At 69.7% G+C, this 111142-nt stretch carries 110 protein-coding genes and 1 riboswitch (1 of these 111 cut by a window edge); of the genes, 65 read left to right on the top strand and 45 right to left on the bottom strand.

Translation table 11 applies throughout. From position 1 onward, the window contains the following. A protein-coding gene (locus ACFORO_RS32530; protein WP_377873449.1) for a valine--tRNA ligase crosses the window boundary here: on the top strand, positions 1–1859 show its 3' portion. 769 nt of this gene lie to the left of the window's left edge; the window shows 1859 of its 2628 coding nt (coding positions 770–2628); its start codon lies off the left edge, out of view; it ends in the stop codon at positions 1857–1859. 271 nt (positions 1860–2130) lie between these two features. On the opposite strand, the gene ACFORO_RS32525 is transcribed toward ACFORO_RS32530, so the two are convergent. Next, positions 2131–3003 carry an SGNH/GDSL hydrolase family protein gene (locus ACFORO_RS32525; protein ID WP_377873448.1) on the bottom strand — a complete coding sequence of 291 codons (873 nt, stop codon included), beginning with the start codon at positions 3001–3003 and terminating at the stop codon, positions 2131–2133. 94 nt (positions 3004–3097) lie between these two features. Further along, positions 3098–3730 (bottom strand): class I SAM-dependent methyltransferase, encoded by a 633-nt coding sequence (locus tag ACFORO_RS32520; protein WP_377873447.1) that lies wholly within the window; start codon positions 3728–3730, stop codon positions 3098–3100. A 169-nt stretch (positions 3731–3899) separates the two neighbouring features. On the opposite strand from ACFORO_RS32520, the gene folC reads away from it, so the two are divergent. From folC to ACFORO_RS32505, 3 genes are read left to right on the top strand one after another with little or no spacing between them, the layout of a single operon-like run. Continuing rightward, positions 3900–5579, top strand: a complete 1680-nt coding sequence (gene folC / locus ACFORO_RS32515) for a bifunctional tetrahydrofolate synthase/dihydrofolate synthase (protein ID WP_377873446.1) — start codon at positions 3900–3902, stop codon at positions 5577–5579. Further along, positions 5576–5977 carry a DUF4233 domain-containing protein gene (locus ACFORO_RS32510; protein ID WP_377873445.1) on the top strand — a complete coding sequence of 134 codons (402 nt, stop codon included), beginning with the start codon at positions 5576–5578 and terminating at the stop codon, positions 5975–5977. Before folC ends, ACFORO_RS32510 begins: the two co-directional genes overlap by 4 nt. Then, entirely contained in the window at positions 5974–6246 is a 273-nt protein-coding gene (locus ACFORO_RS32505; protein WP_377873444.1) for a hypothetical protein, read from the top strand. Before ACFORO_RS32510 ends, ACFORO_RS32505 begins: the two co-directional genes overlap by 4 nt. On the opposite strand, the gene ACFORO_RS32500 is transcribed toward ACFORO_RS32505, so the two are convergent. Then, positions 6230–6610, bottom strand: a complete 381-nt coding sequence (locus ACFORO_RS32500; protein ID WP_377873443.1) for a VOC family protein — start codon at positions 6608–6610, stop codon at positions 6230–6232. The two genes, ACFORO_RS32505 and ACFORO_RS32500, sit on opposite strands and share 17 nt — an antisense overlap. A gap of 53 nt (positions 6611–6663) precedes the next feature. Here ACFORO_RS32500 and ACFORO_RS32495 point away from each other — a divergent pair, with 53 nt between their 5' ends. The 3 genes from ACFORO_RS32495 (at position 6664) to ndk (ending at position 9279) form a co-directional block, all read left to right on the top strand. Next, complete coding sequence (locus ACFORO_RS32495) at positions 6664–7143, top strand: GNAT family N-acetyltransferase (RefSeq protein ID WP_377873442.1); 480 nt, start codon at positions 6664–6666, stop codon at positions 7141–7143. A 97-nt stretch (positions 7144–7240) separates the two neighbouring features. After that, positions 7241–8797 (top strand): alkaline phosphatase D family protein, encoded by a 1557-nt coding sequence (locus ACFORO_RS32490; RefSeq protein WP_377873441.1) that lies wholly within the window; start codon positions 7241–7243, stop codon positions 8795–8797. Between the two features lie 71 nt (positions 8798–8868). Next, on the top strand, positions 8869–9279 hold the full coding sequence (gene ndk / locus ACFORO_RS32485; protein WP_020660996.1) for a nucleoside-diphosphate kinase: 411 nt from the start codon (positions 8869–8871) through the stop codon (positions 9277–9279). Between the two features lie 63 nt (positions 9280–9342). On the opposite strand, the gene ACFORO_RS32480 is transcribed toward ndk, so the two are convergent. Further along, complete coding sequence (locus ACFORO_RS32480) at positions 9343–10116, bottom strand: SDR family NAD(P)-dependent oxidoreductase (protein WP_377873440.1); 774 nt, start codon at positions 10114–10116, stop codon at positions 9343–9345. Between the two features lie 86 nt (positions 10117–10202). Here ACFORO_RS32480 and ACFORO_RS32475 point away from each other — a divergent pair, with 86 nt between their 5' ends. From ACFORO_RS32475 to ACFORO_RS32465, 3 genes are all read left to right on the top strand, one after another. Then, complete coding sequence (locus ACFORO_RS32475) at positions 10203–11036, top strand: helix-turn-helix transcriptional regulator (RefSeq protein ID WP_377873439.1); 834 nt, start codon at positions 10203–10205, stop codon at positions 11034–11036. A gap of 9 nt (positions 11037–11045) precedes the next feature. After that, positions 11046–11771, top strand: a complete 726-nt coding sequence (locus ACFORO_RS32470) for a maleylpyruvate isomerase family mycothiol-dependent enzyme (RefSeq protein WP_377873438.1) — start codon at positions 11046–11048, stop codon at positions 11769–11771. 124 nt (positions 11772–11895) lie between these two features. Continuing rightward, the gene (locus ACFORO_RS32465) at positions 11896–15231 is read left to right on the top strand and encodes a phosphodiester glycosidase family protein (RefSeq protein WP_377896696.1); all 3336 of its coding nucleotides are present in this window, start codon (positions 11896–11898) and stop codon (positions 15229–15231) included. A 44-nt stretch (positions 15232–15275) separates the two neighbouring features. Here the strand turns inward: ACFORO_RS32465 and ACFORO_RS32460 are convergent, their stop codons facing one another. Continuing rightward, complete coding sequence (locus ACFORO_RS32460; protein WP_377873436.1) at positions 15276–15623, bottom strand: hypothetical protein; 348 nt, start codon at positions 15621–15623, stop codon at positions 15276–15278. Positions 15624–15681: 58 nt separating this feature from the next. Between ACFORO_RS32460 and ACFORO_RS32455 the strand changes: the two genes are divergently transcribed. The 4 genes from ACFORO_RS32455 to ACFORO_RS32440 are packed head-to-tail and all read left to right on the top strand — an operon-like array spanning position 15682 to position 18783. Continuing rightward, positions 15682–16152: a MarR family winged helix-turn-helix transcriptional regulator gene (locus ACFORO_RS32455; RefSeq protein ID WP_377873435.1), complete on the top strand. Its 471-nt coding sequence runs from the start codon at positions 15682–15684 to the stop codon at positions 16150–16152. 47 nt (positions 16153–16199) lie between these two features. Further along, positions 16200–17141, top strand: coding sequence for an ABC transporter ATP-binding protein (locus ACFORO_RS32450; RefSeq protein WP_377873434.1), 942 nt, complete (start codon positions 16200–16202; stop codon positions 17139–17141). Then, on the top strand, positions 17141–17944 hold the full coding sequence (locus ACFORO_RS32445) for an ABC transporter permease (protein WP_377873433.1): 804 nt from the start codon (positions 17141–17143) through the stop codon (positions 17942–17944). Before ACFORO_RS32450 ends, ACFORO_RS32445 begins: the two co-directional genes overlap by 1 nt. After that, on the top strand, positions 17944–18783 hold the full coding sequence (locus ACFORO_RS32440; protein WP_354736758.1) for an ABC transporter permease: 840 nt from the start codon (positions 17944–17946) through the stop codon (positions 18781–18783). The genes ACFORO_RS32445 and ACFORO_RS32440 overlap by 1 nt, the downstream gene beginning before the upstream one ends. A 10-nt stretch (positions 18784–18793) precedes the next feature. Here ACFORO_RS32440 and ACFORO_RS32435 read toward each other — a convergent pair whose 3' ends face one another. Then, on the bottom strand, positions 18794–20224 hold the full coding sequence (locus ACFORO_RS32435) for a S8 family peptidase (RefSeq protein ID WP_377873432.1): 1431 nt from the start codon (positions 20222–20224) through the stop codon (positions 18794–18796). 510 nt (positions 20225–20734) lie between these two features. Between ACFORO_RS32435 and ACFORO_RS32430 the strand changes: the two genes are divergently transcribed. From ACFORO_RS32430 to proB, 5 genes are all read left to right on the top strand, one after another. Continuing rightward, positions 20735–23968, top strand: coding sequence for a translation initiation factor IF-2 N-terminal domain-containing protein (locus ACFORO_RS32430; RefSeq protein WP_377873431.1), 3234 nt, complete (start codon positions 20735–20737; stop codon positions 23966–23968). 161 nt (positions 23969–24129) lie between these two features. Beyond that, the gene (gene rplU / locus ACFORO_RS32425; RefSeq protein ID WP_009081084.1) at positions 24130–24444 is read left to right on the top strand and encodes a 50S ribosomal protein L21; all 315 of its coding nucleotides are present in this window, start codon (positions 24130–24132) and stop codon (positions 24442–24444) included. 47 nt (positions 24445–24491) lie between these two features. Next, the gene (rpmA, locus tag ACFORO_RS32420; RefSeq protein WP_116200471.1) at positions 24492–24749 is read left to right on the top strand and encodes a 50S ribosomal protein L27; all 258 of its coding nucleotides are present in this window, start codon (positions 24492–24494) and stop codon (positions 24747–24749) included. A gap of 175 nt (positions 24750–24924) precedes the next feature. Next, positions 24925–26448 (top strand): GTPase ObgE, encoded by a 1524-nt coding sequence (gene obgE / locus ACFORO_RS32415; protein ID WP_377873430.1) that lies wholly within the window; start codon positions 24925–24927, stop codon positions 26446–26448. Beyond that, on the top strand, positions 26445–27551 hold the full coding sequence (gene proB / locus ACFORO_RS32410; RefSeq protein WP_354736765.1) for a glutamate 5-kinase: 1107 nt from the start codon (positions 26445–26447) through the stop codon (positions 27549–27551). The genes obgE and proB overlap by 4 nt, the downstream gene beginning before the upstream one ends. A 197-nt stretch (positions 27552–27748) precedes the next feature. Here the strand turns inward: proB and ACFORO_RS32405 are convergent, their stop codons facing one another. Continuing rightward, complete coding sequence (locus ACFORO_RS32405) at positions 27749–28372, bottom strand: TetR/AcrR family transcriptional regulator (RefSeq protein ID WP_377873429.1); 624 nt, start codon at positions 28370–28372, stop codon at positions 27749–27751. Positions 28373–28463: 91 nt separating this feature from the next. On the opposite strand from ACFORO_RS32405, the gene ACFORO_RS32400 reads away from it, so the two are divergent. Next, positions 28464–29711, top strand: a complete 1248-nt coding sequence (locus ACFORO_RS32400; protein WP_377896694.1) for an FAD-dependent oxidoreductase — start codon at positions 28464–28466, stop codon at positions 29709–29711. 2 nt (positions 29712–29713) lie between these two features. Here ACFORO_RS32400 and ACFORO_RS32395 read toward each other — a convergent pair whose 3' ends face one another. From ACFORO_RS32395 to ACFORO_RS32375, 5 genes are read right to left on the bottom strand one after another with little or no spacing between them, the layout of a single operon-like run. After that, positions 29714–30190, bottom strand: a complete 477-nt coding sequence (locus tag ACFORO_RS32395; protein WP_377873427.1) for a hypothetical protein — start codon at positions 30188–30190, stop codon at positions 29714–29716. A 28-nt stretch (positions 30191–30218) separates the two neighbouring features. Beyond that, positions 30219–31844, bottom strand: a complete 1626-nt coding sequence (locus tag ACFORO_RS32390) for an AMP-binding protein (protein WP_377873426.1) — start codon at positions 31842–31844, stop codon at positions 30219–30221. Between the two features lie 13 nt (positions 31845–31857). Beyond that, positions 31858–32592: an SDR family NAD(P)-dependent oxidoreductase gene (locus ACFORO_RS32385; RefSeq protein WP_377873425.1), complete on the bottom strand. Its 735-nt coding sequence runs from the start codon at positions 32590–32592 to the stop codon at positions 31858–31860. Positions 32593–32601: 9 nt separating this feature from the next. Further along, entirely contained in the window at positions 32602–33747 is a 1146-nt protein-coding gene (locus ACFORO_RS32380; protein ID WP_377873424.1) for an acyl-CoA dehydrogenase family protein, read from the bottom strand. Positions 33748–33749: 2 nt separating this feature from the next. Further along, positions 33750–34544, bottom strand: coding sequence for an enoyl-CoA hydratase-related protein (locus ACFORO_RS32375; RefSeq protein WP_354736781.1), 795 nt, complete (start codon positions 34542–34544; stop codon positions 33750–33752). A gap of 115 nt (positions 34545–34659) precedes the next feature. Between ACFORO_RS32375 and ACFORO_RS32370 the strand changes: the two genes are divergently transcribed. Continuing rightward, complete coding sequence (locus ACFORO_RS32370; protein WP_377873423.1) at positions 34660–35286, top strand: TetR/AcrR family transcriptional regulator; 627 nt, start codon at positions 34660–34662, stop codon at positions 35284–35286. A 1-nt stretch (position 35287) separates the two neighbouring features. Here the strand turns inward: ACFORO_RS32370 and argS are convergent, their stop codons facing one another. The 3 genes from argS to ACFORO_RS32355 all read right to left on the bottom strand — a co-directional run bounded on the left by argS (position 35288) and on the right by ACFORO_RS32355 (position 41189). Then, entirely contained in the window at positions 35288–37006 is a 1719-nt protein-coding gene (gene argS, locus ACFORO_RS32365; protein ID WP_377873422.1) for an arginine--tRNA ligase, read from the bottom strand. Positions 37007–37063: 57 nt separating this feature from the next. Next, positions 37064–38353 (bottom strand): MFS transporter, encoded by a 1290-nt coding sequence (locus ACFORO_RS32360; RefSeq protein ID WP_344283792.1) that lies wholly within the window; start codon positions 38351–38353, stop codon positions 37064–37066. Positions 38354–39080: 727 nt separating this feature from the next. Then, a complete protein-coding gene (locus tag ACFORO_RS32355) occupies positions 39081–41189 on the bottom strand; it encodes a RecQ family ATP-dependent DNA helicase (protein WP_377873421.1) in 2109 nt (702 codons plus the stop codon). Between the two features lie 166 nt (positions 41190–41355). Between ACFORO_RS32355 and nadD the strand changes: the two genes are divergently transcribed. The 5 genes from nadD to ACFORO_RS32330 are packed head-to-tail and all read left to right on the top strand — an operon-like array spanning position 41356 to position 44601. Beyond that, positions 41356–41955, top strand: coding sequence for a nicotinate-nucleotide adenylyltransferase (nadD, locus tag ACFORO_RS32350; protein WP_344283797.1), 600 nt, complete (start codon positions 41356–41358; stop codon positions 41953–41955). A gap of 44 nt (positions 41956–41999) precedes the next feature. Continuing rightward, positions 42000–42407, top strand: coding sequence for a ribosome silencing factor (gene rsfS / locus ACFORO_RS32345; protein WP_377873420.1), 408 nt, complete (start codon positions 42000–42002; stop codon positions 42405–42407). Beyond that, the gene (locus tag ACFORO_RS32340) at positions 42404–43018 is read left to right on the top strand and encodes a histidine phosphatase family protein (RefSeq protein WP_377873419.1); all 615 of its coding nucleotides are present in this window, start codon (positions 42404–42406) and stop codon (positions 43016–43018) included. The genes rsfS and ACFORO_RS32340 overlap by 4 nt, the downstream gene beginning before the upstream one ends. 4 nt (positions 43019–43022) lie before the next feature. Next, positions 43023–43751 carry a diglucosylglycerate octanoyltransferase gene (gene octT, locus ACFORO_RS32335; RefSeq protein WP_116200457.1) on the top strand — a complete coding sequence of 243 codons (729 nt, stop codon included), beginning with the start codon at positions 43023–43025 and terminating at the stop codon, positions 43749–43751. Positions 43752–43755: 4 nt separating this feature from the next. Then, complete coding sequence (locus tag ACFORO_RS32330) at positions 43756–44601, top strand: DegV family protein (protein ID WP_354736790.1); 846 nt, start codon at positions 43756–43758, stop codon at positions 44599–44601. Here ACFORO_RS32330 and ACFORO_RS32325 read toward each other — a convergent pair. Both ACFORO_RS32325 and ACFORO_RS32320 read right to left on the bottom strand, forming a co-directional pair. After that, the gene (locus tag ACFORO_RS32325) at positions 44598–45425 is read right to left on the bottom strand and encodes a DUF3626 domain-containing protein (protein WP_377873418.1); all 828 of its coding nucleotides are present in this window, start codon (positions 45423–45425) and stop codon (positions 44598–44600) included. The two genes, ACFORO_RS32330 and ACFORO_RS32325, sit on opposite strands and share 4 nt — an antisense overlap. Next, positions 45422–46345, bottom strand: coding sequence for a GNAT family N-acetyltransferase (locus tag ACFORO_RS32320; protein WP_377873417.1), 924 nt, complete (start codon positions 46343–46345; stop codon positions 45422–45424). Before ACFORO_RS32320 ends, ACFORO_RS32325 begins: the two co-directional genes overlap by 4 nt. Before the next feature lie 814 nt (positions 46346–47159). Between ACFORO_RS32320 and ACFORO_RS32315 the strand changes: the two genes are divergently transcribed. Together ACFORO_RS32315 and ACFORO_RS32310 are read left to right on the top strand one after the other, a co-directional pair. Next, positions 47160–47717 carry a helix-hairpin-helix domain-containing protein gene (locus tag ACFORO_RS32315; RefSeq protein ID WP_377873416.1) on the top strand — a complete coding sequence of 186 codons (558 nt, stop codon included), beginning with the start codon at positions 47160–47162 and terminating at the stop codon, positions 47715–47717. Continuing rightward, positions 47714–50092, top strand: coding sequence for a ComEC/Rec2 family competence protein (locus ACFORO_RS32310; RefSeq protein WP_377873415.1), 2379 nt, complete (start codon positions 47714–47716; stop codon positions 50090–50092). Before ACFORO_RS32315 ends, ACFORO_RS32310 begins: the two co-directional genes overlap by 4 nt. 24 nt (positions 50093–50116) lie before the next feature. Here ACFORO_RS32310 and thrC read toward each other — a convergent pair whose 3' ends face one another. Next, positions 50117–51382: a threonine synthase gene (gene thrC / locus ACFORO_RS32305; protein ID WP_377873414.1), complete on the bottom strand. Its 1266-nt coding sequence runs from the start codon at positions 51380–51382 to the stop codon at positions 50117–50119. 13 nt (positions 51383–51395) lie between these two features. Continuing rightward, positions 51396–51529, bottom strand: a riboswitch (SAM riboswitch). 131 nt (positions 51530–51660) lie between these two features. Between thrC and holA the strand changes: the two genes are divergently transcribed. Beyond that, a complete protein-coding gene (gene holA, locus ACFORO_RS32300) occupies positions 51661–52632 on the top strand; it encodes a DNA polymerase III subunit delta (RefSeq protein WP_354736798.1) in 972 nt (323 codons plus the stop codon). Positions 52633–52787: 155 nt separating this feature from the next. Here the strand turns inward: holA and rpsT are convergent, their stop codons facing one another. Next, positions 52788–53048, bottom strand: coding sequence for a 30S ribosomal protein S20 (gene rpsT / locus ACFORO_RS32295; RefSeq protein ID WP_116200451.1), 261 nt, complete (start codon positions 53046–53048; stop codon positions 52788–52790). A 394-nt stretch (positions 53049–53442) separates the two neighbouring features. Here rpsT and ACFORO_RS32290 point away from each other — a divergent pair, with 394 nt between their 5' ends. Then, complete coding sequence (locus ACFORO_RS32290) at positions 53443–54306, top strand: DMT family transporter (RefSeq protein WP_377873413.1); 864 nt, start codon at positions 53443–53445, stop codon at positions 54304–54306. Positions 54307–54328: 22 nt separating this feature from the next. Then, a complete protein-coding gene (locus ACFORO_RS32285) occupies positions 54329–54703 on the top strand; it encodes a VOC family protein (RefSeq protein WP_377873412.1) in 375 nt (124 codons plus the stop codon). Here the strand turns inward: ACFORO_RS32285 and ACFORO_RS32280 are convergent. After that, on the bottom strand, positions 54700–55311 hold the full coding sequence (locus ACFORO_RS32280; protein ID WP_377873411.1) for a class I SAM-dependent methyltransferase: 612 nt from the start codon (positions 55309–55311) through the stop codon (positions 54700–54702). The two genes, ACFORO_RS32285 and ACFORO_RS32280, sit on opposite strands and share 4 nt — an antisense overlap. A 116-nt stretch (positions 55312–55427) precedes the next feature. Here ACFORO_RS32280 and lepA point away from each other — a divergent pair, with 116 nt between their 5' ends. Further along, a complete protein-coding gene (lepA, locus tag ACFORO_RS32275; protein WP_354736806.1) occupies positions 55428–57293 on the top strand; it encodes a translation elongation factor 4 in 1866 nt (621 codons plus the stop codon). A gap of 136 nt (positions 57294–57429) precedes the next feature. Next, entirely contained in the window at positions 57430–57951 is a 522-nt protein-coding gene (locus tag ACFORO_RS32270; RefSeq protein WP_377873410.1) for a Uma2 family endonuclease, read from the top strand. A gap of 755 nt (positions 57952–58706) precedes the next feature. Here the strand turns inward: ACFORO_RS32270 and ACFORO_RS32265 are convergent. Beyond that, complete coding sequence (locus ACFORO_RS32265) at positions 58707–59153, bottom strand: pyridoxamine 5'-phosphate oxidase family protein (protein ID WP_377873530.1); 447 nt, start codon at positions 59151–59153, stop codon at positions 58707–58709. Positions 59154–59213: 60 nt separating this feature from the next. On the opposite strand from ACFORO_RS32265, the gene ACFORO_RS32260 reads away from it, so the two are divergent. After that, the gene (locus tag ACFORO_RS32260) at positions 59214–60263 is read left to right on the top strand and encodes an NAD(P)H-dependent flavin oxidoreductase (protein WP_377873409.1); all 1050 of its coding nucleotides are present in this window, start codon (positions 59214–59216) and stop codon (positions 60261–60263) included. Between the two features lie 890 nt (positions 60264–61153). On the opposite strand, the gene ACFORO_RS32255 is transcribed toward ACFORO_RS32260, so the two are convergent. The 3 genes from ACFORO_RS32255 to ACFORO_RS32245 form a co-directional block, all read right to left on the bottom strand. After that, positions 61154–62644: an amino acid permease gene (locus ACFORO_RS32255; protein ID WP_377873408.1), complete on the bottom strand. Its 1491-nt coding sequence runs from the start codon at positions 62642–62644 to the stop codon at positions 61154–61156. Positions 62645–62763: 119 nt separating this feature from the next. Continuing rightward, entirely contained in the window at positions 62764–63786 is a 1023-nt protein-coding gene (locus tag ACFORO_RS32250) for an alpha/beta fold hydrolase (RefSeq protein ID WP_377873407.1), read from the bottom strand. A gap of 161 nt (positions 63787–63947) precedes the next feature. After that, entirely contained in the window at positions 63948–64913 is a 966-nt protein-coding gene (locus ACFORO_RS32245) for a zinc-binding dehydrogenase (protein WP_354736816.1), read from the bottom strand. Positions 64914–64973: 60 nt separating this feature from the next. On the opposite strand from ACFORO_RS32245, the gene ACFORO_RS32240 reads away from it, so the two are divergent. The 3 genes from ACFORO_RS32240 to ACFORO_RS32230 are packed head-to-tail and all read left to right on the top strand — an operon-like array spanning position 64974 to position 65985. Beyond that, a complete protein-coding gene (locus ACFORO_RS32240; protein WP_037813693.1) occupies positions 64974–65174 on the top strand; it encodes a hypothetical protein in 201 nt (66 codons plus the stop codon). Between the two features lie 11 nt (positions 65175–65185). Then, on the top strand, positions 65186–65638 hold the full coding sequence (locus ACFORO_RS32235; protein WP_377873406.1) for a ribonuclease domain-containing protein: 453 nt from the start codon (positions 65186–65188) through the stop codon (positions 65636–65638). Further along, positions 65635–65985 (top strand): barstar family protein, encoded by a 351-nt coding sequence (locus tag ACFORO_RS32230; RefSeq protein WP_354736820.1) that lies wholly within the window; start codon positions 65635–65637, stop codon positions 65983–65985. The genes ACFORO_RS32235 and ACFORO_RS32230 overlap by 4 nt, the downstream gene beginning before the upstream one ends. Before the next feature lie 64 nt (positions 65986–66049). Here the strand turns inward: ACFORO_RS32230 and ACFORO_RS32225 are convergent, their stop codons facing one another. Continuing rightward, complete coding sequence (locus ACFORO_RS32225; RefSeq protein ID WP_377873405.1) at positions 66050–66823, bottom strand: enoyl-CoA hydratase-related protein; 774 nt, start codon at positions 66821–66823, stop codon at positions 66050–66052. A 96-nt stretch (positions 66824–66919) separates the two neighbouring features. Here ACFORO_RS32225 and ACFORO_RS32220 point away from each other — a divergent pair, with 96 nt between their 5' ends. Both ACFORO_RS32220 and ACFORO_RS32215 read left to right on the top strand, forming a co-directional pair. Then, the gene (locus tag ACFORO_RS32220; RefSeq protein WP_377873404.1) at positions 66920–67495 is read left to right on the top strand and encodes an ArsR/SmtB family transcription factor; all 576 of its coding nucleotides are present in this window, start codon (positions 66920–66922) and stop codon (positions 67493–67495) included. A gap of 91 nt (positions 67496–67586) precedes the next feature. Further along, positions 67587–68909 carry an alpha/beta hydrolase family protein gene (locus ACFORO_RS32215; protein WP_377873403.1) on the top strand — a complete coding sequence of 441 codons (1323 nt, stop codon included), beginning with the start codon at positions 67587–67589 and terminating at the stop codon, positions 68907–68909. Between the two features lie 44 nt (positions 68910–68953). Here ACFORO_RS32215 and ACFORO_RS32210 read toward each other — a convergent pair whose 3' ends face one another. From ACFORO_RS32210 to ACFORO_RS32180, 7 genes are all read right to left on the bottom strand, one after another. Next, a complete protein-coding gene (locus ACFORO_RS32210; RefSeq protein ID WP_377873402.1) occupies positions 68954–69583 on the bottom strand; it encodes a cyclase in 630 nt (209 codons plus the stop codon). 245 nt (positions 69584–69828) lie between these two features. Further along, positions 69829–70566: a sirohydrochlorin chelatase gene (locus ACFORO_RS32205; protein WP_377873401.1), complete on the bottom strand. Its 738-nt coding sequence runs from the start codon at positions 70564–70566 to the stop codon at positions 69829–69831. Beyond that, complete coding sequence (locus ACFORO_RS32200) at positions 70563–71825, bottom strand: sulfate adenylyltransferase subunit 1 (RefSeq protein ID WP_377873400.1); 1263 nt, start codon at positions 71823–71825, stop codon at positions 70563–70565. The genes ACFORO_RS32205 and ACFORO_RS32200 overlap by 4 nt, the downstream gene beginning before the upstream one ends. Then, positions 71825–72745 carry a sulfate adenylyltransferase subunit CysD gene (gene cysD / locus ACFORO_RS32195; RefSeq protein WP_354736832.1) on the bottom strand — a complete coding sequence of 307 codons (921 nt, stop codon included), beginning with the start codon at positions 72743–72745 and terminating at the stop codon, positions 71825–71827. The genes ACFORO_RS32200 and cysD overlap by 1 nt, the downstream gene beginning before the upstream one ends. A gap of 10 nt (positions 72746–72755) precedes the next feature. Beyond that, positions 72756–73451 carry a phosphoadenylyl-sulfate reductase gene (locus ACFORO_RS32190; protein WP_354736834.1) on the bottom strand — a complete coding sequence of 232 codons (696 nt, stop codon included), beginning with the start codon at positions 73449–73451 and terminating at the stop codon, positions 72756–72758. Beyond that, a complete protein-coding gene (locus ACFORO_RS32185; protein ID WP_377873399.1) occupies positions 73448–75148 on the bottom strand; it encodes a nitrite/sulfite reductase in 1701 nt (566 codons plus the stop codon). The genes ACFORO_RS32190 and ACFORO_RS32185 overlap by 4 nt, the downstream gene beginning before the upstream one ends. Before the next feature lie 116 nt (positions 75149–75264). Then, positions 75265–75351, bottom strand: a complete 87-nt coding sequence (locus tag ACFORO_RS32180; RefSeq protein WP_350540000.1) for a putative leader peptide — start codon at positions 75349–75351, stop codon at positions 75265–75267. 361 nt (positions 75352–75712) lie between these two features. On the opposite strand from ACFORO_RS32180, the gene hemW reads away from it, so the two are divergent. Further along, entirely contained in the window at positions 75713–76930 is a 1218-nt protein-coding gene (gene hemW, locus ACFORO_RS32175; protein WP_377873398.1) for a radical SAM family heme chaperone HemW, read from the top strand. A gap of 70 nt (positions 76931–77000) precedes the next feature. Continuing rightward, positions 77001–77921, top strand: coding sequence for an NADP-dependent oxidoreductase (locus ACFORO_RS32170; RefSeq protein ID WP_377873397.1), 921 nt, complete (start codon positions 77001–77003; stop codon positions 77919–77921). Here ACFORO_RS32170 and ACFORO_RS32165 read toward each other — a convergent pair. Beyond that, positions 77911–78618, bottom strand: a complete 708-nt coding sequence (locus tag ACFORO_RS32165; protein WP_377873396.1) for a TetR/AcrR family transcriptional regulator — start codon at positions 78616–78618, stop codon at positions 77911–77913. The genes ACFORO_RS32170 and ACFORO_RS32165 overlap by 11 nt on opposite strands. Positions 78619–78713: 95 nt before the next feature. Between ACFORO_RS32165 and ACFORO_RS32160 the strand changes: the two genes are divergently transcribed. The 4 genes from ACFORO_RS32160 to ACFORO_RS32145 are packed head-to-tail and all read left to right on the top strand — an operon-like array spanning position 78714 to position 81587. Then, positions 78714–79121, top strand: coding sequence for an SgcJ/EcaC family oxidoreductase (locus tag ACFORO_RS32160; protein WP_354736846.1), 408 nt, complete (start codon positions 78714–78716; stop codon positions 79119–79121). Then, the gene (locus ACFORO_RS32155) at positions 79118–79468 is read left to right on the top strand and encodes a hypothetical protein (RefSeq protein ID WP_377873395.1); all 351 of its coding nucleotides are present in this window, start codon (positions 79118–79120) and stop codon (positions 79466–79468) included. The genes ACFORO_RS32160 and ACFORO_RS32155 overlap by 4 nt, the downstream gene beginning before the upstream one ends. Positions 79469–79525: 57 nt before the next feature. Then, the gene (locus tag ACFORO_RS32150; protein WP_377873394.1) at positions 79526–80344 is read left to right on the top strand and encodes a siderophore-interacting protein; all 819 of its coding nucleotides are present in this window, start codon (positions 79526–79528) and stop codon (positions 80342–80344) included. Between the two features lie 10 nt (positions 80345–80354). Further along, the gene (locus ACFORO_RS32145; protein ID WP_377873393.1) at positions 80355–81587 is read left to right on the top strand and encodes a serine hydrolase domain-containing protein; all 1233 of its coding nucleotides are present in this window, start codon (positions 80355–80357) and stop codon (positions 81585–81587) included. Here the strand turns inward: ACFORO_RS32145 and ACFORO_RS32140 are convergent, their stop codons facing one another. The 4 genes from ACFORO_RS32140 to ACFORO_RS32125 are packed head-to-tail and all read right to left on the bottom strand — an operon-like array spanning position 81588 to position 86316. Then, positions 81588–82586, bottom strand: coding sequence for a TIGR03842 family LLM class F420-dependent oxidoreductase (locus ACFORO_RS32140; RefSeq protein WP_354736854.1), 999 nt, complete (start codon positions 82584–82586; stop codon positions 81588–81590). Between the two features lie 7 nt (positions 82587–82593). Next, positions 82594–83976: a dihydropyrimidinase gene (gene hydA, locus ACFORO_RS32135; RefSeq protein WP_377873392.1), complete on the bottom strand. Its 1383-nt coding sequence runs from the start codon at positions 83974–83976 to the stop codon at positions 82594–82596. Further along, a complete protein-coding gene (locus ACFORO_RS32130; RefSeq protein ID WP_377873391.1) occupies positions 83976–84818 on the bottom strand; it encodes a nitrilase-related carbon-nitrogen hydrolase in 843 nt (280 codons plus the stop codon). Before ACFORO_RS32130 ends, hydA begins: the two co-directional genes overlap by 1 nt. Next, a complete protein-coding gene (locus ACFORO_RS32125; protein WP_354736859.1) occupies positions 84811–86316 on the bottom strand; it encodes an NCS1 family nucleobase:cation symporter-1 in 1506 nt (501 codons plus the stop codon). The genes ACFORO_RS32130 and ACFORO_RS32125 overlap by 8 nt, the downstream gene beginning before the upstream one ends. A 241-nt stretch (positions 86317–86557) precedes the next feature. Between ACFORO_RS32125 and ACFORO_RS32120 the strand changes: the two genes are divergently transcribed. From ACFORO_RS32120 to ACFORO_RS32110, 3 genes are all read left to right on the top strand, one after another. Continuing rightward, entirely contained in the window at positions 86558–87229 is a 672-nt protein-coding gene (locus tag ACFORO_RS32120) for a response regulator (protein WP_377896699.1), read from the top strand. After that, complete coding sequence (locus ACFORO_RS32115) at positions 87226–88278, top strand: HAMP domain-containing sensor histidine kinase (RefSeq protein WP_377873390.1); 1053 nt, start codon at positions 87226–87228, stop codon at positions 88276–88278. Before ACFORO_RS32120 ends, ACFORO_RS32115 begins: the two co-directional genes overlap by 4 nt. A 319-nt stretch (positions 88279–88597) precedes the next feature. After that, positions 88598–90070 (top strand): DUF4153 domain-containing protein, encoded by a 1473-nt coding sequence (locus tag ACFORO_RS32110; protein ID WP_377873389.1) that lies wholly within the window; start codon positions 88598–88600, stop codon positions 90068–90070. Between the two features lie 10 nt (positions 90071–90080). Here the strand turns inward: ACFORO_RS32110 and ACFORO_RS32105 are convergent, their stop codons facing one another. The 3 genes from ACFORO_RS32105 to ACFORO_RS32095 all read right to left on the bottom strand — a co-directional run bounded on the left by ACFORO_RS32105 (position 90081) and on the right by ACFORO_RS32095 (position 93110). Beyond that, the gene (locus ACFORO_RS32105) at positions 90081–90935 is read right to left on the bottom strand and encodes a hypothetical protein (protein ID WP_377873388.1); all 855 of its coding nucleotides are present in this window, start codon (positions 90933–90935) and stop codon (positions 90081–90083) included. A gap of 128 nt (positions 90936–91063) precedes the next feature. Beyond that, positions 91064–91435 carry an SSI family serine proteinase inhibitor gene (locus tag ACFORO_RS32100; RefSeq protein WP_354736867.1) on the bottom strand — a complete coding sequence of 124 codons (372 nt, stop codon included), beginning with the start codon at positions 91433–91435 and terminating at the stop codon, positions 91064–91066. Between the two features lie 28 nt (positions 91436–91463). Then, positions 91464–93110, bottom strand: coding sequence for a PucR family transcriptional regulator (locus tag ACFORO_RS32095; protein WP_377873387.1), 1647 nt, complete (start codon positions 93108–93110; stop codon positions 91464–91466). Between the two features lie 130 nt (positions 93111–93240). Between ACFORO_RS32095 and ACFORO_RS32090 the strand changes: the two genes are divergently transcribed. Then, positions 93241–94734: a CoA-acylating methylmalonate-semialdehyde dehydrogenase gene (locus ACFORO_RS32090; protein ID WP_377873386.1), complete on the top strand. Its 1494-nt coding sequence runs from the start codon at positions 93241–93243 to the stop codon at positions 94732–94734. Between the two features lie 7 nt (positions 94735–94741). On the opposite strand, the gene ACFORO_RS32085 is transcribed toward ACFORO_RS32090, so the two are convergent. From ACFORO_RS32085 to ACFORO_RS32065, 5 genes are read right to left on the bottom strand one after another with little or no spacing between them, the layout of a single operon-like run. Next, positions 94742–95254, bottom strand: a complete 513-nt coding sequence (locus tag ACFORO_RS32085) for a hypothetical protein (RefSeq protein ID WP_377873385.1) — start codon at positions 95252–95254, stop codon at positions 94742–94744. Continuing rightward, positions 95251–95829 carry a hypothetical protein gene (locus ACFORO_RS32080; protein ID WP_377873384.1) on the bottom strand — a complete coding sequence of 193 codons (579 nt, stop codon included), beginning with the start codon at positions 95827–95829 and terminating at the stop codon, positions 95251–95253. Before ACFORO_RS32080 ends, ACFORO_RS32085 begins: the two co-directional genes overlap by 4 nt. Beyond that, on the bottom strand, positions 95826–97058 hold the full coding sequence (locus ACFORO_RS32075; protein WP_354736877.1) for a hypothetical protein: 1233 nt from the start codon (positions 97056–97058) through the stop codon (positions 95826–95828). The genes ACFORO_RS32080 and ACFORO_RS32075 overlap by 4 nt, the downstream gene beginning before the upstream one ends. Further along, entirely contained in the window at positions 97055–97375 is a 321-nt protein-coding gene (locus tag ACFORO_RS32070) for a type VII secretion target (RefSeq protein ID WP_344283942.1), read from the bottom strand. Before ACFORO_RS32070 ends, ACFORO_RS32075 begins: the two co-directional genes overlap by 4 nt. Next, positions 97375–97875 carry a YbaB/EbfC family nucleoid-associated protein gene (locus ACFORO_RS32065; RefSeq protein ID WP_377873383.1) on the bottom strand — a complete coding sequence of 167 codons (501 nt, stop codon included), beginning with the start codon at positions 97873–97875 and terminating at the stop codon, positions 97375–97377. The genes ACFORO_RS32070 and ACFORO_RS32065 overlap by 1 nt, the downstream gene beginning before the upstream one ends. A gap of 221 nt (positions 97876–98096) precedes the next feature. Here ACFORO_RS32065 and hrcA point away from each other — a divergent pair, with 221 nt between their 5' ends. The 16 genes from hrcA (at position 98097) to ACFORO_RS31985 (ending at position 110867) form a co-directional block, all read left to right on the top strand. Beyond that, entirely contained in the window at positions 98097–99122 is a 1026-nt protein-coding gene (hrcA, locus tag ACFORO_RS32060; protein WP_354736881.1) for a heat-inducible transcriptional repressor HrcA, read from the top strand. 41 nt (positions 99123–99163) lie between these two features. After that, a complete protein-coding gene (gene dnaJ, locus ACFORO_RS32055; protein ID WP_037813614.1) occupies positions 99164–100327 on the top strand; it encodes a molecular chaperone DnaJ in 1164 nt (387 codons plus the stop codon). Positions 100328–100329: 2 nt separating this feature from the next. Beyond that, positions 100330–101082: a 16S rRNA (uracil(1498)-N(3))-methyltransferase gene (locus tag ACFORO_RS32050; RefSeq protein WP_377873382.1), complete on the top strand. Its 753-nt coding sequence runs from the start codon at positions 100330–100332 to the stop codon at positions 101080–101082. A gap of 418 nt (positions 101083–101500) precedes the next feature. After that, entirely contained in the window at positions 101501–101878 is a 378-nt protein-coding gene (locus ACFORO_RS32045; RefSeq protein WP_377873381.1) for a histidine triad nucleotide-binding protein, read from the top strand. Positions 101879–101972: 94 nt separating this feature from the next. Beyond that, positions 101973–103019: a PhoH family protein gene (locus tag ACFORO_RS32040; protein WP_354736887.1), complete on the top strand. Its 1047-nt coding sequence runs from the start codon at positions 101973–101975 to the stop codon at positions 103017–103019. Beyond that, complete coding sequence (ybeY, locus tag ACFORO_RS32035; RefSeq protein WP_354736889.1) at positions 103016–103567, top strand: rRNA maturation RNase YbeY; 552 nt, start codon at positions 103016–103018, stop codon at positions 103565–103567. Before ACFORO_RS32040 ends, ybeY begins: the two co-directional genes overlap by 4 nt. 9 nt (positions 103568–103576) lie before the next feature. Beyond that, positions 103577–104902 (top strand): hemolysin family protein, encoded by a 1326-nt coding sequence (locus ACFORO_RS32030; RefSeq protein ID WP_354736891.1) that lies wholly within the window; start codon positions 103577–103579, stop codon positions 104900–104902. Beyond that, positions 104895–105233 carry a cytidine deaminase gene (locus tag ACFORO_RS32025; RefSeq protein ID WP_377873380.1) on the top strand — a complete coding sequence of 113 codons (339 nt, stop codon included), beginning with the start codon at positions 104895–104897 and terminating at the stop codon, positions 105231–105233. Before ACFORO_RS32030 ends, ACFORO_RS32025 begins: the two co-directional genes overlap by 8 nt. Beyond that, positions 105230–106129: a GTPase Era gene (gene era, locus ACFORO_RS32020; RefSeq protein ID WP_377873379.1), complete on the top strand. Its 900-nt coding sequence runs from the start codon at positions 105230–105232 to the stop codon at positions 106127–106129. The genes ACFORO_RS32025 and era overlap by 4 nt, the downstream gene beginning before the upstream one ends. 76 nt (positions 106130–106205) lie before the next feature. After that, entirely contained in the window at positions 106206–106499 is a 294-nt protein-coding gene (locus ACFORO_RS32015) for a CD225/dispanin family protein (RefSeq protein ID WP_377873378.1), read from the top strand. Continuing rightward, a complete protein-coding gene (locus ACFORO_RS32010; protein WP_377873377.1) occupies positions 106496–106945 on the top strand; it encodes a DUF2752 domain-containing protein in 450 nt (149 codons plus the stop codon). The genes ACFORO_RS32015 and ACFORO_RS32010 overlap by 4 nt, the downstream gene beginning before the upstream one ends. Positions 106946–107127: 182 nt before the next feature. Further along, on the top strand, positions 107128–108258 hold the full coding sequence (locus tag ACFORO_RS32005) for an RDD family protein (RefSeq protein ID WP_377873376.1): 1131 nt from the start codon (positions 107128–107130) through the stop codon (positions 108256–108258). A 54-nt stretch (positions 108259–108312) separates the two neighbouring features. Beyond that, entirely contained in the window at positions 108313–108780 is a 468-nt protein-coding gene (locus ACFORO_RS32000) for a CD225/dispanin family protein (RefSeq protein ID WP_344283977.1), read from the top strand. Between the two features lie 49 nt (positions 108781–108829). Then, entirely contained in the window at positions 108830–109606 is a 777-nt protein-coding gene (gene recO / locus ACFORO_RS31995) for a DNA repair protein RecO (RefSeq protein WP_377873375.1), read from the top strand. A gap of 26 nt (positions 109607–109632) precedes the next feature. Further along, entirely contained in the window at positions 109633–110451 is an 819-nt protein-coding gene (locus ACFORO_RS31990) for an isoprenyl transferase (protein ID WP_354736902.1), read from the top strand. Beyond that, entirely contained in the window at positions 110448–110867 is a 420-nt protein-coding gene (locus tag ACFORO_RS31985) for a hypothetical protein (protein WP_275294377.1), read from the top strand. The genes ACFORO_RS31990 and ACFORO_RS31985 overlap by 4 nt, the downstream gene beginning before the upstream one ends. The last annotated feature ends 275 nt before the right edge of the window (positions 110868–111142 follow it).

Here is a 111142-nt window from a genome sequence, read left to right as displayed (position 1 = left end):
CCGGCCGGAAGATCCCGGTGGTCGCGGACCGGCACGTCGACCCGGAGTTCGGCACCGGCGCGGTCAAGGTGACCCCGGCGCACGACCCGAACGACTTCGAGATCGGCCGCCGTCACGACCTGCCGATGCTGACGGTCATGAACGAGCGCGCCGCGATCACCGTGCCCGGTCCGTTCGAGGGCCTCGACCGGTTCGAGGCGCGTCCCGCGGTGGTCGCCGCGCTGCGCGAGCAGGGCCGGATCGTCGCGGAGAAGCGGCCGTACGTGCACGCGGTCGGGCACTGCTCCCGCTGCGACACGGTCGTGGAGCCGCGGCTGTCGCTGCAGTGGTGGGTCAAGGTCGCCGAGTTGGCGCAGGCCGCTGGCGACGCGGTCCGCGACGGGCGGACGAAGATCCACCCGGCGGAGCTGGAGAAGCGGTACTTCGACTGGGTCGACAACATGCACGACTGGACGATTTCCCGTCAGCTGTGGTGGGGGCACCGGATCCCGGTCTGGTACGGGCCGGACGGCGAGGTCGTGTGCGTGGGCCCGGACGAGCAGCCGCCGTCGGGTGACGGCTGGACGCAGGACCCGGACGTGCTCGACACGTGGTTCTCGTCGGGCCTGTGGCCGATGTCGACGCTGGGCTGGCCCGGCGAGACGGACGACCTGGCGAAGTTCTATCCGACCGGCGTGCTGTCCACCGGCTACGACATCCTGTTCTTCTGGGTCGTGCGGATGATGATGTTCGGCGTGCAGCAGATGGACGGCCGCCAGCCGTTCGACCATGTGTACCTGCACGGCCTGATTCGCGACGCGAACGGCAAGAAGATGTCGAAGTCGCGCGGCAACGTGATCGACCCGCTGGAGTGGATGGACGCCTACGGGGCCGACGCCACCCGGTTCACCCTGGCCCGCGGCGCGAACCCGGGCACGGACATGGCGCTGGCCGACGAATGGGCCGCGGGGTCGCGCAACTTCTGCACGAAGCTGTGGAATGCCAGCAAGTTCGCGATGATGAACGGGGCGACCGCGGCGGGTTCGCTGCCGTCCGCTGCCGAGTTGACCGAGCCTGATCGGTGGATTCTCGGGCGGCTCGCGACGCTGGTGTCCGAAGTGGACGGACTGTTCGAGGACTTCCAGTTCGCCAAGGTCGCCAACGCGTTGTACCAGTTCACCTGGAATGAGTTGTGTGACTGGTACTTGGAGCTGGCCAAGGTTCAGCTGTACCAAGGGGATTCCGCGCGGGTCGAGGCTACGCGGAAGGTGCTTGGGCAGGTGCTCGACACTGTGCTGCGGTTGCTGCACCCGTTCGTTCCGTTTGTGACCGAGAAGCTGTGGACTGCGTTGACCGGCGGCGAATCGCTGGTGATCGCCGAGTGGCCGGAGGCGGTCGAGGGCTACGCCGACCCGGTCGCCGACGCTCGGGTGGCCGACGTGCAGAAGCTGGTCACCGAGATCCGCCGGTTCCGCGCCGACCAGGGCTTGAAGCCGGGGCAGAAGGTCGCCGCGCGGCTGACCGGCGAGGCGTACCCGGAGGGGCACTCGGGCGCGATTCGGTCGTTGGTGCGGCTTACTGAGCCGGAGGACGGGTTCTCGGCCAGTGCTTCGTTGGAGGTCGCGCTGGCTGGCGGCTTGGTGACGGTGGAGTTGGATACTTCCGGGACCATTGATGTCGCTGCTGAGCGGAAGCGGCTGGAGAAGGATCTCGGGGCTGCGCGGAAGGAATTGGCGCAGACTGAGGGGAAGCTCGGGAACGAGGCGTTTATTGCCAAGGCGCCGGAGCAGGTGATCGAGAAGATCAAGGTGCGGCGGGAGACTGCTGTGGCTGATATCGGGCGGATTGAGGCTCGGTTGGCTGCGTTGCCTGCGTCCTAGGCGGCTCGTCGCCTGGCGGCGACATTGCGCTCTCCATGGGGGGCCACCACCCCGAAGTTTGATTGTGCTGACGGTTCGGGGGTGCTTGTCAAGGCGGGAAAGATGCCTTGACAAGCACCCCCGAACCGCAGAGAAGGCTTCGTATCGGGGTTGGGGGTGGGGTGGGTGGCTCCATCGGTGGGTGCGTCGGCGGCGGTTGGTGGGGTGGCCAAAGTCCGTGAGGGGAACCCTGAGGGACTCTGAGTCCCTCAGGGTTCCCCTCACGTCGTTTTTAGCGGAGTTTTTGGCGGATTACTTTTGCTTCGCCTTCCATTCCTGCGTACAGGGGGTGGTAGGGGGCTGCGGCTAGCAGGTTCAGGTCTTTGCCGTTGATCCACGCCACGCCTTGGGGTTGGCAGGCGTCGTGGCCGAAGGACGGGGTGTAGGTGTCCACATAGGACGATTGGCCGTCCGCCTCGACTGCGTTGCTTACTGCGCTGTTCAGGGCCTGTTCGACGCTGGAGAGCCAGGCGTAGTCGCCGTTCGCGAAGGGCAGGACGTCTGGGCAGTAGCCTTCCGCGGGGGCGATGCGCGGGTAGCCGATGGCCAGCACCTTCGCGTGGGGCGAGCGGGCGTGGATTCCGGCTAGGACCTGCTCGATGGCCGCTTGCGTCTTGGGGAGCAGGGCCTTGATCGTGTCTACGCCGTCAACGGTGAAGTGCTGTTGGCACGGATTTCCGGTCGGGTCCGAGTCGCGCAGGGTCGGGCAGGTGTCGACCAGTTTGCCGAACAGGCCCGAATCGTTGCCGCCGATGCCGACGGTCACCAGGTCGGTGTCTGGGCGCAGCGCGGAGAACTGCGGGGCGTTCTGGCCCAGCGGCACGCTTTGCGGGGCGGTCATGTGCGACGTGTCCGCGCCGCCGCAGCTGACGTCGGTGAAGCGGTCCACGTCCAGGGAATCGGCGACCATCGACGGGTAGTTGGACGTCGAGCGGAAGCAGCCGAACGGATCCAGCCGGGGCAGCGGGATGAGCGGCCCCGAGGTATACGAGTCGCCTAGGGCGACGTAGTGGCGGTAGTGCCGGGGCGCGGCGCTCGCGGCCGCCGTCGACAGAAGCAGTGCGGCCGCCGCGATTGCGGCCAGCACGATTCGGATGGTGCGCATGCGAACCCCGTCCTCCCGAGCGGTACGACCCGCTTTACCTTTCGGCAAGCGGGGCGTGTGCGCTCTCCGCCGATCGGGTGGTCGGGGCAGGTTTTCACCCGGCTGCGGGGTGATCTGTGGGTTTCCGCCAGGTCAGCAGGTACCGCCAGAACACCAGTTGGCGGACTGTGCTGCCGGGGAGCAGGCGGGCGGCGTCGCGGCGGACGTCGTTCAGCGGCGGGAATTTCATGTGCACGGGGGCCTTGGCGACTGGGTCTGGGCCGCCGTTGAGGCGGTCTCCGGCGAAGACGATCAGCCTGGCCAGGGCGTTCGCGGGCGCGGCGACGAACTCGCGGGCGAAATCGCTCGGGCGGCTGGGGCGGGCACAGCCGAGTACCGCGAGCACGCCGCCGGGGGCGAGGGCGTCGCGGAGTCTCGTGACGGTTTCGAACGGGACGTGGTGCAGGGACGCGAGGCAGGAGATGAAGGCGTAGGACTCGGGTTCCAGGGGTTCGGTGGTGACGTCTGCTCGGCGGTATTCCACGGTGCCTGGTCCTGGCGAACCGGCGGCGGTGGCGCGCGTGACCATTTCGGTTGAGGCGTCGATGCCTTCGACGGTCATTCCGGCGGCGGCCAGCTTGCGGGCGAACCGGCCGTCGCCGCAGCCGACGTCCAGGGCTCGGCCGGGGCCTGGCGGCAGGAGCCGGAGCAGCGCCGGGTGATAGTGGTGGTTGTGGTCGAAGGGCATGCGCCCGACCTTGCCACGGATCGCTGCGGGCGTGATCACGCCGAAGCCCCGGGGCCGCCGGGCGCGAGGCGGCCCCGGGTACGCTCGAGCCTGTGCCGGGCCGAACCTTTCGCCTGGTCTTCCCCGGTCGCGCGACCGCGCCGGGACAGCGACTTCAAGGAGTGCACGAGTGCCGCGCGGTGAGGAGCCCGAGGAGACCCGGCGGCCGGATCTCGCCGATCCGGACAGTTTCGCGGGGGTCGACGAACTGGGCGCGCTCGCGCACAGCGAAGACGAGTACGACGCCGGGAACGAGCTGGAGCCCGACCTCGACGCGCCCGACGCGGCCTACACCGTCGGCGGCGGGTCGCGCGGCGGGATTGGCGGCATCGGCCAGCTCGGCGACAACCTGGCGCTCGGCCCGGTCCCGGACCTGCACGCCGAAGAGGGCACTGAGCTGCACGAACTCGACGACGAGGGCGCGCCGGCCGAGTTCGGCGACGAGAACGGCCCGGAGGCCCGCCGCGACCTGATGGCCGCCGAGGCCGAGCTGAACCAGCGCTGGCCGGAGACGAAGCTCGAGCCGTCGCTCGCCCGCATCCAGGCGCTGATGACGCTGCTCGGCGAGCCCAACCAGGGCTACCCGGTGGTGCACGTCGCGGGCACGAACGGCAAGGGCTCGGTCGCCCGGATGGTCGATTCGCTGCTGACCCGCATGGGCCTCCGGTCGGGTTGCTACACGAGCCCGCACCTGCAGCTCGTCACCGAGCGGATCGCGCTCGACGGCCGTCCGATCTCCGCCGCCCGCTACGCCGGGCTGTACCAGGACATCGCGCCGTACGTGGCGATGGTGGACGGCGCGAGCGAGGACGGCGTGCCGATGAGCAAGTTCGAGGTGCTCACCGGGATGGCGTTCGCGGCGTTCTCCGACGCCCCGGTCGAGGCCGCGGTGATCGAGGCGGGCATGGGCGGCGCGTGGGACGCGACGAACGTCGCCGACGCGCAGGTCGCCGTCATCACGCCGATCGGGCTGGACCACACCGAATACCTCGGCCCGACACCTGCCGACGCGGCCGCGGAGAAGGCCGGGATCATCAAGCCGGGCTCGGTCGCGGTGATCGGCGAGCAGGACCCCGAGGTGCTGAACGTCCTGCTGAAGCGCACGGTCGAGGTCGACGCCGCGGTGGCGCGCGCGGGCAGCGAGTTCGGCGTGCTCGAACGCGAGGTCGCGGTCGGCGGGCAGATGCTGAAACTGCAGGGACTCGGCGGTGTGTACGACGAGATCTTCCTGCCGCTGCACGGCGCGCACCAGGCGGCGAACGCGGCGCTCGCGCTGGCCGCGGTCGAGGCGTTTTTCGGTGCGGGCAAAGACAAACAGCTCGTCGTCGAGGCGGTGCGCGAGGCGTTCGCCGAGGTCGAGAACCCCGGTCGGCTCGAACGCGTGCGGGCCGCCCCGGCGGTCATGGTCGACGCCGCGCACAACCCGATGGGCGCGCGGGCGCTCGCCACGACGATCACCGACGAGTTCAACTTCCGCCGGCTCGTCGCGGTCGTCGGCGTGCTGGCCGACAAGGACGCGCGCGGCATCCTGGACGCGCTGGAACCGGTGGTGTCCGACGTCGTGGTCACGCGCAGTTCGTCGCCGCGGTCGCTGCCGGTCGAGGACCTGGCGGAGATGGCCTCGTCGATCTTCGGCGAGGACCGCGTGCTCGCCGAACCGGATCTGGAGACCGCGATCGAGACCGCGATCGGTCTCGTGGAGCAGAACGACGACCCGGAGGAACCGCTCGCGGGCGGCGGCGTGCTGGTGACCGGATCCGTGGTCACCGCGGGCGACGCGCGCACGCTGTTCGGGAAGGAACCGGCATGAGCGAGACGACCCCGGCGAAGCCGCCCGCCAAGGACCCGATGAAGGGCTTCCGCGGTGTCATGGCGGGCACGCTGATCATGGAGGCGATCACCGTCGCGCTGGCGCTGCCGGTGGTCGCCAAGCTCGGCGGCGGCATCACCAGCTTCACCGGCTGGACGGTCATCGCGCTGGCGGTGGTGCTGATCGTGCTGTGCGGGATGCTGAAGCACGTCTGGGCGGTGCCGGTGATCCTGCTGCTGCAGCTGGCGATCATCGCGATCGGCATCACGCAACCGGCGATCGCGATCATCGGGATCATCTTCTTGGCCGCGTTCGTGTGGTTCCTGTGGCTGCGCCGCGACGTAGCGCGCCGGATGGCCGCAGGGACGCTGCCGAGCCAGCAGCAGCCACAGGCTTGAGCGCTCGCTCTTGGCAGCCGTACTGGTGGCGGCTGTCGTTCCGCGCGGACGGCGAACCGGGATGGACGCCGATGGGACCGGGTGAGTTCAGCCAGGTCCCGAACGCCGCGTTGAAAAGCGGATCGCTCGAAGCGTGGGCCGACGCTCTGCTCGAGGAAGCGTCTCACGAGCTCGACGACCTGCGCGGCGATCTCCTCCTGGAATGCTTTCCGGAACCCGGTGCCGCGCCGGTGTACTTCCGCGAGGTGCGGCTCAGCGGTAGACGCTGACCTCGATCAGATTCCGGTCCGGGTCCCGGAAATACACGCTCCGGATCGGCCCGGTCGCGCCGGTGCGGCCGACCGGGCCCTCCTCGATCGGCACCCCGTGCGCAGCGAGATCCTCGACGACCCGCTCCAGCGAATCGCTCGTGATCAGGCACAGATCCGCACTGCCCGGCGTCGGCCGTTCCGCCTTCGGCTCGAACTCGTGCCCGGCCTCGTGCAGGTTGATCTTGCTGGTGCCGAACGTCAGCGCCTTGCGACCGGCCCCGAACGTCACCTCGGTCATGCCGAGGACGCGCGTGTAGAAATCCACCGTCGCATCGAGGTCGGCGACGGTGAGCACGAGGTGGTCGAGCCGGTCGATGCGCATGGTTTCACCCTATTCCGATGTAACGGCCGGGCCGCCACGGCGACGGTGCAAGTGTGATCGTGGTGCGCGAGCTGAGCGTGGACAACTGGGCGGAGTGGCGCGACCTCCGGCTGGCGGCGCTGCGCGAGAACCCGGAGGCGTTCAGCTCGAAACTCGCGGACTGGCAAGGCGAAGGCGACGCCGAACCGCGCTGGCGGGCCCGGCTGCGCGACGTCTCGCTCAACGTCCTCGCCGACCTTGACGGCGTTCCGGCGGGAATGGTCAGCGGACACCTTTCCGAGCGCGGCGACACCGCCGAACTGATGTCGATGTGGGTCGCTCCCTCGGCGCGCGGCAGGGGAGTCGGGGACGCGCTCGTGCGCGCCGTCGTGCGCTGGAGCGAGGGGCGCGGGGCGGGCGAGCTGGCGTTGCGCGTCGCTGGCAGCAACGAGTACGCGCTGGCGCTGTACCAACGGCACGGGTTTGTGGAGCGTCCGCTGTCCGAACCGGGCGAGTGCGAGCACGAGCTGGTCCGGGAAGCGCACCGAGCGTGACGACCGGCTGTGAGCTTCCTCCTGACGAGTGAGCCGTTCACCCGTCGGTCAGCCCGAGTTGGCCGCTTGGCCGCGACCGCGGGATAGAACGACCGCCATGACCGAAACGACCCCATCGCGGCGCTCCGTGCTCAAAGCCGGAATCGCCGTGCCCGCGCTCGCCGCGGCAGGCGGGCTGCTGCTGCCCGGCTCCGCCTCGGCCGCCCCGCTCGTCCGCCGCGACCGTCCGGTGCTCGCCCACGGCGTCGCGTCCGGGGACGTGACGACCGGCTCCGGCATCGTGTGGTCGAAGGCCGACCGCCCGGCGCGGCTGATGGTCGAGGTCGCGCGCGACCCGTCGTTCCGGCACGCCCGCCGGGTGCCCGGCCCGTTCGTCACGCCCGCCACCGGCGGCACCGGCAAGGTGCGCGTCGCCGGACTGGCGCCGGGCACCGAATACCACTACCGCGTCACCGCCGTGGACCTCGACGGCCGCAGCGCGAGCGAGCCGGTCGCCGGCCGGTTCGCCACCGCGCCGATCGGCCGCGCGAACACGCGGATCCTGTGGAGCGGCGACGTCGTCGGCCAGAACTACGGCATCAACCCAGGCCTCGGCGGCATGACGATCTTCTCCGCGATGGCCGACCGCCGTCCGGACCTCTTCCTGCACAGCGGCGACACGGTGTACGCCGACGGCCCGCTCACCGAAACCGTCACGCTCCCCGGCGGCGGGACCTGGCACAACATCGTGACGCCGGAGAAGTCGAAGGTCGCCGAGACTCTCGACGAATACCGCGGACAGCACGCCTACAACCGGCTGGACGCCAACTTCCGCCGGTTCGCCGCGGAGGTGCCCGCCTGCGTCCAGTGGGATGATCATGAGGTAGTCAATAACTGGTACCCCGGCGAAATCCTCAACGACCGCCCCGAATACACCGAAAAGCGGGCCGACGTCCTCGCCCGGCGGGCGTTCCAGGCGTTCCACGAATGGCATCCGATCGACCGCCGCCAGGCCGTGGACGGCCGGGTGTACCGGAACTTCCGCTACGGCAGCCGGGTCGAGGTGTTCGTCCTCGACATGCGCACCTACCGCGACGCCAACACCTCCGACCAGACCAAGCCCGGCCACATCCTCGGCGACGCGCAGGCCCGCTGGCTGGCCGACGCGCTCCGGCGCAGCACCGCGACCTGGAAGATCGTCCAGGCGGACATGCCGATCGGCCTCGTCGTGCCGGACGGCAAGGACATCGAGGCGGTCGCCAACGGCCTGCCCGGCGCGCCCGGCGGCCGCGAGACCGAACTGGCCTGGGTGCTGAAGCAGATCTCGCGCAATCGCGTGCGCAATGTCGTCTGGCTGACCGCCGACGTCCACTACACCGCCGCGCACCACTATTCGCCCGAGCGCGCCGCGTTCCAGGACTTCGACCCGTTCTGGGAATTCGTGTCCGGCCCGCTCAACGCCGGCGCGTTCGGCCCGAACAAACTCGACCCGACGTTCGGTCCGGAAGCGGTGTTCGTGCACGCCCCGCAGACGCAGAATTCCTCGCCGGTGCAAGGATTCCAGCACTTCGGTGAGGTGAATGTGGACGGTGCCAGCGGTGCGCTGACGGTCGATCTTCGCGACGCGACCGGGGCCTCGCTGTGGTCGAAGACGCTGCAGCCGCAGCGTCGCTGACCGGCCCGGCCAGGGCGTCGGATAGGCTCGGCACTCGAATAACACGAATCCGTACAAGGAGAAATACCGTCGTGACTGAACGCACGCTGGTCCTCGTCAAGCCCGATGGCGTCGCGCGCGGCCTCGTCGGCGAGGTCGTTTCGCGCATCGAGCGCAAGGGCCTGAAGCTGGCCGCGCTGGAACTGCGCACCGTCGAGCGCTCCGTGGCCGAGGAGCACTACGCGGAGCACAAGGAGCGCCCGTTCTTCGGCGACCTGCTGGAGTTCATCACGTCCGGCCCGCTCGTCGCGCTGGCCGTCGAGGGCCCGCGCGCGATCGCCGCGTTCCGCCAGCTGGCCGGCGGCACCGACCCGGTCGAGAAGGCCACCCCGGGCACCCTGCGCGGCGACTTCGCGCTGGAGACCCAGTACAACCTGGTGCACGGCTCGGACTCGCCGGAATCGGCCGAGCGCGAGCTGAAGCTGTGGTTCCCGGACCTGTGATCCGGCGCTAGACCCCGCGAACGCCGGGCCGGGACTTCGGTTCCGGCCCGGCGTTCGTGCTTTCTAGACCCCGGTGCCGCCGTCGACGCGCAGGACGGCGCCGGTCACGTAGGAAGCCCGGTCGCTGAGCAACCACGCCGCGGCTTCGGCTATTTCGGCGGGATCAGCCGCGCGGCCAAGGGGATTGGCCGCGACGAGCCGGGCGACGACACCCGGCGAGTCCGCCTCCCACTGCCGGATCATCTCGGTCATCGTCGTGCCGGGCGCGATCGCGTTCACCCGGATCCGCTCCGGCCCGTACGCGACCGCCGCCGATTCGGTCAGGCTGTTCAGCGCGCGTTTCGCGGCACCGTAAACGGGGAGTGCCGGATTCGCGCCGAAGCTGCCGACGCTCGACGTGTTCACGATGGCCCCGCCGCCGCTGGCCCGCATCGCCTTCACCTCGGCGGCCATCGCCAGCCACGGTCCGCGCAGGTTCACCTGGCACAGCCGGTCGAAGTCAGCCAGCGGCACCTCGTCCAGCGGACCCGGCGGGGTGACGGCCGCGGCGTTGTTGAACGCGAGGTCCAACCGTCCGTGCAGCTCCAGCACCCGGTCGATCGCGGCCCGCACGCTTGCCGGGTCAGCGAGATCGCACCGCACGCAATCCGCGACGCCGCCGTCCGCGCGCACTTGTTCGGCGACCGCCTTCAACTGCGTTTCGGTCCGTGCGGCCAAGACGACCTTCGCGCCCTCCGCGGCGAACAACCGGGCCGCCGCCGCGCCGATCCCTCGCCCGGCACCGGTGATGAGAGCGATCTTGCCGCCGAGCAGGCCGTTCGTTCGTGTTTCGGTCATGGCTTCGAGGGTCTCCCCGGCAAACCCGGCCAGCCAGGCACCGGATGTACCTGGCTGAGCCCGCCCGGACTGCGCAGACTGGGCAGGTGGACCGAACGGAACTGGCGGGCTTCCTGCGAAGCAGGCGTGAACGCATCGCCCCGGCCGACGTGGGCCTTCCCGCGGGCAGGCGTCGCCGCACGCCAGGGCTGCGGCGCGAGGAAGTCGCGCGGCTGGCGTTCATCTCGGTCGAGTACTACACGCGGCTCGAACAGGCACGCGGTCCGAACCCGTCGAACGAGGTGCTGGCCGGGCTGACCCGCGCGCTGCGGCTCTCGGACGTCGAACGCGACCACCTCCATGAACTCGCGGGCGCGCGGCGACCCGCGCGCGGGCCGTCGCGGGAGGTCCGGCAAACCATCCTCGACCTGCTGGACCGGTTGCCGCGGACGGCCGGGGTCGTGTTCTCGGCGACCTACGAGGTGCTCGCCTGGAATCCGCTCGCCGCCGCGCTGATGGAGGACTTCTCCGCGCTGTCCCGGGAAGAACGCAGCTTGCCTCGCCGGGTCTTCCTCGAGCGTGGGCGATCGCGCCTGTACGGCTTGGTCGAAGCCGAGGCGTTCGCCCGCGCGATGGCCAACCGGCTGAGGGTGACCGCGGCGAAGTACCCGGACGACCCCGAGGTGCGCACCCTGGTCGCGGACTTGCTCGCGGGGAGCGAGCGGTTCGCCGCGCTGTGGGCGGCGCACGACGTCGTGGCGGAATCGACGTTCAGCAAGACGTTCGAGCATCCGGCCGTCGGGACTGTGACCGTGGACTGCGACGTGCTCGCCATTGCCGACCGGGACCAGGAGGTCGTGCTGTACACCGCCGCGCCGGGCTCGCCGGGGGAGGAGGCGCTGCGGTTATTGTCGGTGCTCGGAACCCAGCACATCGGTTAACCTCCACCCGTGACTGCCCTGCCGCTGCCGCCCCGCGATTACCTGCCCCACCTGCGCTCGCTCACCGAGGCTTTCGCCGCGGGAGCCGCGGGGGACCTCGACAATCCGGTCCCGTACTGCGCCGACTGGACCAACCGCGACCTCGTCACGCACCTCGGCAACGTGCACCGGTGGGCCGCCGGGATCGTCCGCACCGGCGAACTGAGCGATCAGGACTTCGACGTCGCGCCGAGCGGCGACCTCGCGCCCTGGTACGCCGAGAGCGCCGCCGAACTGCTCGACGCGCTCGAAGCGGCCGATCCCGCCGACCCGTGCTGGGTTTTCGGCGCGGCGGAGAAGGCGAAAGGGTTCTGGTTCCGCCGTCAGGTGCACGAAACTGCCGTGCATCTGGTCGATCTGTTCGGTGCACGCGGCCGGACGGCGCAGCTTGACCCGCTGATCGCCGCCGACGGCGTCTTCGAGGTTCTCGGCACGATGCTGCCGCGCGTCGCGCGCTGGAAGCACGAGGTTCCGCTGGCCGCGCCGATCACCTTGCGCACCACCGACACCGGACACGCGTGGACCGTCGTGCCCGGCGATCCGCCCGAGCTGGGCGAGGGCGAAGCGGTCGCCACCGTCGCGGCGCCCGCGCAGGATTTGCTGTTGCTGCTGTGGAATCGCACCGACTTCCAGCCGGGGATCGATGGCGACGAAGCCGTCGCGAAGGCGTTTCTCGCCGCGCGCATGACACCCTGAGCGGATAATCCTGCGCCATTCAGGTCCCGTTCACCGCAGGGACTTCCGGCGGTCGCGCCGATGGATTTGGCTGACCTGAGCCATTTTCGCGATCGTGGGGTACCTGGTGAAAAGATCAAGATCCGTGCTGCTCAGCGCCTTGCTGGTGCTGACGCTGGCCACTCCGGCGCATGCCGACCCGCTCTCCGCTCCGCTCGGCCCGCCGCCGGTCGAGGGCGCGCCCGCCTTCTCCTCGGCCCGGGAGGCGGCGGCCGTCGCCGCGGCGCCCGGCGCCGACGACGGCCTCGAGACCAGCAGCGCCACCAACGCGGTGGCACCTGGTCTGAACCTCACCCAATTCGACCGCTTCGACCCCAAGGGCTGGATCCGCGGCGACGCGCTGAGCGTCGACCTCACCAGCAAGGTCCTGAAGCCGACTTACCTCAGCCCGGGCACCGTTTCCGCGCGCACCCCGCTGTCCCAGCAGGTCGCTCGCGCCGGAGCGGTCGCGGGCGTCAACGGCGATTTCTTCGACATCAACGCCTCCGGCGCGCCGCTCGGTGTCGGCATCGACAAGGGCGAGCTGCACAACGCGCCCGCGTCCGGCCACAACACCACCGCCGCGATCACCGACCAGGGCCGCGCGAAGCTCGCCGACATCTTCCTCGAAGCGTCGGTCACGCTGCCGAACGGGCAAGCTGTCCCGGCCACGAACTTCAACAGCCCGGTGCTCACGAAGGACGCTCTCGGCGTCTACACGCCGCTCTGGGGTGCTTCGGCGCGCGCGACGTCGGTTGCCGGTGCACAGCGCGTCGCCGAGGTCGAGATCCGCGACGGTGTGGTGACGCAGGTGCGTCCGAAGCCCGCGGACGGCCCGATTCCGGCTGGCAGCACGCTGCTGCTCGGCCGTGAAGCTGGCGCGGATGCGTTGTCGGCGCTGAAGATCGGTGACCGAGTCGGCGTTTCGTACGCGCCGCGGACCGACGCGGGCAAGATCGCGGTCGCGGTCGGCGGGAACAAGACCCTGCTGAAGGACGGACAGCTCCAGCAACTCGACGACGTCACCCTTGCTCCGCGTACTGGTGTCGGTTTTTCCGCTGACGGCAAGCGGATGTGGCTCGTCACGGTCGACGGTCGTCAGGCCGACAGCCGCGGGATGACCGAGCTGGAAATGGCCCGGCAGCTGCAGCGGCTCGGAGCCAACGACGCGATCAACCTCGACGGCGGCGGCTCCTCGACGCTGCTCGCGCGCGGCGAGGGAGAGGCTGCGCCGTCGGTGCGCAACTCGCCTTCGGACGGCGGGGAACGCTTGGTGCCCAACGGCATCGGCGTCGCGACCGTCCCTGGTAGCGGACGGCTGACCGGCTTCGCACCCGCCCCCGCGCAGGAGGGCGACAACTCGACCCGCGTGCTGTCCGGCCTGAGCCGTGCGCTCGTGCCGAACGGACACGACGAGACCGGGGCCGCGGTAGCGTCGAGGCCGTTCTGGACCACGTCGAACCCGTTCCGCGGCACTGTCACGAAGAACGTCTTCACCGCGCAGCCCGACTTCCTGCACCCGGACGCGCGAGCCGATGTCGCTGTCACCGCGCACCAGAATTTCGTGAACGGCCGCACGAAGCTGACCGTGCTGGGCAAGCCGGTCCGGCTCGGTGCGAGCACGAAGCAGGTCGCGCTGTCCGGTGCTGACGCGCGCGGCGAGTTCCAGGTCTACGGCTACGACGCGGACGGTTACGGCACCTGGATCGAACCGTCGGACGTGAAGCTGGAATACGACCCCGCCGTGGTGAAGATCGAGCCGTCGGGCAAGGGGTTCGCGGTCACCGCGAAGACCGCGTCCGGAGCCACCGCGATCACCGTGCACGCAGGCGGGAAGACCATGCACCTGGCGGCTTCGGTGGGTACCGAAGCCAAGGTCGCGGCTCCGCTGGCCGGTCCGGAAGGCTGGTCCGCCACCGTGTACCCGGCGGTCGTCGGCGCTGCGCTGTCGTCGGCGGACGGACGCAACGGCGGCAAGGGCCTGGCGCTCGACTACCGGCTCACCGGCACCACCGCCACTCGCGCCGCGTATGTCAACGCCGCCAACCCGATCCCGGTTCCGACTGGTACGCAGAAGATCGGCATGTGGATCAACGGAGACGGCAAGGGCGCCTGGATCCGCGCGGAACTCCGTGACGGCGCCAACACCGCGTCCATTGTGGACTTGTCGCTGAGCGTCGCCTGGACCGGTTGGCGGTATGTGACCGCCGCGGTGCCCGCCGGACTGCCGGACGGACAGCGGTTCACCCGCTTCTACGCCGTGGAAACCGCGGCAGGCAAGCAATACGAGGGCAAACTGGTCTTCAACGACCTCACCTTCGAGGTCGCGCCGACCACGACCGTGCCGCACGATCCGGCGGTCCCGGACCCGGCGCTCGTCACGAACGGCACGCTCGGCAAGGGCGGCCTGAAGATCGCGGTGGTCAGCGACGCCCAGTTCACCTCCGACGCTCCGGACGGACCGCTCGTCGCCCAGGCGCGCCGGGCGCTGCGCGAGGCTGTCGCCGCGAAACCGGACCTCGTCCTGATCAACGGCGACTTCGTGGATCGCGGCACCGCGCCGGACTTCGTCCTGGCGCGCAAGATCATCACGGAAGAGCTGGACGGCCGCGTTCCCTGGTACTACGTCCCCGGCAACCACGAAGCCGAGGCCGGCGACGGCCTGAAGAACTTCCAGGCCGCGTTCGGGGAAACGCACCGCGTGGTCGACGTGCGCGGCGTACGGCTGATCCTGATGGACTCCTCGCGCGGCTCGCTGCGCGCCGGTGGGTTCGACCAGGTCCGCATGATGCGCGAGGCACTCGACAACGCAGCGCAGGATCGTTCGGTGCGCGGCGTGGTCGTCGCGATGCACCACCCGGTGAAGGACCCGAGCCCGACCGGCAATTCGCAGCTGGGCGACCGGAAGGAGGCCGCGTTGCTGCAGACGTGGCTGACCGGTTTCGAGGAGAAGTCCGGCAAACCGGCGGCTTCGCTGGCCTCGCACGCGGGCGTGTTCGGCCTGTCGCGCACGGACGGCGTGCCGTACCTGGTGAACGGCAACTCCGGCAAGACCCCCGCCGCGGCTCCCGGCGACGGCGGTTTCGTCGGCTGGACCCTGATGCAGGTCGACCCGTCGGACCGCGGCCAGCCGGTGCGCTTCGAGACGCGCCCGAACGTCGACGCGCTGACCGTGACCGGCCCGGGCACGCTGCCGTGGGGCGGCATCGGGAAGGTGACCGCCGCGGTCACGCAGGAAGGCCGGTCGATTCCGGTGGCGTACCCGGTGAGCGCCGTCTGGGGCGGTCGCGGGGTGCACATCGGCAGCTGGCCGCCCGCCCCGTGGGACGTGGTGTCGCTCGACCCGGCGACCGGGTCGGTGCGGGGATTGCGGCCGGGGACAGCGGAGATTTCGGTGACGGTGAACGGGGTGACCCGTTCGGTTCCGGTGACGGTGCGCTGAGCTGAGATGCCAAGGGCGGGGCGGTCTTCGGCCGCCCCGCTTCGCTATTCCCACGCGGTGCCGCGCCACAGGCTGACCGCGAGCGGGACGATCACGACGTCGAGGATCGGGTGGAACACGCTGAACGGGTTGGGATGGACGGCGACCAGCCGGTAGAGCCCGAGCAGCCCGCCGATCGCCGGGAAGATCGCGGCCGCGAGGAAGGCGGGCCGCGCTTGCCGGAACACCCCGGCCGCGATGGCCGCGTAAAGGACCCCGAAGGCCGCCGATCCGACCGTGTCCGAACCGGTTCCGTAGACGGCCAGCTGGCTGACATGGGTCACCGCCGACAAGGCGAGGATCGAGCCGAGCAGCCGGGAACGGGTCTGCGAAGCCGCGGGGGAGAGCAGCACGGCCGGGCCTCCAAACGGTCAGGTAGCCTGACCAAAAAAGTAAGGTAGCCTGACGGGTGTGTCAACCCCGCAGGAACCGCCCGCCCTCGTCGCGCTGACCGGCTCGTCGCGGCTCGGCGCGCTGGCCAGGCGGCTCGCCCAGGCGGTGACCGCCGGAGTGCTCGCCGAGGTGCAGCAGCGGGACGTCCGGATCCGCGCGGTCCATCTGCGGGTGTTCGCGTCGCTGGAGAACGGACCGGCGCGAGCGGTCGCCGTCGCGCGGCTTCTCGGGACGACCAAGCAGACGACCGGGCCGGTGATCGACGAACTCGTCGCGTGGGGCTATCTCGCCCGCCGTGACGATCCTGCCGACGCCCGCGCGAAACTCGTCGATTTCACCGGAGCGGGCCGGGAGCTGGCGGAAGCGGCGGCGGAAGCTGTTCGCGCACTGGAATCCCGGATGGCCGACGAGGTCGGGCGCGAGGAACTAGATCGCTGCCGGGAAACGTTGTGGCGGGCCATCGGGGCGCTCGAGCCGCCCGGCGGCTGAGGAAACGGGTCGAGAATTGTCGGTCCCTCCCTCTACTGTCGTTCCTCGTGGGAGAGTCGGCATCGGAACCAGCGCTCGTGCAAGCGAAGGCGCTGGTCAAACGGTTCGGGGAATTCGAGGCAGTCCGCGGCGTCGACGTCGAGGTGCGGCCGGGGGAGGCGTTCGGCTTCCTCGGGCCCAACGGCGCCGGGAAGTCGTCGACGATGCGGATGATCGCGTGCGTGTCCCCGCGCACCGACGGTGATCTGCGCGTCCTCGGCATGGACCCGGACGTCGACGGGCCGCGGATCCGCGCGCGCCTCGGCGTGGTGCCGCAGGAGGACAACCTCGACGTGGAGCTGACCGTCCGGCAGAACCTCCACGTCTACGGCCGCTATTTCGGCCTTTCCCGCGCGCACGTGCGGCGGAAAGCGGTCGAGCTCATGGAGTTCGCGCAGCTGTCCGATCGCGCCGAGAAACCGGTCGACTCCCTGTCCGGCGGCATGAAGCGGCGGCTCACCATCGCCCGGTCCCTGGTCAACGACCCGGAACTGCTGCTGCTCGACGAACCGACCACCGGCCTCGACCCGCAGGCGCGGCATCTGTTGTGGGACCGGCTTTTCCGCCTCAAAGCGCGCGGCACGACGCTGATCGTCACGACCCATTACATGGATGAAGCGGAACAATTATGCGACCGCTTGGTCGTCATGGACGGCGGCCGGATCGCCGCGGAAGGCTCGCCCGCCGATTTGATCGCCCGGCATTCCACCCGTGAAGTAGTCGAGTTGCGGTTCGCGCCGGGGGAGCAGCAGGACGCGGCCGACCGGCTCGAGGGGCTGGCCGAACGCGTCGAAGTCCTCCCGGACCGGGTGCTGCTCTACACGATGACCGGCGAATCCACCCTGGAGCGCGCCCACGAGCGCGGCCTGCGCCCGCTGTCGAGCCTGGTGCGGCGCAGCTCCCTCGAAGACGTGTTCCTCCGCCTCACCGGCCGGACGTTGGTGGACTGATGACCGCTCCCGCCACCGGCCGCGTCGTCGGCCGGTTCCACGGTGCCTGGCTGCGCGTCGAGGGCTACTGGACCTGGTACCGCAGACATTGGCTCAGCACGCTCTACTCCACCGGCCTGCAACCGGTGCTGTTCCTCGCCGCGATGGGGCTCGGCTTTGGCTCGCAGGTCAAAGCCGGCCCGGCGACCGGCGGCGTGTCGTACCTCGTGTACGTCGCCCCGGCGCTGCTCGTCGCCGGTGCGGCGCAGCAGGGCGTCAGCGAGTCGAGTTATCCGGTGCTCAGCGGATTCAAGTGGCAGAAGGACTATCTGGCGGTCACCGCGACCCCGGTGTCGCCAGGCCAGGTCCTCGGCGGGCACCAGATCTGGACCATTCTGCGGCTCGCCCTCTCCGGCGCGGTCTACGCGCTCGTCGCGTGGTTGTTCGGCGCCTGGGACAACGCGGGCGCGCTGCTGGTGATTCTCGTCGGCGTCCTCACCGGGCTCGCCTGCGGATCGCTGATCGCCGCGCTGGCGGCGTGGACCTTCGACGAGGGACAGCGGTTCGGGCTGATCTTCCGGTTCGTGGTCATCCCGATGACCCTGTTCTCCGGCACGTTCTTCCCGATCACCCAGCTGCCGCTGTACCTGCGCTGGCTCGCCTGGATTTCCCCGCTGTGGCACGGAACCGAGCTGTCCCGCGCCGTCACGCTCGGCGGGCGCGACCTGCTCCCGGTGCTGGGGCACCTCGCGTATCTGGCGGTGCTGGTCGCGATCGGCTGGGCGATCGCGCACCGCGGCTTCTACCGACGGCTGGTGGCGTGATGACGGACCTGCGAAACGCCCCGATTCTCCCGCAGCGGCGCGGAATTCTGCTCCGAGTCCTGCCCTCGGGCATGTACAGCGGCCGCGCGACCGCGCTGATCGAACGCGCGCTCACCGTCTACGGGCGGTCGTGGGGGATCCTCGTGTCCGGCGCGCTCGAGCCGTTGTTCTACCTGCTCGCGTTCCAGGTCGGCTTCGGCAAGCTGGTCACCACCGTGCCGGGGCCGGACGGGCAGCCGATGAGCTACGTCGCGTTCGTCGCGCCCGCGCTGCTGGCGTCGTCGGCGATGAACGGCGCGGTGTTCGAGTGCACGTACAACCTGTTCTTCAAACTGCGCTACGCCAAGACATATGACGCGATGCTGGCCACCCCGGTCGGCCCGCTCGACGTGGCGCTCGGCGAGATCGCCTGGGCGATGATGCGCGGCGGCCTCTATTCGGTCGCGTTCCTGGCGGTCACCGGCGTGATGGGGCTGCTCACGTCGTGGTGGGCGCTGCTGCTCCTGCCCGCCGCGCTGCTGGTGTCGTTCGCGTTCGCGGCCATCAGCATCACGCTGGTCAGCTTCCTGAAGTCGACGTCCCAGTTCGACTACATCCAGCTCGTCCTGATGCCGATGTTCCTGTTCTCCACCACGTTCTTCCCGATCACGGTCTACCCGGAGGCGCTGCAGTGGCTGGTCCGCTGCTTCCCGCTGTACCACGGGGTCGAGCTGATGCGCGGGCTCTCCACCGGCATCTTCTCCTGGAGCATGCTCGGCAACCTGGCGTACCTGCTGGTGCTCGCCGGGATCGGGATCTGGGGTGCGACAAGGAGGATCGCGAAACTGCTGCTGACCTAAATCGAGACGGTCAGCGGGCCGGGCTGGGTCCTCCGACCTGCGCGGGCGCCACGGCGGAACGGGCATCGACGAGACCGTGGCCGTAGAAGCCGTTGTATCCGTCGTAACCGGAGCAGTAGGCGTCCTGGACGCCGTCGCCGGTCAGGTCGTAATTGTCCGGGCACGGCATCGGCGTCGCGCGGGAGTCGAGCGCGCGGCGCAGCTCGGCGGCCGACCACGTGGGATGCACCGACTTGAGCAACGCCAGCACTCCGGCGACGTGCGGCGCGGCCATCGACGTCCCGCACATCGGCGCGTACCCGCCGGGGACAGTCGAAACCACGCACCGGTCGTCATCGCCGCCCGGGGCAGTGACATCAACCACACCAAGCCCGTACGAGCTGTAGCCCGACTTCACCCGGTCCTGGCTGATCGCCGAAGCCGTCACCACGTCCCGCAGCCCGGCCGGCAGCGCCTCGCACTTCCCGGCGGCCGACGGCGAACCCGAATGGGCCGACGGAGTGAGGCCGACCGCCTCGTTGGTCGCGGCGGCGACGTTCAACGTGCCCTGCGAGGTCGCGTATTCGACAGCTCTTGCCAGCACTTCGTGCACCACGCCGCGGTCGTTGCCGCGAACGCAGGACAGGGACCACGGGTTCACGAACCAGCTGCTGTTGGCGATCGGCAGGTGCCGCGCCGCCGACCACATGATTCCGCAGACCGCGGCCTCGGGATCGGCGTAGCCGCGGTCGTCGATGACCTTCACCGACGCGATCCGCACGCCTGGCGCGACGCCGGTGATGCCCTTGCCGTCGTCGGCCGCGGCGATGATGCCCGCGACGTGCGTGCCGTGCGCCGAGGTCGTCGGCTGCCACGCGGCCGGGCTCGGGTCCGGGACGCCGGTGAGGCAGCCCGCCGAATCGTCCGGGTCCATCGCGGCGGCGAGGTCGGGGTGCTTCGGGTCGACGCCGGAGTCCAGCACGCCGACGACCACCGAACGGCTGCCGCCGGTCACCAGGTGCGCGGCCGGAGCGCCGATCAAGTCCATGTCCCACTGCCGCAAGGACAGGTCCGCGGCAGGAATTCGCGCCGGGTCGCTGAGCGGGAGCGCGGCTCGCGCGGGCTGCGCGGCGGCGCCCGGCTGTTCGGCGGCCGTCCGGGTGGCTTGCGCGCTGAATGTCCGCTCCGGGCCGAAGCGGTCCGCGAACGCCCGATCGGATGACGTGACGACCGCCACGGAAATCTGCGGGTAGTAGCCGGTGACCTGCCCGCAGCCCGCGCTCGCCTGCTGGCGGGCGGAAGATTCCGGGGTTCCGCGGTCGAACGCGACGACGTAGCGCACCGCCCGCCCGCCGGAGGCGCATCCGGGACCCGCGACCGCCTGCGGAGAGACCGCGGCGCATCCGGCGAGGACCAGGAGGGAGCACACGGCCGCCCGCAGCGGCCGCGCCAGCACAGACACCGGACCTCCCACCGCGCGCGGGGCTATGCCGGGCGCCCGCGCGAGCGCCCGAGCCCGCACGCTAACCACCCCCGGCCCGGCGCGACAAGCGAAGCGCGGAAGTTCGCCCGAGTGCATGATCGCGGCACGCCCGGGCGCCTGCCGGGGGACACCGACTACACCGGGTGTCCCCCCGGGTGTGGGATACTCGCGTTGGCCGCTGCGCCGACGGGCATCCCGCCCGCGTCGTGAGCGGCCCGGAGGAGTGCCGGACCGGCACCACGCGCGTCGCCCCCGGGAGGCCGGGCCAAGGTCGATGTCGTGGCGGGTGGCCCGGGGGTCGCGAGCAGGCCGGCACCCCGCCGAGCAGACCAGGAACCGAGCGGCCGCCGACCCGGCGGACCGCACGGCTGCCAGCAGAATTCCCGCCGCTGGTCACCACCACGGCGGGCACGGAACAGAAAGGGCCCCTGCGCGGCCGCGTCACCACCGGTGCGAACCGGCTGACGCGCCCGGGGGCGGAGGAGACATATGTCGAACGCGGACACACCCGCCGATCAGACCGGCGGGAATACCGTCGCACCCACGACCAGCAGGCTGGGCGAGCTGCCGCCGCGCATCCGCGTGCACGCGCTGGCCAAGCTGCTCGGCCTGAGCAGCCGCGACCTGCTCGGCAAGCTCGCCGAGCTGGGGGAGAGCCCCCGCAGCGCCCAGTCGAGCGTGACCAAGGAGGTCGCGCACCGCGTGGCCGTGATCCTCGACGCGGAGACCGCCGCCGAGTCCGGCGACACCGCCCAGGCCACCGCTGCCAGCGTGGCTGAGCAGGGCGCGACCGCCGAGGCCGCGCAGGAAGCCACCGCCGCGGCCGTCGCCGGAAGCGACGCCGAGCAGGCTGCGAGCACCGAAACCGTCGAGCAGGCCAGCGGCCCGGCGACGGCTGGATCCCAGGACGGCGAGTCCGCCCCGGAAGCCGCCGCGCAGGACGTCGCCTCCGCCGGAACCGCCGCTCCGGCGCAGGGCGCTGCCCCGGAAGCCGCCCCGGCCAGCTGGACTGCCCGCCCGTTCTCCGCCGAGCCCGCCGCCGCGGAAACCGGCCAGGAAGCCGAGCAGGAGTCCGCTCAGGAGAGCGAGAAGCCCGCCCGCGGCCGCACCCGTCGCGCCCGCCGGGCCGTCGCGCCCGCGATCCCGGCCGACCAGCAGGAAACCGAGCAGGCCACTCCGGCCCGCGGCCCCGTGCACGTGCCGGTCTTCGCCGCGCCGTCGCCGGTCTTCCTGCCGCCCGAGCCCGCGCAGCAGACGCGCAGCAAGCCCGAGCCGGTGTTCGGCGTCGGCGAGGCTCCCGCACAGACCGAGCGTCCGGAGCGTCCCGGCCGGACCGAGCGCGCCGCCGACACCGCGGAGGAAGAAACCTCCGACGAGGCCCGCGACGAGCGTTCCGACGAGGACGGCGACGACGCGAACAGCCGTCGCCGGCGCCGTCGCGGCCGTCGTGGCCGCGGCCGGGGCAAGGGCGGCGACGAGGCCCAGTCCGAGAACGAGGACGAAACCTCCGAAGACCAGCCGGTCAAGGACGCGAAAGACGCCAAGGACAGCAAAGACTCGAAGGACAAGCCTGAGAAGGCGGACGAGGCGGGCGAAGCCGAAGCGGAGTCCGACGACGACGCCGAGTCCGACGGCGGCAGCAAGCGCCGTCGCCGTCGCCGCCGTCGCAAGGGCGGGGACGACGACGGGGCCGAGGCCACCGGCGGAGACGACCCGCCGAACACCGTCACGCACGTCCGCCAGGCGAAGGCCGCCGAGACCGAGCGTCCGGCGCGCGACGAGGTGCGCAGCGTCCGCGGTTCGACGCGGCTGGAGGCCAAGCGCCAGCGCCGCCGCGACGGCCGCGAGGCGGGCCGCCGCCGCGCCCCGATCCTGTCCGAGGCCGAGTTCCTGGCCCGCCGCGAATCGGTCGAGCGCACCATGGTCGTCGCCGAGAAGGGCGAGTCCACGCAGATCGGCGTGCTCGAGGACGGCGTGCTGGTCGAGCACTTCGTGACCTCGTCGGGCACCGGCTCGATCGTCGGCAACGTCTACCTCGGCCGCGTCCAGAACGTGCTGCCCAGCATGGAGGCCGCGTTCATCGACATCGGCCGCGGCCGCAACGCCGTGCTCTACGCGGGCGAGGTCGACTGGGACGCCGCCGGCCTGGAAGGCAAGGCGCGCAAGATCGAGCAGGCGCTGTCCACCGGCGACAGCGTGCTGGTGCAGGTCACCAAGGACCCGGTCGGGCACAAGGGCGCCCGGCTGACCACGCAGATCTCGCTGCCCGGCCGCTTCCTCGTCTACGTCCCCGCGGGCGGGGCCACCGGCATCTCCCGCAAGCTGCCGGAGAACGAGCGGCGCAGGCTCAAGGACATCCTCAAGCGGATCGTCCCGGAGGACGCGGGCGTCATCATCCGCACCGCCTCGGAGGGCATCAGCGAGGAGGAGCTCGACCGGGACGTCCAGCGGCTCAAGGCGCAGTGGGACGTCATCAAGGAGAAGGCCTCGGCCGGGTCCGCCAAGAAGGGCGGCGCCCCGACCATGCTGTACGAGGAGCCGGACCTGCTGGTGAAGGTCGTGCGCGACCTGTTCACCGAGGACTTCGCGAAGCTGGAGATCCAGGGCTCGACGGCGTGGGAGACCATCCACGGCTACGTCCAGCACGTCGCGCCCGACCTCGCCGACCGGCTCAAGCGCTACACCGGCACCGGCGACGCGTTCGCCGACCACCGGATCGACGAGCAGATCACGAAGGCGCTCGACCGCAAGGTCTGGCTGCCCTCGGGCGGCTACCTGGTCATCGACCGCACCGAGGCGATGACCGTCATCGACGTCAACACCGGCAAGTTCACCGGCTCGGGCGGCAACCTCGAGGAGACGGTGACCCGCAACAACCTGGAGTCGGCGGAGGAGATCGTCCGCCAGCTGCGGCTGCGGGACATCGGCGGCATCATCGTCATCGACTTCATCGACATGGTGCTCGAGTCCAACCGCGAGCTGGTGCTGCGCAGGCTCACCGAATGCCTCGGCCGCGACCGCACCCGCCACCAGGTGGCCGAGGTCACGTCGCTGGGCCTCGTGCAGATGACGCGCAAGAAGATCGGCACCGGGCTGCTCGAGGCGTTCTCCACGCCGTGCGAGCACTGCAAGGGCCGCGGCGTCGTCGTGTCCACCGAACCGCAGCGCACCGGCGGCGGAGGCAACGGCGGCAACGGGCACAACGGCAACAACGGCCACAGCCACGGCGGCGGCGACACCAAGAGCTCGCGGCGCTCCCGCGGCCGCGGGAAGGGCGAGGAGCAGCAGCAGCACCACGAGCCCAAGGCCGAGCCGGCCGCCCCGGCTCCGACCCCGGTGCAGCGCGAGTCCGTGGTGTCGGCGGTGCAGGCCATGGCCAACGCGTCCAAGGCGAAGCACGAGCACCACGGCCCGGAAGACTCGGCGGACACCGCCGAAGCGAAGGCGCAGGAATCGGTCAAGCCGTCCGAGCAGGACACTGTGACCGAGAAGGCCGAGACCCCGGCCGCCGTCCAGCAGCCGGAGCCGAAGCAGCCGGAGCCCGCGGTCGCCCAGGCCGCGCCGGAGGCGGAAACCAAGCAGCCCGAGGCCGCCGAGGCGGACGCGGGAGAAGAACCCGAGGTCGACGTCCCGGCCCCGGCCGTGCGGAGCACCCGGCGCCGTCCGCGCCGTGCCGCTTCGCGTCCGGCGGGGCCGCCGGTGAAGGCTTCGGACCAGAGTTGATCCATCACGGGTACCCCGGGTGCAGCAGCGCCCGGGGCCTCCCGTAACCTGTAGTACGGCTCATCGCAAGCATGAGTTGCTGCGCGAGCACCTGGACCGTCTTCGGGCGGGCCGGCCGCGCCAGCCCCCTAACCCATTGTCGAGTAATGCAGGAGACATCCGTGTCGGCGTACGCGATCGTCAAGACCGGCGGCAAGCAGTACAAGGTTGCCGTTGGCGACGTCGTCGAGGTCGAGAAGCTCGAGGGCGAGCCGGGCACCGAGCACACCTTCCCCGCCGTGCTGTTCGTGGACGGTGGCGAGGTCACCACGGACGCCGACGCGTTGGCGAAGGTCTCGGTCACCGGCAAGGTCGTCGAGCAGACCAAGGGTCCGAAGATCCGGATCCACAAGTTCAAGAACAAGACCGGCTACCACAAGCGCCAGGGTCACCGGCAGAAGCTGACCCGCGTCGAGGTCACCGGCATCTCCAAGTAGTTCTTCGAACTTTCGAGACTGAAACTTTCCAAGAAGGGGCTTGAGCGATGGCTCACAAGAAGGGTGCGTCCAGCTCCCGCAACGGTCGTGATTCGAACGCCCAGCGACTGGGCGTGAAGCGCTTCGGCGGCCAGGAGGTGAACGCGGGCGAGATCCTGATCCGCCAGCGGGGCACCAAGTTCCACCCCGGCGTGAACGTCGGCCGTGGCGGCGACGACACGCTGTTCGCGCTCGCCGCCGGTGCGGTCGAGTTCGGCTCGAAGCGCGGCCGCAAGACGGTCAACATCGTGCCGGCCGAAGCCTGACAATCGGCTTCAGCGCGAGCTTTTGGGCGACGTGTGTCCGCGGAATACGCGGACCACGTCGCTCGCTTATATAACCCGGGGGGCCGAGCCCCCCGGACCCCCACGGTGCGGCCGCTGGCAGACCCAGCGTGGTCCGCACCGTTTTGTCGTTTTGCGAGTGAAGTGAGGCAAGCCCATGGCGTCCCGGTTCGTGGACCGCGCGGTCATCCATCTGACCGCCGGGGACGGGGGAAACGGCTGTGCCTCGGTGCACCGCGAGAAGTTCAAGCCGCTCGGCGGCCCGGACGGCGGCAACGGCGGCAACGGCGGTGACGTCACGCTGATCGTCGACGCCAACGTCCACACCCTCCTCGACTTCCACTTCCGCCCGCACGCCCGCGCCGGCAACGGCAAGATGGGCATGGGCAGCAACCGCAACGGCGCCCAGGGCGAGGGACTGGAGATGAAGGTCCCGCCGGGCACCGTCGTGTTCACCGAGGACGGCGAACTCGTCGCCGACCTCACCAACCCCGGCACCCGGTTCATCGCCGCGCAGGGCGGCCGCGGCGGGCTCGGCAACGCCGCGCTGTCGTCGAAGGCCCGCAAGGCTCCCGGGTTCGCGCTGCTCGGCGAGCCGGGCGAGAGCCGCAACCTCGTGCTGGAGCTGCGTTCGGTCGCCGACGTCGGCCTGCTCGGCTTCCCGTCCGCGGGCAAGTCGTCGCTGATCTCCGTGCTGTCCGCGGCGAAGCCGAAGATCGCCGACTACCCGTTCACCACGCTCGTGCCGAACCTCGGCGTCATCACCGCCGGTTCGTCGGTGTTCACGATGGCCGACGTGCCGGGCCTGATCCCGGGCGCGTCCGAGGGCCGCGGCCTCGGCCTGGACTTCCTGCGCCACATCGAACGCTGTGCCGTGCTGGTGCACGTGGTCGACTGCGCGACGCTGGAGCCGGGCCGCGATCCGCTGTCCGATGTGGACGCTCTCGAGGAGGAACTGGCCCGCTACACGCCGGGGTTGGGCGGCAAGCTCGAGGAACGCCCGCGCGTGGTGGTGCTGAACAAGATCGACATCCCGGAAGCGGCCGAGCTGGCCGAGTTCGTGCGGCCCGAGCTGGAGGCTCGCGGGCTGCGCGTGTTCGAGGTGTCCACCGCGTCGCGCAAGGGCTTGAAGGAGCTGAGCTTCGCGCTGGCGGAGGTCGTCGAGGCCTACCGCGAGGCGCAGCCGGTGCTGGAGCCGGAGAAGATCGTGCTGCACCCGCTCGCGATCGACGACAGCGGATTCACCGTCGAACGCGATCCGGAGGAAGAGGGCGGGTTCATCGTCCGCGGTTCGCGCCCGGAACGCTGGATCCGGCAGACGAACTTCGCCAACGACGAGGCCGTCGGCTACCTCGCGGACCGGCTCAACCGGCTCGGCGTCGAGGAAGCCCTGGCGAAGAACGGCGCGCGGCTGGGCAGCCCGGTCACCATCGGCGACATCCAGTTCGAATGGCAGCCCTCCACGCCTGGCGTGGCGGTGCACCTGTCGGGCCGCGGCACGGACGTCCGGCTGGAGCGCACCGACCGCGTCGGCGCGTCCGAGCGCAAGGAAGCCCGCCGGATCCGCCGTGACGGCACCGGCGAGGAAGAAGAGCTGGTCGAAGAGGAAACCACCCCGTCCGTCGACTCCGAGCTGGACGACGTGTGGGACGACGAGGAGCAGGCGGAGCGCGACCGGTGAGCGGCACGCGCCACGAGATCGCGGAAGCCCGCCGGCTGGTCGTCAAGGTCGGTTCCTCGGCGCTGACCACCGCGGGCAGCGGCCTCGACGTCGCTCGCCTCGACGCTCTGGTCGACGCCATCGCGGACCGCGTCGCCCGCGACGCGCAGATCGTGCTGGTGTCCTCGGGTGCGATCGGCGCCGGGCTCGCGCCGTTGAAGCTGGGCAAGCGCCCGGGTGACCTGGCCACGCAGCAGGCCGCGGCGAGCGTCGGACAGCTCGCGCTGGCGCACGCGTACGCGGAATCGTTCGGCCGCTACTCGCTGACCGTCGGCCAGGTGCTGCTCACCTCGGACGACGTCGTCCGCCGCGCGCACTACCGCAACGCGCAACGCACGTTCTCCCGGCTGCTCGCACTCGGCGCGGTGCCGGTCGTGAACGAGAACGACACCGTTGCCACGCAAGAGATCCGCTTCGGCGACAACGACCGGCTCGCCGCTTTGGTGGCGCACCTCGTCGGCGCCGACGCACTGGTCCTGCTGTCCGATGTGGACGGTCTGTACGACGGCGACCCGCGCGACGGCGCGACGCGCAAGATCACCGAAGTGCGCGGCGAGTCCGATGTGGAGGGCATCGCGGTCGGCATGTCCTCCTCGGGCCTGGGCACCGGCGGCATGGTCTCGAAACTCGCCGCGGCTCGTACCGCGGCTGGAGCCGGAATCCCGGTGCTGCTGGCCGCTGCCGCCGACGCCGGGGACGCATTGCGCGCCGCGAACGTCGGCACCGCTTTCGCCCCCGCCGACACCCGTCTGTCCGCCCGCCGCTTCTGGCTCGGCTATGCCGCCGACACCTCCGGCCGCCTCCGCCTGGACGACGGCGCGGTGCGGGCGATCCTGCGCCGCCGTTCGCTGCTGGCGGCCGGAATCACTGGCCTGGACGGTGATTTCGAGGCCGGTGATGTGGTCGATCTGGTGGATTCCGCGGATGTCCCGGTGGCGCGTGGGGTGGTCGGGTTCGACGCGGGGGAGCTGCCCGCGTTGATCGGGCGGTCGAGTCATGAGGTTCCGGTGGAGTACCGCCGGGAGGTCGTCCACGCGGACGACCTCGTCCCGCTGCGCCGCTAAGAACCAATGCCCCGGACCCGGAAGCCGGGTTGTGGTACGTGAGGGGAACCCTGAGGGAATCAGATTCCCTCAGGGTTCCCCTCACGTACTTCAAGACCCGGCCACCTGGCGACAAATCGGGCATTCCGGTGCAATTGACGTCCTTTGTGGACGGTCAGCGGGCCGAGGCCACGCGGCTTAAATTCCTGGCATTGCCGCTAAGAACCCCCGAGATGCCGAGCCACGCGAGCCAGCTGCTCCGCGTAGTACTCCACAAAGGATTCTGACGCCGGGTCCTCCCCGGTCAGCGCTTCCACGACCCGGGGCAGCGACATCGGCGCGCTGGCCGCCGCCATCAGCATCAGCAGCAGCGTCTTCGGGTCCACATCGGCCGGGAAATCGCCCGCTTCCTGCCGTGCCCGCATGTACTTGAGCTGCCCCCGCAGGAACTCGCGCTGCGACTCCGCGCCCGCCTCGTTCGGCGTGCCCTCGGCCATGTTCTCCCGCAGGAACAGCCGGGCCTGGTCCTGGTCGGCGAGGCCGCCCTTGGCGAAGTCCTCGAGTACGTCCGCGAGCGGCCGGTCGGTCGTGGTCATCGCGGTGAACCCGGCGAACGGTTCGCTCGCGACCTCGGCGTACAGGCCTTCCTTGCCGCCGAAGTAGTACGAGATCAGCTGCTTGTTCACGCCCGCGCGCTGCGCGATGTCGCTGACCCGCGCGGCCGCATAGCCCTTGCTGCCGAATTCGACCTTCGCCGCTTCGAAAATGCGGGCCTTCGTGCGTTCGGGATCGCGCTGGCGCTCACCGGGGCGCGGCGCGCGGCGCGGGGTGGTCTCGGACACTTCGGCAGCCTAACCGACGCGTTAATCATCCTGAAAGTTGACACAATCATCCACTTGGATAATTATGGAGGCCGACCGAGAGGGGATGACCGTGAACAAGATCAAGGTGGCGGTAGTAGGCGGCGGCACTGGCGGGTTGTGCCTGGCGCACGGCCTGATGCGAGCCGGATTCCAGGTGTCGGTCTACGAGCGCAGCCGCACCCGGGCCGATCGGCTGCAGGGCTACCGGGTGCACATCGCGCCGATGGGCTCCGCGGCGCTGCACGAGTGCCTCCCGGCGGCGGCGTGGGAGCGGTTCCTGGCCACCACGGGGGTAAGCGAGGGGACCTTCGGGTTTGTCACCGAGAAGATGCGCGAGCTGGCGGTCTTCGACGCTCCGCCCAGCGGCGACCCGGCCGCCGCGCACCATTCGGTCAGCCGGATTTCGATGCACCAGGTGCTGTCGTCCGGGCTGGACGAAGTCCTCTGGTACGACAAGGAGTTCGTGCGGTACGAGACCGACGCCAAGGGGGTCGGCCTGCACTTCGCCGACGGCACCACCGCCGAAGCGGACCTGGTGGTCGGCGCGGACGGCGCGAACTCCCGGATCCGCGCGCAGCTGTTGCCGCACGCGAAGCGCGTGGACACCGGGATCCGCACCGTCATCGGGAAATTCCCGTTGACCGCCGAGTCCCGCGCGCTGATCCCGCGACGGCTGGCGACGGCCCCGACGTTCGTGCTGCCGCCTCCCGGCTGCGGGATGTTCACCGCGCCGCACGAGTTTTCGGCGGCTTCGGAGAACGACGAGACCGCGACCGTCGACCCGGTGCTGTTCGACAACACCAGCAGCTACGTGATGTGGTCCTATGGCGCGAAGGCGGCGCACTTCCCGGCGGACCTCGCCGAGCTGACCGTGCCGGAGCTGCGGTCGGTGGTGCTGGACCGGATCCGCGACTGGCACCCGTCGTTCAGCCGGGTGGTGCGGGACTCGCTGGACGCCACGGTGGCCATGCTGCCGATCCGCACGTCGGTGCCCGTCCGCGCGTGGGAGACCGGTCCGGTCACCTTGCTCGGCGACGCCGCGCACAGCATGACCCCGTTCCGCGGCATCGGCGCGAACGTCGCCCTCCGCGACGCACAAGTGTTGTGCCGCAACCTTTCCCAAGGCGGCGATGTGACAGCCGCGGTCGCCGACTACGAACGGCAGATGCGTAAGTACGCGTACCCGCAAGTGCGCGGTTCGCTCCGCAGCGCAGATCAGTTCGTGACTGACAGCCGGTTCAGCCGCGGTGCGATGCGCGCTTCGATGGCCGCCATGGGAGCGGGCCTCTCGTTGCGGCGGAAGCTGCGAGCCCGCTGAGGTCAGCCCGCGCCGTACCAGCGTCCGCCGGGCGGCATGGCGTACTCCGTGTACAGGAGCGCGGCCAGGGCATGCCAGCCGGTCTCGTCCGCGGTGAACGCCCGGCCGCCCGGCGCGATCAGCACCGCCTGGCCGCTCGCGTCGGCGACCAGCGAGATCGGCACGCGGTACTCGTCGTAGTCGTGCCGCACGAGCCAGCGCCACCCGATCGTGAACCGGCGGCGCGCGGTCACCGGATAGCGCACGTCGACGTCGGAGACCCCGGTGCCGACGGTCGTCCACAGTGGAGTGACGCGGAGTCCGGCCAGGTGCACGAGCTGCGGTTTCCTGCCGTCCGGTTCGAAGCGGTAGTAGGGACGCCGCCGCCACTGCTCCCAGCGCAGCCGCCGTCGTTCGCGGCGGATCGGGCGGCGGAGCCGGGTCAGCGCTTCGTCGACCAGCGCGAGGGCGCGGGCGAAGTCGGGATCGTTGCGGGACACGAGATTCTCCCCTCTCTCGCGCCCGAAGCTACTGAGGTGGCTCGGGACCGGTCCCGCTCTGCTTTTCCACCAGCGCGCGGAGCTGGAACTTCTGGATTTTGCCGCTGGCGGTCCGGGGGAGTGCCGGAAACAGCACCACGCGCTCCGGCCAGTACTGCTTGGCGACGCCCTTCTCCGCGAGAAAGCCGCGCAGCTTTTCCAGGTCCAGGTGTGCGCCAGAGTTGAGCACGAGACAGGCGCACGCACGTTCCTGCAGCCGTGGATCGGGCACCGCGACCACGGCGACCGCTTCGACGTCCGGGTGTTCGTAAAGGACGTTCTCCACGTACGCGACCGGGATGTTCTCTCCGCCGCGGATGATCACGTCCTTGGTCCGGCCCGCGATGCGGAGGTACCCGTCGGCGTCGATGGCCGCGAGATCACCCGTGTCGAACCAGTCGCCGGCGAAACTCTCGCGGGCCAGTTCGAGCCGTTCCGCGTAGCCGACGAACAGGAACGGCCCGGCGACCTGCAGACGGCCCTCGGTGCCCGGCGGCAATTCGGTCCCGTCCGCGTCGACGACCCGGATCCGCATCCCCGGCCAGGGATAGCCGTCGGTGTCGATCAGCTTGTCGTCCGGATCGCCCGGGAGGCCGAGCGTGACCAGCGCGTCCTCGCTCTGCCCCCAGCCGCCGAGCACGACGAGGCCGGGCAGCTTCTGCCGCGCTTGCCGTACGAGCGCTCGCGGGATCGGTGCGCCCATGCAGCAGAACCGTTGCAGGGACTGGAGATCGTGCTCGGCGAGGTTCGGTGCGGCCAGCAGGTCGTGCAGGAACGGCGTGGCGGCGGAGGTGTAGGTGATGCCGTGTTCGGCGACCAGTTCGACGAACCGCGCGGCATCCCACACTTCCTGCAGCACGCAGGTCGCGCCGTTCTGCACGCCGAGCCTTGCGCCGTAAAGGAAACCGGTGAGGTGCGCGAGCGTCGACGCCATGTGCAGGACGCTGTCGGAGGTGATGCCGAGCCGGTCAGGAAGCGGGTTGTTCGCGGCGATCGCGGTGTTGTGCGTGTGCATCACGCCTTTGGGCTCGCCGGTGGTGCCGGAGGTGAAGATCAGCAGCGTGACGTCGTTCGGGTCAGGCCGCCACGACGGCAGTTCCCGCCGCTCTTCCCAGGGCGTCGCGGCGAACTTGTCCCAGGACGATCCAACCACCAGCACGTGCTCCAGATCAGGCCACTGCGGACGGAGCCGCCGCGCCATCGCCGGATAGTCGAAACCACGGAATTCCTGCGGCACCACCAGGACTTTCGACTTCGCGAGCGCCACCATGAAGCCGACCTCGCGGTCCCGGTAGATCGGGATGAGCGGATTGCTGACCGCGCCGATCCGGCTCGCCGCGTAGTGCACGACGATCCACTCGATCCGGTTCGGCAGCTGGAACGACACGACGTCGCCAGACTGGACGCCCAGTTCCAGCAGCCCTCGTGCGCACCGATCGACCTCATGTTTGAGCTGGCCGAAGGTGATACTGCGCTGCGAATCGACAAATGCGGTCTTGTCCGGCGTGGCCGCCGCGGCGTCGTCGAGGTAGTCGGTGATGGTGCGGTTCACCCAGTACCCGGCTTGGGTGTGGGCCTCGATCGTCTCGTCGTTGAGGATCGTCGCGAACGGCATGGCGGGCTCCGGGTCAGCTCATGGTGAGGCCGCCGCTGACGCTGACGGTCTGGCCGGTGACATAGGCGGCTTCGTCGGAAGCCAGGAAGGCGACCACGTTCGCGATGTCGGACGGCTGCGCGAGCCGCCGGAACGGGATGGCTTTCGTCAGTGCTTCGCGCAGTTTCGGGTTGTCGCCGCCGAGCGAGGCGAACAGTTCGGTGTCGGCGGGACCGGGGCAGACGACGTTCGCGTTGACCTTGCTGCGCGCCAGTTCTCGCGCGATCGACTTCGTGAACGCGATGATGCCGCCCTTCGCCGCCGAGTACACCGCCTCGCCCGACGAACCGACGCGACCGGCATCGGACGCGATGTTGACCACGGAGCCGAAGCCCTGTTCGGCCATCACCGGCAAGACCTCGCGGCAGGTGTTGAGCACGCCGTAGAGATTGATCTGCACGACGCGGTCCCAATCGGCGCGATCGGACTCGACGAACGGTCCCGCCTTGTCCCAGCCGGCGTTGTTGACCAGCACGTCGATCCGGCCGAACTGCGCGCGGACCTGCTCGACCGCGGCGGCGACGGACTCGGGGGAGGTGACGTCGGTCTTCACCCCGACCCCGCCGATCGCGGACGCGGTTTCCTTCGCGGTGGTCTCGTTGATGTCGCTGACCACGACGGTCGCGCCCTCGGCGGCCAGCTTCTCGGCGATGCCGCGACCGATGCCCTGGCCCGCGCCGGTGACGATGACGATTTTGTCCTTGAGCATGATGTCTCCCTAGGGGGCGTAAGCGCGGCCGAGCAGGTTGCGTGCGATGACGAGCTTCGACACCTGCGCGGTTCCGTCGCCGATTTCGAGGCCGATCACGTCGCGAAGCCGCTGCCCGACCGGGCTTTCGCTGGAGTACCCGAGGTGCCCGAACGTGAGCAGGCACTGGTGGATGGTCTCGGCGGCGAGCTTCGGCGCCCAGAACTTCGCCATCGCGGCCTCGGTGCTGTGCTCGACGTCGTTGTCCTTGCGCCACAATGCTTCGTAACAGACATGCCGGGCACCGCGCAGGTACGTCGCCTGCTCAGCGAGCGGGAACGCGACGCCTTGGAAGGTGCCGATCGGACTGCCGAACGCCTCTCGGTCGCGGGACCACTGCACCGCTTCGTCGAGTGAAACCTGAGCCGCGCCAAGGCAACCGAGCCCGATGATGGCGCGTGAGTAGTCGAAACCCTGCATCACCGAGACAAAGCCCTGGCCCTCGCCGCCGACCAGCGCTTCTCGCGGCACGGGCAGCCCGTCGAAGTGCAAAGATGCCCGGCCGATCGCCCGGCTGCCGAGATCGTCGAACGCCGCCCGCGAGACATACGCGTCGTCCAGTTCGACCCAGAACGCGCTGACCCCACGGGCACCGGGGCCGCCGGTGCGGGCGAGCACGAGCGCGACGTCGGCGGACATCCCCAGCGTGATGGACGTTTTCTCGCCGGTGAGCCGCCATCCGTCGCCGTCCGGTTCGGCTTTCATCTCCAGCTTCGCCGCGTCGGTGCCGTGCCCGGGTTCGGTGATGCAGAACGCGGGCACGACCTCGCCGGACGCGATCGGCGGCAGCCACGCGGTCTGCTGCTCCTCAGTCGCGTTGCGGGTGAGGATGTCGCTGACCAGCGCGCTGACGATGATGAGATAGGCCGCGTTGAAGTCGCCGCGCGCGACCTCCTCGGCCGCCATCCCGGCGACGACCGCGCTGGCCTCCTGGCCGCCGTGGCGTTCCGGGATGCGCAGGCCGGTCAGGCCCATCGACGCCAGGTCCGCGACGAGCTGGGGCCGCAGCTTCGCCGCCTTGTCGTCGGATTGGTAATGCGGCGCAAGGACTTTCGCGGCGAACCGGCGCAGCTCGTGCCGGTAGGCGTCCTCGTCGTCGGTGAACGTGAAGTCCATGGTCAGTGCCAGTTCACGTGCGAGACGAAGTCCGGCTTGCGCTTCTCCGCAAACGCTTGCGCACCTTCCAAGCCCTCGGGCGAGGCGGTGAACAGGTCGAGTGCGGACATGGCCAAATTGGACAGTCCGGCCTGGTGATCGGTGTCCGCGTTGAAGGACTGCTTGAGGAAACGCAGTGCGGTCGGGCTTAGCGCGGCAGTGTCGTCGGCCCACGCCTTGGCGGTCTTGAGCAGCTCGCCCGGCGGGACGACGGCGTTGACCAGACCCATTCGCTCGGCCTCGGCCGCGTCGTACTGGCGGCAGAAGAACCAGATCTCGCGCGCCTTCTTCTCGCCGACGACCCGCGCGAGATACGCCGAACCGAACCCGGCGTCGAACGACCCGACCCGCGGACCGGCCTGGCCGAACCGCGCGGTCTCGCTGGCGATCGTGACGTCGCACAGGACGTGCAGCACGTGCCCGCCGCCGACCGCGACGCCGTTGACCGCGGCGATCACCGGTTTCGGGATGTCGCGGATGAGCTTGTGCAGGTTGCCGATCTCGAACATGCCGCTTTCGGTGGGGCCGTAATCGCCGGTCTCCGCGCGCTGTTTGACATCGCCGCCGGTGCAGAACGCCTTCTCGCCGGCGCCGGTGAGGATCACCGCCTGCACCTGCTTGTCCGCCCACGCCAAGCGGAACGCCTTGATCAGCTCGTCGACCGTCCGCCCGCGAAAGGCGTTGTAGCGCTCCGGCCGGTCGATCGTGACGACCGCGGCCGGGCCGTCGATCTCGTACCGGATGTCCTCGAACTCCATCGTCCGCTCCCGTCTGTCGTCTGACCACGGTGACAAAATTTGACTCTCAAGTCAAGAGTTGAACTTGCGGTCAACCGGTAGGCTTTCGGGGCAGCGAAGAACGTGGAGGAGCGAGATGGGCGCGGTGAACGGGGTGAAGCCGCCGTCCGAGCGCGTCCAGCGCAAACGGGGCAAGCGGATCCAGGAGATCCTGACGGCGGCGGCCGAGCTGTTCGGCGAACGCGGCTACGACGCGGTGAGCCTGGAGCACGTCGCCGAGCGCCTCGACGTCACGAAGGGCTCGCTGTACTACTACTTCTCCAGCAAAGACGAGCTAGGGACGGCGGCGATCGAGACGCTCGGCGACGAGTGGACGGCTCGGCTGGAGCAACTGCTCGAACGCATCGAAGGCACGCCGGAAGTCCGGCTGCGCGCGTTGATCCACGAGCACGTCACGATCGCGGTCAACGACTATCCGGCGGCGCTGCGGCTCTTCCTGATGCCGCGCGAATGGCCGAGCGCGCAACGCGAACGCATCAAGGAACTCCGCCTCCGCCACGACTCGCTCTTCCGCGCGCTGATCGAAGAAGGCTTGGCGAGCGAAGAGTTCACCGTCACCAGCGTCGACACCGTGCTGCAGTGCATGCATGCCGCGATGAGCCAGGCGCCGACGTGGTGCGGTGAACTGCCGTCCGCCGCGCGGGGGAAAGCGGTGGACGAGGTCGCCGATACGTTGATGGCGCTCGTCCACATCGGCCCCTGATTCAGAGGCGTCGCGGTGCTTCGATGCCGAGCAATGCCAATCCCTGCACGAGAGTGCGCGACGTGAGCGTGGCCAGCTGTACCCGCGAAGCGCGCAGCTCCGGCGTTTCCGCAGTCAGCACCGGGCACTGTTCGTAGAAGCGCGAGAACGTGACCGCGGTGTCGTACAGGTACGTACACAGCTTGTGCGGCGCGTACGCGGACGTCGCCGCGCTGATCGCTTCGCTGAACCGCAACAGCGTCAGAGCGAGCGCGCGTTCCGCCGGTTCTTTGAGCAGGACTGGCGCGTTCCCGGCGGGTTCTCCAGCTTTGGCGAGGATCGACTCGATCCGCGCGTGCGCGTACTGGAGGTAGACGGACGTGTTGCCGTCCTTGGCGAGCATACGGTCCCAGTCGAACACGTAGTCGCGTTCGCGGTCGCTGGAAAGATCGGCGTACTTCACCGCGCCGATCCCGACTGCGCGCGCGACCTCCTGCTGCTCTTCCTCGCTGAGTTCACTGCGCTCCGCAACGATTTCCGCGGCCTGCGCCACCGCTTCGTCGAGCAGACTGGCGAGCTTGATCGTCTCGCCCGCGCGAGTGCGCATCACCTTGCCGTCCGCGCCGAGAATCGAGCCGAACCCGATGTGCTCGGCGTGCACGCCGTCGAGCCAGCCCGCCGCACGCGCCACCGAGAAGATCATCGCGAAATGCTGCGCTTGCGGGGTGCCGACGACGTACAGCAGGTCGGTCGCGCCGCGTTCGGCGGTCCAATAGCGGATGGTGGCGAGGTCGGTGGCCGCGTAGCCGTAGCCGCCGTCGCGCTTGCGGACGATCAGCGGGAGCCGGTCGCCTTCGCGGTTGCTGAAGCCCTCCGGGAACACACAGACCGCGCCGTCGCTGATCTCGGTGAGCCCGTCGGCTTCGAGTTCGTCGACGACTTCGCCCAGATACGGGTTGTAGAAGCTTTCGCCGTAGATGTCGTCGTCGGTGAGCGTGATGCCGAGCTGGCGATAGGCCGCGTTGAAGTGCCTTGTCGACTCGTCGACGAGTTCCTGCCAGAAGGCGAGTGTGTCCGCGTCGCCGCCCTGGAGCTTCACGACGCGCTCGCGGGAGCGGGTCGCGAACGCCTCGTCGGCGTCGAACTTCCGGCGCGCGGCCTGGTAGAACGCGTTGAGGTCGCTGCGGTCCCCGGACGGTTCGTCCAGGTGATGCTCGATGAGCATGCCGAACGGCGTGCCCCAGTCGCCGAGGTGGTTGTGCGGCAGCACTTCGTGCCCGACGAAACGCATCAGCCTGCTGATCGCGTCGCCGATCACGGTGGAGCGCACGTGCCCGACGTGCATTTCCTTGGCGACGTTGGGACTGCTGTAATCGAGCGCGATCCGGCGCGGCTGCTCGGCTTCGGCGACCCCGAGCCGGTCGTCTTCCGCTTGCTCGGCGACGCGCTGTTCGAGCCATTCGCGGCGCAGCACGAAGTTCAGGAAGCCGGGCCCGGCGATCTCCGGCTGGTCGGCGATCCCGTCCAGCTCCAGGTTCTCGACGATCCCGGCCGCGACCTCGCGCGGCGGTTTGCCGAGCCGTTTGCCGAGGCTCATCGCCAGGTTGCACTGGTAGTCGACACCGTCGCGAGTGGACACCGCGATGAGCGCCTCGGACGGGTCGAGGTCGACGTCGAACGCGCGGCGGAGCGAGGCCACCACGCGTCGGGCGAGTTCCTCACTAACCTCGGGCTTGCGCACGGTGTCCCTCCTTCGCGTAGTCGATCGGTGAAGCCTACCGACCGCGCGCGAGCGGGTTTACCGCAGTTCGCTGCCCTTCGTTTCGGGCATCCGGAGGATCACGAAGAACGCGATCGCCGCCGCGACCGCGACGTACCAGAAGAAGGCAGTGGCAGCGCCCGCCGCGGAGAGCGCGCTGAGCACGAGCGGCGCGGTCCCGCCGAACACGGCGACAGTCAGGTTGTACCAAGCGCCGATGCCGAGCCCGCGCAGTTCGGTGGGGAAGAGTTCGCTCATGATCGCCGGGGCGAGCGAGGTCATCGCGGTGTAGAGCGCGAGGCCGACGCAGAACACGATGAGCAGATTCCCGAACCCGGGCCGCACGAGGTAGGAGAGCGGCACGATCACCAGTGCCGTAGCCCCGGACCAGACCAGCAGCTGAGGCCGCCGCCCGTGCCGGTCGGCGAGTGCGCCCATCGGGTACTGGAGGACGACGAAGAGCGCGGTCGCGATGGAAAGCGCGAGAAAGGTGTCGACGTCGTTCGCGCCGCGCCCCTTGACCGCGAAGGAGGTGAGGGCGCTGAAGAAGGTGTAGTAGCAAAGCGTCGAGAGCATCGAGAACCCGATGAGCTGCCCGACCGCCCGCGGATGCTGGGTGACCGTGGTGAGCAACGGCCGCTTCACTTGCCGCGCGCTCTCCTTTTTCTCGTGGTACAGCTCGGTTTCTTCAAGACTGCGCCGCAGCCACAGCCCGACCAGCCCGAGCACGCCGCCGAGCAGGAACGGAATCCGCCAGCCGAACGAGGTGAGGTGCGCCTTGTCCATCGTGCGGGCGAGGACGAACCCGAGCACCGTCGCGATGAGCACCGCCGACCCGGTCGAGATATAGAAGAAGGAGGAATATCGCCCGCGCCGCTCCTTGGGCGCGACCTCGCCGAGGTACGCGGAAGCGTTGGACACCTCCCCGCCGAGCGAAAGCCCCTGCGCGATCCGCGCGAGCAGCAGAAGAATCGGAGCCAGCCACCCGACCTGCGCGAACGTCGGAAGCACGCCGATCGCGACCGACCCGCCCGCCATCAGCGAAATGGTGAGCAACATGGCGGGCTTGCGCCCGTGCACGTCGGCGAAGCGCCCGAGCAGCACGCCGCCGAGGGGCCGGAAGAAGAACGCGAGCGCGTAGGTGGCGAAGGTGTTGATCAGCGCGAGCGTTTCGTTGCCAGGAGGGAAGAACGCGCCGGCGAAGTAGATGCTGAAGGTCGCGTAGATCGTCCAGTCGAACCACTCGAGCGCATTGCCCGCACTGGCAGCGAACAACTTCCGCACCGGCAACCGATGCCGGGCGACGCCTTCGGTCGTAGGACCGGCCATCGGGCAACCTCCACGTCCGCACGAGTGGAACGGGACTTTGCCAGAAATGCCCGGAGATCGGTAGATCTCGCCCCATGATGGCAGTTGGTGCTTGTCCCACTGCGGTCCGTGACGCGGGAATGCTTTGGCCGCACGGGGATCATGGAGGCTCGGGTGGCGATGGGGGCGCTCAGTCCGCGCTGGCTGAGCCGGGCCGCTAGACCAGGGCTTGTCCTCGCCCGCCCGCTTCGTTCGTGGGCATGGCATCCGGTGGCCACAAGAACGGCCGCGATCAGGTGGCACGGATCGGGCGCACCGCTGAGGCAGGCGTCGCCGCAGCATCACCGATGCAGCGCTCGCGCACCGGTCCGGATCAACCCGGCAGGACTAGCCGCGCCTCGGCTGGCTCCCGCCGCAAACACGGCCTCATTCCGCACCGGTCCGCCGTACGCTCAACCCCATCTCGCCCAGGCTCCAGCTCCGCTCAAACCGATCCCGCCCGGACACGCAGGCCGAAGCGCACTTCAAGCCCATCCCGGCCGCTCGCCGATGTCTCGGCGCATCTCAAGCCCATCCCGGCCAGTCACCCAGGTTTCAGCACTCCGAGCCCATCCCGCCCAGCCGCCCAGGGCATCTCAAGCCCATCCCGCCCAGCCGCCCAGGGCATCTCAAGCCCATCCCGGCCAGCCGCCCAGGGCATCTCAAGCCGATCCGGCCCAGCCCGCGCCGCACCACACCGCACCGCGCATCAAGCAGTGGTCGCCAACGCGAACGGCAACACCCCCTCCGCCCCGGCCTTGCGCAGCAGCCGGGACGCCAGCGTCATCGTCCAACCGGTGTCGATCAGATCGTCCACCAGCAGCACCGGGCCCTGCGCCTGCGCGACACTCGCCGCCACGTCCTCCGGCAGGCTCAGCCTCCGCCACAAATCAGCCAGCCGCTGCGCGCTGTTCGCCTGCCGGGGCGGCGGCCCGGCCGAGGCCAGCTCTCCCAGGTAGTCCAGCCGCCCGATCGCCGACAAGCGCAACGCGAGGCTGTCCACCAACTGCGGCCGCGTCGCCGACGGGATCGCCACCACCGCCACCGGACGTTGCGCCCACTGCCATCCCGCGAGCACCTTCACGCAGGCGTCGAAAACCGAGTCGGGGACCTCGGTGTCCGGCGCGCCCGGGCCGAGCAGTTCGCGCAGCCGGCCGCCCCAGCCGACGTCCGTGAGCCGGCCCAGCACCTGTCCCGGCTCGGCCTGCTCCTCCGTCTTGATCCGGCCCGACAGCGGCACGTCGAGCCCTTTCATTCCGCTCGGCCACTGTTTGCGCGGCGCCACCGCGACCCCGGGCCGGTCCAGCCGTGCCCGCGTCTCGCCCGCGACTTCCTCGGACACCGCCGCGTTCCAATGCTCCCCGGTGCAGTTGTCGCACCGGCCGCACGGCACTGCCTCCGGATCGTCGAGCTGCCGCCGCAGGTACTCCATCCGGCACCCGGCCGTGCGGATGTACCCGAGCATCGCCTCCTGTTCGGCCGCCCGCGCGACGCCGACGCGTTCGTACCGTTCCCGGTCGTACTCCCACGGCTGTCCGGTGCTTTCCCAGCCGCCGCGCACCCGGCGCACCGCACCGTCCACATCGAGCACCTTCAGCACCATCTCCAGCCGCGACCGGGAAAGCTCGACCGTCGGCTCCAGCGCGGCTGTCGAAAGTGGACGGTCGGAGTACGCGAGCGCGTTGAGCACCTGCGTGACGCGCAGCTCGTCCGGGAACGCCAGCGATCCGAAGTACGCCCAGATCGCCTTGTCCTCCCGCCCGGGCAGCAGCACCACCTCGGCCCGCTCGACGCCACGGCCGGCACGGCCGACCTGCTGGTAATAGGCGATCGGCGACGAAGGCGCGCCCAGGTGCACCACGAACCCGAGGTCCGGCTTGTCGAACCCCATCCCGAGCGCCGACGTCGCCACCAGCGCCTTGACCCGGTTCTCCAGCAGGTCGTCCTCCGCGGCCTGGCGGTCGGCCGGATCGGTCTTCCCGGTGTAGGCGGACACCGGATAGCCGCGATCGGACAGCAGCGCGGCGACGTCGTGCGCGGCGGCGACGGTGAGCGTGTAGATGATGCCCGACCCCGGCAGTTCCGCCAGGTGCTCGGCGAGCCAGGCCAGCCGCGCCTCGTCGCTCGGCAGTTCGGCCACCGCCAGCCGCAGGCTTTCCCGGTCGAGCGGACCGCGCAGGACGAGCGTGTCCGTCTCGCCGCCGATGCCGAGCTGTTCGGCGACGTCCGTGGCCACCCGGTCGTTCGCGGTCGCGGTGGTGGCCAGGACCGGCACGCCCTCGGGCAGGTCGCCCAGCAGCGTGCGCAGCCGCCGGTAGTCCGGGCGGAAGTCGTGGCCCCAGTCCGAAATGCAGTGCGCCTCGTCCACCACCAGCAGGCCGGCGCTGGCGGTGAGCTTCGGCAGCACGCTGTCGCGGAAGTCCGGGTTGTTGAGCCGCTCCGGACTGACCAGCAGCACGTCCACCTCGCCCGCGGCCACCGACGCCTGGACCTGGTCCCACTCCTGCGCGTTCGCCGAGTTGATGGTGGCGGCGTGGATCCCCGCCCGCGCGGCGGCGGAGATCTGGTTGCGCATGAGGGCGAGCAGCGGCGACACGATGACCGTCGGCCCCGCTCCCTGTTCCCGCAGCAGCGCGGTGGCCAGGAAGTACACAGCCGACTTTCCCCAGCCGGTGCGCTGCACGACGAGCGCGCGCCGATGGTGCGCGACCAGTGCCTCGATGGCGGTCCACTGGTCCTCTCGGAGGGCGGCGTTGTCCCCGGCGAGCGCGCGGAGCAGGGTCTCGGCGCGGGTCCGGAGAGCTTCGGTGGTGTCCACGCCCCCCGGTCTACCCCATGCCCCCGACAATCCCGGAGCCGACCGACCCGGAACGGACAGTTTCCGGTCGGAAACGGAGAGTTATGTGACTCATGTCACAACAGTAACCTAGGTCGCAGTCGCGACGGGAAGCCCTCGCGTGCCCGCGCGTATAGGCTCACCGGCTATGTCACCACGCCGGATCGGGGTCATGGGCGGCACCTTCGACCCCGTGCACCACGGCCACCTCGTCGCGGCCAGCGAGGTCCAGTCGCGGTTCGCGCTCGACGAGGTCATCTTCGTGCCGACCGGGCAGCCCTGGCAGAAGTCCGGCCGCCGCGTCACGCGCGCCGAGGACCGCTACCTGATGACGGTCATCGCCACCGCGTCCAACCCGGTCTTCTCGGTGAGCCGGGTCGACATCGACCGCGGCGGGCAGACCTACACCGTCGACACGCTGCGCGACCTGCACGAGGAGTACCCGGACGACGAGCTGTTCTTCATCACCGGGGCCGACGCCCTCGAGCAGATCCTCACCTGGCACAAGGCCGGCGAGCTGTTCGACTTCGCGCATTTCATCGGCGTCACGCGCCCGGGCTACCGGCTCAACTCGCACCATCTGCCGAGCGGCAAGGTGAGCCTCGTCGAGGTCACCGCCATGTCCATCTCGTCCACCGGATGCCGCGAACGCGTCGAGCGCGGCGAGCCGGTCTGGTACCTCGTGCCCGACGGCGTTGTGCGCTACATCGCGAAGAAGGACCTCTACCGCAAGGACGCCGAGGCCTGACCGGGTACCCTCGTCCGGGCATACCCCGAATCTGAAGGAGCACTGTGGCAGCGACGTCCGAGGCACGGGACCTGGCGGTGGCGGCCGCGCACGCGGCGGCCGACAAGCTGGCCAGCGACGTGGTCGTCCTGGACGTGTCCGAGCAGCTCGTGATCACCGACGCGTTCGTGATCGCGTCCGCGGCCAACGAGCGGCAGGTCGGCGCGATCGTCGACAACGTGGAGGAGAAGCTCCGCATCGAGGGGCACAAGCCGGTCCGGCGCGAAGGCGCCCGCGAGGGCCGCTGGGTGCTGCTCGACTACGTCGACGTCGTCGTGCACGTCCAGCACGCGGACGAGCGCTCGTTCTACGGCCTCGAGCGGCTGTGGAAGGACTGCCCGCGGATCGAGGTCGAAGGGCTCGCGACGGTCCCCGCCAACGACACCAACGACGCGGACGGTCCGGAGGCGTGAGCCCGCGGCGGCTGCTGCTCTGGCGGCACGGCGAGACGGACTACAACGCCGCCGGCCGCATGCAGGGACACCTCGATTCGGCGCTGACCCCGGTCGGCTGGAACCAGGCCCGCTTCGCCGTGCCCGCGCTCGCGCGGTTCGCTCCGGAGCTCGTCATCGCGTCCGATCTGCGCCGCGCCACCGACACGGCGACGGTGCTCACCGAGGCGATCGGCGTGCCGCTGCAGATCGACAAGCGGCTGCGCGAGACGCACCTCGGCGAGTGGCAGGGACTGACCGGAGCCCAGGTCGACGAGGGCTATCCCGGCGACCGCCAGCTGTGGCGCACCAACGCCGCGTGGGCCCCGCCCGGCGGCGAATCCCGGGTCGAGGTCGCCGAACGCGCCGCCGAGGTGGTCAACGACCTGATGCAGCCGAACTCCGACGCCGAGGAATCGGTCCTGCTCGCCTCGCACGGCGGCCTGATCCTGGCGCTCACCGCGAAGCTGCTCGGCCTTCCGGTCGAGGTGTGGCCGTCGCTCGGCGGGATCATGAACTGCCACTGGGTCGAACTCGGCCACCGCGAGGGGAAGTGGCGGTTGCACGCGTACAACGCGGGCATCACCGGCTGACCCGATGAGCCCGCAGCTGCTCGTCTTCGGCGATTCACTCTGTTTCCACGGCCCCGAGGGCCCTTGCGCGGCCGACGATCCGCGCCTGTGGCCCAACGTCGCGGCGAACGCGTTGTCCGGACAGGCCGATCTCGTCGCCGGCATCGGCTGGACCGCGCGCGACCTGTGGTGGTCGCTTACCGGCGACCCGCGCGTGTGGGCGGACCTGCGTCGCGTCGACGCTGTCGTGCTCGCCGTCGGTCACATGGACACACTGCCGTCGCCTCTGCCGACGTACTTGCGTCAGGGGCTTCGCTACCTTCGCCCCGACGGCGTGCGTCGCGTTGTACGCGGTGCCTATCTCGCTGCGCAGCCACGGCTGTCTGTCGTGATGCGCGGACGTCCTCGCGTGCTTCCTGCGCGGCTGAGCGTGAGCTACCTGGACCAGTCCGTCGAAGCGTTGCGCGCGCTACGCCCTGAGTTGCCTGTGTTCGGGATGCTGCCTTCGGTGCACCGCGCTGATGCGTACGGACGCGTGCACACGGGACGCGCCGAAGCAGCCGCTGCGCTCGCTTCGTGGGCCGCGCGACGCGAAGTGCCGTTGCTCGACACGCCCGGCGTGGTTGGCGAACATGTCTTGAGCGGCGCGGGAAATCCCGACGGCATGCACTGGGGATGGGCGGGGCACGAAGCCGTCGGCACTGCGATGGCGAAGCTCGTTGCCCCGCACCTCGGCTCTGGCAACGTAGGCTGACGGCGTGTCGGTCGCCGTGGTCACGGACTCCACCGCGCACCTGCCCGAAGGCTTCGCCGAGCGGCACTCGGTGCGGGTGGTGCCTCTGCACGTCTTGGTGGAAGGCGTGTGCTCGCTCGACGGCGTCGAAATGGGTCCCGCCGCGCTCGCGGAAGCGCTGGGGGAGCGCAAGATCGTCACGACTTCCCGGCCCACTCCGGCCGAGTTCGCCACCGAATTCCGGGCCGCGCTCGACGCTGGCGCGGACGCGGTCGTGTCGGTGCACCTGTCGAGAGAGCTGTCCGGCACCTGGGAAGCCGCCGTTCTGGCAGCGGAAGAAGTCGGCTCGGACCGGGTCCGCGTTGTCGATTCCCGCACCACAGCGATGGGTTTGGGCTTTGCCGCCCTGCACGCCGCGGATGCCGCCGCTTCCGGAGCCAGCCCCGCGGAAGTCGAAGCGGTCGCAACGGAAGCGGCCGACCGGTCGTCGACGTTGTTCGTGGTCGAGACATTGGAACACCTGCGCCGTGGCGGCCGGATCGGTTCGGCCGCGGCGTTGCTCGGCACCGCGCTGGCGGTGAAACCGGTGCTGCACATGTCCGACGGCCGGATCTTGCCGCTGGAGAAAGTGCGCACAATGAACCGCGCGATCGGGCGTTTGGTCGAGTTGTCCGTGCAGGCGGCGGGCACCGGGCCGGTCGAGCTGGCGGTGCATCATCTTGCTTCGCCGGAACGAGCTGTCGAACTGGCGAACCGGCTGGAGGAAGCGATTCCGGGCTGCGCCGGGGGATGCGTGGTGTCGGAGATCGGCGCGGTCATCGGCGCGCACACCGGTCCTGGCGTGCTCGGCGTGGTCGTGCAGCGCGCCTAGCCGAGTTCCTGGTTGCCGAATCGCGCGAGCAGGTGCCAGACGCGTTTGAGGGATTGTTCGTCTTGGCCGGTGGCTTTCCCGAGGACGCGCGGGTTGAGTTGCCCGTCCTCGGCGAGTTCGGCGCCCAGTGCGGTGAATTCCGGCCCGCGGTAATCGGAATGCCGGAGCAGTTCTCCGGTGTCGATCCGGAACCCGTCATGCCATTCGACGGTGCCCAGTTTTCGAGCCGCCGCCTCGATTTCGGTTCCTTGGTAGGACGGATCGAGAACCAGTGCCTCGACGTCCCGCGCCAGGTCCACCTCGCCATGCACCTGCGCCTCGATGTAGTCGTCCAGCAAATCTTGGTCGTCAGCCTCGGCAATCGCGACGAGCTCGGACAAGCGCGCCTCGACGCCGAATGAGGTCGGCTCGAAGACGCTGTCGGGATAAGCGAAAGTCGTCCGGGGCATTGTGTGCCGCGCGAGCCGCAGATACGCCGAGCCGAACCGCGGCGAGCCGCCTGTCTTCCGGCCGCGAAAATTCAGCGACCCGTATTTCGGCCGGTGCGCGGCCGCGACGTCGTCGTAAGCGCCAGCGAACAACCGGCTTTCCCAACGCCAGCGGTCTCCACCCGGATGCGCGGTCAGCCCGCCGTTGCTGACGCCGGTCTCGAACTGCGAGCGGTAGCGGCCGTCGCGCGCCAGGCTTTCCAGGATCGGCACCCCGTCGACCAGCCGGTCTGGGTGGAAATGCAGCGTGACCCGCCACGACGGATCCGCCGGGCCGCCAGTCGCCAACCCGGCCAAGTGGGCGACCGCGCGTTCCCAGGGTTCCGCGCGAATCATGGCCAAGCCATCGTGATCGTGCGCTCGAAGTTGACATACCCGGCGCGCCGGAACGCGTTCGCCATCGGGATGTTGCCGAGGTCCGTCGCCGCTCGGATGCGAGAAACGTCTTGGGCGGCAAGGATTCGAGTGCCCTCGGCGAGAATGTCGTCGATGTAGCCGTTGCCGCGATGTTCGGGCAGGACGGCGAGATACCCGATGACGGGGTTGTAGTTGTTGCGCGCGGGCGTGACGAACCCGACCGGCGTGCCGTCGGGCAGCGTGGCGACCCGCCACCAGTCCCGTGGGCTGCGGTAATGCGCCAGCTCGTCCTCGTAATGCCGGAGCGCCGCCTCCCGAGCGGACATCCGGGTCAGGTCGTCGCGGCTGTGGGCGTCGAGCGTCCCGTCCAGGACGCGGGTCATCAGTTCGAGGATTTCGTCCACGTCGCGGATCGGACGGAAGAGCAGCCGGTTCCGCGGCGGCGCGACCGCAGTCCCGGGTCGCCATTCGAAGCGCAGCCGCTCGGCGAGCAGCTGGGCACCGACCTGTTCGAGCGCGGTCATCCGGTCTTCGACCACGCTTCGGGCTGCGGCTTCGTCGCGCCACTCTGCGGGGATCATCCGGTTGTAGGTCGGCGGCCTGGTGCCCGGAGGCAGGATCTCCGCCATCGCGGTTCGCACCAGCCGCGCTCCGACGGCCGCGTCCTCAACATCGAAAACGTCCAGCAGAAACGGGACCGGCTCCTCGGCACGACCCCACCACGCGGCCCTGGCGACGAGTTCGCCACCGCGAAGCGCGACCCACATCCAGCCGGGCCTGCGGCGACCGGCGGCGAGGTCGTCGGCCAATTCGTGGTCAAGGGCGTAGGTGAGCTGGCAGAAAAGATCGAGTTCTTCCGGCCCGGTGATCGGGCGCAAGGTCAGGTCGGTGTGATTCACAGCTGCGGCATGCTCCCGTTCGACGGCTGACTGCCAGGTCTAGCGGATGACAGCGGCAGGTGCGAACGCTTTTCGACCCCCGGTGCTTTCGGCCAAACCCGCCAGTATGACCGCGTACTCCGACAAATTTCGGCGCGTCTCCGGCTGTGACAGCCGAGTTGTCCCCAAGGGGCGGGTTGTCCACAGATCGCGCGGAAGCCTCTCGCCGCCGAGCCGGCCGACGCCTAGCGTCGATCGTGTGTTCGAGCAGTCCGCCCGGGATCCGGGTACTCCCGTCAACGTCAGGCTCACCTGGCTCGCCGACCAGCTGGCCGTGGTCCCGCACACCGCCGGACCCGGCGACCGTCCGGCACGCCGCTGGCTGCCCCTCGGCCGTGCGGGCCGGTCAGCGCGCGGACGGTTGTCGGCAAGTGCAGACAGTCAGCTGTCCGTAAGTACGGAGCTGCCTGGCGTGCGCGGAGGATTGAAGCGCCCTGCCGACAGTCCCCTGCTGGCAGGTACGGACCACGCTGCACCTGACTCGATGCCGCACTCTCGAGCAAAGGGCCTGAAAGCCCGGCTGTCTGCAGTTGCTAACAGTTCACCGTTGCTGGACGGCCAGTCGGCGGCTGAGACGGGCTCCCAGCGTCTCTCACGGCCCACGGATCCCCGCGCCGGACTGTCTGCATTTGCCGACAACCCGTCGCCACCGGAAAGCTCGCTGCCCGGCGGCAAACTCGTCCGCAGCTGGCTGCCGGAACACACCGAACAGCGGTGGACCCGCCGCTGGCTCCCTGGCGCAACGGGCCTGCCGGGGCTCCTGGGCCGCCGAGGAATGATCTTCGCCCTGGCCTTGCTGGCGGCCACCGCCGTCATCGCCGGTGGCCTGGCGATTTTCGGCCGCTCGCCCGCAGCCGAAATCGCCCCGCAGCTCCCGACTGCCCGTGCGCAGGCACCGCATGCGTCGAAGACCAACGAGAACCTGGTGATCAGCGTCGTCGGCCAGGTGCGATCCCCAGGACTCGTCACGGTTCCATCGGGTTCCCGCGTCGCCGACGCCCTCCGCGCCGCCGGTGGTGCAAACCCGGGCGTCGACCTGACCGCGCTGAACCTCGCCCGCAAACTCACCGACGGCGAACAGGTGGCGGTAGGCGTCCCCGCCGCCCAGGCGGCACCAGCCGGTTCAGCCGCTGCAGCCAGCAAGATCGACCTGAACTCCGCGACCGCCGAACAACTCGACAGCCTCCCCGGCGTCGGCGAGGTCACCGCCCGGCGCATCACCGACTGGCGCACTCAGCACGGCGGTTTCTCGAGCGTCGAACAACTTCGCGACGTCGACGGCATCGGCGAAAGCAAATTCCAGAAGCTCCGCGAGCAGGTGACCGTGGGATGAAACTGGAAACCGAGGAAAAGCCGCGGCGTGACCACGATTTCCGCCTCGTTCCCGCTGCTGTCGCCGGATGGGCGGCCACCCTTGCCGGACTGCAACTCGGCTGGTGGGCCGCGACCGCAGTCGGAGCCGTAGCGGTCATCGGCGCGGTGGTGCTTCTAGCGCGAGGCCGTTCCCGATACGTAGGCGTCGGGGGAGCGTTGTTGCTAGTGGGGCTCATTGCCGCAGTGCCAACGGCCCTTCGCATTCACGACGCGGCATCCGACCCGCTGGGAGCCGCTGCTGCCCGTGGTGTCACTGCGACGCTGCGGGTCGAGATCAGCGAGCGCCCACGGCCGATCCACCAAGCTGGCTACGCCGATCAGCAGGCGGGCACCCGGTCAGTCGCGATCCCCGCCCGCGTCACCACGGCCACAGCGGACGGTCAGCCAGTCGAATCGACCGGCCGGGTTCTGTTGCTGGCACCGGTCGCGGGATGGAGCGGTCTGCTGCCAGGCCAGGAAGCGACGACGTCCGGTCGGCTCCTGCCCGCGCGCGGCGGCGAGCTGACCGCCGCAGTGCTCTCCGTCCGTGCCGCACCAGCCGACGTCGGGTCGGCCCCGTGGTGGCAGCGCGCCGCCGCGGCCCTGCGCAACAGCTTGCATTCGCTGTGCGCGGTCCTGCCGGAGGAACCAGCGGGGCTGCTGCCCGGACTGGTGCTCGGTGACACGAGCGCGCTGCCGCAGCGGGTCGAGAGTGAGTTCACTGCCTCGGGGCTCACCCATCTGATGGCGGTGAGCGGCGGAAATCTCGTCATCATCGGCGGAGCGGTCCTGCTCCTGTGCCGATTGGTTCGAGCGGGACCAAGGTTTTCCGCAGCAGCGGCGGGCACCTGTCTGGCAGGATTTCTCGTCCTCGTGGGTCCTGAACCAAGTGTGGTGCGGGCAGGCGTCATGGGCGGCATCGGGTTGCTCGCGCTGGCCCTCGGACGACGCGGTTCAGCGCTGCCCGCACTGGCCTTCGCGGTGTGCGTCCTGGTGGCGTGGGATCCGACGATGGCGGCGAATTTCGGCTTCGCGCTCTCAGTTCTCGCGACGGCAGGGCTGGTTCTGCTCGCGCCGCGCTGGGCGGATTCGTTGGTACGAAGGGGAGTTCCGCCCGGTTACGCCGAAGGCCTCGCTGTCCCGCTGGCCGCGTTCGTGGTCACCGCACCAGTCATCGCCGGGATGGCGGGCACGGTCAGCCTGGTCTCAGTCGTCACCAATGTCCTTGCGGCACCAGTGGTCGCGCCGGTCACCGTGCTGGGCGTGCTCGCGACAGTCGTCGGGCCGTGGTGGCCAGGTGCCGGGCAGGTGCTGGTCCACCTGGCGGACCCGGAGGCCCGGTGGCTGATCACCGTCGCTCGGCACGGCGCGAGGGCACCCGGTGCGGCGCTGTCCTGGCCTGGCGGCTGGTGGGGCGGATTGTGCGCGGCGGCCCTGCTGGTCGTAGTGGTGGTAGCGGCAAGATTTCGCCGGCTCCGGCTGCTGGTGGCGATCGGGCTGGTCGTCGTGCTGCTGACGGTCGTGCCAGCCAAAGTGCTGGCTCCCGGCTGGCCGCCGGACGGCTGGGCGATGGTGGAATGCGATGTCGGACAAGGAGATGCGGTAGTTCTGGCGATGGCCGAGCCGGGTCGTGCCGTGGTCGTCGACACCGGGCCGGAGCCGGGGCCGGTCGACGAATGCCTGCGGAGGCTGGGCGTCGAACGGGTGCCGCTGCTCGTGCTGAGCCACCTGCACGCGGACCACATCGGCGGTCTCGCCTCGGTATTCGACGGACGGGCAGTCGGCGCGATCGCGGTAGGGCCCGGACGTGCCCCTGCGTGGGCGTGGCAGTCGGTTTCCGGCGAAGCGCGGCGTCGTGGCGTGCCGCTAATGCAGTTGAGCGAGGGACAACGGCTGGAGTGGCCGGGATTGTCGCTGGACGTACTGGGTCCGCGCTACGCCACTACTCGGTCACCCGCGCTGCAGGACGGCACGATGATCAACAACAGTTCGGTGGTCCTGCGCGCGGACACCTCGGCTGGCCGGGTTTTGCTGACCGGAGACGTGGAGCTGGCCGCGCAAGCGGATCTGCTCGCCGAGGGCGTCGACCTGCGGGCCGACGTGTTGAAGGTGCCGCACCACGGCTCGAGGTATTCGCTGCCGCAGTTCCTCGCGGCGGTGCGGCCGCGCACGGCGCTGATCAGTGTCGGCGCGGGCAACGGGTACGGACATCCGAGCAAGTCCACAGTGGACGTTCTCGGGACGATGGGAGTACTAGTCACCCGGACCGATGTCGACGGCGACACCGCTGTTCTGCCCGCGGGGAGCGGACCGGCGGTCGCGCGCCGGGGTGAGCCCCGGGGTCCGCCGCGGTAGTGCGGCGGACCCCGGGCCGGTGCGTCAGTAGCCGAGCGCCTTGGCGACGGCCGCGGCGGACGGCGGCACGGTGGCCTTCGGGCCGATGTGGTTCTCGACCGCGTCGAGGGTCTTGAGGCCGTCGCCGGTGATGAGGAGGACGGTTTCGGCGTCCGGGTCGAGCTTGCCGGTTTCGACGAGCTTCTTCGCGGTCGCCACGGTGACGCCGCCCGCGGTCTCGGTGAAGATGCCTTCGGTGCGCGCGAGCAGCCGGATGCCTTCCACGACCTCTTCGTCGGTGACGTCCTCGATCGCGCCGCCGGTGCGGTTGACCACGTCGAGCACGTACGGGCCGTCGGCCGGGTTGCCGATCGCGAGCGAGCGGGCGATGGTGTCCGGCTTCACCGGCTGGACCACGTCGTGGCCGTTGCGGTACGCGGTGGAGACCGGCGAGCAGCCGGTGGCCTGTGCGCCGAACACCTTGTACGGGCTGGCGTCCACGAGACCGAGCTGGCCCAGCTCGCGGAAACCCTTGTCCACCTTGGTGAGCTGGGAACCGGAGGCGATCGGCACGACGATCTGCTCGGGGATCCGCCAGCCGAGCTGCTCGGCGATCTCGTAGGCGAGCGTCTTCGAGCCCTCGGAGTAGTACGGGCGGACGTTGACGTTCACGAACGCCCACTTCGGGTGCTCGCCGGCCAGTTCGGTGGCGAGCCGGTTGACGTCGTCGTAGTTGCCGTCGACGGCGATCAGGTCGCCGTCGTAGACCGCGGTGGTGAGGATCTTCGCGCGCTCGAGGTTCTTCGGGATCAGCACGACCGACCGCCAGCCGGCGCGGGCCGCCGCGGCGGCGGTCGCGTTGGCCAGGTTGCCGGTCGAGGGACACGCGAGGACCTCGAAGCCGAACTCGCGGGCCGCGGCCAGCGCGACGGCGACCACGCGGTCCTTGAACGAGTGCGTCGGGTTGCCGGTGTCGTCCTTGACCCACACGCTCTTGAGGCCGAGCTCCTTCGCGAGCCGGTCGGCGCGCACGAGCCGGGTACAGCCGGGTTCGGTGTTCGGAGTCTCCTCGACGGTCGAGGGGACGGGAAGGAGTTTCTTGTAACGCCAGATGTTGCGCGGGCCCGCTTCGATGTCCTCGCGGCGGACGCGGCCGAAGTCGTAGGCGACCTCGAGCGGCGAGAAGTCTTCGGCGGAGACGAATTCCGGAGCGAGCGGCTGCCGGTGCCCTTCTTCCTTCGACACCAGTTCGACGGCCGGACCGAGGTCGATCGTCTTGTTGGCGGAGGTGGCGCTGAGGGCTGCAGTCATCGCGAGGTTCCTTTCCTCATCTGCCCCGCCGAAGCGGGCCGGAATTGGCACCGTGGTCGTCAGCTATCCCGCGATCGCGGGATGACAGGCTGTACGCCGGTTGCCGGGGCTTCGTCGGGCCGTTCCCTCTGCCCCTCTGGATGAGCGGTATTCGATTGTCGGAGCGCCGGTGGGCGCGTCCTCGGCTACACCGTACGACATCCCGATCAGCTCGTGCCATGGAGGCGGCTCACATCACCGGGGCGGACGGTCCGGCAGCCGGGTGAGAAGATAGCGAGGTGACCACCGCACCCGCGCCGCTGCACCTCGTCACGGGCGAGGAAGAACTGCTCATCGAACGGGCTGTGCGAGCGTCCCTCGACGCGGCCAAGGCCGCGGACCCCACGGCGGATCTCACGCGGACGCGGGTGTCCGATCTCACACCGCCCGTGCTGGCTGAGCTGGTCAGCCCGTCCTTGTTCGCCGAGGGGCGCGTGATCGTGCTGGAGTCGGCGCAGGACATCTCGCAGGAGCTGTCCGACGCGGTCCTGGCCTACGTGAAGGCGCCGGCCGACGGCATCGTCCTCGTGGTCGTGCACAGCGGCGGCGGGCGGAGCAAGGCCGCGAAGGCGCTGCCTGGCGCGTTGAAAAAAGCGGGCGCGGAGATCACCGAATGCCCGAAGCTCACCAAGCCGGCCGAGCGCGAGGCGTTCGTCCGCAACGAGGTGCGCCGCGCGGGCGGCAAGATCGACGGCGCGGGCCTGATGGCACTGCTCGACTCGGTCGGCTCGGACCTGCGCGAACTGTCCTCGGCGGCGACGCAGCTGGTCGCCGACACCGGGGGAGTCATCGACGAGCAGGCGGTCCGCCGCTACCACACTGGACGCGCCGACGTGACTGGCTTCGCGGTCGCGGAGAAGGCCGTCGCGGGCGACCGGGCGGCCGCGATGGAGTCGCTGCAGTGGGCGATGCAGCTGGGCGTTCCGCACGTCCTGGTGGCGGACGCGCTGGCCGACGCGGTCCGCACGATCGCTCGCGTGTCCGCCGCCGGCCGCGGCAACCCGAACCAGATGGCGGGCGAACTGGGCATGCCGCCGTGGAAGATCCGCAAGGCCCAAGGCCAGTCCCGCGGCTGGGGCCAGGACGGCCTCGCGACCGCGATGCGCGTCGTGGCGCGGCTGAACGCCGAGGTCAAGGGCGCGGCGGCCGATGCGAACTACGCCCTGCAGCGCGCGGTCCTCGAGGTGGTCGCGGCCAAGGGAGATCGCTGACGCTCAGGGGACAGGCGGCCCTTATCGGCTGCCGCGCTCTCGCGATGGGGCACACCCCGCCGTCTGAGGGGGCGCGATCACCGGGCCCAGACCGACCTCAGGACACGGAAAAGGCCCGGCAGCCGAAGCCGCCGGGCCTTCCGGAAAGACTGCGCTCAGAGCTGGTTCGCGCGCTTCGCGAGAGCCGACTTCTTGTTCGCGGCCTGGTTGGCGTGGATGACGCCCTTGGTGACGGCCTTGTCGAGCTTGCGAGCGGCGTCGCGCTGCAGTTCGAGGGCCTTGTCCTTGTCACCGGCTTCGGCGGCCTCGCGGAACTTGCGGATCGCGGTCTTCACCGAGGACCGGATCGCCAGGTTGCGCTGCCGCGCCTTCTCGTTGGTGTCGATGCGCTTGACCTGCGACTTGATGTTGGCCATGGAGGCGTTCCTCTTTCACTCGGTGAAGGTCGCTGCCGCGTTCGTGTGGCTCCGGATCAGTCCCGAGGGACTGCCGGGCTTCCTCCCTGACGGAATGCCGCACGGCAACAGTCGAAAATCTTAACAGCCCTGCTCGCGGCCCTGGAGCAGGCCCCCGGAGCCGTTCGCTGTTCGGCATTCCGCCCTCGGCTCCGTTACGGTGGATTCCGGTAGTGCCTAGGGTTCCGTCGCCTGCCCGTGGTCCCGCAGAGCGGGTCGCGAAGACAACGAGGGCGGGCGGGCCTGGTCCGAGCGGCACCTTCGGCGGGACACCGAGCCCTGCCGTTCATCTGACGGGACAAAAGCCTGGAGGACCCGGTCTTCAGCGTGCGCTGAAAACCTGAAAGGGTCGCAGATGAACACCACTGCCCTCGCCATGGTCCTCGTCGCCGCGGTCGTGCACGCAGTGTGGAATCTCGCCGCCAAACGGGTTTCCGCCGGCGGTCCGCGATTCGTCTGGCTGTACTACACGGTTTCCGCGGTCGCGATGCTCCCGGTGATCGCGGTCGCGCTGGCCGTCGAACCGGAACGTCCACAATGGACTTGGCTGCTCGCTGCGCTGGTCACCGCGGTCCTGCACGTGGTGTACGGGATCGTGCTGCAGCGCGGCTACGAGGTCGGCGACCTGTCGGTCGTGTATCCGCTGGCCCGCGGCACCGGACCGCTGGTGTCGGTGCTCGTGGCCGTCACAGTCCTGGGCGAACGGCCCGGCGTGCTCGGGCTGATCGGTGCCTTCCTTGTCGTCGCGGGCGTTCTGGTGATCAGTCTCGGCGGCAGCACCGGCGACGCGAAAGCTCGTCGCGCTGGGGTGTTCTACGGCGTCGCCACCGGAACGGTCATCGCGGCTTACACGCTCTGGGACGCGCATTCGGTCACGTCGCTCGGCGTGCCTCCGCTCGTCTACTTCGGCGGCGGCGCGATCGGCCAGAGCATCCTGCTCGCGCCGGCCGCCGCTCGCGGCCGGTCCGAGATTAAGCGGCTGTGGCGGGACCACCGGCGCGAGGTGCTGATCGTCGGACTCGCCTCGCCGGCTGGCTATCTGCTGGTCCTGTATGCCCTGCGGATCGCGCCGGTCAGCCTCGTCGCTCCGGCGCGCGAACTGTCCATCGTGTTCGGCGGGGTCGCCGCCTGGCTCGTGCTCCGCGAGCGCAACGCTGCGCGGCGGCTCGCCGGATCGCTGGTGGTGCTGGCCGGGATCGCCGCGATTGCGGTTGCCTGAGCGGCTCAGGTAGGCAGGAGCCATGGACGTACTGAGCAGCCGGGTGCTGATCCACCCCCGCGACCACGAGGTGTCGACCGCGTTCTATCGCGACGTTCTCGGCCTCGCGATCGAGCGAGAGTTCCCTGGTGGCACGCGGTTTTTCGCCGGTGGCGGTTCGATCGAGGTGGTCGGCACCGGCGAAGAGGGACCCGGCCCGGACGTCAACCTGTTCCTGCAGGTCCGCGATCTCCCGGCGACTCTGTCCGAATTGGCCGGACGCGGGGTCGAACCGGTGCGCGAGGCCCGGCGCGAACCGTGGGGCACCGACGAGGCGTGGATCGCCGACCCGGACGGGTTGCGGATCGTCCTCGTCGAGGTCCCGGAGGACCACCCGTTGCGCCGCGACAAGCGCTAGCTCGGTTTCACTGCCCGGAGCTGGGCGGCGAGCGGGGCGAACCCGGGCGGGTCCCAGGTCCAGGTCTGCAGGTCGGCGAATCCCGCGGCGGCGGCCTCGTCGGCGAGTTCGTGTCGCGTCACCGGAAGCCATTTCTCGTGCGCCGAGAGCAGTAGCCGTCCGCCCGGCCGCAGCACCCGGAACAACTCGGCGAAGCTCGCCGCACGGTCGTCCCAGAGCTGGACGTTGTTCACGGTCAGCACGACGTCCGCGATCTCGTCCGCGCAGCCAGTCCGAGCCGCACTGCCCGCGCGCACCTCGGCGCGGTCGCCGCAGCGGTCCGTGCAGAGATCGCGCATCTCGGGGGAGGGTTCGACGCCGATCACCTCGTCGGCGAGTTTGCTCGCCGCGTCGAGGCCGATCCCCGGACCGGGGCCGATGACGAGGACGGTCTCGTCCGGTTCGAGGCGGGCGAGGTCGACGACGCGGTGCTCGGTCGTGGCGTTGCTGACCGCCATCAGCTTGCCGCCGAGCCTGCCCAGCAGGCCGCTGGGGTGGCCGAAAGCCCGGTCGAGCGCGGCGTCGAGGACGCCGGGGCCGGGCGGCGAGGGGGAGGGTGAAGTGGTCATGCTTCGAGGTCATCACGAGTCGCGCGGGGCCGCATCGGGGATGACCCCCACCCGCACCCGGAGGTCCATGGGACGATGGGGTACGGACATCCCCCACCATCCCGAGGACAGCCCGAGTGACAGCGCCCAAGACGTTCGCCGACACCACCTTCACGCCGCCGGAGTTGATCCGCAACTTCTGCATCATCGCCCACATCGACCACGGCAAGTCGACGCTGGCGGACCGGATGCTGCAGCTCACCGGCGTCGTCGAGGAGCGGGCCATGCGCGCGCAGTACCTCGACCGCATGGACATCGAGCGGGAACGCGGCATCACGATCAAGGCCCAGAACGTCCGGCTGCCCTGGAAGATCAAGGACGGCCAGGGCGGTGAGCAAGATTATGTCCTGCACATGATCGACACCCCCGGCCACGTCGACTTCACCTACGAGGTGTCCCGCGCGCTCGAAGCGTGCGAAGGAGCGATCCTGCTGGTGGACGCCGCGCAGGGGATCGAGGCGCAGACCCTGGCCAACCTGTACCTGGCGCTGGAGAACAACCTCCAGATCATCCCGGTGCTGAACAAGATCGACCTGCCCTCGGCCGACCCGGACAAGTACGCGGGCGAGATCGCGCACATCATCGGCTGCGAGCCCGACGACGTGCTGCGGGTCTCGGCGAAGACCGGCGTCGGCGTCGGCGCGCTGCTCGACGAGGTCGTGAAGCAGGTCCCGCCCCCGGTCGGCGATTCGGAAGCGCCCGCGCGGGCGATGATCTTCGACTCGGTCTACGACACCTACCGCGGCGTGGTGACCTACATCCGGGTGGTCGACGGCAAGATCACGCCGCGCGAGAAGATCAAGATGATGTCCACCGGCGCCACGCACGAACTGCTGGAGGTCGGCATCATCTCGCCGGAACCGAAGGCCAGCAAGGGCCTCGGCGTCGGCGAGGTCGGCTACCTGATCACCGGCGTGAAGGACGTGCGGCAGTCGAAGGTCGGCGACACCGTCACGGCCGAGCGGAACGGCGCCAAGGAGCCCCTGGCGGGCTACCGCGAGCCGAAGCCGATGGTCTACTCCGGGCTGTATCCGGTGGACGGCTCGGACTACCCGGAGCTGCGCGAGGCGCTGGAGAAGCTGCAGCTCAACGACGCCGCGCTGACCTATGAGCCGGAGACCTCGGTGGCGCTGGGCTTCGGCTTCCGCTGCGGGTTCCTCGGCCTGCTGCACCTGGAGATCACCCGGGACCGGCTTGAGCGCGAGTTCGGCCTGGACTTGATTTCCACCGCGCCGAACGTGGTGTACCGCGTGGTGCTGGAGGACCGCAGCGAGGTCATCGTCACGAACCCGTCGGACTGGCCGGGCGGGCTCAAGATCTCCGAGGTGCACGAGCCGGTGTCGAAGGTGAGCATCCTGGCGCCGTCGGAGTTCGTGGGCACGATCATGGAGCTGTGCCAGTCGAAGCGCGGCACCCTGCTGGGCATGGACTACCTGTCCGAGGACCGCGTCGAACTGCGCTACACGATCCCGCTCGCGGAGATCATCTTCGACTTCTTCGACACGCTGAAGTCGCGCACGCGCGGTTACGCGTCGCTCGACTACGAGGAGTCCGGCGAGCAGGTGGCCGACCTGGTGAAGGTCGACATCCTGCTGCAGGGCGAGACGGTGGACGCGTTCTCCGCGATCGTGCACAAGGACGCCGCCTACACGTACGGAAACCGCATGGCGACGCGCCTGCGCGAGCTGATTCCGCGACAGCAGTTCGAGGTGCCGATCCAGGCGGCGATCGGCTCGCGGATCATCGCGCGCGAAACGATCCGCGCCATCCGCAAGGACGTGCTGGCCAAATGCTACGGCGGTGACATCTCGCGGAAGCGGAAACTGCTGGAGAAGCAGAAGGAAGGCAAGAAGCGGATGAAAACCGTCGGCCGGGTGGAGGTGCCGCAGGAAGCGTTCGTCGCGGCACTGTCCACTGAGGACAACGGAAAGAACAAGAAGTAGGTCCCCCTTCGGGTGAACGGCGGCTCCGGGTTTCCGGGAGCCGCCGTTTTTGTCGGTGGGGGCTGGTGTCCTTGAGTGCGACGAAGAAAGGAACGCGCTCATGACACTCACTGGCTGGCCTTCAGGTTCACAACCGATGACGGTGCGGGATCTCGCCGCGATCCCCGAGGACGGACGACGGCACGAACTCGTCGACGGCGTGCTGTACGTCAGCCCTGCGCCGGGACTGCGGCACCAGCACGCGGTTTTTCGGCTCTACGGGTTGCTGGAGTCAGGGTGCCCGCCGGGGATGGATGTGGTCGGCGGGCCGTTCGCGGTGCGGTCCGGGGACCAGGTCGAACTGCGGCCGGATCTGGTGGTGGGCCGGGCCGAGGACTTCACTGACGCCGATTTGCCGATGCCGCCGCTGCTCGTGGTCGAAGTGGTGTCGCCGAGTTCTGGGATTCACGATCGCGTAACCAAGAAAGCGGTTTACGAGCGGTGGGGCGTGCCGGACTACTGGGTGATCGATCCGGTCGCGCTTTCGCTGACGGCATTCGAGATCAGTGCGGACGGTGGTTATCAGCAGAGTGCGGAAGTGGCTGGAGGTGAGGCGTTCGAGACGGAGCGGCCGTTTCCGGTGCGAGTGAGTCTGGCGGAGCTCATGAATGGACGGTGACTTGATTCGGGCTTGGCGGATGGGAAGGGATGTGACGGCTTGACCGGACAGGATTGGTGACGGGTTCGCGGGCCTGGTGATCGCGACGGACGTTGTTGTGCGGATGTGTGACGGTGTGACTGGCGTTGGCAGGTGGTGAGTCGGTCGTTTGGCGGTGCGGTCTGACGTTCACAAATGCTGCCGGTCCGGCGCGACTGGTGTTGGCAGAGGGCGGGTCGGCTGCTTTGGCGGTGCGGTCTGACGTTCACCAACGCTGCGGTCCGGCGTGACCGGCGTTGGGCCGGGGCAGGTCAGCGGTTCCGGACGGTCGTCACGACCTTCACGGATGTGGTGATGTGGTGTTCGCTGGTGCGGATTGAGGGGAGGGTTCGAGGTGTGCCGGTTTGCCACCTGGTCTTTGTGGTTGCTGCGACGCGATGGTTGATGGCGTGAGCGACGTGGCCTGCCGATGGGTCGGCAGTCGCTGGTGGCTCGATCGTGTCCGTGCATGCCGCCGCGCCGCGTTCGGCGGCGTGACTGGCGCGGGTTGGCGGCAGCCGGTTGCCTTCCCGTTCTCCGCGCACGCCGCGACTCGACATTCCGCGCCGTGATCAGCGTGCCTGGGGCGACTCAACGGGTGGCCGACCGCTGTCCATCTCCGCGAAGGCCCTCGGTGCCCGAGCGGGCAGGTTTACGGCCACGACGGCAACGCCATCGTCCAGGCGGCACTTCTCCGACTGGTGCTCGAAAGGGTGGTCGGCTCAGGCGGTGGCGGATCAGCCGTTCCCGATGATCTTGCCCACCTCCACGAACACCGCGGCCCGGCGTTCGGCGGCCATCACCCGGTCGTACTCCGCCCAGTCGTCGTGGGTTCCGGTGGCGGCGCGGAACACCTCGCGCAGCAGGGGCGCGAGGTCGTCGGCAGGGAAGGCCGGGTCGGGGTCGTCCGGGCCGATCAGGCGGACCGGGCCGGTTACCGAGAGCCAGCGCCAGCCGCGGCGGAACGTGACGGTCGCGTGGCCGTTGCGGCGTAGCAGCGCGAGCTTGTGCGCGCCGCCGACGGCGACGAAGCCGACGCTCGGCTTGCCTGTCACCGGGTCGTTCAGGATGCCCGCGTTCACCACGGACGCGTGCACGGTGCCGTCGGTGCGGGTCGTGGCCACAGTGGCGAGGCCGTTCTCCTGCACCGTCAGCGCGCGGAGCTGTTCCAGGGTTGCCGTCATGCTCTTGTGCAACGCGGCGGCGACCCGGCGCATTTCCGGTCCGGCACTAGGCTCGGGGACATGTTCGATGATCTCGAGTTCCCGGTGATCGTGGCGCCGATGGCGGGCGGGCCGACGACTCCGCGGCTGGTCGGCGCCGTCACGGACGCGGGCGGGTTCGGTTTCCTCGCCGCGGGCTACCTCAGCGCGGAGACGCTGGACGCCCGGATCGCGCACACCGCCGACCTCACCGGCGGCCGGTTCGGCGTCAACCTGTTCGTCCCCGGCGGCCGGTCGGTGGCCGACCTCGCCGCGCACCGTGAACGGTTGCTCGCCGAAGCCGTGCGCTACGGCGTCGAACTCGGCGAACCGGTCTGGGACGACGACGAGTACCCGGCGAAACTCGATCTCGTCGTGCGCCACCGGGTTCCGCTGGTGTCGTTCACGTTCGGCGCGCCGACGTCTGCCGAGGTGCAGCGGATCCACGAGGCTGGCGGCAAGGTCGCGGTCACCGTCACGAATCCGGAGGAAGCCGACCTCGCTGCCGCGCGCGGAGCCGACGCGCTCGTCGTGCAGGGCTTCGAGGCCGGCGGGCACCGTGGCCTGTTCACCGACGACCCGGACAATCCGGCTGGCGGCGAGGAGTACGGCCTGCTCGCGTTGCTGCGTTTGCTCGGCGCGCGCACGAGCCTGCCGTTGGTCGCGGCCGGAGGACTGGTCAACGGTGCCGACATCGCGGCGGTACTGGCTGCCGGTGCGTCGGCGGCGCAGCTGGGCACGGCCTTCCTGCTCGCGACGGAAGCTGGCACCGGCGACACCCAGCGGCGGGCACTCGCCGAGGCGGGCCGGGCGACGGCGTTCACGCGCGCGTTCAGCGGACGCCCGGCGCGGGGCATGGTGAACCGCGTCCTGAGCGACCTCTCCGCGGCCGCGCCCGCCGCGTATCCGCAGCTGCACCACCTGAGCAAACCGGTCCGCGCGGCGGCAGGCAAAGCTGGCGACCCGGAAGCGATGTCGCTGTGGGCTGGGCAGACGTATCCGCTCGCCAGTGACGGTTCCGCAGCCTCGATCATGGCCCGGCTGCGCACGGAGGCGAAGTCCGCGGCGGAACGACTCGACCGGTTGCGCTGAGACCTCCGGCGCGAGGGCCCCGACCGTGCAGGATTGGCCGCTTGCGGCGACCTGACCACAAGGTGGCAGGCGGGAAGGCTCTCGCCGAACCGGTGACAGCGCAATGGGCATGACGGCTGTGGTGCTCGCTGGTTGCTGGAGAGCCAGGCTCTGAGCTCAGGGTTGGGGAGCGAGGCGGCCGGGTGAATTGCGGTGATGTGACTGCTGGACTCGGCGAGGGCGAGCTGTGCGCGCTGAGCTCAGGGCTTGGTGGGTTGCGTGACGCGTCTGGTGGGGCGTTGAGGCCGGGGCTCCGCGTTGAGCGCTGGGCTTTGGGATGGGCTTGGTGGTTGCGGTGACGCGTCTGGTGGAGGCATTGAAACCGAGGCTCCGCGTTGAGCGCTGGGCTTTGGGATGGCTTGGCGATTGCGGCGACACGCCTGCTGGAGGCGTTGAGGGCCGAGGCTCCGCGCTGAGTTGACGGCGGCGGGATGGCTTGATGGCGGTGCTTGACCGCAGTCAGCGTTCGTGAGGGCGAGGGCTTCCCGCCGAAGCCCCGGCACCGGAACAGCTTGACTGGCCGTGCTGAGGGTTCCGGCAGGGCGAGATGTGCTCATGTGGTGGTGGCGCGGCTCGGACAGTCGCAGTGATTGGTTGCGCGCGGTATTGAAGAGCGCTGCCGCAGCGAGGTATTCGGCGAGTGCGATGTGCGCGAGCGGCCCGAGATGATGCCCGATTATCCAGGAAAGGAAGACCTCGGCGGAGTGCCGCGGCACTGCCTCGGCTGGTTCCAGCCAGGCGCAACGCCAGCGGATCAGCAACAGCGCAAAAGAAATGCGGGGGACACCACAAAGGCGTCCCCCGCGTCAAAGCCGCAGCAATCAAGGCCGCGGCAAACGAAAACCGCAGCGTCAGTCCGAAGTGGACTTCAGTTCGCCAGCGTCCCCGTCACCGGAACCAGCCGACTCGCCGCGTTCCATCGCCGAGTGCCGTTTGCTGTAGGAGAAGTAGATCACCATTCCGATCGCGAACCAGATCGCGAAGCGCAGCCACGTTTCCGGCTTCAGGAACGTGATCAGCCAGATCGAGAACACCACCCCGATGATCGGCACCACCGGCATGCCCGGCGTCTTGAACGTGCGCGGCAGTTCAGGACGCTTGTAGCGCAGCACGATCACCGCGATGCAGACGACCACGAAGGCCAGCAGGATGCCGATGTTCGTCAGTTCCGCGGCCTCGCCGATCGGCAGCACGCCCGCGATCAGCGCAGACGCGCCGCCCAGGATCCAGGTGATGCGCGAAGGGACCTTGCGCACGGGATGGGTCTTCGCGAACCACTTCGGCAGCAGGCCGTCGCGGCTCATCGAGTAGCCCACGCGCGTCGCGCCCATCAAGAAGGTGAACAGCACCGTCAGGATGCCGATGATCGCGCCGACCGCGATGATCGCGCCCAGCCAGCCGAGGCCGACCTTCGCGAACGCGCTGGAGAAGGCCGCTTCCGGGTTGATGTCGGTGTACTTCACCATGCCGGTCAGGACCAGGCAGGCCAGCACGTACAGCACCATCGAGATCGCCAGCGAGTAGATGATCGCCTTCGGCATGTGCTTCTGCGAGTCTTGCGACTCCTCGGCCGCGGTCGACATGGCGTCGTAGCCGAAGACCGCGAAGAAGACCGTTGCCGCGCCGGTGAAAGCGCCGCTGAGGCCGAACGGGAAGAAGTTGCTGTAGTTGCCGCTCTGGATGTGGAAGGCGCCGACCACGATCACCAGCAGCACCAGGCCGACCTTCAGGTACACCAGCAGCGTTTCGAAGCGCGCCGCGTTTTTCATGCCCTGGTTGAGAATAAAGGCGATCAGCAGGCAGAGCAGCACCGCGAACAGGTTGATCTTGTACGACCCCGGTTCGACGCCCGCCGGTTCCGTTCCTGGCGCGCCGGACATCCAGTGCGGCAGCGAGACGTGCAGGAAACCCAGCAAATCGTTGAAGTAACCGGAAATCCCGATCGCCACCACGGACACGATCGCGGTGTACTCCAGCAGCAGGTCCCAGCCGATGAACCAGCCGACGATCTCGCCGAGCACCGCGTACCCGTAGGTGTAGGCGGAGCCCGCGCGCGGGATGAGGCCGGCGAACTCGGCGTAGGAGAACGCGGCCGCGGCGCTCGCGATGCCCGCGATCAGGAACGAGATCAGCACGGCCGGGCCCGCGGTCTTGTTCGCGACCGCACCGGCGAGCGAGAAGATGCCGGCGCCGATGATGCCGCCGACGCCGATCGCGGTCAGCTGCCGCAAGCCGAGCGTGCGCTGCAGGCCGCTTTCCCCGGCCTGCTCGATGGTTTCGATCGGCTTCCGCCGGAAGATCCCGGACCCGGAGCCCAGGTTAGGGCCGCGCGGAGCTGACATCGATGTCTCCTCAGACTGGTGGTTCGCAGGCCCCGGGTTCCGGGCCCTGGCAGCGCACCGTACCTGGCGGCGCCCCGCCTGTCATCGACTCCATAGTGTGACGATCTTGCCAGCCTGAGTCACCCGGTCGCGGAGTCGTCCTCGACGTCGTTGACCGTGGGCGCCGGGCGCGCGGCCGAGCGGACCGCGCCGGCGGAGAAGAAGGTGAGCAGTTCCGCGACCTCGGCCGGGTCGTCCAGCTGCGGGCAGTGGCCCCAGTCCTCGCGGACGACGAGCCTGCTGTGCGGCACCAGCGTGTGCAGCTTCCGCCCGGACGCGGCCGTCACCAGCTTGTCCTTGCCGCACGCGACCGCGAGCAGCGGGATCGTGATCTGGTCGAGGCGGTAGGCGTCGGCCAGCTCCGCGACGAGCTGCCGGGCCTCTTCGAGCCGCGACGTGGTGGCCCGGTAGTCGGGAAAGAGCGTGGTGAACCGCCGGACCTGGCCCGCGTCGGCTTGGCGCGAGTCGGCGTAGAGGATCCGCGGCACGAGCTGTTCGGCGACCGCGCGGACCAGGAAACCCGGCACCGGCAACGGAAGCGAGGAGTACAGCCGCAGCGGCAGCGGGTTGCGCCCGACCGTGCGCACCAGCCACGAGTCGACGAAACCGGGCGCGGCGATCGACACCACGCCCGCGGTCGGCAGCCGGCGGTTCTGCGCCGCGCGAAGGCTCATCGTGCCGCCGAGCGAGTTGCCCGCGAGCACCACCGGGCCGAGCACGGCCTGCTCGCGCACCACCGCGGCGGTGAAGGCGTCGAGTTGCGGCAGCATCGGACCGGGGCGCAGCGGCTGCGCGTCGCCGAAGCCGGGAAGGTCGACAGCGATCGCGGCGATGCCCGCGGCGGCTAGTTCTCCGAGTACTGGACGCCACGTGTCGGCACTGTCGCAATACCCGTGGAGCAACACGAGCCGCGGCGCGCGGGGTTTCCCGTCGGACTTGCGGCGCGTGCGCTTCGGTGCGGGCGCCTCGGCGACGGGCGGCCCGACCTCCAGCACGCGCGTGCGCATGCCGGCGAACCGCCGGAAGGATTCCCGGATCGGCTCCGGTTCGCTGGGGTGCCGGCCGCCCCGGCCGGCCGGGACTGGCCGCTGCGTCGCGGTCATGTTCTCCAGGTTAACCGCCCAAGGTTGATTTCTGGTGGAATTTGGGGGGTCACCATCTGATTGCGAAGCAGGGGTGTTGACGATTCACGAGACAGCGGGTAAAAGCACTGGCCTGGACCTTTCCGGAACGGAAAAGCCCAGGTCAGCGCCGTACGTCAGGTTCAGTGCGTGAAGACGATCTTGCCCGCTGTCTCCCCGGCGGCCATCGCGGCGAATCCCGCGGGGGCCTCCGCGAGGGGGAGCTCGGCGCCGATCTGCGGCTTGATGCCCTTCAGATCGAGGTAGGCGAGCAGGTCGGCCAGCTCGTCGCGGGTGCCCATGGTCGAGCCGAGGACCCGCAGCTGCAGGAAGAACACCCGCTGCAGGTCGGCCGACGGGTCGGGGCCGCTGGTCGACCCGGACACCACGACCACGCCGCCCGGCTTCAGCGACTTGAGCGTGTGTCCCCAGGTGGCCTTGCCGACGGTCTCGAACACCGCGTCCACCCGCTCGGGCAGCCGCGCGCCGGACTCGAACGTCTGGTGCGCGCCGACGCTCTCGGCCAGCGCGCGCTTCTCCTCGCTGCGTCCGGTGACCCACACACGGAACCCGGCCGCGCGGCCGAGCGCGATGAGCGCGGTCGACACCCCGCCGGACGCGCCCTGCACCAGCATCGTCTGGCCGGGCCGCAGCTCCGACTTCACGAACAGCATCCGGTACGCGGTGAGCCACGCGGTGCCCATCGTCGCGCCCTCGGCGAAGCTCAGCCCGGCCGGCTTCGGCACCGCGTTGCGGGCCGGGACCACGACCTGGTCCGCGAACGTGCCCTGGTGCTTTTCGGTGAGCAGAGTGCGCTTCGGGTCGAGCGTGTCGTCGCCCTGCCAGCCCGGCGCGTTGATCACCGAATGCAGCACGACCTCGGTGCCGTCGTCGAGCGTGCCCGCTCCGTCGCAGCCGAGGATCATCGGGAACTGGTCGGGCTTGATGCCGACGCCGCGCAAGGTCCACAGGTCGTGCATGTTCAGGCTGGCGGCTTTGACGTGCACCCGGACCCAGCCCTCGGGCACCTCGGGTTCCGGCCGCTCGCCGACGACCAGCGAATCGAGCGGGGACTCGGCGTTGGGTTCCTGCGCGTATACGGCGAACATGGCAGCAACCTACCTCCCCCGCACGGCCCGGCGCAGGCGAGCGCGCGTAGGCTCACACTCGTGTTCGAAGGGCTGGCCAACTGGTGGGACGGGGTCGAGCTGTGGCTCGCCCAAGCCTGGTTCCCCGTGCAGTTCGTGCTGGTGATGGCGGTGCTCGTGCCGTTGTGCCTGCTCGCCGCGTGGGCCATCGACAAGCTGGTCGAGCGCTTCGGCCGCTGGTTCGGCACGGCCCGTGACGACGACGGTCCCGGCCGCTCCTAAGCTGGCACACCATGGTCAACCGTAGGCGGATCACCGCTGCGCTCGTCGGTCTCCTCGTGCTGGTGCTCGGCGGGTGGCTCGTCAAGGAAACCGCCGGCTCCTCGGATTCGCCGGCACCCTCGTCCTCGTCGGGTGCTCCCGCCGCCGCTTCCGGGAAAGTGCCGGGGGCCGATTCCCGGCTGCCGGTCAAGCCGTTGTCGTCGCTGCCTTCGCAGGCGAAGGACACGTGGGGCCTGATCCAGAAGGGCGGGCCCTACCCGTATCCGCGCAATGACGACGTCGTCTTCCAGAATCGGGAGAAAAAGCTTCCCGCGGAGAAGAACGGCTATTACCACGAATACACCGTGAAGACGCCGGGGAGCCCGGACCGAGGGGCTCGCCGGTTGATCGCAGGGGCGGGGAAAGAGTTGTATTACACCGGGGATCATTACGCGTCGTTCGTCGTTGTGGACTCCGCGCGGTGACCGGCGAGACGGCGCGGGCCGCGGCGGACGCGGCTTTCGCGCGCGGGGCTTACCCGCATCGGGTCGACGGGGCGCGGGCGCTGGACAAACTGTCGGCGCTGGACGCGATCGGCGAGGCACTGTCTTTTCCGTCTTATTTCGGGCGGAATCTGGACGCGCTTTACGACATGCTCACGGATTTGTCGTGGTTGCCGACCGGCGAGCACGTGCTGATCTGGGCCGGGTCGGACGGGCTGAAAGCCGCCGAGCCCAAGGCTTATCTGGCAGTGCGGAGCGTCTTGTCGGACGCGCAGCGGGCGATGGGCTCCGGTGACCGGCGGCTGACCTTGGTACTGGTGGACGCTTAACGGGCCGTGAGGGGAACCCTGAGGGAATCAGAGTCCCTCAGGGTTCCCCTCACGGACAACAACGTCAGTCCTGCGGGACCCAGTTCGGCTTGCGCTTCTGGGCGAAAGCCTGGATCCCTTCCTGCCCCTCTTCGCTGGCGAAGAATCCCGCCGAGAGGGCGTTCATGTCCGCGAAGCCTTCGGCCGGGGTGGCCGGGCGCGGGCGGGCCAGCAGTTCTTTGGTGGCGGCCAACGCTTTCGGACCGCCCAGGGTCAGCGACCTGAGGTAGCCCTCGACGGTCTTGTCCAGGTCCTCGGCGGGGACGCAGGCGTTCAGGAGGCCGATCTCCACCGCGCGCTTGGCGTCGAAGACGTCGCCGGTCAGGAACAGTTCGTGCGCGGCACGGGCGTTCAGCCGCGGGAGCACCGTCAGGCTGATGACCGCCGGGATGACGCCGATGCGGACTTCCGAGAAGGCGAAGGTCGCTTCCGGGACCGCGACCGCGATGTCGCACGCGGCGACCATGCCGATGCCGCCCGCGCGAGCCGGGCCGGCCAGCCGGGCGACGACGGGCTTCGGGCTCGTCCACAGCTGGTCCTGGATCTGCGGGAACTCGTTCACGCCCTGGTCGGACGAGCCGGCACCGCGAGCTTCCTTCAAGTCCATGCCCGCGCAGAAGACCGGGCCGGTGTGGGTCAGCTGCACCACGCGCACCGAGTCGTCCTCGCGGGCCTTGGTCAGCGACTCGCTCAGTTCCCGCCGCAACTGCGCCGACAGCGCGTTGCGGTTGTGCGGGGAGTCCAGGGTGATCGTGGCGATGCCGGCCGCCACCTCGTAGTGCACCAGTTCGTCAGCCATGCCTGACACTTTCGCACACCGCCTGCCCGGGAGCGGGTGTGAAGTTCATGCACGAAAACCCGTGCATGAAAACTCGTGCACCGCTACCGTGGGAGCATGGCAGAACCTCGCCCCGCCGATCTCAAGGCACTCAAGGCGCTCGCGAATCCGTTGCGGCAGCGGATTCTCGAGGCGCTCGCCGCGTCCGGACCGGCGACGTCGACGACGCTCGCCGAACGGCTGGGCGTGACCAGCGGCGGGACCAGTTACAACCTGCGGGTGCTGGCGGAGAACGGGTTCGTCGAGGAGCTTCCCGAACGCGCGCGCGGGCGCGAACGCTGGTGGCGGGTGGCGGATTACGACCTGCGGCTGCCGCCCGCGGACGAACGCGACGATCCGGCCAAGGCGGCGATCGGCGAGCTGCACCGGCTGTGGCTCGCGGGCGACACCGAGCTGTACGAACGGTTCGAGCGCGAACGGCCGCGGCTCGGGGAGTGGGCGGACGCGATTCCGTACTCGCGCGGCGCGATCACCGTGACGCTGGACGAGCTGGGGGACTTCTTCGAGGCGTATCTCGCCTTGCTGCGCCGGTATCAGCGGCCGGACGACGAGACGCCGGAGGGGGCGCGCCGGGTCGAGACGCGGATGATCGCGTTCCCGGCGCCGAGCGGAGAGGAGGCCGTCCAAGACTGACTTGGAGGAGGCCCTGGGTGCCGAGCGGCAACTCGGCACCCAGGAATAAGGGAAAACGTCGCACGATCTCCCGAAGCAAGGAGAACACTTCATGCTGCCCTGGGGCAAATCGCGGCTCGCCGCCGCGATCCTCGCGCTGGGCTCGGTCCTGCCGACCGCCCAGCAAGCGCAAGCACACCCGTCCGCCGACGTCAGCTTCACGGGCTCGGGCGGAATCACGTTGCACGGCACGGTATTCCGGCCGGAAGGGCCAGCGAAGTCCGCGATCGTCCTGCAAGGAGGGTCGGACTGGCGGACCCGGGACAATCTCCGGTTGCAGGCCGAGATGTTCACGCGGCTCGGCGTCACGACGCTCGTGTACGACCGGCGTACCAGCGGTTATTCCAAAACCCAGCGCGATTACGGCGTGCTGGCGGACGATCTGGTCTCGGCGGTGCACGCGTTGCGGGCTCAGTCCGGAACTGCGGAGGTTGGCGTCTGGGGCGTCAGCGAGGGTGCGTGGGTCGCGCCGCTCGCGGCGACGCGGACGGCCGACATTTCGTACGTGATCACCGTCGGCGGATCCGGGTTGGGCGGAGCTAGACAGACTTCCTGGTATTGGGGGAATGTCCTTCGCCACCAAGGGATTTCCGGTTCGCTGCTGACGACCTTGCCGGTGCGGGGAACGCGCTTCGCGGTCGGGGCTGGACTGTTTCCCGAGGCGGATTACGACCCGGTGCCGGTATTGCGGCGGCTGAAGCAGCCGATCCTGGCGTTGTGGGGCGACCTCGACATCAACCATGTGCCGGTCGAGAGTTCGCGGATTTTCGCGGACGCACTGGCCGGACACCCGAACCACACGATTCGGTTCGTCGCCGGCGGCGGGCCGGATCTGTACGCGACCAGCGACGCCGGGTTCGACCGGTTGCCCCGGGTCGTGTCCGGTTATCCGGCGATTGTCGGGGAATGGCTGGCGGATCGGCAGGGCGTGCACGTCGAGACCGCGGCGTTCACGCAGCGGCCGACCGAAGCGCTCCAACCGCTCTCCTTGTGGGAATCTGTTTGGGCGCAAGGGGTCGCACTCGCCTTGCTGCTCGGCGGGTTCGCGGTCGGCGGTGTGGTCGCGTTGATGCGTCGCCGGGGGACTAGGTCGTCGCGGTGGCTGGCCGGGTTAGGAACGGCGACTGTCGCCGGGTTCGTCGGAATGCTTGGCTGGGCGCAGTTGTCCGGGATGAAGGATCTCGGACCGGTGTTCGTCGGGCGGCCGTTGCCGTGGCTGGCGGTGCAAGCGCTGGCGGTCGCGACGGTGGTGGCGTTGGCGATCACCCTGGTGGGGCTGCGGAAACCGGACCGGCGGCGCGGGGCGGTCGCACCGCTCGTGGCCGGGCTGGTGTTCGTTCCCTGGGCGGTCTACTGGGGACTGCTGCTGCCGTGAACCGGGCGCGGCCACCCGGGCGCAGCGGGTGGCCGCGGTCCGGATCAGCCGATGGTCGTGGTCGTGAAAACCGGGCTCGGGTTCGGGAAGCACGCCGTCGGCGCGGTCACGTCGCCGATGATGCTGCTGGCCACGGCCTTGAAGGTCAGGCCGGGGTCGCTGTAGCTGGTGCCGGACAGTTTGGTCTCGATCTTGCCGGAGTCGCCTGCTTTGAGGTGCGCGGTGACGGTCGGCAGTTCGAAGGTCGAGCCGCCGGCGATCGGGCCGGGGAAGCTCAGGGTCGCGACGCCGCTGGCGACGCTGATCGTCGGCGGGGTGTCGCCGAGGCCGGAGCCGCCGGCGAGGTCGGCGCTGACGTAGGTCGAGTTCGCCGGGATCGGGAACTTCAGTGCGAAGGTGTTGATGTTCTTGACTTTGTTGCCGCCCACGTCGCTCGGGACGGTGTTGGGCGCGGGGTCGATGACGACGTCGAACGCGCCGCCGGGGGCGACCGTCGCGGGTGCGGTGACGTCGGCGTTCTGGGTCAGCGACACCTGCTGCGGGCCGACCACCGGTGCGTCGGCCTGGCAGTCGAAGGTGATCGCGGTCGCGGCGGACGCCGGGGCCGCGAGGGCGAGCGGAAGGGCGGCGACCGCCGTCAGCGCGGCCAGCCGGTAAAAGTGAGGTGCTTTCATCTGTGTGCTCCTACCTGCGGGTTTCACGGGGGAGAGAGAAAGCTGCGCAGCGATTAGAGAGTTACCGGCAAGTTAAGTAGCGCGTCAAGGATTGACCGTTCACGGGTGCGCACCGTGACGGAAAATGTGAATGCTGCTCACCTTGTGGCGGTAGGAGTGGTCTGATCGGCCGTTCGGGTCTACCGACGGTGGTCCGACAGGGCGAGCCAGGCCGGGCCACCGGCGTGGGCTGCCCGGTGCGACTGTCAGGCGGCGGTCCGCAGCAGCCCGGAGATCGCGGAGGCATACCGGCCGATCACGACGTCCGCCACGCGCGGGTCGTCGGCGAGCGGTTCGGCGATGAACGCGTCCGGGTCGGCGTCGCGGGCCAGCAAGGCGATCCGGTCCGGCAGCAGGCCGGGGGCCAGGAACCACGACGCCACCACGAGATGCCGTACGCCGCGATCGCGCAGGCGAGCGGCGGCGGCCGGGATGTCCGGCTGAGTGGCGCTGGCGAACGCTTCGCTGACCGGCAGGCCGAGCTGCTTTTCCCAGCGTGCGGCCACTCCGGCGACGACCGCGTTGGCCTCGGGATTGGACGAGCCGACCGCGCTCAGCAGCACGCCAGTCTCGCTGCGGCGGCGGGCTCCGGCGAGCCGGTCGAGGGCGACGGCTTCGAGTGCCGGGTCAGCGCCCAGCACGTCCGACACCTGGATCCGGAACCCGGGGCACTCCGCGGCCACCTCGGCGACCAGCGCGGGCAGGTCGACCCGCGCGTGGAAAGCGCTGCCCAGCAACAGCGGCACCACGACCGCGGAGCGATGCCCTTCCGCGTAAAGGCCGCGCAGCACATCGGTGACGCGCGGCTCCGACAGGTCGAGGAACGATTCGTGCACGCCCAGCCCCGGCGCCTGCGCACGGACGACGTCGACCAGCGCCCGCACCGTCGTGGCGGAGCGGGGGTCACGACTGCCGTGCGCGACGGCGACCAGGGGAGGCGTCACGAGAACCGTTCTCCGACGAGACCGGCGGCAAGGGTGTCGCCGTCCTTCGGGTCGATCACCAGGAACGCGCCGGTGCGCGGGCTCACGCCGTAGTCGTCCACCGGCAGCGGTTCGGCCAGCTGCAGGCTGACGCTGCCGATGTCGTTGAGCTCCAAGGTTTCCGGAGAGTCCACACTGGAGAGTGTCTGCTCGTCGAACCGGGCGTGCAACTCGGTGGTCAGCCCCTGTACGGTCCGGGCGCCGTGCTTGACCAGCACGCGCGCACCGGTCTTGAGCGGCTTCGAGGACAGCCAGCAGAGCGTGCCGGTGATCTCGTCAGTGACCTCCGGCGGCGCGTCGGCGGCCGCGATCAGGTCGCCGCGGCTGATGTCGATGTCGTCGGCGAGCAGCAGGGTCACCGAGGTTCCGGCACCAGCCTCGTCCAACGGGCCGTCCGCGGTGTCGATCCGCTCGACTCGGCTGCGGATCCCTTGCGGCTGCACGACGATCTCGTCGCCAGGACGCACCGTGCCAGCGGCGATCTGACCGGCGTAGCCGCGGTAATCCGGGTACTCGGCGGTGCGCGGGCGGATCACGTACTGCACGGGGAAACGCAGCGCGGAATCGTGCGGGTCCGGCGCCACCGGCACGTTTTCGAGGTGTTCCAGCAGCGACGGCCCGTCGTACCAGGGGGTTTTCCCGGACCGGGTCGCCACGTTGTCGCCGACCAGCGCGGAAACCGGGATCGAGACCACGGACGCCGAGTCGTAGCCCAGCGATTCCGCGTGCGCGGTGAACTCCTTGGCGATGACGCCGAAGGTGTTCTCGTCGTAGTCGACGAGGTCGATCTTGTTCACCGCCAGCACCAGCTGCGGCACGCCCAGCAGGGCGAGCACGGCCGCGTGCCGCCGGGTCTGCTCGACCACGCCGTTGCGCGCGTCGACCAGCAGCACCCCGAGCTGTGCGGTGGACGCGCCGGTGACCGTGTTGCGGGTGTACTGCACGTGCCCCGGCGTGTCGGCGAGCACGAACGACCGCTTCGGCGTGGCGAAATACCGGTACGCGACGTCGATCGTGATGCCCTGCTCGCGCTCCGAGCGCAGGCCGTCGACGAGCAGCGAAAGGTCCGGAGTGGACAGTCCTTTGTCGACAGACGCGCGGGTGACCGCGTCGAGCTGATCGGCGAGGACGGACTTGGTGTCGTACAGCAGCCGCCCGACCAGCGTGGACTTCCCGTCGTCCACGCTGCCCGCGGTGGCCAGCCTCAGCAGGCTCGACATCAGAAGTAGCCCTCCCGTTTGCGGTCTTCCATGGCCGCCTCGGACATCCGGTCGTCGGCGCGGGTGGCGCCGCGTTCGGTGAGCCGCGAAGCCTGGACCTCGGCGATCACCTCGTCCACAGTGGACGCTGTGGACTCGATCGCGCCGGTGCACGAACCGTCGCCGACGGTCCGGTAGCGCACGCTCAGCTCGCGGACGTCCTCGCCGGGACGCGGCCCGCCCCACGGGCCTTCGCTGAGCCACATGCCGTCGCGCTGGTAGACCGCGCGCTGGTGGGCGTAGTAGATCGAAGGCAGTTCGACCTTCTCGCGGGCGATGTAGTTCCACACGTCCGCTTCGGTCCAGTTGGACAGCGGGAACACGCGGACCTGCTCGCCCGGACGGTGCCGCCCGTTGTACAGATTCCACAGCTCCGGCCGCTGCCTGCGCGGCTCCCACTGGCCGAAAGCGTTGCGCAGGCTGAAGATCCGTTCCTTCGCGCGCGCCCGCTCCTCGTCGCGGCGACCGCCGCCGAAGACCGCGTCGAACTTGTTCTCCGCGATCGTCTCCAGCAGCGGCGTGGTCTGCAGCGGGTTGCGCAGGCCGTCGGCGCGTTCCTCGAGCCGGCCGTCGTCGATCCAGTCCTGGACCTTCGCGACGACCAGCCGCAGCCCGTGCTTTTCGACGACCCGGTCGCGGAATTCGAGGACCTCGTCGAAGTTGTGCCCGGTGTCCACGTGCAACAGCGGGAACGGCACCGGCGCGGGCCAGAAGGCCTTGATCGCCAGGTGCAGCATCAGCGTCGAGTCCTTGCCGCCGGAGAACAGGATCACCGGCCGGTCGAACTCGCCCGCGACCTCGCGGAAGATGTGGATGGCCTCGGACTCGAGGGCGGCCAGGTTGTCGACAGCCGCGTCGGCCGCCGGTTCCAAAGTCGTCATGCGTCCTTCCTCAGCCATGCAATCCGCACTCCGTCTTGGACTGCCCGGCCCACCGGCCGCTGCGCGCGTCCTGCCCCGCCTCGACCTTCGCCGTGCACGGCGCGCAGCCGATCGAGAGGTAGCCGATCGACACCAGCGGGTTCTCCAGAATCCCGTTCGAGTGCAGGTAGCCGTTGAACTCGTCGTCGGTCCACGCCGCGATCGGGTTGATCTTCACCAGGCCGTTGCGCTCGTCCCAGGTGACGATCGGCGTGTTCGCGCGGGTCGGCGCGTCCACCCGGCGCACGCCGGTGACCCACGCCGAGTACTTGCCGAGCGTCTGCCGCAGCGGCACGACCTTGCGCAGGAAGCAGCACTGGCCGGGGTCGCGTTCGTGCAGCTTCGGCCCGTACTCCGCGTCCTGCTCGGCGACGCTCTGCTCGGCCTGCGCGTTGACGATCCGCACGTCCGGGTACACCGTCTGCACCGCGTCGCGCACCCCGAGGGTTTCGGCGAAGTGGTAGCCGGTCTCCAGGAACAGCACGTCCACCGCGGGCTTGACCTTCGTGGCGAGGTCGATCAGCACGGCGTCCTGCATGTTCGACGCCACGATGAAGTCGTCGCCGAAGGTCTCGGCCGTCCAGCGCAACGCCTCTTCGGCGGTCGCGTCGGCCAGTTCCTTCTCGGCGCGTTCGGCCAGCGCCCGGTAGTCCGCGACCGCGGTCACTGCAGCACCCCTTCGTCCGCCCGCAACGCCCACTGCGGGAACCGTTCGCCCGGCTCGCGGTCCGCGACGTACGCGCGCACCACGCGTTCCACGTACTCGACCAGTTCGCCCGCGGTGACCTTGTGGCCGCGCAGCTTCCGGCCGAATCCGGCGTCGAGCCCGAGCCCGCCGCCGAGGTGCACCTGGAAGCCCTCGACCTGGTTGCCGTCGGCGTCGCTGACGATCTGGCCCTTGAGCCCGATGTCCGCGGTCTGCACGCGGGCGCAGGAGTTGGGGCAGCCGTTGAGGTGCACCGTCACCGGCGTTTCCAGCTGGGCGTTGATGTCGGCGAGCGACTTCTCCAGATCCGCCACCAGTTGCTGCGCGCGCACCTTCGTCTCGACGATCGCGAGCTTGCAGAACTCCAGCCCGGTGCACGCCATCACGCTGCGCCGCCACGGCGACGGCTTGGTCTGCAGGCCCAGCTCGGCCAGCTCCGTCTCCAGCGCGGGGACCGCGGCCTCGGGCACGTCGAGCACGACCAGTTTCTGGTGCGGGGTCAGCCGCACCCGCCGCGATCCGGCGCGCTCGGCCGCCTCGGCGACCGCGATCAGCGTGCTGCCCGACACCCGCCCGGCGATCGGCGCGGCCCCGACGTAGAAGTTGCCGTCCTTCTGCCGGTGCACGCCGACGTGGTCGATCGGGGTCGCGGGGTTCTCCGGCGGCGGGCCGTCGATCAGCTTCCGCTTGAGGTACTGCGACTCGAGAACTTCACGGAATTTTTCGATACCCCAGTCCTTGACCAGGAACTTCAGCCGGGCCTTCGACCGGAGCCGCCGGTAGCCGTAGTCGCGGAAGATGGAGACGACGCCTTCCCACACCTGGGGCACCTCGTCCAGCGGGATCCACGCGCCGAGCCGCTTCGCGAGCATCGGGTTCGTGGAGAGCCCGCCGCCGACCCACAGGTCGAGGCCGGGGCCGTGCTCGGGGTGGTTGACGCCGACGAAGGCGATGTCGTTGATCTCGTGCACGATGTCCGGCAGTCCGGAGATCGCGGTCTTGAACTTGCGCGGCAGGTTGGCGAAGCGCGGGTCGCCGATGTAGCGCTCGAGGATCTCGTCGATCGCGGGAGTCGCGTCGAGCACCTCGTTCTCGGCGATGCCGGCGACCGGGGAGCCGAGCACGACGCGCGGGCAGTCGCCGCAGGCCTCGGTGGTGCTCAGGCCGACGGCCTCGAGCCGCGACCAGATCGAGGGCACGTCCTCGATCTGGATCCAGTGGTACTGGACGTTCTGCCGGTCGGAGATGTCGGCGGTGTCGCGCGCGTGCTCCTTCGAGATCTCGCCGATCACCCGCAGCTGTTCGGTGGTGAGGGCGCCGCCGTCGATCCGGACGCGCATCATGAAGTAGCGGTCGTCCAGCTCCTCGGGCTCCAGCAGGGCGGTGCGGCCGCCGTCGATGCCGGGCTTGCGCTGGGTGTAGAGGCCGAACCAGCGGAACCGGCCGCGCAGGTCGCCCGGGTCGATCGAGTCGAAACCCCGGTGCGCGTAGATGTTCTCGATCCGCGCGCGGACGTTGAGCGGGCTGTCGTCCTTCTTCGAGCGCTCGTTCGGGTTCAGCGGCTCCCGGTAACCGAGCGCCCACTGACCCTCGCCCCGCTTCTGGCGTGGCCGGGGCGCGGCGCCCTTCGGGGGCGTTTCACGCGTGGGTGCGGACATGGAGATCCTCCGGGCGGGGTTGTCGAGGCGGCTCCGGCGGCCCGCCGCGGCGTCGGCGCGGGGCGGGAGCGGTGCCGGTCGTCCAGGTGGTGGGCTGGGCAGGCGTTGCGCGGGAGTCAGCGAACAGGCCGGCAGAGCGCGCTCGCGACCCGGAGAAGGTCGACGTGGCGGCGCGCCACGAGAAGGACACCGGCAGGACTCACCGGCTCAGATTGCCACGCGGGCCGAACGTCGTCCAAGGGCGTCCGGATCGTGGGAGAAGGCTCACTGGAAGGGTGCGAAACGGCTCTGGATGTGCATTGGCCGGGCGATCTGCCAGGTCTTTCCCGGCTTTCGGACGCATCGTGGGACGGTTTCGGGCGGTTGTCAACCGGGTGCGCGAGGGGTGGCGCATCGTTCGGCGGCCGAACTTTCCGCCGGGTGGCGCGCCGGTTCGCGGTCCGTGAGGGGAACCCTGAGGGAATCAGAGTCCCTCAGGGTTCCCCTCACGGACGTGAAGCTGGCTCAACCAGCTCAGGGTGTTGGGGGCGGGGGCGCGCGGGAGTCCGCGGCAGGCGGGGGAGAATGGACGTCGTGCCTGTTCCCGACACTCACCGTCCTCCCGCCGGACTTCCCGAGACCGCGCTCGCCGGTCTTGGCACCCGTCCGTTCGGCGTGTACGTCCACGTGCCGTTTTGCGCGACCCGCTGCGGTTACTGCGACTTCAACACCTACACCGCGGGCGAACTCGGCTCCGCCGCCTCGCCTCGGTCGTGGCTGGACGCGCTGCGCCGCGAGCTGGAGCTGGGCGCGGAGATCCTCGGCAACGCACCCCAGGCAGAGACGGTGTTCGTCGGCGGCGGAACGCCGTCCATGCTCGGCGCGGACGGGCTGGCCGAGGTGCTCGACGGCGTCCGGTCGGTGTTCGGGCTCGCGCCGGGCGCGGAGGTGACGACCGAATCGAACCCGGAGTCCACTTCGCCCGAGTTCTTCGCGGGCATCCGTGACGCGGGTTACACCCGGGTGTCGCTGGGCATGCAGTCCGCAGCCCGGCACGTGCTGAAGGTGCTCGACCGCGTGCACACGCCCGGCCGTCCGGTCGACGCCGCGCGCGAAGCCCGGGCCGCCGGGTTCGAGCACGTGAACCTCGACCTGATCTACGGCACGCCGGGGGAGCGGGTCGAAGATCTGCGCGCGTCGCTCGACGCGGTGTTGTCGGCCGGGGTCGATCACGTCTCGGCGTATGCGCTGATCGTGGAGGACGGCACCGCGCTGGCCCGCCGGGTGCGGCGCGGCGAATTGCCCGCGCCGGACGACGACACGCTGGCCAGCTACTACGAAATGATCGACTCCGTCCTCGCCGGCGCGGGTTTGACCTGGTACGAGGTGTCGAACTGGGCGAGCGACGAGGCCGCGCGGTGCCGCCACAACCTCGGCTACTGGCAGGGCGGCGACTGGTGGGGCGCCGGGCCGGGCGCGCACAGCCACGTCGGCGGCGTGCGGTGGTGGAACGTCAAGCATCCGGCCAAGTACTCGAGCCTGCTCGCGGAGGGGCAGAGCCCGGAGGCGGATCGCGAGGTGCTCACCGAGGAGGACCAGCACCTGGAGCGGATCATGCTGGAGCTTCGGATCTCCGACGGCCTCGCGTTGTCGGCGCTCGACGAGTCCGGGATCAAGGAAGCGAGGGCGGCCGCCGCGGAGGGGCTGCTCGAAGTGTCCGATTTGGACAGTCGGGGCCGTGCGGTGCTGACCGACCGCGGCCGGTTGCTCGCGGATGCCGTGGTCCGGCGGCTGGCCGGCTGAATTTTCGCCCGCCGGGCATAAATCCGTTCGATCGTTTGTTGGGCTAAGCATACGAGCGAGGGAGACGCGTATGCCGCAGGCGGTCAGATACGGCGAACACGGCGGGATCGAAGTGCTGCAGCTGGCCGAAGTGCCTCGGCCGGCGCCGGAATCCGGGCAGGTGCTCGTCCAGGTCCGGGCCGCGGGCATCAATCCGGGGGAAACGAAGATCCGCGTCGGCGCGCTGGCGGAGCGCTGGCCGTCCACCTTCCCCTCCGGGCAGGGCAGCGACCTGGCCGGGGTAGTGGTCGAGCTGGGCGCGGACGTCGAAGAAATCCAGGCGGGGGACGAGGTCGTCGGTTTCGTGCACACCCGCTCCAGCCACGCCGAGTACGTGCTGGTTCCGGCGGAGCATCTCGTGCCGAAGCCGAACGGGCTGTCGTGGGAGGTCGCGGGCGGGTTGTTCGTGGCCGGAACGACTGCGTACGCCGCGGTCGGGGCTGTGTGCCCGCGCGAGGGCGAGACAGTCGTCGTGTCCGGGGCGGCCGGCGGGGTCGGTTCGCTGGCCGTGCAACTGGCGAAGCTCACCGGCGCGACCGTGATCGGCATTGCCAGCGAAGCGAACCACGAGTGGTTGCGCGAGCACGACGTCGTTCCGATCGCGTACGGCGAAGGGCTCGAAGAGCGGCTCCGGGAGCTGACTGGCGACCAGGTGCACGCGTTCATCGACACTTACGGCGACGGTTACGTCGAACTCGCCTTGCGGCTCGGCGTCTACCCCGGCCGGATCGACACGGTGGTCGACTTCGACGCCGCCGAGAAGTACCGCGTGAAGACCGACGGCAACATCGCCGGGGCGAGCGCCGAGGTCATGCGCGACCTCGTTGCCTTGGCGGACAAGGGATTGCTCGACGTCGAGGTCGCCGCGACGTACCCGCTGGCCGAGGTCCAGGCCGCCTATCGCGAGCTGGAACAGGGCCACACGCGCGGCAAGATCGTGCTCACTTCCTGACCATCGCCGCCAGCCCGGCCACGAACGCCTCCAAGGCGAATTCGAGCCGGGCCTGGCTGGTGTCCGCGTTGAAGAATTCCCCGGCCTGCAACAGGTTCGGGAACGCGCTCGCGGGCAGCGACTGCATGTAGTCCGCCATCTGCCGCTCGCGCTCGCTCATTTTCTCCGGGTCGTAATCGCCGAACGTCCAGCCGCTGGCTTCGTAGGCGAAGGCTTTGGTGTACGTGCTCAACGCGTCGCTGGCGAACATCGCCTGCTGCAGATCCAGGCCGCCCGCGCGCAGCAGTTGAAGCATGACTTCGCCCTGCCGCAAGGAATTCGGCGTCACCGGGATCGGTGTCTGCCACGCGACTTTCGCGATGCCCGGATACGCCACCATCGCCCGGATCTGGTGCCGCACTTGCTCTTTGACCTGTTCGGTCCACCGCTGCGGATCCGGCTCGGGACAGGGCACTTCGCTCAGCGCCGCGTCGAGCAGCAGTTCGTCCAGTTCCTCTTTGTTGGCCACGTACGCATAAAGCGACGCGGGCCCGGTCTCCAGCTGCTGCGCGACCCGCCGCATCGAGACGGCGTCAATGCCCTCGGCGGCGAGGATTTCGAGCGCGGTTTTCACGATCAGTTCCTGCGACAGCATCTGCTTCGCGGCGCGCCGGCGCGGGCTCGGCGTCCGGCGCCAGGGCGGGGGCGGTGCGGTCATCCCCGAAGCCTAGACGAACCCCGCACTTGACGCGAACGGTGTTCGTGAGTACAACTGGACCTCGTACGCGAACGACGTTCGTTAAGGAGAAAAGCATGTCGCAGCACGAAGAAGTCCTGTCCGTTCTCGCCCGTCTCGCCGACGCTTGGAACAGCGGCGACGCGACCGCCTACGGGAACCTGTTCACCGAAGACGCCGACTACGTGACCTTCTTCGGACTCCGGTCCGTCGGGCGCCAGGTGATCGCGGACTCGCATCGCGAGCTGTTCCAGGGACCGCTGAAGGGCTCGAAGCTCACCGGCTGGGGCGAGCCGCGGGTGCGGTTCCTGCGGGACGACGTCGCGGTCGTCGTGACCGGCGGCGGCTCGTCGCTGACCGGGGGCGACGACCCGGCAGCCGAGGGGCGGGAGAGTTCGCTGACCTACGTGCTGGTGCGGGGCGACGAGGGCTGGCGGATCACCGCTTTCCAGAACACGCGGGTCTCGAAGCCGTGGGAAGCATGAGGACGATCGTCGAGGTCTCCGGCGTCGTTCCCGCCGCGCCGACCGAGGTGTTCGCGCGGCTGGAAAGGCAGTTGACGGCTTCGGATTACTCGATGAAGCTGGAAGTCGACCGCTCGCGCCGGTTCCTGGCCGCACAGGGCGGCTGGTGGTACCGCGGGGAGTACGAGGTCGCCGACGACCCGGCCGGATCCCGCGTCACGCACCGCGTCCGGAACGCCGCGACCGGGCAGTGGTGGGCAGTACTGCTGGCGAACCGGTTCTTCGCCGGGTTCCGGGACCGGGTCGGGGCGGGTTTCCGGGCAATGCTCGCCGAACTCGGGGACGGCGGCACTGGGCGGAACGGGTGAGGGCGCGTACGGTGGGAGACGCGACTTAGGTAAACCTTACTGAAACAGGGGTGTTCGATGGCGGAAGGTCCGGCGCGCAAGGGGAGGACCGCGGTGCGGCTGGAGGTGCTGCGCAAGGAGCACCTCACCCCGCACATGATCCGGATCGTGGCCGGCGGCGAGGGGCTCCGCGATTTCCGCCCGAACGAGTTCACCGACGCGTACGTGAAGGTGATCTTCAAGGTGGACGAGGTGGAGTATCCGGAGCCGTTCGACCTGAACCGGATCCGCGAGGAACTGCCGCGCGAGCACGCGCCGCGGATGCGCACGTACACAGTCCGCTCGTACGACGAGGCGGCGGGCGAACTGGTGCTCGACTTCGTGGTCCACGGCGACGAGGGGCTGGCCGGGCCGTGGGCGCAGCGCGCACAGCCCGGTGACGAGCTGCTGCTGGCCGGTCCGGGCGGGGCGTACGCGCCGCGCGCCGACGCCGGCTGGCACCTGCTGGTGGGCGACGAGTCGGCGGTGCCCGCCATCGCCGCCGCGCTCGAGGCGCTGCCGCCGGGGGCGCTGGCGCACGTGTTCTTGCTGGTGGCGGACAAGTCGGAGCACCAGCCGCTCGCGACGAAGGCCGACGCGCAGGTCACGTGGCTGCACCGCTCGGCGGCCGACGATCTGGTCGCCGCGGTGAAGGCGCTGCCGTGGCCGGGCCAGGACGTGCACGCGTTCGTCCACGGCGAGGCCGGGTTCGTGCGGGAGCTGCGGCGGTACCTGTTCGACGACCGCGGCGTCGCGCGGGACGCGGTGTCGCTGTCCGGATACTGGCGCGAGGGCAAGAACGACGAAGCCTGGCGCGAGGAAAAGGCAGCGGAGCGGAAAACGGCCGCTTCGGCGTAAGGTCGCCGCCATGGCGACCGAGGTGAAGGTGGAGGCCGATCCGGCCGACGCGGGTTTCGACGGGGCACGGCTGCGGCGGATCGACCGGCATTTCGCCCGGTACGTCGACGACGGCTTGCTGCCCGGCTTCCTCGCGGTGGTGAGCAGGCACGGCCGGATCGTGCACGTCGCGTCGCACGGCGCGCGGGATGTCGAGGCCGGTGCCCCGGTCGAGACTGACACGATCTGGCGGATCTTCTCGATGACGAAGCCGGTCACCTCGGTGGCGGCGATGACGTTCGTCGAGGAAGGCCTGATCGACCTCACCGACCCGATCTCGCGGTGGCTGCCGGAATTCGCCGAGCCGCGGGTGTATGCGAAGGGTTCGGCGCTGGCTCCGGTCACCGAGCCGGCGACCGAACCGATCCGCCTGTGGCACCTGCTTTCGCACACCTCGGGCCTCACCTACGGCTTCCACCACACGCACCCGGCCGACGCGATCTACCGCGCCGGCGGGTACGAATGGGGCACGCCGCCGGGGCTGGACCTGGCGGAATGCACCAAAGCGTGGGCGCGGTTCCCGCTCGTCTTCCAGCCGGGTGCGGAGTGGAACTACTCGGTGGCCACCGACGTTCTCGGCCGCCTGGTCGAGGTGCTGGCGGGGAAGCCGCTCGACGAGGTATTCGCCGAGCGGATCTTCGGCCCGTTGGGCATGACGGATACCGGCTTCTGGACTTCGGACACGGACCGTCTGGCGGCTCTGTATCTGCCTGCGCCCGGGACGAAACAGCTGGTGCGCAACGACGCCTTCGGTGCGGTCGGAACGTCGCGCCCGGCTTGCCTTTCCGGCGGCGGAGGTCTGGTCTCAACAGCGGCTGATTATCACCGGTTTACGCAGATGTTGTTGCGCCGCGGGGAATTGGACGGGGTGCGGGTGCTGAGCCCGCGGACGGTCGACCTGATGACGGCCAATCACCTGCCGGGGCATGTGGATCTGGAGGCGTACGGACGGCCGCTGTTCGCGGAGATGCCTTTTGACGGGTATGGGTTCGGGCTGGGGTTCTCGGTCCTGATCGACTCGGTTAAGGCGAAGACCCTTGCTACGCCGGGGGAGTACGCGTGGGGTGGGGCGGCTTCGACAGCGTTCTGGGTGGATCCGGATGAGGACTTGACGGTCGCGTTTTACACGCAACTGCTGCCGTCGTCGACCCATCCGATCCGGCAGCAGCTGCGGCAGCTGGTTTATCAGGCGATGCTGGACTGATCAGGCGGTCAGCTTGGGAATCACCTGCGCCCCATAAGCCGCCAACGTCTCCTCCCTCTCGTCATGCATCAGGTACAGCGCGAACTGGTCCACCCCCAGCTCCGCCAATTCCTCCAGCCGAGCGATGTGCGAAGATGCCGGGCCGAGCAAGCAGAACCGGTCCACGATCTCGTCTGGGACGAACGCCGTCGACGGGTTGCCCGCGCGTCCGTGGTGGGAGTAGTCGTAGCCTTCGCGCTCGCGGATGTAGTCGGTCAGCTCGCGCGGCACCGGGCCGGACGAGCCGTAGCGGGACACCAGGTCTGCGACGTGGTTGCCCACCATTCCGCCGAACCATCGCAGCTGTTCCCGTTGGTGTGCCAGGTCTTCGCCGACATACGCGGGAGCCGCGACGCAGATCGTGATTCCTCCGGGGTCGCGGCCGGCCGCGCGGGCGGCGTCCCGGACCGCGCCGATGGTCCAGCGGGCGATGGCTGGGTCGGCGCATTGCAGGATGAAGCCGTCCGCGTGTTCGCCGACGGTTCGCAGCGCCTTCGGGCCATACCCGGCCATCCACATTTCCAGCCGTCCGCCGCGGATCCACGGGATGCGGACCGCGGTGTCGTTCATCGTGACTTCGCGGCCTTCGGCGAGATCCTTGACCACGCGCATGCAGTCGCGCACGGTGGCCAAAGTGGACGGCGGGCGGCCGACGACCCGGTGTGCGGAGTCGCCGCGGCCGATGCCGCATACCGTGCGGTTGCCGAACATGTCGTTGAGCGTCGCGAAGGTCGACGCCATCACCGACCAGTCCCGCGTGCCCGGACTGGTCACCATCGGCCCCACGACCAGCGCCGACGTCGCTTCGAGGATCCGTGCGTAGATCACGAACGGTTCCTGCCACAGCACGCACGAGTCGAACGTCCAGCCGTACCGGAACCCGGCGTCCTCGGCGGCCTTCATCATCCGCACGACCTCCGCCGCGGGCGGGTCGGTCTGCAGCACGATCCCGAAATCCATCAAGCCCTCAATTCAGATACTGATTGAGTTCGCGGGAAAGGAACTTCCCGTGCCCGGGGCTGCCGTGGAAGCCATCCGGCGACACCACGACCCGACCGCGCGACAGTACAGTGTGGACCTTCCCGGTGAGCGAAAAGCCTTCGTACGCCGAGTAGTCCACGTTCATGTGGTGCGTCGCCGCCGAGAGCGTCTGCGTTGCCGACGGGTCGTAGACAACGATGTCCGCGTCCGAACCCGCCGCGATCACGCCCTTGCGGGGGTACAGCCCGAACATCCGCGCGGGCGTCGCCGAGCACGTCTCGACCCAGCGGCCCAGCGAGATCTCGCCCGCGACGACGCCCTGGTGCAGCAGGTCCATTCGGTGCTCGACGCCCGGCATCCCATTCGGGATCGCCCGGAAGTCGCTGCGCCCCAGCTCTTTCTGGTCCTTGAAGCAGAACGGGCAATGGTCGGTGGACACGACGGACAGGTCGTTGGTGCGCAACCCGCGCCACAGGTCGGCCTGGTGCGATTTCTCCCGCAGCGGCGGGGAAGCCACGAACTTGGCGCCTTCGAAATCGGGCTTCGCCAAGTCCTCAATGGACAGATAGAGGTACTGCGGGCAGGTCTCGGCGAAGACGTTCTGCCCGTTATCCCGCGCTTCGGCGACCGCGGCGAGCGCCTGGGAGGCCGACAGATGCACGATGTACAGCGGTGAACCGGTCACCTGCGCGAGCCGGATCGCCCGTGAGGTCGCCTCGCCTTCCAGTTCGGGAGGCCGGGTCAGGCCGTGCTGTACCGGGTCGGTGTGTCCGGCGGCGACTGCCTGCGCGGCCAGTTCGTCGATCGCGATGCCGTTTTCCGCGTGCATCATGATCGTCGCGCCGATCTCGCGCGCCTGTTGCATGGCGCGCAGGATCTCCCCGTCCGTGGAGTAGAAAACGCCGGGGTAGGCCATGAACATCTTGAAACTGCCGACGCCGCCGTCGACGCACCCGCGCATTTCCTTCAAAGTGGAGTCGTTGACGTCCGACACGATCATGTGGAATCCGTAGTCGATCGCGCAGTTGCCGTCCGCTTTGGAATGCCATTTGTCCAGTGTGGACAACAGCGACGTTCCCTTGGCCTGCACGGCGAAGTCGATGATCGTCGTCGTCCCGCCCCACGCGGCGGCGATGGTACCGGTCTCGAAGGAGTCGACGGAATGCGTGCCGCCGAACGGCATTTCCATGTGCGTGTGCGCGTCGATTCCGCCGGGCAGGACGTACTTGCCGGTCGCGTCAAGAGTCTCGTCGCCGGTCAGCGTGCCGGGAGCGCCTACCGCCGCGATGGTTTCGCCGTCCACCAGCACGTCGGCGGCGACCGCGCCGGACGGCGAAACTACTTGCCCGCCTTGGATCAGGGTAGTCATCAGGCCTCCGCGAGCGGGCCGTAGCTGTCCGGGCGGCGGTCGCGGTAGAACTGCCACAGGTCGCGGACCTCGGCGATCCTGCCCATGTCGAGATCGCGGACCACGATCTCCTCTTCGGTGTCCGACGCCGCCTCGCCGACGAGCTGGCCGCGTGGGTCCGCGAAGTACGATTGTCCGTAGAAGTCGTTGTTGCCCAGCGGTTCCACGCCGACCCGGTTGATCGTGCCCACGTAGTACTCGTTCGCTACCGCGGCGGCGGGCTGCTCAAGCCGCCACAGGTACTCCGAGAGTCCACGGCTCGTCGCCGACGGGTTGAACACGATCTGCGCCCCGGCCAGCCCGAGTGCGCGCCAGCCTTCGGGGAAGTGCCGTTCGTAGCAGATGTACACGCCGATCCGGCCGACCGCGGTGTCGAAGACCGGATAACCGAGATTGCCCGGCTTGAAGTAGAACTTCTCCCAGAATCCCTTCACCTGCGGAATGTGGTTCTTGCGGTGCATTCCGAGGTATTTCCCGTCGGCGTCGATCACCGCGGCGGTGTTGTAGTAGACGCCTGGCTGTTCCTGCTCGTACATCGGCACCACGAGCACCACGCCGTGCCGCTCGGCGACCTCCTGCATGAGCTTCGTGGTGGGGCCGTCCGGGATCGCCTCGGTGTAGGAGTAGAAGTCCGCGTCCTGCACCTGGCAGAAGTACGGACCGTAGAACAGTTCCTGCAGGCACACCACCTGCGCGCCTTGCGAAGCCGCCTTGCCGATGGCGTCGACCGCGTTCGCGATCATCGACTCCTTGTCACCCGTCCACCGCTGCTGGATCAAGCCGGCTCGGACCGTGTCAGACACTGGTTTCCTCCTCGTTCCGGTGCGCGTTCAAGGGAAGGCTGAACAGGATGTAGGCGAGGAAAGCGCCGACAAATCCTACTGCCCAGTTGTAGTCGTACAAAGGCTTCAGGAACGGAATCAGGCCGTCCGCCGGGAACGGACCGCCGTAGGCGCCGCCCACCGCGAGCACCGCGCCGATCAGCGTCGCGACGAGCGCGCGCCAGTGCCAGCCCGCGGTGAACCAGTACTGCCCGCTCGGCAGGTACAGGTCGGCCAGCTTCAGCCGGGTCCGTTTCACCACCCAGTACCCGGCGACGAGGACCCCGGCGACCGCGCCGAGCAGCCCGCCGTAGAAGCCGAGCCAGGCGAAAATGTAGATGTCCGGGTCGGAGTAGAGCCGCCAGGGCTGGATCAGGATGCCGATCACGCCGGTGATCAGCCCGCCGAGGGCGAAGGTGATCCGCTTCGGGAAAGCGTTGGAGAAGTCGTAGGACGGGCTGACGACGTTCGCCGCCAGGTTGGCCGAGATCGTCGCCAGCACCAGCGCGATCAGCGCGACGACCACCACGACCGGGCTGGAGAACTTGTCCGCCAGCTGCGCCGGGTCCCAGATGTCCTGCCCGTAGAGCACGTGGCCGCCGGACGTGGTGAGGATGGCGACGACCGCGATGAACGTCATCGTCGTCGGCAGCCCCAGGACCTGGCCGCGCATCTGCTTGCGCTGGCTGCCGCCGAAGCGGGTGAAGTCCGGCATGTTAAGCGACAGCGTCGACCAGAACGCGATCATCGCCATCAGCGACGGCGCGAACACCTTCCAGAAGCCCGGCCCCCAGCCGAGTTTCCCGCTGTCGTGCAGGATCGGGCCGAGCCCGCCCGCCTTCACCAGCACGTAGCCGAGCAGGATCAGGAACCCGACCGACACCAGCGGCGCGGTCCAGTTCTCGAACTTGCGGACCGCCTCCATGCCGCGCCAGATGATCAGCATCTGCACGAGCCAGAACACCGCGAACGACAGCCACATCGTCCAGTGCTGCCCGGCGATCACCGCCGAATCGCGCCACCCGGATCCGGCCAGCCGCCCGACGATCACGTAGATCGCCTCGCCGCCCACCCAGGTCTGGATGCCGAACCAGCCGCACGCGATGAACGCGCGCAGCAACGCGGCGAGGTTCGCGCCGCGCAGGCCGTAGAACGCGCGGGCGAACACCGGGAACGGGATGCCGTATTTGGTGCCCGCGTGGCTGTTGAGCAGCATCGGCGCGAGCACGATCAGGTTCCCGATGGTGATCGTGATCAGCGCTTGCAGCCAGTTCATGCCGAGCGCGATGAGCGACGCGGCCAGTGCGTACGAGGGGATGTTGTGCGCCATCCCCATCCACAGCGCGAAATAGTTGTAGGTCGTCCAGGTCCGCTTCTCGACCGGGACCGGGGCCAGTTCGTCGTTGAAGAACCGGCTGCCTCGCAGCGCCCGCACGTCGCCGAGGTCCACCCGGCTGTGCTCACGTGTCGTCGGCTCCATTGCGGAATCCTGCGCGCCGGGCGGGGGCCGGGGGCAGAGACAGACTGTTCACTGTTCGGACGCCCTTGGCGCAGTCTGTCGATTGCGCCGAACCGGGCCCGAGTGCATGACCTGCGTTACAACCCGCTCGTGACGTGCGCGCAAACCGGGGGAAACATCTCCACCGGATCTCCACAGCTCACCCGGATGGCCTCCACGGCGATTGCTTAAAGTCGGCGGCATGGACAACGGGGGAAGACGGGTGCTGGTCGTCGAGGACGACCTCACCATCGCCGCGTCGATCGATGCCCGGCTGAGCGCGGAGGGGTTCTCCGTGACCGTCGCGCACGACGGTCCCGCGGCGGTCGAGGCGGAGGCGGCGACCAGTCCCGACCTGGTGGTTCTCGACGTGATGCTGCCCGGGTTCGACGGTCTCGAGGTGTGCCGCCGGATCCAGGCGCGACGGCCGGTGCCGGTGCTCATGCTCACCGCGCGTGCCGACGAGACCGACCTGCTGGTCGGCCTCGGCGTCGGCGCGGACGACTACCTCACGAAGCCGTTCTCGATGCGCGTGCTGTCCGCGCGGATCCAGGCGTTGCTGCGGCGGGTCGAGCGGTCTTCGGCGGCGGCGGAAGACCGGATCGTGCTGGGGGACCTGGAGATCGACATCGCCGAACGGCGGGTTCGCCGAGGGGGCGAACCCGCCCAGCTGACGCCGATCGAATTCGACCTCCTGGTGCATTTCGCGCGCCGGCCGCGCGCGGTCCAGCCGCGGGAACGGCTGCTGAGCGAGGTGTGGGACTGGGATGTGCAGGCGACCGGAGCCGGTACCCGGGCGGTGGACAGCCACATCAAGGCGCTGCGGCGGAAACTGGGGGCCGATTTGATCCGGACGGTGCACGGCGTCGGATACGCGTTGGAGGTTCCCGCGTGAGAGTGCTGGTGGCGAAAGCTGTCGATCTGCTGCCGAGGCCGCTCGACCCGATCCGGTCGGTGAAGCTGAAGCTGGCGATCCTGATGGTGGCGTCCGGCGCGATCGCGTTCGGGTTCTTCCGGTACCAGATCGGCTGGCTGCCGCCGCAGACGACGGTGATGGCCATGGTGATCGCGTTGGTGACGTCGCAGATCCTGGCGCACGGCATGACCCGTCCGCTGCGCGAAATGACCGCAGCTGCGGGCGAAATGGCGAAGGGCGACTACACCCGCCGGATCCGCGCCACCGCGCGCGACGAGGTCGGTTCGCTGGCGGCGGCGTTCAACCAGATGGCCGCCGATCTGTCCACCGCGGACCAGCAGCGCCGGGAGCTGATCGCGAATGTCTCGCACGAACTGCGGACGCCGATCACCGCGCTGAACGCCGTCCTGGAGAACCTGGTCGACGGCGTCGCCTCGCCGGATCCCGCGACGCTGCGCACCGCGCTGAACCAGACCGAGCGCCTGGGCAGGCTGGTCACCGAACTGCTGGACCTGTCGCAGATCGACGCCGGAACCCTGCCGCTGGACCGATCGACGGTCGACCTGGCGGACCTGCTCGCCGAGGTCGCCGCCGAGGCGGAGGCGATGGCCGCGGCGGCGGGCCGGGGAGTCCGGTTCACGGTCTCGGTGACCCCGCCGGGAGCGACGGTGCCCGCCGATCGGGAGCGGCTGTACCAGGTCGTGGTGAACCTGCTGGAGAACGCCGCGCGGCACGGTCCGGCCGGGGGAGAGGTGGCGGTGGTGGCCCGGGTCGAGGCCGGGGAGGCGCGGATCGAGGTGCACGACCAGGGGCCGGGGATCGCGGAACCGGACCGGGACCGGGTGTTCGAGCGGTTCACCCGGGGAGAACGCGCCGGGGGCGGCGGGACCGGACTCGGGCTGGCGATCGTGCGGTGGGTGGTGGAACTGCACGGCGGGACGGTCGCGGTGGTCGACGCGGAACCCGGCCGGGCGGCTGCTGGGGGTGGCGGGCCGGGTTGCCGGATTCGGGTGACGTTGCCTGCTTGAGCCAGGCTTTGCGTCAGCGACTGAGCTGCCGTCGGGATGGAGCCAAGGGGGCTCGGCTAGCTGCAGTGGCGCGCTGCTCGACGGGACTGCCGGGCTCAAGGCGATCGGGGAAGCAGCGGCCGGGCGCTGAGGTCGGTGGTTGATCGCGGTCGGCTGACAGGCCCTTCCGCGGATCTCCGCTGGCCGAGTGCTCACGTTCCCGCAGCGCCTCCGCCGAAGCACTTCGGCCAACCGGCTCCCGAGCTCTCCTGAACCTGCTCATTTCTCCTTGTCGGGAGCGAAGTCCCGACCGATGTTTGCTAATGCGAAGAGAGGTTTCATGTCCGAGGACGTCGAAGTCCGGCCCGCGCACGCCGTTCCGCCCGGGATTGTGGTGATCGACCAGCGGCGGTCGGGACCGCGGCCGTTGTTCGCCCGGGCCGAGGCAGCGGTGCCGGGCGGCGCGAGGCTGGCGGCGGTCGCCGTCGCGGTGGTCGCTGCCGCGCTGGTGCCGGTCGACCGGCCGGGGATCGGGTGGGTGGTGTCGGCGGCGCTGGCGGGTGTCGCGGTGCTGGTCGTGCGGGTGGGGCAGGGGCCGCGATGGCGTCGCGCGGGGTGGGGAGCGCTGGCGATCGCGTTGCTGGGCGTCGGATCGGTGCGGGCAGCGGACTGGTTGTTCGTGCTGTGCGTGCTGGCGGCGGGAGTCGCGGCGTCGCTCGCGGTGGTCGGCAGGCGAACCGTGCACGGCACTACCTACGACGCCCTCGCGATTCCCCTTGAAGCTTTCCGCGCGGTGCCGTGGGTGCTTCGCCGCACGCGGCGTCCGGGGCGTGGCCAGGCGCGGGTTTTCGCGGCGGTGCTGGTGTCCGCGCTGGTGGTGGTCGTGTTCCTCCCGCTGCTGATCAGCGCGGACGACACCTTCGCGCACTTCGTCGGCGACCTCGTCCCGACCGTGCGACCCGATTCGGTTTTCCAGTGGGCGTTGGTGTTCGCCGTGACCTTCGGCGGTGCCGCCGGTGCCTTCCTGATCTCCGCGGACCCCTTGCCGGAACGGGAAAACCGGACGTCCACGGTCGGCGACCGTCTGCTGTGGACGGCGGCGTTGGCCACGCTGGCGTTCCTGTTCACCGTCTACGCCCTGGTGCAGGCGGTAGCCCTTTTCGGCGGCACGGACTACGTCCTCCGCACCGACGGCCTCACCTCGGCCGACTACGCCCGCGGCGGCTTCTGGCAGCTCTGCGCCTGCACGGTCCTGACGCTCGGCATCATCACCGCGGCCCTGCGCTGGGCCCCGAAAACCAGCCGCTCCGACCGGATTCTGCTGCGTTCGCTGCTCGGTGCCTTGGCGGTGCTGAGCCTGGTGCTGGTGCTGTCGGCGTTGAGTCGCATGTGGACTTACCAGCAGGCTTACGGGTTCACCGTGCTGCGCGTGGTGGTGGAGGTGTGCGAGATCTGGCTGGGCGTGGTGTTCCTGCTGACGGTCGCGACGCTGGGCACGCTCCGCGCGAGGTGGCTGCCCCGGGCGGCGATCGCGACCGGGGCGCTGGCACTGCTCGGGCTGGCCGCGGCGAACCCGGAAGCCTTGATCGCGGACGCCAACCTGGACCGGGCGGCGCACGGCAAGCCGCTGGATGTCCGCTATCTGAGCCGGTTTTCCGCGGATGTGGCCCCGGTCGTGGCGCAGCGCCGTTCCGACGCGGCCTGCCTGTTGCGCCCGATCGCCCGGACGCTGCCCGACGACGCTTGGCCTGCCTGGAACTTGAGCCGTTCCCGGGCCAGGGAGATCGTCCGGTCGCAGGCGCCGTGCGAATGACGGGCCTGTTTCACTTCCGGGGCACGGTCAGCCGCCAGTCGACCACGGGGTTTTCGTGCTGCGGGAGGTGCTCGGAGCGGCGCACCGCGCAGCGATGGCGCACCAGGTCGCGGCGCTCCGCCGGGGTCAGTTTCTCATCGCCGAACGGGCTTTCCTCGTCGATGTCCACGTTCGCGTCGACGTTGAACCGGTAGGCGTCCGCAGTCAGGTAGTCGCGGCGGAAGTCGGTCTTCCATTGCGAATTGCGTCCCCAGCCGAGCGATCCGTCGTTGGTCGGCCGATGGCGGCGCAGGAACGTATCCTCCAGCATCGACCGGTCCGCGATCCCGGCTGTCGCAAGGCGTTCCCCGGCTCGCACGGTGACACCGGCCCGGCCGAACAGCATCTCGCCGAGCATGAGGCACGGCCACCGCTCGGCCACGATCTCGATCGGCGCGTCCGGATCATCGCTCTGCTCGACGGCCGCGATCTCGTGAAAGAACGGATCGAACTGCGCGACCTCCACCTGTCGCAGGCCCAGCACGGAGAAAAAGCTGAGGTACTCGTCCGCGGTGACGCGCACTTCGTGCTCGGGCAGGTGCAATCGGTGCGCCCACGGCGGTTCGGTTCCGTCCGGAAGGCCGGGCTGGAAGCTCAGCAGCAGGAGATCGCTGATCCGGCTGAGCGCATACGCTTGCTCGAGCAGGTCGCCCCAGACGTATTCCGTCCGCTGCCATTCTCCGCAGACCGCCAGCGGGACGAGCAGTTCGCGTGCGGCGTCCGCATGCTTGTCGAGCCACGGGGAAAGCACGTTCGAGAACAACGCCGGGCCGGTGTGGTCGTGCACAACGTCGTACAGTTCGCGGAAGGTCGTCGGGGCCAGCACGACGCCGCAGCCTACGCGGAATCGCGACGGCGACCCACCGAATTGTTCGGTGCGGCAACCGATTCCGCCTCTGTCCGAGGAACGGCCCGGCGGCGTTCGCGACCGCCGGGCCGACCAGACCGCGCAGCCTAAAGCGCGAACACCCCGTTCGACTGGCTGTCCGCCGCGCACTTGTTCGGGTACGTCGCGCGATAGGTCACCCGCGTGCCCCGCCAGCTGCCCAGCGCCGTGACGTCCACCGGCGAGTAGATCATCGTGCACTTCTGCCGCCGCGGGGCAATCCGGGCGAAATCGCCGTTGACCGCGGTGAGGGTCGCGCAGGCGCTGTCGCGGTGGCGGTGCGTGCCGCCGGTGGGGTCGCAGGTCAGGGACGCGCTCGTGACGCGCCCGGAGGTCTCGTGCACGGTCAGCTGCATCGCGGACTCCGGGACGTGCGGGGCGGCCAGGCCGCCGAATCCGATCAGGGCGGCCGCGACCGGAGCGAAAGAAGAGAACACCATACGAGGGATATCGGCTCGCCGAACCCGATCACTGTGCTCCTCGTCCGGGTGGGTTTTCCTCGCTCGGACGGGTGGCGTTCCCGAGGTCGTGCGCGAGTAACGCCACGTACAGCGACAACATCGACTCCGGATCTTCCAGTCGCACTCCCAGCACCTGTTCGATGCGCGCGAGTTGCTGGTAGTAGGCCGTCCGCGAGGTGTGGGCGGCGACGGCTGCGGCGGACTTGTTGCCGCCGTGCGCGCAGTAGTGCCGCAGAGCCGGAACGAGGCGGCTGCCGGAAGCGGCGTCACGTTCGAGGAGCGGGCCCAGCTCTCGCGCCGCGAAGGCGTGTACACGTTCGTCGTCGGCGAGAAGGTGGAGCAGGCCGCGTAGCCGAACATCCTTGAGACGGTGGAACGGTTGGCCGTCGTCCTCATCGAGAGCGGCGGCAGCGACATGCGCGGCTTCGACCAAAGTGCGTTGTGCCTCAGCAGGTCCAGTGACCGTCGTGCCGACGCCGAGCGCGGCGGGGGCGGAAGCGCGCGCGTCGTGAATGTCGGTGGCTAGCCGCTGAAGCACGGCGTCGGCGTTGGCTTCCGGCGAAAGCGCGAGAAGCGCGCGTACGGCGGTCTCGTCGGTCGACACCAGCGCGGACACCTTCGCGCGGCGCGCCGCGAGCGCGGTGGCTTCAGCGAGCTCGCGTAACAGCGGCGGTGTAGACAGCGTCGGTCGCGTAGTTGCGGTGATGCGCGGCCGTACCGCGAGGCCGACCAGCTGTCGTCCCGTCAGCGGCACCGCGAGCGCAGAAGAGCGCGCGAGGATTTCCGCGGTCGGCGCGGGCGAATTCAGCAGTTCGGTCAACACCGCGCGGTGCGCTTGCCGTTCGAGAGTGTCGGAGTCGCGCGCGACGAGGCGGTGCACCGCGAGCGCAGACGCCGCTCGTTCGGCGACCACCTGGTACCGGTGCGGCGGCGGCTCGGCGCACACCAGGACCAGCCGTCCCCAGTCGTGCCCGCGCGCGCCGACCACGGTGACCAGCCAGCCCGCCGCCGAGTGGTAGCCGGTGCGCTCGCCGACCTGCACCACCCGCGACCGCGCCGGCCAGCCGATCAGCAGCTCACCCGGGTCCGTGCCCGCCGTGTCGTAGGCGAGGACTTCGTGTTCGAGGGTTTCCAGCACGGCCGGCTGTTCGGTCAACCGCGCCACCTCGGCCAGCACCGCGGCAGGCTCGGCTCCGGCCACGGTCAGCGACGTGAACGTTTCGTGCACCCGTTCCGCCGCCCGGAGCTCGGCGAGCTGCGCGTCCACGATCATTCCGTTCACTGCCTCGGTCACCGCGACATAGCGCGTCTCGCGAGACAGCGTCACCAACGGCAATCCACGCTGCTCGGCCGCCGTGACGAGGGCGCGCGGCAGCCGGTCGTTCCAGTGCCGCACCAGCTCGACGACCAGGCCCGCGACACCCACTTCGGCGAGGTCGGCGACGTACCGGGTCAGCGTCGCGTCGTCGTCGGGCAGCGCGACACCCGTGGTGAGCACGAGTTCTCCGCCGCGCAGCAGGTGCGCGATGTCGGCGACCTCGGCGGCGTGCGCCCAGCGGACCCGCCGTTCGAGCCCGGTGCTGCCCGCGACGACGCGCGGACAGCCCTGGCGCAGCACCGGCAACGCGAGCGCCTCGGCGACGGTCGGGTACATCGGTCCCCCTTGCTGGCCGGCAGGGCACAGACTGTACGGCGGAGAGGGGTAGTCCGTACACGTTGTCGATGGCGGACCCGGGCACCTCGCCCGGAGACTCGTGGGCACCCGACCGGAAGGAGCGGACGTCGTGACCGACCGCATCAGCCATTGGATCGACGGCAAGCCGGTCGTCGGCGCCGGACGCACCGGCGACGTGCACGACCCGGCGACCGGCCAGGTCAGCGCGCAGGTGGACTTCGCCGGACCGGCCGAGGTGGACCAGGCGGTAGCCGCCGCGACCGCTGCGTTGCCAGGCTGGCGGGGCACGTCGCTCGCCGGGCGGACGCGCGTGCTGTTCGCCTTCCGCGAGCTGCTTCAGGCGCGCAAACACGAACTGGCGAAGATCGTGACGAGCGAACACGGCAAGGTCGAATCGGACGCGGCGGGCGAGGTCGCGCGGGCGATCGAGAACGTCGAGTACGCGTGCGGCGCGGCGCAAATGCTCAAGGGCGGGTTCAGCGAAAACGCTTCCACGGGCGTCGACGTCTACTCGATCGCGCAGCCGCTCGGCGTCGTCGGGGTGATCTCGCCGTTCAACTTCCCCGCGATGGTGCCGCTCTGGTTCGTGCCGAACGCGCTGGCGTGCGGCAACACTGTCGTGCTCAAGCCGAGCGAAAAGGACCCGTCCGCGGCGCTGTTCATCGCGGAGCTTCTTGCCGAAGCGGGCCTGCCGTCCGGCGCGTTCAACGTGCTGCAGGGCGACAAAGTCGCGGTCGACGGACTGCTCGCGCACCCGGACGTCAAGGCGATCTCGTTCGTCGGTTCCACCCCGATCGCGCGCTACGTCTACGAAACCGGCACCAGCCACGGAAAGCGCGTGCAAGCGCTCGGCGGGGCGAAGAACCACATGATCGTGCTGCCGGACGCCGACCTGGACCTGGCCGCGGACGCCGCCGTGTCAGCCGGTTTCGGATCGGCGGGGGAGCGGTGCATGGCGGTGTCGGTGGTGGTCGCCGTCGAGCCGATCGCGGACGAACTGGTGGCCAAAATCGTTGACCGGATGCGAAAACTGCGCGTCGGAGACGGCCGCAAACCGTCGTCGGAGATGGGCCCGCTGGTCACGAGGGCACATCACGAGCGCGTATCGTCCTATGTGGACACCGGAGTCGCCGAAGGCGCGGAACTGGTGATGGACGGCCGGGGCGTGGAAGCAGACGGCGCGGACGACGGATTCTGGCTGGGCCCCACACTTTTCGACCGCGTCACGCCCAGTATGGCGGTGTACACCGACGAAATCTTCGGCCCAGTGCTGTCCGTCGCGCGAACGACGAGCTTCGACGACGCGCTGGCGCTCATCAACGCCAACCCCTACGGCAACGGAACCGCCATCTTCACCGGCGACGGCCGGGCCGCGCGCCGCTTCCAGAACGAGGTCGAGGTAGGCATGGTGGGCGTCAACGTGCCCATCCCGGTCCCAGTCGGCTATTACTCGTTCGGCGGCTGGAAAGACTCCCTGTTCGGCGACACGCACGCGTACGGTCCGGAAGGATTCCACTTCTTCACGCGGACGAAAGTGGTGACGTCCCGTTGGCCGGACACCTCGCACGCGGGGGTGAACCTGGGGTTCCCGAAGAACTCGTGACCCGGGTTCACCACACGCCGTTCTCGCCGACGATGCTCGCCACCGCGCCGCTGTTCCCGAACAGGCACACCGCGATGACCCGCTCGGCGGCCAGCCGTTTGCCCCGGACCGGGTTGACCGTGTGGGTGCGGCCGCCCACGCGGAGTTGCCACTTCTCGATTGTCCCCGGCCCGCGCGGGGTGTGCTTGAACCCGACCGGATAGTCGTCGGTGATCGGACCGGCGCCGAAATCGTGCGCCGGCCCGGGGAGGACTGTCAGCGGCGCGCGGCAGTCGGCGAACTGCCGCCGCCCGAACCGGATCGCCAGCACGAGGATGACCAGGGCGACCGCCACCGCCACCAACGCGGACGCGGTGAAGCCGGACTTGGCGATCGCGACGACCGCGATCGCCACCTCGATCGCGACGAACACCCAGATCGCCCAGAAAAACCAGCCCAGGGCCTCACCGCGCTGGCTCCGGTGCAGCCTTCCAGCGAGGTTGGCGGCGGCGACCTCTCCGGGGTCGGCCTTCGCGGTCACGCCGCGACCACGTTGACCAGCAGCTTGCTGCGCGGGGCGAAGACCGCGCCGTTGGTGCGGCCGCCGAGCACCCGGCTCTTCAGATCGGGATCGAGCCGATAGCGCTTGCCGTTCACGACGAGGTAGGTGAAGGGGATCCGTTCCGTGATCTCGTACAGGTACATCGGGGGCAGGACGCCGGACGGGCGGTGCTGCACGTGCCCGAAATCGTGCGTCAGGCCGGGCACAACGGTGACCTTGCCCTCGCGCCAGTCCGCCAGCCGCCGCCGGATCGCGCGCCCGGGATACACCGCGAGGACGAGCCACACCAGCGACATCACGAACAAGGGCGCGTTCTGCGACCAGTACGAGGTCAGCGGCTCGTGCAAGAAGGCGGCGAGGTCGTTGGACGTCCGGATCTCCGAGGGGCTCATGCCGATCTTGATCGGCGTCAGGACCGCCAGCGCGATGAGGACGAGAAGCACCACGACGAGCGTCCAGAAGTTGCCGTCCAGCACCATCCGCCGCTGGGACGGATGCAGTGTGCCTTCGCGGTTGGCCTGGTCCGCGGCTGCCTGCACCGCTTGCTCGGTCACTCGCCGGAGCCGCCCTTCGCCTCTTCGGCCTTGCGTTCCTTCTCCGATGTTTCGGATGCTTCCGAGTACCGGTCGTACTGTTCGTTCTCCTGCCGCCGGGTTTCGGCCCCAACGCCTGCCGTGTCGGCGGGGCTCCACTTCGGAGCGCCGTCCTTCGCTTCTTCCCACGCCTTCGGGCTCAGCACCTGGCGTCCGTCCTCCGAGTAGGTGTCGCCCCACTCGTTGACCCGATCCTTCACCTTGCCGCTCAGCGGTGACTGGACCCAGTCCTTGGCGTTTTCCTTCCAGCGCTCGGCCTTGTCCGCGGCGGACTCGGCCTTGCCCGCGTCCTTCAGCTCCCCGGCCTTCTTCTCCAGGTTCACGCCGACGTCGACGCTCTTGTCCGCGATCTTGTCCGCTGCCTTGCCCGCCTTGCGCATCGCGTTCGCCAGCTGCTCGATCGCCGCCTTCGACTTGCCCGCGCTCTCCGCGAGCTTGTCCAGCTTCTCCACGACCTTCGCGATCCGGGTGCCGATCTTCTCCGCCAGGATCCCGCCCTCGACGACGGTGTCGGCGATGAACGCGGCGACCGTCCCGCCGAAGGTGCACCACGACGAGGCGAGCGCGGCGATGCCCTTGACGATCAGCTCGCCGACGAACGACGAGATCATGTCGCGGATCAGCCCGCGTTCGGTGCCGACCAGCGCGGCGGCGACGTTCATCCCGGTGGACGCGCCGTTCGCCTGCCCGGCCGCGTTGCGGAGCTTGCCCGCGTAGTCCTTCGCCCGGCCCTGGTAGGCCTGGCCGCCCTGGCCCTGGAAATTCGGGGCCACCTTGGCCGCGGCCTGCTCGTACTTGTCCGCGCTTTCGGCGAGCTGCTTCCCGATGTTCGCCCAGGTCACGGCCTTGGCGGTGACCGCTTCGGGATTGCCGGCGAGCTGGTCGAGGCCCTCCTTGAGGAAGCTGATGTGCTCGATCAGCCAGCCAACGCCCGCGCTCGCGAGGCTGCCGAGCGGGTCCATCGCCACGCCGAGCAGGTCGAGGCCGTCAGTGGCGACGTCAACGGCGAAATTGCCCCAGTCGCCGTGGCGGAAATCGGTCTGTGTCGCGGAGAGGTCGTTGACGATGCCGGCACCGGAGGTCTGGGCGTTGAGGTTGTCCAGTTCGTTCGAGGACGACCCCATGTTCGTGGTCGGGCCGCTCGGCGACTCGGACTTCGCGACCAGTGGGTTTTCTTGCGTCTCGGTCATTCCGGCAGCTCCTTGCCGAGGCCGTTGATGTGGCCGACAGTCTGTTGCTCGTGCGTGTCGTAGTGGTCGTGTGCCTGTTGCAGGAGGCCCGCGATCTCGTCGCCCTCTTGGCCGAGCTGCTTGACACACGAGGTCGCGGCCGACATCCAGAGCTGCAGCGGCATCGCGAACACCTGGCCGACGATGCCGAACGCGTCGTCGCCGAACGACTGGCCGGAGTCGGTGGCCTGCGCCGCGGTGTGCACGCCCGCCGCGATGTTCTCGACCTCGCTCTTGTGCTCGCGCAGCGACGGGAGGTCGACGTGCGGTCCGGTCATCAGTTCCTCCCCAGGAACGAGCCGCCGCCGTAGTAGTCGTCGTCATCGGCCGGGTCGGCCGCCGGGCGGGCGGGCCGGGCCGGCGGGGCCGCGGGCCGGGCGGGCGGAGCGGAATCGTCCTGGGCGTCGAAGAATTGCGGCTGCGGCGTCGAAGGCGCGGCCGGTTCCTCTGGAATCTCCGGTTCCGGGATCTGTTCTTCGAGGAATTTCATCGCGTCGCTGTGCTCGCCGATCACCGGGGCCATGATCGCGGTCAGCTGCTGCGCCGCCTGGGCCTGGGCGCGCCGTGCGGTGGCCAGCACGGCGGCGGCGAGCGCGGCGCGCGGCATCTCGTCCGCGCGCGAGCCGAACTGGAGTTCCTGCAGCGCACCGGCGGTGTTGACGGTCGCGGTGACCGCGCCGTCCTGGCTCGTCGCGGTCGCCGACACGTGCTTCAGCTGTTCCTGCGCCTCGGCGGCCCGCTGCCGGATTTCGGCGATTTCGGGAGAAAGTGCGTTCATGTCGGCCGCTGCTTTCGGATCGAGTGGTTCATAGTCTTTCCGAGGCAGAAAACCGGGTTCCGGTTCCCCGTGCAAGCTAAGATCCGAGTTGCCCGGTTCGTCGCTATTAAAAATTGTTTGCCCGCCATTTACCCGGCGCTGTCCGGACCGGAGGGCGCGCCGGGCACTCCGGGGTCCGTAAACTCGTTGTGAGTAGCAGGAGGACCGCGAAGGAGGTGCCGGTGGCGAATACGGACGAGCGTCGCTTCGAGGTGCTGCGCGCGATCGTCGCCGACTACGTCTCCAACCAGGAGCCGGTCGGGTCGAAGACGATCGTCGAGCGGCACAACCTCGGCGTTTCCAGTGCCACCGTGCGCAACGACATGGCCGCCCTCGAGGAAGAGGGGTACATCGCCCAGCCGCACACCAGCGCCGGGCGGATCCCCACCGACAAGGGCTACCGGCTGTTCGTCGACCGGCTTTCGGAGATCAAGCCGCTCTCGACCGCCGAGCGCCGCGCGATCACCAATTTCCTCGACTCCGGCACCGACCTCGACGACGTGCTGCGCCGGTCGGTCCGGCTGCTCGCGCAGCTCACCCGCCAGGTCGCGGTGGTGCAGTACCCGATGCTCACCAACACCGTGGCGCGCCACCTCGAAGTGGTCCCGCTCACCCCGGCGCGGCTCATGCTCGTGCTGATCACCGACTCCGGCCGGGTGGACCAGCGCACCGTCGACCTCGGCGACGTGGTCACCGAGGAGACCGTGCTGCGGCTGCGCACCGTGCTCAACGGCGCGCTCGCCGGGCGGCGCCTCGCCGACGCCGCGGCGAACGTCGCCGAGCTGCCCGAGGCCGCCCCCGCGGACCTGCGCGACCACCTCACCCGGATCTGCACCATGCTGGTCGAATCGCTGGTCGAGCACCCGGAAGAGCGGATCGTGCTCGGCGGCACCGGCAACCTCACCCGCAACGTCGCGGACTTCCCCGGTTCGCTGCGCCAGGTGCTCGAAGCGCTCGAGGAACAGGTGGTGGTGCTGAAGCTGCTCGCCGCGGCCCGCAACCCCGGTGCGGTCACCGTGCTCATCGGTGAGGAAAATGAAGACGAGCAGATGCGCAGCACCTCGGTCGTGTCCATCGGCTACGGCCGGGACGACATGCTGCTCGGGGGAATGGGCGTCGTCGGGCCGACCAGGATGGACTACCCCGGCACGATCGCGGCGGTCCGCGCGGTCGCCAACTACGTGGGGCAGATCCTGTCCGGCCGCTGACCGGCGGCGAGGGCGGAACACGAAGGAGAAGGCAGAGCAACGTGGCGAGGGACTACTACGGGATCCTCGGGGTGGCCAAGAACGCGAGCGATCAGGAGATCAAGCGCGCGTACCGCAAGCTGGCCCGTGAACTGCACCCCGACGTGAACCCGTCGGAGGACGCCCAGCACCGCTTCGGCGAGGTGACCACCGCGTACGAGGTGCTCTCCGACCCGCAGAAGCGCAAGATCGTCGACCTCGGCGGCGACCCGATGGACGGGGGCGGCCGCGGCGGAGGCGGCGGCGACCCGTTCGCGGGCTTCGGCGGGCTCGGCGACATCATGGACGCGTTCTTCGGCGCCGCGGGCGGAGGCGGCGGCCGGGGACGGGGGCCGCGCAGCCGCGTGCAGCCCGGCTCCGACGCGCTGATCCGGCTCGGCCTCACGCTCGAGGAGTGCGCGACCGGCGTCGACCGCGAGATCACCGTCGACACCGCGATCGTGTGCGACCTGTGCCGCGGCGCGGGAACCGCCGAGGGCACGAGCACCAAGACCTGCGACACCTGCGGCGGGGCCGGCGAGGTCCAGTCCGTGCAGCGGTCGTTCCTCGGCCAGGTCGTCACCGCGCGCCCGTGCCCGGTGTGCCGCGGCTTCGGCGAGGTCATCCCCGACCCGTGCCGCCAGTGCGGCGGCGACGGCCGGATCCGGTCGCGGCGCGGCGTCACCGCGAAGATCCCGCCCGGCGTCGGCGACGGCATGCGGATCCGGCTGTCCGGACAGGGCGAGGTCGGCCCCGGCGGCGGCCCGGCGGGCGACCTCTACGTCGAGATCGACGAGGCCCCGCACGAGGTGTTCGTCCGCGAGGGCAACGACCTGCACTGCAACTTCCGCATCCCGATGACCACCGCGGCGCTCGGCGCGACGGTCCCGATCGCCACCCTGGTCGACGGCGACTACGAACTCGACATCGAGCCCGGCACCCAGCCCAACACCGAACTGGTGCTCACCGGCAAGGGCATGCCGCGGCTGCGCTCGTCCGGCCGCGTCGACGGCCGCGGCGACCTGCACGTGCACATCGACGTCGTGGTGCCCACCAAGCTCGACGAGGCCCAGCGCGACCTGCTCGTCGACCTGGCCCAGCAGCGCGGAGAAGAAGTCCCGACGCTCGCCGCCAACGGCAGCAAGCACGGCGGCCTGTTCTCCAAGCTGCGCGCGAAGAACCGCTGACGGTGCCGGACACCACCCTGCCGGTCTTCCTCGCCCCGGCAGTGCCCGCCGAAGGCTGGGCGCTGCTCGACGGCGAGGAAGCCCGGCACGCGGCCACCGTGCGCCGGCTGCGCGTGGGGGAGCAGCTCATGCTCTCCGACGGCGCCGGCGCGATGGCCCGCTGCGCCGTGGACGCCGTCGAAGCAGGTCGCGCGGCCACGGTCACCCTCACCGTTCTCGAGCGCTGGCAAGAAGAACCGCCCGCGCTGCGCGTCCACGTCGCCCAGGCGCTCGCCAAGGGCGACCGAGGGGAACTGGCAGTCGAACTGGCCACCGAAGCCGGTGCGGACGCGATCGTGCCCTGGCGCGCCGCCCGCAGCGTCGCCCGCTGGGACGACGGACCCCGCGGCGAGAAAGCACTCGCCCGCTGGCGCGCAACCGCCCGCTCCGCCGCGAAACAGGCCCGCCGCGCCCACGTGCCCGCCGTCGCCGAACCGGTCGGCACGCGCGAACTGGCGCAGCTGGCCGCGACGATGTCCGCGACGCTGGTCCTCGAATCCGGCGTCACCAGCAGGCTTACCGACCTCGACCTCCCCGGCGGAGGCGACGTCCTGCTTGTCGTCGGCCCGGAAGGCGGCATCACCGACGACGAACTCGCGGCCCTCGAAGCGGCCGGAGCCACCACGGTCCGGCTCGGCCCGACGGTCCTCCGCACTTCCACCGCGGCAGCAGTGGCATTAGGCGCCCTCGGCGTCCTCACCGGCCGCTGGCACTGACACAGAACCGGAAAACCCGGCAGAACCCCTAAACATCCGCACCAGGTGATGGCGCGCCGCACCCCCGGCGGCTACTCTGCTTCGCAACGTGCGAAACACGAGGGTTTCAGCCCGCCCACCGGCGGGCATTACTCTTGAGTACGAACCAGAACCCCGCCGGGCACCTCCCCCCTCGGTCCGGCGGAGCCGCGGCGGCGGTGGAGCGACCCCCAGGCTCCACCGCGCCGCGGCGTCTTCGAATCGCTGGCGCGATTCTTCGCCGCCGCTGGTTCCGCCATTACTCCCGGGGGGCCGAGCCCCCCGGACCCCCACGGTGCGGTGGTTGCGTGTCGTGCGTCCGTTGCGTGCGTGCGTGCGGGTGGTGGTTCCGTTGCGTTGGTGCGTCGCCTTGGGTTCGTTGTCTTTGTAGGGTGGGCTTATGAGTGATGCTGGTGCTGCGGAGACGTTGTTCGAGCGGATTATTGCTGGGGAGATTCCGGCGGACGTCGTGTATCAGGACGACGCTACGTTTGCGTTTCGGGACATCAATCCGCAGGCGCGGGTGCATGTGCTCGTGGTGCCTCGGAAGAGGTATCGGAATGTGGGGGAGTTGGCGGAGGCGGATCCGGAATTGCTGAGTGCGGTCTTGTTGACGGCTCGGAAGGTGGCGGAGATCGAGGGGATCTCCGCCAGTGGGTATCGGGTGGTGTTCAACACTGATGCCGATGCCGGGCAGACGGTGTTCCATGTGCACGCGCATGTGCTGGGCGGGGAGCAGCTGGGGATGTTCGGGAAGCCGCAGGCCGGGGTGCACTGAAACCGGGCTGCGAGTGGGTGTCGGGGACAAGTAGCATCTATGGGGTCCCTGTACGTTGACTTGCGAAGTGCGCAGAAAGCAGGACCGAGGCCACGTGGCCGGAACTGAGACGGGTGGAGCCGCCCGACCTGACAATCGGGTATCGGCCGAGGCACAGGTTCGATTTCCGATCCCGGAGGGGGCTCAGCTGAGCCTGCTGGGGTCGCGGGACGAGAATTTGCGGGTGGCGGAGGAGCTGCTGGCCGCGGACGTGCACGTGCGCGGCAACGAGGTCACGTTGACTGGCGCCGCGGCTGATGTGGCGTTCGCGGAGCGCGTGTTCACCGAGCTGGTGCAGCTTGCTGGCGGCGGTCAGCAGGTGGGGCCCGACACGGTGCGGCGGACTGTGGGGATGTTGTCCAGCGGGGACGCGTCGCCCGCGGAGGTCCTGAGCCTCAACATCGTGTCTCGGCGCGGGAAGACCATCCGGCCCAAGACGCTGAACCAGAAGCGGTACGTCGACGCGATCGACAAGCACACGATTGTGTTCGGCATCGGGCCCGCTGGTACCGGCAAGACGTATCTCGCGATGGCGAAGGCCGTGCAGGCGTTGCAGGCCAAGCAGGTCACGCGGATCGTGCTGACCCGGCCCGCGGTCGAGGCCGGCGAGCGGCTCGGGTACCTGCCGGGGACGCTGAACGAGAAGATCGACCCGTACCTGCGGCCGCTCTACGACGCGCTGCACGACATGGTCGAACCGGAGTCGATTCCGCGGCTCATGCAGGCGGGGACGATCGAAATCGCACCGCTGGCCTACATGCGCGGCCGAACCCTGAACGATGCCTTCATCATCCTCGACGAGGCGCAGAACACCACGCCCGAGCAGATGAAGATGTTCCTCACCCGTCTCGGGTTCGGCGCGAAGATCGTCGTCACCGGCGACATCACGCAGATCGACCTGCCCGGCGGGCAGCGCAGCGGGCTCCGCGTCGTGCGCGACATCCTCGGCGGAGTCGAGGACGTGCACTTCGCCGAACTCACCAGCCAGGACGTCGTCCGGCACAAACTGGTCGGCGACATCGTCGACGCGTACGAGAAGTGGCAGGCCGTGCAGGACGCGCAAGAGCAGCAGAACGGCGGCTGGAAGGGCACCCGCCGATGAGCATCGAGATCGCCAACGAATCCGGCGTCGACGTCGACGAGGCGTCCATCGTCTCCGCCGCGCGCTACACCCTCGAGAAAATGGAGGTCAGCCCGCTCGCCGAGCTGTCCATCCTGTGCGTCACCCTCGAGGTGATGGAGGACCTCCACGAACGCTGGATGGACCTGCCCGGGCCCACCGACGTCATGGCCTTCCCGATGGACGAGCTCGACTCCTCGCGCCGTCCCGACGCGCCCGACTCGTCCCCGGCGCTGCTCGGCGACATCGTGCTCTGCCCGGCCTTCGCCAAAGACCAGGCGAAAACCGCGGGCCACCGGCTGATCGACGAACTGCACCTGCTCACCGTCCACGGCTGCCTCCACCTCCTCGGCTACGACCACGCCGAACCCGCCGAGGAACGCGAGATGTTCGGGCTGCAGAAGCGGATCCTCGGCGAATTCCAGGCCGCCGTCGCGGCGCACCAGGCCCGCGACGCGCAGCGCGACGTCGACGACCGCGTGCTCGGCATCGCCGGGCTCGACGTGCCGCAGCCCGGGGAAACCTCCTAGGCTCCGATCATGGGAAACCCCCCGGCGCAAGTCGTCATCGCGGTGACGCTGGTGCTGCTCGCGGGCGTGTTCGCCGCCGCGGACGCCGCGGTCGGCACGGTGTCGCAAGCCAGGGTCGACGGCCTCGTCCGCGCCGGCCGCGTCGGAGCCCGCCAGCTCGCCGCGGTCGTCGCCGAACGCCGCAGGCACATCAACCTGCTGCTCCTGCTGCGGCTCGTCTGCGAGCTCACCGCCACGGTGCTGGTCACCGTGTCCTTCGTCGCCTGGTTCGACCGGCTGTGGCTCGCGATCCTGGTGTCCGCGGTCGTGATGGTCGTGGTCAGCTACGTCATCATCGGCGTCGGCCCGCGCACCATCGGCCGCCAGCACCCGTACCGCGTCGGCACGATCGTCGCCGGACCGGTCCGCGTCCTCGGCACGGTCCTCGGCCCGCTGTCCCGGCTGCTGATCGTGCTCGGCAACGCGATCACCCCCGGCCGCGGCTTCCGCGAAGGCCCGTTCACCTCCGAGGTCGAACTGCGCGAACTGGTCGACCTCGCCCAGGAACGCGGCGTCGTCGAGGACTCCGAACGCGAGATGATCCACTCGGTGTTCGAACTCGGCGACACCGTCGCCCGCGAGGTCATGGTGCCGCGCACCGAAATCGTGTGGATCGAGCGCACCAAGACCGTGCGCCAGGCCCTCGCGCTCGCGCTGCGCACCGGCTTCACCCGCGTCCCGGTGATCGACGATTCGGTCGACGACATCGTCGGCGTGGCCAACATCAAAGACCTGATGTCCGAGTACATGGGCCCGGACGGGCCGAGCACGGTCGTCGACGCGGTGATGAACCCGGCGAGCTTCGTGCCGGACTCCAAACGGCTCGACGAGTTGCTCAAGGAAATGCAGCGCACGCACAACCACATGGCGATCGCGGTGGACGAGTACGGCGGCACCGCCGGCCTGCTCACCATCGAGGACATCCTCGAGGAGATCGTCGGCGAGATCACCGACGAATCCGACGCCGACGAGCGTCCCGAGGTCGAGGAGCTGGAAGACGGCTCGGTCCGGGTGTCGTCCCGGCTCGGCGTCGACGACCTCGGCGAACTGTTCGGCATCGACCTCGAAGACCACGACGTGGAGACCGTGGGCGGGCTGCTCGCCGAGCGACTGGGTAGGGTCCCGCTGCCGGGGGCCGAAGCCGAGGTCGCCGGTCTTCGGCTGTTCGCCGAAGGGGGCAAGGACCGCCGCGGCCGGATGCGCATCACGTCCGTGGTCGTCCGGCCGTCCTCCGCGCGCCCGCGCACCCGCCCGCCCCAGCCCGAAGAGCACGACAGGAGAGTCGAACATGCCTGACCTCGACGCCGAGGACCAGAAACTGGTCACGCTGGCCCGTTCGGCCCGCGCGCGCACCGGCGCGGACGAAGGCGCCGCGGTCCGCGACACCGATGGCCGCACTTACGCCGCGACCACGGTCGACCAGCCGTCGTTCAAGCTCACCGCCGTGCAGGCCGCCGTCGCCGCCGCGCTCTCCAGCGGTGCCGAGGGGCTCGAAGCCGCCGCAGTCGTGACCGCCGACGCGCTCGTCGCCGAAGCGTCCGTGCACGCGGTCCGCGACGTGTCCAGCGCCGCGCCGATCGTCTTCGCCGATCCGTCCGGTGCCGTGGTCGAGGTGCTTCACCCGTGACCGAGCCGCACCGTTCCGGATTCGCCTGCTTCGTCGGCCGCCCCAACGCGGGCAAGTCGACGCTCACCAACGCGCTCGTCGGCACGAAGGTCGCGATCACCTCCAGCAAACCGCAGACCACCCGGCACGCCATCCGCGGCATCGTCCACCGCGACGACGCGCAGCTGGTGATCATCGACACCCCCGGCCTGCACCGTCCGCGCACGCTGCTCGGCCAGCGGCTCAACGACGTCGTGCACGAGACGTGGTCCGAAGTGGACGTCGTCGGGTTCTGCGTGCCCGCCAACGAGAAGATCGGCCCGGGCGACCGGTTCATCGCGGCCGAGCTGAAGAAGATCGCCCGGCGCACCCCGGTGATCGGCGTCGTCACCAAGACCGACCTGGTGAAGCCGGAACAGATCGCCGAGCAGCTGGTCGCGCTGCAGGAGGTGATGGAGTTCGCCGACCTCGTGCCGGTGTCCGCTGTGGACGGTTTCCAGGTGCAGACGGTCGCCGACCTGCTGGTGCAGCGGCTGCCCGAAGGACCGCAGCTGTACCCGGGCGGCGAACTCACCGACGAGCCCGAGCAGACCCTCGTCGCCGAGCTGATCCGCGAGGCCGCGCTCGAAGGCGTCCGCGACGAACTGCCGCACTCCATCGCGGTGACCGTCGAGGAAATGATCCCGCGCGAAGACCGCGACGACCTCATCGACATCCACGCGCTGCTGTACGTGGAACGGCCCAGCCAGAAGGGGATCATCCTCGGGCACAAGGGCGAACGGCTGCGCGAGGTCGGCGCGACCGCGCGCCAGCACATCGAACGGCTGCTGGGCACGAAGGTCTATCTCGACCTGCACATCAAGGTGGCCAAGGACTGGCAGCGGGACCCGAAGCAGCTGCGCCGGCTGGGGTTCTGACCGGTTCCCGTCGTGTCCGGCGACGCGGGCGGGTAGCGTCAGGCCGAACCGTATCCGATTTGTCCAGGGGGACCGCATGACCGGCCCGTATCCGCCGCAGTACCCGCCGCCGCCGGACAGCAACCTGGTGTGGGCGATCCTCGCGACCGTGTTCTGCTGCCTGCCGCTGGGGATCGTCGCGATCGTCAAGGCCAGCCAGGTGAACACCTTGTGGTACCAGGGATACGCGGCCGAAGCGCACCGCGCGGCGGACGAGGCGCGCAAGTGGGCGATGTGGTCGGCGCTCAGCATCGCCATCCTGATCGGGCTGTACGTGCTCGTCGCGCTCGTCGTGCTCTTGATCGCCGGAAACGTGCTCTGGTTCCATTGAGCACCGTCTACACCGGACAGCCGGCGCGCGGAACCCGTGCGGTGGCAAGGGCTCTCGCCGGTCCCGCGGCCGCGGCGGGCGGGGTCGGCCTGGCGTGCGTCGCGGTGTGGCTCGGCGATCCGACCACGCCCGGCGGGCCGCTTCCGGTGTGCCCGACGAAGCTGCTTTTCGGGATCGACTGCCCCGGCTGCGGCGGGATGCGCATGGCGTACAGCGTGCTGCACGGCGATTTTTCCGCGGCACTGCACTACAACGCGGTGGCTTTGGTGTTCGTCGCGCTGTTCGCGTGGAGCGGTCTCGCGTGGACGACGGGACGGCTGCGCGGCGCGCCGATGCGGTCCTGGCTGCACTGGCGCTGGACGCCGCACGTCGTCGCGGTCGTGTTCGTCTTGTGGTTCGTGGCGCGCAACATCCCGCTCGCGCCGTTCACCAGCCTGTCCGTCTGAGTTAGCCCCGTTTTCGCCGTCCCCGGAACTGGTCCGGGGGCCGTCGCGTCCCACTCGTGACCCGATGCGGACACCTGCTCGGCCCAGCCCGGTTGGACGAGGTACGCTCCCGCGCACTGACGTGTCCACAGCGGCCGCGATCAGTGCTCGCATGCTGAGACCAAAAACGAGGGGGACACTCGATGACCTATCCCTACGGCCAGCCCGGCGGCCCGCCTCAAGGCGGACCGTCGTTCGGCGCGCCGCCGGGACAGCAGGCACCGGGCTACCCCCAGCCGTACGGCCCCGCCCGGGTCTACGCGGACTGGGGCCAGCGCGCCGGCGCCTATCTCATCGACTTCGCCCCGCTGCTGGCCGGGATCCTGATCGCCGTGCTCGTGTCGCTGGTGTCGGGCGTCGCGGGCACGATCGTTTATCTGCTGGCGATTCTCGGCAATCTCGCCTGGACGGTCTTCAACCGCTGGATCAACGGCGGCAACACCGGGCAGTCGCTGGGCAAGCGGATCGTCGGCATCAAACTCGTCAGCGAGGCGACCGGCGAGCCGATCGGGGCGGGGATGGCGTTCGTCCGCGACGTCGCGCACGCGCTCGACAGCATGGCGTTCGCCCTCGGTTTCCTGTGGCCGCTGTGGGACGACAAGGCGCAGACGTTCTCGGACAAGATCCTCAGCACCGTCGTGGTGCCCGCCGACCCCTCGCCCTCGGGCGCGCCGGGCGCGGGATTCGCGCAGCAGAGCGGATTTCCCGGCCAGCCCGGCGGGTTCGGGCAGCCCGGCGGTTTCGCGGGAGCCGCGCCGCAGCCGGGATTCGGCCAGCCGGGCGGTTTCCCCGGGCAGCCGGGTGCCGCGCCGGGGTTCGGGCAGCCGGTCTCGGGCGGGTTCCCCGCGCAGCCGAACACCGGATTTCCCGCCGCACCAACCGGATTCGGGGCTCCGCAACCGGGATACGGCCAGCCGCCGGTCCCGGGAACCCCGCCGCAGCAAGGATTCGGGCAGCCGGGCGTCCCGCCGCAGCCCGCGTTCGGGCAGCCGGTTCAACCGCAGCCCGCGTTTGGTCAGCCGGGGCAGGCGCAGCCCGCGTTCGGGCAGCCGCCAGCCGCACCGGGTGCCGGGGGATCGCCGCAGCAGCCGGGTCCCACGGCGTTCGAGCAGCCCGAGCCGACCCAGGTCGTGCGCCCGGCCGCGCCTCAGCAGTCACCGTCCGAAGCGTTCGGCACCGCCGAGCGCACCCAGGTCGTGAAGCCGGCAGGCGAGCCGGAAGCGACGCAGATGATCAAGCCGGAGACACCGGAACCCGGTCCGGCACAGTCCTGATCCGCACCGGATCACGGAAAGCACGGTAAGCACGAGAAACTCGGGGGAACCCAGATGACCAATCCCTACGGCCAGCCGCAGCAGCCCCAGCAGCCTTACGGCGGCCAGCCGCAGCAGCCCTACGGGCAGCAGCCGTACCCGCAGTCCGGCGCGACGCCGGCGCAGCCGTACCCGCAGCAGCCCTACGGCCAGCCCGCGCCGTACGGCCAGCCCGCTTACGGCGGCCAGCCCGGCGGCGACATGAGCGCCATCAAGGACTACAAGGGCTGGGCGATCGGCTGCATCTTCCTGATGTGGATCGTCGCGATCTTCGCGATCATGAAGTCGAACGAAGTCCAGACGTACAAGATGCAGGGCAACTACGCGATGGCCCAGCAGTCGTCGCAGACGACGCGCACGCTGTGCCTGGTCGCCACCATCATCGGCGCGCTCGGCTGGGTGTTCGCGATCATCATGATCATCATCAGCCTCGTGGCCGCCTCCGAGGTGCACAGCTACTACTGCACCGGCAGCTACTGCTGAACCAGGGTGTCCCGCCCCGGCATCGACCGCGAAGTGCGACGATGTCGGGGTGGTGAACCTCTACCGCGACACCGGGGTGGTGCTGCGCACGCACAAGCTGGGCGAGGCCGACCGGATCGTCACCCTGCTCACGAGGCGGCACGGCAAGGTCCGGGCCGTCGCGAAGGGCGTGCGGCGCACGTCGTCGCGGTTCGGTGCCCGGCTGGAACCGTTCGGGCACGTGGACGTGCAGTTCTATCCCGGACGGTCGCTCGACGTCATCACCCAGGTCGAGACCGTCGACGCGTTCGCCCTGCCGCTGGTGGCCGACTACCAGCGCTACACCGCGGCGTCCGCGATCGCGGAAACCGCGGACCGGCTCTCGGCTGAAGAGGGCGAACCGGTTCTGAAGCTGTACCTGCTGGTCGTGGGCGCTTTACGAGCCTTGGCCGGCGGGCAGCGGGACGCGTCGCTGGTGCTCGACGCGTTCTTCCTCCGCGCCATGGCCTACGCGGGCTGGGCCCCGGCGATCACCGAATGCGCCCGCTGCGGCCTGCCCGGCCCGCACGCCGCGTTCAACGTCGCCGCGGGCGGCTCGATGTGCCCGGACTGCCGCATCGCCGGTTCCGTGCATCCCTCGCCCGAGGTGCTGACCCTGCTGGACGCGCTGCTGCAGGGGGAGTGGGCGGTCGCCGAATCGTCGCCCGGGATCACCCGGCGGGACGCGTCCGGCCTGGTCGCGGCGCATCTGCAGTGGCATCTGGAACGGCAGCTGCGGTCGCTTCCGCTCGTGGAGCGGCGTGCCCGGGAGACCGCCGGGCCGGGCCCAGTAGGGTCGGCCGGGTAGAAAGTCCATTCTTCAGGAGGCCGCGAGTGCTGCGCAGGGGACGGGAGACCCGCTCGGCGGGGTACGAGCAGCGGGCGCCGGAGCCGCATGTCTCGGGCGCGAAACCGCCGGAGATCCCGGCGGACCTGGTGCCGAAGCACGTCGCGCTCGTCATGGACGGCAACGGCCGCTGGGCCAACCAGCGCGGCCTGCCGCGGATCGAGGGCCACAAGCGCGGCGAGGCCGTGATGATCGACGTCGCGAGCGGCGCGGTCGAGATCGGCGTGAAGTGGCTGTCGGTGTACGCGTTCTCGACGGAGAACTGGAAGCGCAGCCCCGAGGAAGTGCGTTTCCTGATGGGCTTCAACCGCGACACCATCCGCCGCCAGGTCGACTATCTCGGTTCGATCGGCGTCCGCATCCGCTGGGCCGGGCGGCGGCCGAAGCTGTGGGCCAGCGTGATCAAGGAACTGCAGATCGCCGAAGAGAAGACCAAGAACAACACCAAGCTCAACATGACGATGTGCGTCAACTACGGCGGCCGTGCCGAGCTCGGCGACGCGATGCGCCGGATCGGCCAGGACGTCGCGGCGGGGAAGCTCAACCCGGACAAGATCGACGAGCGCACCATCGGGAAGTACCTGTACCAGCCGGAAATGCCGGACGTCGACCTGTTCCTGCGGCCGTCGGGGGAGCAGCGGACTTCGAACTTCCTGGTGTGGCAGTCGGCGTACGCGGAGATGGTCTACCAGGACACGCTTTTCCCGGATTTCGACCGGACGCACCTGTGGCAGGCGTGCCTCGACTTCGCCAAGCGCGACCGCCGGTTCGGCGGCGCGGTGGACCAGGCAGGGAGCACGAAATGAGCACCGCGGAAGCCGCCGAGACCGGAGCGCTGCTCACCCGGGCGCGCGAGGCACTGGAGCGTTACCTGGAAGTCCACGTCGACGACGACGGCGCGATCACGTTTTCCCACGCGGACGTCCCGTGCGTCATCCAGGCGACCCGCCTCGCCGACGGCTTGACGGTCCTCAGCCTGACCTGCGTGGTGGCGTGGGACTTGCCCGACGATCCGGCGCTGGCGGTCGCGGTCGCGGAGCGGGCTGGGCAGGGATTGTTCGGGACTCTGGGCGTCGGCCACACCGAGCGCGGGGTGGATGTGACGCTGCGGTACGCCTTCCCGGCGGAGGGGATGGAGCCGTCGCCGTTGGGGACTTTGCTGATGCTGGTGGTTTCTACCGCTTCGCAGCTGCGGACTGAGCTGCCTGGGGTGGAGGCTTGAGCCGGGTTTCTGTTTCCTGACTGGGCTTGGTGCGTGGCTTGGCGGTGTGTCGCCGTGTCCGAGCCGTCGTGGTTCGGCCTCGGCATCTGCGCTGGTGCTTTGGCTGCTCAGTCCTCGCGGACCGGCGGCGGCTCGCTGCCTGAGTGCCTTCGGGCGCCCGTGAGCGTTGCTGATGCCTCGTTGGCGAATCTCCTTAGCCCGACCACATTTCGGATCCCGGCCGTGTCATGACAACCGTGTAAGCCGCGGATGGACCAAGATCGGGTCGCTGACGG

Source organism: Amycolatopsis halotolerans, from assembly GCF_042647905.1.
Lineage (GTDB): Bacteria > Actinomycetota > Actinomycetes > Mycobacteriales > Pseudonocardiaceae > Amycolatopsis > Amycolatopsis halotolerans.
Note: the sequence above shows the minus strand (reverse complement) of the source record. Positions and strands in the feature narration are given on the sequence as shown.

What these genes read in the sequence shown, in the direction of transcription:
- ACFORO_RS32250 (WP_377873407.1), bottom strand. Translation starts at nt 63,786, where the DNA reads ATGACCGCGACGCAGCGGCCAGTCCCGGCCGGCCGGGGCGGCCGGCAC.
- ACFORO_RS32325 (WP_377873418.1), bottom strand. Translation starts at nt 45,425, where the DNA reads ATGATTCGCGCGGAACCCTGGGAACGCGCGGTCGCCCACTTGGCCGGG.
- cysD (WP_354736832.1), bottom strand. Translation starts at nt 72,745, where the DNA reads ATGACGACTTTGGAACCGGCGGCCGACGCGGCTGTCGACAACCTGGCC.
- ACFORO_RS32385 (WP_377873425.1), bottom strand. Translation starts at nt 32,592, where the DNA reads ATGCTCAAGGACAAAATCGTCATCGTCACCGGCGCGGGCCAGGGCATC.
- ACFORO_RS32255 (WP_377873408.1), bottom strand. Translation starts at nt 62,644, where the DNA reads ATGTCAGCTCCGCGCGGCCCTAACCTGGGCTCCGGGTCCGGGATCTTC.
- ACFORO_RS32225 (WP_377873405.1), bottom strand. Translation starts at nt 66,823, where the DNA reads ATGGCTGACGAACTGGTGCACTACGAGGTGGCGGCCGGCATCGCCACG.
- hemW (WP_377873398.1), top strand. Translation starts at nt 75,713, where the DNA reads ATGGACGTCGTGCCTGTTCCCGACACTCACCGTCCTCCCGCCGGACTT.
- ACFORO_RS32045 (WP_377873381.1), top strand. Translation starts at nt 101,501, where the DNA reads ATGAGTGATGCTGGTGCTGCGGAGACGTTGTTCGAGCGGATTATTGCT.
- ACFORO_RS32245 (WP_354736816.1), bottom strand. Translation starts at nt 64,913, where the DNA reads ATGTTCGCCGTATACGCGCAGGAACCCAACGCCGAGTCCCCGCTCGAT.
- ACFORO_RS32290 (WP_377873413.1), top strand. Translation starts at nt 53,443, where the DNA reads ATGAACACCACTGCCCTCGCCATGGTCCTCGTCGCCGCGGTCGTGCAC.
- ACFORO_RS32215 (WP_377873403.1), top strand. Translation starts at nt 67,587, where the DNA reads ATGCTGCCCTGGGGCAAATCGCGGCTCGCCGCCGCGATCCTCGCGCTG.
- ACFORO_RS32260 (WP_377873409.1), top strand. Translation starts at nt 59,214, where the DNA reads ATGTTCGATGATCTCGAGTTCCCGGTGATCGTGGCGCCGATGGCGGGC.
- ACFORO_RS32445 (WP_377873433.1), top strand. Translation starts at nt 17,141, where the DNA reads ATGACCGCTCCCGCCACCGGCCGCGTCGTCGGCCGGTTCCACGGTGCC.
- obgE (WP_377873430.1), top strand. Translation starts at nt 24,925, where the DNA reads ATGGCGTCCCGGTTCGTGGACCGCGCGGTCATCCATCTGACCGCCGGG.
- octT (WP_116200457.1), top strand. Translation starts at nt 43,023, where the DNA reads ATGAGCCCGCAGCTGCTCGTCTTCGGCGATTCACTCTGTTTCCACGGC.
- ACFORO_RS32430 (WP_377873431.1), top strand. Translation starts at nt 20,735, where the DNA reads ATGTCGAACGCGGACACACCCGCCGATCAGACCGGCGGGAATACCGTC.
- ACFORO_RS32285 (WP_377873412.1), top strand. Translation starts at nt 54,329, where the DNA reads ATGGACGTACTGAGCAGCCGGGTGCTGATCCACCCCCGCGACCACGAG.
- rpmA (WP_116200471.1), top strand. Translation starts at nt 24,492, where the DNA reads ATGGCTCACAAGAAGGGTGCGTCCAGCTCCCGCAACGGTCGTGATTCG.
- ACFORO_RS32110 (WP_377873389.1), top strand. Translation starts at nt 88,598, where the DNA reads ATGTCCGAGGACGTCGAAGTCCGGCCCGCGCACGCCGTTCCGCCCGGG.
- ACFORO_RS32360 (WP_344283792.1), bottom strand. Translation starts at nt 38,353, where the DNA reads ATGGCCGGTCCTACGACCGAAGGCGTCGCCCGGCATCGGTTGCCGGTG.
- ACFORO_RS32125 (WP_354736859.1), bottom strand. Translation starts at nt 86,316, where the DNA reads ATGGAGCCGACGACACGTGAGCACAGCCGGGTGGACCTCGGCGACGTG.
- ACFORO_RS32185 (WP_377873399.1), bottom strand. Translation starts at nt 75,148, where the DNA reads ATGTCCGCACCCACGCGTGAAACGCCCCCGAAGGGCGCCGCGCCCCGG.
- ACFORO_RS32170 (WP_377873397.1), top strand. Translation starts at nt 77,001, where the DNA reads ATGCCGCAGGCGGTCAGATACGGCGAACACGGCGGGATCGAAGTGCTG.
- ACFORO_RS32075 (WP_354736877.1), bottom strand. Translation starts at nt 97,058, where the DNA reads ATGACCGAGACGCAAGAAAACCCACTGGTCGCGAAGTCCGAGTCGCCG.
- ACFORO_RS32380 (WP_377873424.1), bottom strand. Translation starts at nt 33,747, where the DNA reads ATGGACTTCACGTTCACCGACGACGAGGACGCCTACCGGCACGAGCTG.
- ACFORO_RS32025 (WP_377873380.1), top strand. Translation starts at nt 104,895, where the DNA reads ATGCCTGACCTCGACGCCGAGGACCAGAAACTGGTCACGCTGGCCCGT.
- ACFORO_RS32390 (WP_377873426.1), bottom strand. Translation starts at nt 31,844, where the DNA reads ATGCCGTTCGCGACGATCCTCAACGACGAGACGATCGAGGCCCACACC.
- ACFORO_RS32210 (WP_377873402.1), bottom strand. Translation starts at nt 69,583, where the DNA reads ATGAAAGCACCTCACTTTTACCGGCTGGCCGCGCTGACGGCGGTCGCC.
- ACFORO_RS32100 (WP_354736867.1), bottom strand. Translation starts at nt 91,435, where the DNA reads ATGGTGTTCTCTTCTTTCGCTCCGGTCGCGGCCGCCCTGATCGGATTC.
- ACFORO_RS32310 (WP_377873415.1), top strand. Translation starts at nt 47,714, where the DNA reads ATGAAACTGGAAACCGAGGAAAAGCCGCGGCGTGACCACGATTTCCGC.
- ACFORO_RS32200 (WP_377873400.1), bottom strand. Translation starts at nt 71,825, where the DNA reads ATGTCGAGCCTGCTGAGGCTGGCCACCGCGGGCAGCGTGGACGACGGG.
- ACFORO_RS31985 (WP_275294377.1), top strand. Translation starts at nt 110,448, where the DNA reads ATGAGCACCGCGGAAGCCGCCGAGACCGGAGCGCTGCTCACCCGGGCG.
- ybeY (WP_354736889.1), top strand. Translation starts at nt 103,016, where the DNA reads ATGAGCATCGAGATCGCCAACGAATCCGGCGTCGACGTCGACGAGGCG.
- ACFORO_RS32015 (WP_377873378.1), top strand. Translation starts at nt 106,206, where the DNA reads ATGACCGGCCCGTATCCGCCGCAGTACCCGCCGCCGCCGGACAGCAAC.
- ACFORO_RS32520 (WP_377873447.1), bottom strand. Translation starts at nt 3,730, where the DNA reads ATGCCCTTCGACCACAACCACCACTATCACCCGGCGCTGCTCCGGCTC.
- ACFORO_RS32000 (WP_344283977.1), top strand. Translation starts at nt 108,313, where the DNA reads ATGACCAATCCCTACGGCCAGCCGCAGCAGCCCCAGCAGCCTTACGGC.
- ACFORO_RS32265 (WP_377873530.1), bottom strand. Translation starts at nt 59,153, where the DNA reads ATGACGGCAACCCTGGAACAGCTCCGCGCGCTGACGGTGCAGGAGAAC.
- ACFORO_RS32510 (WP_377873445.1), top strand. Translation starts at nt 5,576, where the DNA reads ATGAGCGAGACGACCCCGGCGAAGCCGCCCGCCAAGGACCCGATGAAG.
- ACFORO_RS32270 (WP_377873410.1), top strand. Translation starts at nt 57,430, where the DNA reads ATGACGGTGCGGGATCTCGCCGCGATCCCCGAGGACGGACGACGGCAC.
- ACFORO_RS32165 (WP_377873396.1), bottom strand. Translation starts at nt 78,618, where the DNA reads ATGACCGCACCGCCCCCGCCCTGGCGCCGGACGCCGAGCCCGCGCCGG.
- ACFORO_RS32145 (WP_377873393.1), top strand. Translation starts at nt 80,355, where the DNA reads ATGGCGACCGAGGTGAAGGTGGAGGCCGATCCGGCCGACGCGGGTTTC.
- ACFORO_RS32070 (WP_344283942.1), bottom strand. Translation starts at nt 97,375, where the DNA reads ATGACCGGACCGCACGTCGACCTCCCGTCGCTGCGCGAGCACAAGAGC.
- ACFORO_RS32140 (WP_354736854.1), bottom strand. Translation starts at nt 82,586, where the DNA reads ATGGATTTCGGGATCGTGCTGCAGACCGACCCGCCCGCGGCGGAGGTC.
- nadD (WP_344283797.1), top strand. Translation starts at nt 41,356, where the DNA reads ATGTCACCACGCCGGATCGGGGTCATGGGCGGCACCTTCGACCCCGTG.
- ACFORO_RS32030 (WP_354736891.1), top strand. Translation starts at nt 103,577, where the DNA reads ATGGGAAACCCCCCGGCGCAAGTCGTCATCGCGGTGACGCTGGTGCTG.
- rpsT (WP_116200451.1), bottom strand. Translation starts at nt 53,048, where the DNA reads ATGGCCAACATCAAGTCGCAGGTCAAGCGCATCGACACCAACGAGAAG.
- ACFORO_RS32150 (WP_377873394.1), top strand. Translation starts at nt 79,526, where the DNA reads ATGGCGGAAGGTCCGGCGCGCAAGGGGAGGACCGCGGTGCGGCTGGAG.
- ACFORO_RS32480 (WP_377873440.1), bottom strand. Translation starts at nt 10,116, where the DNA reads ATGACCGAAACACGAACGAACGGCCTGCTCGGCGGCAAGATCGCTCTC.
- ACFORO_RS32160 (WP_354736846.1), top strand. Translation starts at nt 78,714, where the DNA reads ATGTCGCAGCACGAAGAAGTCCTGTCCGTTCTCGCCCGTCTCGCCGAC.
- ACFORO_RS32235 (WP_377873406.1), top strand. Translation starts at nt 65,186, where the DNA reads ATGGTCAACCGTAGGCGGATCACCGCTGCGCTCGTCGGTCTCCTCGTG.
- ACFORO_RS32220 (WP_377873404.1), top strand. Translation starts at nt 66,920, where the DNA reads ATGGCAGAACCTCGCCCCGCCGATCTCAAGGCACTCAAGGCGCTCGCG.
- ACFORO_RS32375 (WP_354736781.1), bottom strand. Translation starts at nt 34,544, where the DNA reads ATGGAGTTCGAGGACATCCGGTACGAGATCGACGGCCCGGCCGCGGTC.
- ACFORO_RS32500 (WP_377873443.1), bottom strand. Translation starts at nt 6,610, where the DNA reads ATGCGCATCGACCGGCTCGACCACCTCGTGCTCACCGTCGCCGACCTC.
- ACFORO_RS32315 (WP_377873416.1), top strand. Translation starts at nt 47,160, where the DNA reads ATGATCTTCGCCCTGGCCTTGCTGGCGGCCACCGCCGTCATCGCCGGT.
- ACFORO_RS32370 (WP_377873423.1), top strand. Translation starts at nt 34,660, where the DNA reads ATGGGCGCGGTGAACGGGGTGAAGCCGCCGTCCGAGCGCGTCCAGCGC.
- hydA (WP_377873392.1), bottom strand. Translation starts at nt 83,976, where the DNA reads ATGACTACCCTGATCCAAGGCGGGCAAGTAGTTTCGCCGTCCGGCGCG.
- ACFORO_RS32280 (WP_377873411.1), bottom strand. Translation starts at nt 55,311, where the DNA reads ATGACCACTTCACCCTCCCCCTCGCCGCCCGGCCCCGGCGTCCTCGAC.
- ACFORO_RS32440 (WP_354736758.1), top strand. Translation starts at nt 17,944, where the DNA reads ATGACGGACCTGCGAAACGCCCCGATTCTCCCGCAGCGGCGCGGAATT.
- ACFORO_RS32095 (WP_377873387.1), bottom strand. Translation starts at nt 93,110, where the DNA reads ATGTACCCGACCGTCGCCGAGGCGCTCGCGTTGCCGGTGCTGCGCCAG.
- ACFORO_RS32005 (WP_377873376.1), top strand. Translation starts at nt 107,128, where the DNA reads ATGACCTATCCCTACGGCCAGCCCGGCGGCCCGCCTCAAGGCGGACCG.
- thrC (WP_377873414.1), bottom strand. Translation starts at nt 51,382, where the DNA reads ATGACTGCAGCCCTCAGCGCCACCTCCGCCAACAAGACGATCGACCTC.
- ACFORO_RS32065 (WP_377873383.1), bottom strand. Translation starts at nt 97,875, where the DNA reads ATGAACGCACTTTCTCCCGAAATCGCCGAAATCCGGCAGCGGGCCGCC.
- ACFORO_RS32155 (WP_377873395.1), top strand. Translation starts at nt 79,118, where the DNA reads ATGAGGACGATCGTCGAGGTCTCCGGCGTCGTTCCCGCCGCGCCGACC.
- ACFORO_RS32525 (WP_377873448.1), bottom strand. Translation starts at nt 3,003, where the DNA reads ATGCGCACCATCCGAATCGTGCTGGCCGCAATCGCGGCGGCCGCACTG.
- ACFORO_RS32490 (WP_377873441.1), top strand. Translation starts at nt 7,241, where the DNA reads ATGACCGAAACGACCCCATCGCGGCGCTCCGTGCTCAAAGCCGGAATC.